The sequence below is a fragment of the Campylobacter sp. RM12642 genome, assembly GCF_020137635.1.
In the GTDB taxonomy this organism is placed as follows: domain Bacteria; phylum Campylobacterota; class Campylobacteria; order Campylobacterales; family Campylobacteraceae; genus Campylobacter_E.
In genome coordinates this window covers 1-86164 of record NZ_JACGAT010000006.1, presented here as the reverse complement: position 1 = coordinate 86164, position 86164 = coordinate 1, and the positions used below count along the sequence as shown (strand labels likewise).

Annotated in this window: 91 protein-coding genes, 1 tRNA gene, 1 other RNA gene and 3 pseudogenes; 31 read left to right on the top strand and 65 right to left on the bottom strand. The window is 28.3% G+C overall.

Annotated features, from left to right (window positions below; genetic code table 11):
- Positions 1–328: 328 nt before the first annotated feature.
- Positions 329–748, bottom strand: coding sequence for a c-type cytochrome (locus AVBRAN12642_RS03965; RefSeq protein WP_336607266.1), 420 nt, complete (start codon positions 746–748; stop codon positions 329–331).
- 41 nt (positions 749–789) lie between these two features.
- The gene (locus AVBRAN12642_RS03960) at positions 790–2022 is read right to left on the bottom strand and encodes a major outer membrane protein (protein ID WP_336607265.1); all 1233 of its coding nucleotides are present in this window, start codon (positions 2020–2022) and stop codon (positions 790–792) included.
- Between the two features lie 260 nt (positions 2023–2282).
- Here AVBRAN12642_RS03960 and AVBRAN12642_RS03955 point away from each other — a divergent pair, with 260 nt between their 5' ends.
- The gene (locus AVBRAN12642_RS03955; protein ID WP_336607264.1) at positions 2283–2942 is read left to right on the top strand and encodes a DNA alkylation repair protein; all 660 of its coding nucleotides are present in this window, start codon (positions 2283–2285) and stop codon (positions 2940–2942) included.
- Positions 2943–2980: 38 nt separating this feature from the next.
- On the opposite strand, the gene AVBRAN12642_RS03950 is transcribed toward AVBRAN12642_RS03955, so the two are convergent.
- The 4 genes from AVBRAN12642_RS03950 to mqnE all read right to left on the bottom strand — a co-directional run bounded on the left by AVBRAN12642_RS03950 (position 2981) and on the right by mqnE (position 6423).
- Positions 2981–3346 (bottom strand): HIT family protein, encoded by a 366-nt coding sequence (locus tag AVBRAN12642_RS03950; protein ID WP_336607263.1) that lies wholly within the window; start codon positions 3344–3346, stop codon positions 2981–2983.
- Positions 3343–3783, bottom strand: a complete 441-nt coding sequence (locus AVBRAN12642_RS03945; RefSeq protein WP_214116028.1) for a phosphoribosyltransferase — start codon at positions 3781–3783, stop codon at positions 3343–3345. Before AVBRAN12642_RS03945 ends, AVBRAN12642_RS03950 begins: the two co-directional genes overlap by 4 nt.
- 11 nt (positions 3784–3794) lie before the next feature.
- Positions 3795–5144: an NCS2 family permease gene (locus tag AVBRAN12642_RS03940; protein ID WP_214116030.1), complete on the bottom strand. Its 1350-nt coding sequence runs from the start codon at positions 5142–5144 to the stop codon at positions 3795–3797.
- A gap of 214 nt (positions 5145–5358) precedes the next feature.
- Positions 5359–6423 (bottom strand): aminofutalosine synthase MqnE, encoded by a 1065-nt coding sequence (mqnE, locus tag AVBRAN12642_RS03935; protein WP_214116032.1) that lies wholly within the window; start codon positions 6421–6423, stop codon positions 5359–5361.
- A 92-nt stretch (positions 6424–6515) separates the two neighbouring features.
- Between mqnE and glmS the strand changes: the two genes are divergently transcribed.
- Entirely contained in the window at positions 6516–8294 is a 1779-nt protein-coding gene (gene glmS / locus AVBRAN12642_RS03930; protein WP_336607971.1) for a glutamine--fructose-6-phosphate transaminase (isomerizing), read from the top strand.
- A gap of 43 nt (positions 8295–8337) precedes the next feature.
- Here the strand turns inward: glmS and AVBRAN12642_RS03925 are convergent, their stop codons facing one another.
- The 27 genes from AVBRAN12642_RS03925 to rpsJ all read right to left on the bottom strand — a co-directional run bounded on the left by AVBRAN12642_RS03925 (position 8338) and on the right by rpsJ (position 21302).
- On the bottom strand, positions 8338–8718 hold the full coding sequence (locus AVBRAN12642_RS03925; RefSeq protein WP_336607970.1) for a hypothetical protein: 381 nt from the start codon (positions 8716–8718) through the stop codon (positions 8338–8340).
- 3 nt (positions 8719–8721) lie between these two features.
- The gene (gene map / locus AVBRAN12642_RS03920) at positions 8722–9483 is read right to left on the bottom strand and encodes a type I methionyl aminopeptidase (RefSeq protein ID WP_336607969.1); all 762 of its coding nucleotides are present in this window, start codon (positions 9481–9483) and stop codon (positions 8722–8724) included.
- Positions 9470–9769 (bottom strand): hypothetical protein, encoded by a 300-nt coding sequence (locus tag AVBRAN12642_RS03915; protein WP_214120231.1) that lies wholly within the window; start codon positions 9767–9769, stop codon positions 9470–9472. The genes map and AVBRAN12642_RS03915 overlap by 14 nt, the downstream gene beginning before the upstream one ends.
- Positions 9763–10365 carry an MBL fold metallo-hydrolase gene (locus AVBRAN12642_RS03910; RefSeq protein WP_336607968.1) on the bottom strand — a complete coding sequence of 201 codons (603 nt, stop codon included), beginning with the start codon at positions 10363–10365 and terminating at the stop codon, positions 9763–9765. The genes AVBRAN12642_RS03915 and AVBRAN12642_RS03910 overlap by 7 nt, the downstream gene beginning before the upstream one ends.
- Entirely contained in the window at positions 10358–11077 is a 720-nt protein-coding gene (locus tag AVBRAN12642_RS03905) for a glutamate racemase (RefSeq protein WP_239803237.1), read from the bottom strand. Before AVBRAN12642_RS03905 ends, AVBRAN12642_RS03910 begins: the two co-directional genes overlap by 8 nt.
- Positions 11067–11666 carry an NlpC/P60 family protein gene (locus AVBRAN12642_RS03900; RefSeq protein ID WP_336607967.1) on the bottom strand — a complete coding sequence of 200 codons (600 nt, stop codon included), beginning with the start codon at positions 11664–11666 and terminating at the stop codon, positions 11067–11069. Before AVBRAN12642_RS03900 ends, AVBRAN12642_RS03905 begins: the two co-directional genes overlap by 11 nt.
- Positions 11663–12925: a preprotein translocase subunit SecY gene (gene secY / locus AVBRAN12642_RS03895; RefSeq protein WP_214116056.1), complete on the bottom strand. Its 1263-nt coding sequence runs from the start codon at positions 12923–12925 to the stop codon at positions 11663–11665. The genes AVBRAN12642_RS03900 and secY overlap by 4 nt, the downstream gene beginning before the upstream one ends.
- The gene (gene rplO, locus AVBRAN12642_RS03890; protein ID WP_214116065.1) at positions 12925–13326 is read right to left on the bottom strand and encodes a 50S ribosomal protein L15; all 402 of its coding nucleotides are present in this window, start codon (positions 13324–13326) and stop codon (positions 12925–12927) included. The genes secY and rplO overlap by 1 nt, the downstream gene beginning before the upstream one ends.
- A 3-nt stretch (positions 13327–13329) precedes the next feature.
- Positions 13330–13773: a 30S ribosomal protein S5 gene (gene rpsE, locus AVBRAN12642_RS03885; protein WP_214116067.1), complete on the bottom strand. Its 444-nt coding sequence runs from the start codon at positions 13771–13773 to the stop codon at positions 13330–13332.
- Between the two features lie 9 nt (positions 13774–13782).
- Entirely contained in the window at positions 13783–14139 is a 357-nt protein-coding gene (rplR, locus tag AVBRAN12642_RS03880; RefSeq protein ID WP_336607966.1) for a 50S ribosomal protein L18, read from the bottom strand.
- A 10-nt stretch (positions 14140–14149) separates the two neighbouring features.
- On the bottom strand, positions 14150–14686 hold the full coding sequence (rplF, locus tag AVBRAN12642_RS03875; RefSeq protein ID WP_214116071.1) for a 50S ribosomal protein L6: 537 nt from the start codon (positions 14684–14686) through the stop codon (positions 14150–14152).
- A gap of 62 nt (positions 14687–14748) precedes the next feature.
- Complete coding sequence (gene rpsH / locus AVBRAN12642_RS03870; protein ID WP_214116073.1) at positions 14749–15144, bottom strand: 30S ribosomal protein S8; 396 nt, start codon at positions 15142–15144, stop codon at positions 14749–14751.
- Positions 15145–15153: 9 nt separating this feature from the next.
- Positions 15154–15339: a type Z 30S ribosomal protein S14 gene (locus tag AVBRAN12642_RS03865; RefSeq protein ID WP_172234194.1), complete on the bottom strand. Its 186-nt coding sequence runs from the start codon at positions 15337–15339 to the stop codon at positions 15154–15156.
- Position 15340: 1 nt separating this feature from the next.
- Positions 15341–15886, bottom strand: a complete 546-nt coding sequence (gene rplE, locus AVBRAN12642_RS03860) for a 50S ribosomal protein L5 (protein WP_214116075.1) — start codon at positions 15884–15886, stop codon at positions 15341–15343.
- A gap of 1 nt (position 15887) precedes the next feature.
- Positions 15888–16121 (bottom strand): 50S ribosomal protein L24, encoded by a 234-nt coding sequence (gene rplX / locus AVBRAN12642_RS03855; protein WP_214116077.1) that lies wholly within the window; start codon positions 16119–16121, stop codon positions 15888–15890.
- Positions 16121–16489, bottom strand: a complete 369-nt coding sequence (rplN, locus tag AVBRAN12642_RS03850) for a 50S ribosomal protein L14 (protein WP_214116086.1) — start codon at positions 16487–16489, stop codon at positions 16121–16123. The genes rplX and rplN overlap by 1 nt, the downstream gene beginning before the upstream one ends.
- Positions 16489–16740, bottom strand: coding sequence for a 30S ribosomal protein S17 (rpsQ, locus tag AVBRAN12642_RS03845; protein ID WP_214116088.1), 252 nt, complete (start codon positions 16738–16740; stop codon positions 16489–16491). Before rpsQ ends, rplN begins: the two co-directional genes overlap by 1 nt.
- A 10-nt stretch (positions 16741–16750) precedes the next feature.
- Entirely contained in the window at positions 16751–16936 is a 186-nt protein-coding gene (rpmC, locus tag AVBRAN12642_RS03840) for a 50S ribosomal protein L29 (protein WP_214116089.1), read from the bottom strand.
- Positions 16923–17348, bottom strand: coding sequence for a 50S ribosomal protein L16 (rplP, locus tag AVBRAN12642_RS03835; protein ID WP_214116091.1), 426 nt, complete (start codon positions 17346–17348; stop codon positions 16923–16925). The genes rpmC and rplP overlap by 14 nt, the downstream gene beginning before the upstream one ends.
- Before the next feature lie 2 nt (positions 17349–17350).
- Positions 17351–18049 carry a 30S ribosomal protein S3 gene (gene rpsC / locus AVBRAN12642_RS03830; protein WP_214116093.1) on the bottom strand — a complete coding sequence of 233 codons (699 nt, stop codon included), beginning with the start codon at positions 18047–18049 and terminating at the stop codon, positions 17351–17353.
- A 1-nt stretch (position 18050) separates the two neighbouring features.
- Positions 18051–18389 (bottom strand): 50S ribosomal protein L22, encoded by a 339-nt coding sequence (gene rplV, locus AVBRAN12642_RS03825; RefSeq protein WP_214116095.1) that lies wholly within the window; start codon positions 18387–18389, stop codon positions 18051–18053.
- Positions 18390–18399: 10 nt separating this feature from the next.
- Positions 18400–18681 (bottom strand): 30S ribosomal protein S19, encoded by a 282-nt coding sequence (gene rpsS / locus AVBRAN12642_RS03820; protein ID WP_214116097.1) that lies wholly within the window; start codon positions 18679–18681, stop codon positions 18400–18402.
- Position 18682: 1 nt separating this feature from the next.
- A complete protein-coding gene (gene rplB / locus AVBRAN12642_RS03815) occupies positions 18683–19513 on the bottom strand; it encodes a 50S ribosomal protein L2 (protein ID WP_214116098.1) in 831 nt (276 codons plus the stop codon).
- Position 19514: 1 nt separating this feature from the next.
- Positions 19515–19796 (bottom strand): 50S ribosomal protein L23, encoded by a 282-nt coding sequence (locus tag AVBRAN12642_RS03810; protein ID WP_214116101.1) that lies wholly within the window; start codon positions 19794–19796, stop codon positions 19515–19517.
- 1 nt (position 19797) lies between these two features.
- On the bottom strand, positions 19798–20409 hold the full coding sequence (gene rplD, locus AVBRAN12642_RS03805) for a 50S ribosomal protein L4 (protein ID WP_214116103.1): 612 nt from the start codon (positions 20407–20409) through the stop codon (positions 19798–19800).
- A complete protein-coding gene (gene rplC / locus AVBRAN12642_RS03800) occupies positions 20406–20981 on the bottom strand; it encodes a 50S ribosomal protein L3 (RefSeq protein WP_214116105.1) in 576 nt (191 codons plus the stop codon). The genes rplD and rplC overlap by 4 nt, the downstream gene beginning before the upstream one ends.
- Before the next feature lie 9 nt (positions 20982–20990).
- On the bottom strand, positions 20991–21302 hold the full coding sequence (gene rpsJ / locus AVBRAN12642_RS03795) for a 30S ribosomal protein S10 (RefSeq protein WP_214116107.1): 312 nt from the start codon (positions 21300–21302) through the stop codon (positions 20991–20993).
- Positions 21303–21681: 379 nt separating this feature from the next.
- Between rpsJ and AVBRAN12642_RS03790 the strand changes: the two genes are divergently transcribed.
- The 10 genes from AVBRAN12642_RS03790 to AVBRAN12642_RS03745 all read left to right on the top strand — a co-directional run bounded on the left by AVBRAN12642_RS03790 (position 21682) and on the right by AVBRAN12642_RS03745 (position 32949).
- Positions 21682–23211, top strand: a complete 1530-nt coding sequence (locus AVBRAN12642_RS03790) for a sodium:solute symporter family protein (RefSeq protein ID WP_336607965.1) — start codon at positions 21682–21684, stop codon at positions 23209–23211.
- 114 nt (positions 23212–23325) lie between these two features.
- Entirely contained in the window at positions 23326–24048 is a 723-nt protein-coding gene (locus AVBRAN12642_RS03785; protein ID WP_336607964.1) for a hypothetical protein, read from the top strand.
- Between the two features lie 10 nt (positions 24049–24058).
- On the top strand, positions 24059–24931 hold the full coding sequence (locus AVBRAN12642_RS03780; protein WP_214116113.1) for an electron transfer flavoprotein subunit alpha/FixB family protein: 873 nt from the start codon (positions 24059–24061) through the stop codon (positions 24929–24931).
- Positions 24932–24941: 10 nt separating this feature from the next.
- The gene (locus tag AVBRAN12642_RS03775) at positions 24942–25724 is read left to right on the top strand and encodes an enoyl-CoA hydratase-related protein (protein WP_336607963.1); all 783 of its coding nucleotides are present in this window, start codon (positions 24942–24944) and stop codon (positions 25722–25724) included.
- Positions 25725–25726: 2 nt separating this feature from the next.
- Positions 25727–27232: an L-carnitine/gamma-butyrobetaine antiporter gene (gene caiT, locus AVBRAN12642_RS03770; RefSeq protein WP_336607962.1), complete on the top strand. Its 1506-nt coding sequence runs from the start codon at positions 25727–25729 to the stop codon at positions 27230–27232.
- A 22-nt stretch (positions 27233–27254) separates the two neighbouring features.
- Positions 27255–28388, top strand: coding sequence for a crotonobetainyl-CoA dehydrogenase (gene caiA / locus AVBRAN12642_RS03765; RefSeq protein WP_336607961.1), 1134 nt, complete (start codon positions 27255–27257; stop codon positions 28386–28388).
- Between the two features lie 11 nt (positions 28389–28399).
- Entirely contained in the window at positions 28400–29605 is a 1206-nt protein-coding gene (gene caiB, locus AVBRAN12642_RS03760; RefSeq protein WP_336607254.1) for an L-carnitine CoA-transferase, read from the top strand.
- Between the two features lie 2 nt (positions 29606–29607).
- Positions 29608–31311: an AMP-binding protein gene (locus tag AVBRAN12642_RS03755; protein ID WP_336607253.1), complete on the top strand. Its 1704-nt coding sequence runs from the start codon at positions 29608–29610 to the stop codon at positions 31309–31311.
- Positions 31298–32626 carry an FAD-dependent oxidoreductase gene (locus AVBRAN12642_RS03750; RefSeq protein ID WP_336607252.1) on the top strand — a complete coding sequence of 443 codons (1329 nt, stop codon included), beginning with the start codon at positions 31298–31300 and terminating at the stop codon, positions 32624–32626. The genes AVBRAN12642_RS03755 and AVBRAN12642_RS03750 overlap by 14 nt, the downstream gene beginning before the upstream one ends.
- A complete protein-coding gene (locus AVBRAN12642_RS03745; RefSeq protein WP_214116137.1) occupies positions 32623–32949 on the top strand; it encodes a ferredoxin family protein in 327 nt (108 codons plus the stop codon). Before AVBRAN12642_RS03750 ends, AVBRAN12642_RS03745 begins: the two co-directional genes overlap by 4 nt.
- A 9-nt stretch (positions 32950–32958) precedes the next feature.
- On the opposite strand, the gene AVBRAN12642_RS03740 is transcribed toward AVBRAN12642_RS03745, so the two are convergent.
- The 4 genes from AVBRAN12642_RS03740 to AVBRAN12642_RS03725 all read right to left on the bottom strand — a co-directional run bounded on the left by AVBRAN12642_RS03740 (position 32959) and on the right by AVBRAN12642_RS03725 (position 38184).
- Positions 32959–33249 carry an ArsR/SmtB family transcription factor gene (locus AVBRAN12642_RS03740; RefSeq protein WP_214116139.1) on the bottom strand — a complete coding sequence of 97 codons (291 nt, stop codon included), beginning with the start codon at positions 33247–33249 and terminating at the stop codon, positions 32959–32961.
- A gap of 134 nt (positions 33250–33383) precedes the next feature.
- A complete protein-coding gene (locus AVBRAN12642_RS03735; protein ID WP_336607251.1) occupies positions 33384–34160 on the bottom strand; it encodes an RsiV family protein in 777 nt (258 codons plus the stop codon).
- 98 nt (positions 34161–34258) lie between these two features.
- Complete coding sequence (locus AVBRAN12642_RS03730; protein ID WP_442862355.1) at positions 34259–35812, bottom strand: glycosyltransferase family 2 protein; 1554 nt, start codon at positions 35810–35812, stop codon at positions 34259–34261.
- The gene (locus tag AVBRAN12642_RS03725) at positions 35809–38184 is read right to left on the bottom strand and encodes a ribonucleoside-diphosphate reductase subunit alpha (RefSeq protein ID WP_336607250.1); all 2376 of its coding nucleotides are present in this window, start codon (positions 38182–38184) and stop codon (positions 35809–35811) included. The genes AVBRAN12642_RS03730 and AVBRAN12642_RS03725 overlap by 4 nt, the downstream gene beginning before the upstream one ends.
- A gap of 137 nt (positions 38185–38321) precedes the next feature.
- Here AVBRAN12642_RS03725 and AVBRAN12642_RS03720 point away from each other — a divergent pair, with 137 nt between their 5' ends.
- The 3 genes from AVBRAN12642_RS03720 (at position 38322) to AVBRAN12642_RS03710 (ending at position 41203) form a co-directional block, all read left to right on the top strand.
- Positions 38322–39203, top strand: a complete 882-nt coding sequence (locus tag AVBRAN12642_RS03720) for an RluA family pseudouridine synthase (RefSeq protein ID WP_442862356.1) — start codon at positions 38322–38324, stop codon at positions 39201–39203.
- Positions 39204–39481: 278 nt separating this feature from the next.
- On the top strand, positions 39482–40069 hold the full coding sequence (locus tag AVBRAN12642_RS03715; protein WP_214116145.1) for a hypothetical protein: 588 nt from the start codon (positions 39482–39484) through the stop codon (positions 40067–40069).
- A 108-nt stretch (positions 40070–40177) separates the two neighbouring features.
- Positions 40178–41203 (top strand): GGDEF domain-containing protein, encoded by a 1026-nt coding sequence (locus tag AVBRAN12642_RS03710; protein ID WP_336607959.1) that lies wholly within the window; start codon positions 40178–40180, stop codon positions 41201–41203.
- A gap of 151 nt (positions 41204–41354) precedes the next feature.
- On the opposite strand, the gene AVBRAN12642_RS03705 is transcribed toward AVBRAN12642_RS03710, so the two are convergent.
- The 5 genes from AVBRAN12642_RS03705 to AVBRAN12642_RS03685 all read right to left on the bottom strand — a co-directional run bounded on the left by AVBRAN12642_RS03705 (position 41355) and on the right by AVBRAN12642_RS03685 (position 48391).
- Positions 41355–43538, bottom strand: coding sequence for an autotransporter outer membrane beta-barrel domain-containing protein (locus AVBRAN12642_RS03705; RefSeq protein ID WP_336607958.1), 2184 nt, complete (start codon positions 43536–43538; stop codon positions 41355–41357).
- A gap of 524 nt (positions 43539–44062) precedes the next feature.
- Positions 44063–44695, bottom strand: coding sequence for a hypothetical protein (locus AVBRAN12642_RS03700; RefSeq protein WP_336607957.1), 633 nt, complete (start codon positions 44693–44695; stop codon positions 44063–44065).
- A 50-nt stretch (positions 44696–44745) separates the two neighbouring features.
- Positions 44746–46323: a single-stranded-DNA-specific exonuclease RecJ gene (gene recJ, locus AVBRAN12642_RS03695; protein ID WP_214116155.1), complete on the bottom strand. Its 1578-nt coding sequence runs from the start codon at positions 46321–46323 to the stop codon at positions 44746–44748.
- On the bottom strand, positions 46311–47912 hold the full coding sequence (locus AVBRAN12642_RS03690) for a CTP synthase (protein ID WP_214116158.1): 1602 nt from the start codon (positions 47910–47912) through the stop codon (positions 46311–46313). The genes recJ and AVBRAN12642_RS03690 overlap by 13 nt, the downstream gene beginning before the upstream one ends.
- A gap of 47 nt (positions 47913–47959) precedes the next feature.
- Positions 47960–48391: a hypothetical protein gene (locus tag AVBRAN12642_RS03685; RefSeq protein WP_214116160.1), complete on the bottom strand. Its 432-nt coding sequence runs from the start codon at positions 48389–48391 to the stop codon at positions 47960–47962.
- Between the two features lie 43 nt (positions 48392–48434).
- Here AVBRAN12642_RS03685 and ffs point away from each other — a divergent pair.
- An RNA gene (gene ffs, locus AVBRAN12642_RS09880) (signal recognition particle sRNA small type) lies at positions 48435–48532 on the top strand.
- Here the strand turns inward: ffs and AVBRAN12642_RS03680 are convergent.
- From AVBRAN12642_RS03680 to dnaA, 6 genes and pseudogenes are all read right to left on the bottom strand, one after another.
- Positions 48533–49723, bottom strand: a pseudogene (locus tag AVBRAN12642_RS03680) (HD domain-containing protein); the annotation flags it as partial. It lies immediately after the preceding RNA gene.
- On the bottom strand, positions 49723–50145 hold the full coding sequence (gene queF, locus AVBRAN12642_RS03675; RefSeq protein WP_214119961.1) for a preQ(1) synthase: 423 nt from the start codon (positions 50143–50145) through the stop codon (positions 49723–49725). The pseudogene AVBRAN12642_RS03680 and the gene queF, both read right to left, overlap by 1 nt.
- Positions 50142–51470: an EAL domain-containing protein gene (locus AVBRAN12642_RS03670; RefSeq protein WP_239803231.1), complete on the bottom strand. Its 1329-nt coding sequence runs from the start codon at positions 51468–51470 to the stop codon at positions 50142–50144. Before AVBRAN12642_RS03670 ends, queF begins: the two co-directional genes overlap by 4 nt.
- Complete coding sequence (gene gyrB / locus AVBRAN12642_RS03665; protein ID WP_214116169.1) at positions 51467–53779, bottom strand: DNA topoisomerase (ATP-hydrolyzing) subunit B; 2313 nt, start codon at positions 53777–53779, stop codon at positions 51467–51469. The genes AVBRAN12642_RS03670 and gyrB overlap by 4 nt, the downstream gene beginning before the upstream one ends.
- A gap of 9 nt (positions 53780–53788) precedes the next feature.
- Entirely contained in the window at positions 53789–54871 is a 1083-nt protein-coding gene (gene dnaN / locus AVBRAN12642_RS03660) for a DNA polymerase III subunit beta (protein ID WP_214116171.1), read from the bottom strand.
- A 26-nt stretch (positions 54872–54897) separates the two neighbouring features.
- Positions 54898–56214 (bottom strand): chromosomal replication initiator protein DnaA, encoded by a 1317-nt coding sequence (dnaA, locus tag AVBRAN12642_RS03655; protein ID WP_214116173.1) that lies wholly within the window; start codon positions 56212–56214, stop codon positions 54898–54900.
- Between the two features lie 346 nt (positions 56215–56560).
- Between dnaA and ruvC the strand changes: the two genes are divergently transcribed.
- Complete coding sequence (gene ruvC, locus AVBRAN12642_RS03650; protein WP_214116175.1) at positions 56561–57034, top strand: crossover junction endodeoxyribonuclease RuvC; 474 nt, start codon at positions 56561–56563, stop codon at positions 57032–57034.
- Positions 57035–57083: 49 nt separating this feature from the next.
- Here ruvC and AVBRAN12642_RS09875 read toward each other — a convergent pair.
- From AVBRAN12642_RS09875 to glyQ, 4 genes and pseudogenes are all read right to left on the bottom strand, one after another.
- Positions 57084–57266 (bottom strand): annotated as a pseudogene (locus tag AVBRAN12642_RS09875) (acetyl-CoA carboxylase biotin carboxyl carrier protein subunit); the annotation flags it as partial.
- Between the two features lie 137 nt (positions 57267–57403).
- Positions 57404–58886 (bottom strand): annotated as a pseudogene (locus AVBRAN12642_RS03645) (biotin attachment protein); the annotation flags it as partial.
- 11 nt (positions 58887–58897) lie between these two features.
- On the bottom strand, positions 58898–60328 hold the full coding sequence (locus AVBRAN12642_RS03640) for an acetyl-CoA carboxylase subunit A (protein WP_336607956.1): 1431 nt from the start codon (positions 60326–60328) through the stop codon (positions 58898–58900).
- A gap of 205 nt (positions 60329–60533) precedes the next feature.
- Positions 60534–61385, bottom strand: a complete 852-nt coding sequence (gene glyQ, locus AVBRAN12642_RS03635; protein ID WP_214116180.1) for a glycine--tRNA ligase subunit alpha — start codon at positions 61383–61385, stop codon at positions 60534–60536.
- Positions 61386–61479: 94 nt separating this feature from the next.
- Between glyQ and AVBRAN12642_RS03630 the strand changes: the two genes are divergently transcribed.
- The 5 genes from AVBRAN12642_RS03630 to AVBRAN12642_RS03610 all read left to right on the top strand — a co-directional run bounded on the left by AVBRAN12642_RS03630 (position 61480) and on the right by AVBRAN12642_RS03610 (position 66177).
- Positions 61480–61788 carry an SEL1-like repeat protein gene (locus AVBRAN12642_RS03630; protein WP_214116183.1) on the top strand — a complete coding sequence of 103 codons (309 nt, stop codon included), beginning with the start codon at positions 61480–61482 and terminating at the stop codon, positions 61786–61788.
- 244 nt (positions 61789–62032) lie between these two features.
- The gene (locus AVBRAN12642_RS03625) at positions 62033–63322 is read left to right on the top strand and encodes an SLC13 family permease (protein ID WP_214116450.1); all 1290 of its coding nucleotides are present in this window, start codon (positions 62033–62035) and stop codon (positions 63320–63322) included.
- A gap of 18 nt (positions 63323–63340) precedes the next feature.
- The gene (locus tag AVBRAN12642_RS03620) at positions 63341–64171 is read left to right on the top strand and encodes a hypothetical protein (protein ID WP_336607015.1); all 831 of its coding nucleotides are present in this window, start codon (positions 63341–63343) and stop codon (positions 64169–64171) included.
- Between the two features lie 10 nt (positions 64172–64181).
- Complete coding sequence (locus tag AVBRAN12642_RS03615; protein WP_336607955.1) at positions 64182–65375, top strand: CaiB/BaiF CoA transferase family protein; 1194 nt, start codon at positions 64182–64184, stop codon at positions 65373–65375.
- Positions 65365–66177, top strand: a complete 813-nt coding sequence (locus AVBRAN12642_RS03610; RefSeq protein ID WP_214116190.1) for an HpcH/HpaI aldolase/citrate lyase family protein — start codon at positions 65365–65367, stop codon at positions 66175–66177. The genes AVBRAN12642_RS03615 and AVBRAN12642_RS03610 overlap by 11 nt, the downstream gene beginning before the upstream one ends.
- A 20-nt stretch (positions 66178–66197) precedes the next feature.
- Here the strand turns inward: AVBRAN12642_RS03610 and AVBRAN12642_RS03605 are convergent, their stop codons facing one another.
- The 3 genes from AVBRAN12642_RS03605 to AVBRAN12642_RS03595 form a co-directional block, all read right to left on the bottom strand.
- The gene (locus AVBRAN12642_RS03605) at positions 66198–67553 is read right to left on the bottom strand and encodes a CitMHS family transporter (RefSeq protein WP_214149941.1); all 1356 of its coding nucleotides are present in this window, start codon (positions 67551–67553) and stop codon (positions 66198–66200) included.
- 165 nt (positions 67554–67718) lie between these two features.
- Positions 67719–68921 (bottom strand): uracil-xanthine permease family protein, encoded by a 1203-nt coding sequence (locus AVBRAN12642_RS03600; protein ID WP_214116193.1) that lies wholly within the window; start codon positions 68919–68921, stop codon positions 67719–67721.
- A 92-nt stretch (positions 68922–69013) separates the two neighbouring features.
- Positions 69014–69088, bottom strand: a tRNA-Glu gene (locus tag AVBRAN12642_RS03595).
- A gap of 198 nt (positions 69089–69286) precedes the next feature.
- On the opposite strand from AVBRAN12642_RS03595, the gene AVBRAN12642_RS03590 reads away from it, so the two are divergent.
- Positions 69287–69691 carry an acyl-CoA thioesterase gene (locus tag AVBRAN12642_RS03590; RefSeq protein WP_214116195.1) on the top strand — a complete coding sequence of 135 codons (405 nt, stop codon included), beginning with the start codon at positions 69287–69289 and terminating at the stop codon, positions 69689–69691.
- A 65-nt stretch (positions 69692–69756) separates the two neighbouring features.
- The gene (locus AVBRAN12642_RS03585) at positions 69757–70530 is read left to right on the top strand and encodes an exonuclease domain-containing protein (protein WP_214119975.1); all 774 of its coding nucleotides are present in this window, start codon (positions 69757–69759) and stop codon (positions 70528–70530) included.
- 28 nt (positions 70531–70558) lie between these two features.
- Here AVBRAN12642_RS03585 and AVBRAN12642_RS03580 read toward each other — a convergent pair whose 3' ends face one another.
- Genes AVBRAN12642_RS03580 through gatC form a run of 10 tightly spaced genes read right to left on the bottom strand, consistent with a single transcriptional unit; the run spans position 70559 to position 78196 of the window.
- Entirely contained in the window at positions 70559–70930 is a 372-nt protein-coding gene (locus AVBRAN12642_RS03580; protein WP_336607954.1) for a YraN family protein, read from the bottom strand.
- Complete coding sequence (locus AVBRAN12642_RS03575) at positions 70905–71666, bottom strand: shikimate dehydrogenase (protein ID WP_336607953.1); 762 nt, start codon at positions 71664–71666, stop codon at positions 70905–70907. Before AVBRAN12642_RS03575 ends, AVBRAN12642_RS03580 begins: the two co-directional genes overlap by 26 nt.
- Positions 71656–72450, bottom strand: coding sequence for an SPOR domain-containing protein (locus tag AVBRAN12642_RS03570; RefSeq protein ID WP_214119973.1), 795 nt, complete (start codon positions 72448–72450; stop codon positions 71656–71658). The genes AVBRAN12642_RS03575 and AVBRAN12642_RS03570 overlap by 11 nt, the downstream gene beginning before the upstream one ends.
- A 10-nt stretch (positions 72451–72460) precedes the next feature.
- Positions 72461–73006, bottom strand: a complete 546-nt coding sequence (locus AVBRAN12642_RS03565) for a DUF1882 domain-containing protein (RefSeq protein ID WP_214116202.1) — start codon at positions 73004–73006, stop codon at positions 72461–72463.
- Positions 73000–74235 (bottom strand): serine hydroxymethyltransferase, encoded by a 1236-nt coding sequence (gene glyA, locus AVBRAN12642_RS03560; RefSeq protein ID WP_336607952.1) that lies wholly within the window; start codon positions 74233–74235, stop codon positions 73000–73002. Before glyA ends, AVBRAN12642_RS03565 begins: the two co-directional genes overlap by 7 nt.
- A 57-nt stretch (positions 74236–74292) precedes the next feature.
- Positions 74293–75777 carry a lysine--tRNA ligase gene (gene lysS, locus AVBRAN12642_RS03555; RefSeq protein ID WP_336607951.1) on the bottom strand — a complete coding sequence of 495 codons (1485 nt, stop codon included), beginning with the start codon at positions 75775–75777 and terminating at the stop codon, positions 74293–74295.
- A 24-nt stretch (positions 75778–75801) separates the two neighbouring features.
- Positions 75802–76251: a Fur family transcriptional regulator gene (locus AVBRAN12642_RS03550; protein WP_214116209.1), complete on the bottom strand. Its 450-nt coding sequence runs from the start codon at positions 76249–76251 to the stop codon at positions 75802–75804.
- A gap of 11 nt (positions 76252–76262) precedes the next feature.
- On the bottom strand, positions 76263–76820 hold the full coding sequence (locus AVBRAN12642_RS03545; RefSeq protein WP_214116211.1) for a CvpA family protein: 558 nt from the start codon (positions 76818–76820) through the stop codon (positions 76263–76265).
- A complete protein-coding gene (locus AVBRAN12642_RS03540) occupies positions 76817–77863 on the bottom strand; it encodes a type IV pilus twitching motility protein PilT (protein WP_275592004.1) in 1047 nt (348 codons plus the stop codon). Before AVBRAN12642_RS03540 ends, AVBRAN12642_RS03545 begins: the two co-directional genes overlap by 4 nt.
- A gap of 54 nt (positions 77864–77917) precedes the next feature.
- Positions 77918–78196, bottom strand: coding sequence for an Asp-tRNA(Asn)/Glu-tRNA(Gln) amidotransferase subunit GatC (gene gatC, locus AVBRAN12642_RS03535; protein ID WP_214116213.1), 279 nt, complete (start codon positions 78194–78196; stop codon positions 77918–77920).
- 132 nt (positions 78197–78328) lie between these two features.
- On the opposite strand from gatC, the gene AVBRAN12642_RS03530 reads away from it, so the two are divergent.
- From AVBRAN12642_RS03530 to AVBRAN12642_RS03500, 7 genes are all read left to right on the top strand, one after another.
- Complete coding sequence (locus tag AVBRAN12642_RS03530) at positions 78329–78838, top strand: hypothetical protein (protein WP_214116215.1); 510 nt, start codon at positions 78329–78331, stop codon at positions 78836–78838.
- Positions 78835–79755 (top strand): hypothetical protein, encoded by a 921-nt coding sequence (locus AVBRAN12642_RS03525; RefSeq protein WP_214116217.1) that lies wholly within the window; start codon positions 78835–78837, stop codon positions 79753–79755. The genes AVBRAN12642_RS03530 and AVBRAN12642_RS03525 overlap by 4 nt, the downstream gene beginning before the upstream one ends.
- The gene (locus tag AVBRAN12642_RS03520) at positions 79752–80363 is read left to right on the top strand and encodes a type III pantothenate kinase (RefSeq protein ID WP_214119659.1); all 612 of its coding nucleotides are present in this window, start codon (positions 79752–79754) and stop codon (positions 80361–80363) included. The genes AVBRAN12642_RS03525 and AVBRAN12642_RS03520 overlap by 4 nt, the downstream gene beginning before the upstream one ends.
- A 43-nt stretch (positions 80364–80406) precedes the next feature.
- The gene (locus AVBRAN12642_RS03515) at positions 80407–81753 is read left to right on the top strand and encodes an FAD-dependent oxidoreductase (protein ID WP_214150335.1); all 1347 of its coding nucleotides are present in this window, start codon (positions 80407–80409) and stop codon (positions 81751–81753) included.
- Between the two features lies 1 nt (position 81754).
- The gene (pyk, locus tag AVBRAN12642_RS03510; RefSeq protein ID WP_336607950.1) at positions 81755–83194 is read left to right on the top strand and encodes a pyruvate kinase; all 1440 of its coding nucleotides are present in this window, start codon (positions 81755–81757) and stop codon (positions 83192–83194) included.
- Positions 83195–83315: 121 nt separating this feature from the next.
- Positions 83316–84917: a hypothetical protein gene (locus AVBRAN12642_RS03505; protein ID WP_336607949.1), complete on the top strand. Its 1602-nt coding sequence runs from the start codon at positions 83316–83318 to the stop codon at positions 84915–84917.
- On the top strand, positions 84914–85675 hold the full coding sequence (locus tag AVBRAN12642_RS03500; protein WP_336607948.1) for an FAD:protein FMN transferase: 762 nt from the start codon (positions 84914–84916) through the stop codon (positions 85673–85675). Before AVBRAN12642_RS03505 ends, AVBRAN12642_RS03500 begins: the two co-directional genes overlap by 4 nt.
- Positions 85676–86164 lie beyond the last annotated feature (489 nt).

The following is an 86164-nucleotide window of genomic DNA, read 5'->3' as shown; positions in this document are numbered from 1 at the left end:
TGTGGCGAAAGTATGAAAAGTTGAGAGAATTTAAAAAATAAAATTTAAAAACATTAAAAACTAAAATTAGTGAAGATAGTTTGTAGTTGTGATTATTATGTGGTAAGAGTTAGGTTTGAGAAGTTTGAAATTTAGTAAGAAAATAAATAATAATTTTGAATAATATAAAAAACATTACTTGAATTATTTGTATAAAATATTTTAGATAGGTTAATTTTATATGTTTAGCATAACTTAATGGCATTATATATTTTATAAGATTATTAAGTTATATAGCTAAATTATAATAAAATATCTAAGTTTTAAAATAGGAATTTATATTTAGATTTTATTCCAAATATAAATTATCTTTAGTTTTTTTAGCAGGTTCAATATTTTTTGAATTAGGTAATTCTAAATTATCTTTGCCCTTTATATAAGCTATAATATTATCAATATCCTTATTTGACAACTTATTTGCATATCTTTGCATAACAAATCTTGTTTTGCCTCCAAAATCTTTATCGTTTTTGTAAGACTTTAACATTGATTTTAAAGTAGATGCTGAATGAGTGTTTAAGGATTTAAATGTAGTGCTTGATTTATCTCCTAAATCTCCATGACAAGAATTGCATTTATGAATATTTATAAAAAGTTCTTTACCTAAATTAATATCTAAATTATCACTAAAAGTATAATTTAATAAATCATCTGTAATAACTGCATTTATAGAATTTGTAATACATAAAAATAATAAAATTTTTTTCATTCTAAGTCTTTAAAAAGCTAGGCTTAAAGCCTAGCAATTAATTAAAATGTATATTTAGCTTGGAATCTGATTAAACTTTCTTTTTTCTTATCAGATTTGCTAAGTGTTACTTTATCATCTTTAACATCTACTTTAACAGAATCTTTAGTTTCTGCGTAAGCATAGAATGCTGAGAAGTTTAGTTTGTCACTGTATTTATAAGATAGTTGTGGTTTAACTTCAAATAATTTTTCTTTTTCAGCAAAAACTTTATTTGTTCCACTAATAATATCAACACCAAATCTTACATCTTCAAATGTATAGCCAATTGTTCCGAATACGAAATCTTTTTTACCAAAACCACCTTGGTAGTCTTTCATTACGATTTCGCCATAGTTGATTAATTGACCTTCATCTTCTACAGTATTAAGAGTTAATTTATCTTTTTTACCATAACCAGCATAACCTACATTGAAGTCTAAGCCGAATGCGTCAAAGCCAGCTTCTGCTGCATAGAAGTTACCATTAGCTGCTGTTTCACCTTTTCTATCTTTTTTAAGGCTGTTGCCTGCGTATTGAGCATGTACATTATATGCAAAGTCATCTTTGTCACCTAGAGCAACATTGAAATCTACTGCATAGAATGTGCCCCAACTAGCCATATTTGAAACCCATAGTTGAGCTGCTACTGGGTCAAAATTAGCAATAGCTGCTATACCATAAAGGTTCTTACTTGTAGCATATTTATTACCTGCTTCATCTGTAACAAATAAAACGCTACTTAAATCTCCATCATTGTTATAGTTATCAAAAGCATAAGCTGCTAAAGTTACATTTTCAATACTGTTATTTACTATTTTTAACCCTGTTCCTAGTAAATCATCAGTCCAAATTGAGCCAATTTCCATTCTACCGAATATGAATGAAGTATCATAATTTGTATAAGTTAAATAAGCATCTCTTACATTGAAAGTTTTTTTATCATTTAAATATGCTGAATCACCAAAAGAACCATCAGTGTTTGAATATTGGAATAATGCTGTAGCTTTGAAATTATCAGCGATATCAGCACCAAATTTTAATTGAACTTTATATAAATGTCCGTTATCTTCTGATCTATCTATTTTCGTAGTAACTGAATTGTTTTTTATTTTTTCAGAATTTGTATCGTATCTATATCTTAACATTCCTGATAGGTCTACATTTTGAATAGCTTCATCTAAAGCAACTGCGTTCGCGAATGAGAACGAACCTGCAGCAACAACTGCTGCTAAACTTAATTTAACTAATTTCATTTTTTCTCCTTTTTTTGTAAAAATGTAAGGGAATAGTAGCATAAATTTTGAAAATTAAGCTTAAAGTTATATAAATTTTTAAAAAAATGTAATTTGAATTATTCTTAAAAAAAGAAAACCCCTTGATTTCTCAAGGGGTTTAAGTCTCTCAAGGAGTAAAAAACTAGTCTAAGTTGCGATGATTTTAAAGAAGCTAGGTTAATACTTAGTAAAAGTATTTATAGTAAGATTATTTTTTTAAACAAAACGAAAGAGCTATAATGAAAATTAAAGAATATTTACAAAAACATATAGATAAAGTATATAAAAGTTATTGCAAAAAATCAGTATTTACTAACTATAAAATAATAGGAGTTAGAAACAATAAGCTTAAAAGGTATGCAAAAACTATAATTAAAAAGTATGATTTAAATGATTATTTATCAAATACTAATTTTAATAGTTTTGATGAAATGCAACTTTATATACATGTGCTAAATGAGTTAGATGATTATGATTTAGTAGTTAAGAATTTAAAAATAATATTAAAAATCATAGATAATTGGTGTAGTTGCGATACTATAAGACCTAAGTGCTTTGATAATAATCTTGATAAGGTAGAGCAAATCATATGCGAATGGATTGAATCTAGCGCAATATATGAAAAAAGATTTGGGATTTTATGTTTTATAAGATATTTTAGCAGTGATACCACAAAATTAGAAAAAATATTTAATATAAAAAGTCAAGAATATTATGTAAATATGGCTAGAGCTTGGTATTTTACAGAACTTTTAAGTAATAATTTTGATGAAACTTTTAATTTTTTAAAAATTAAAAAATTAGATAATGAAACTTTATCAATGATGTTTCAAAAGATAAGTTATAGTGCAAAAATATCAGCAGAGAATAAGATTTTATTAAAAGATTTAAGAAAGTAATATGTTTTAAATAAGTAAAAATTAAATATGATTTCTACTTATTTAAAATTCTTTAACTTAGCTACTAGAATATCGCAAAATTCATCAAAACTAGCTCTATAATCTTTTAAATCCCCTAATTGCTTACCCCACATACATTCAGGATAAAATCCATCATCACTAAATCTAGCCATTATATGCCAATGGGCTTTAGGCAAGTAGTTAGCAAATGAAGCGTGATTAATCTTAGTTGGCTTATAAAAACTAATCATTTCTTTTTCTATAAGCATAGCAATTTTAAAGATTTTTAGGCTTGTTTCTTCATCATTACTAAGTTCTTTGTATTCGTCTTTTGCATGGATTTCTAGCCACGGGATAGAACTCTCGTGGCGTTTAATATAGCAAAAACTATTTTCATAAATCATACTTCAAAATCCCAAAAGAAACTAATCCATTCTTTAGCTTCTTTTACACAAAATTCAGGTTTTATAATAGCGCTTGGCTTATAAAAAATAACAGCAAGTTTAACTTCTAAATGTGGGTAAATTTCTAAGATTTTTTTACGAATTGCATCAAGACTTTCACCACTATCTACGATATCATCAATGATTAAAACTTTTTTAGCTTTACTTAAATCAGGAATATTAGTAATTTCAATAGTATCTAATTTTTTTTGCCCATCATAATGAATACTATTTAATACAAAAGCATTTCTGCTTTTAAGCGCAGTTGATAATGCGTGAGTAAGTGTAAGACCACCACGAGCAACACCTACAAAAGCGTCTGGGTTGAACTCATCTTGAATGCGTTTTGCAAACGGCTCAAAGTCATTTTTAAATTCATCGTAAGTATATTTATACATAGTTTTACCTTTTAATTAAATTTCATAAATTGTAGCAAGAACACTGCCATACAAATAATAGAGATAACGATTATACCACTACTTAGCTTATTAAATTCTTTTCTTAATAATCTAACTAACACATAAGAAATAAATCCAAAAGCAATACCTGTAGTAATTGAGTAAGTAAATGGCATCATAATTACTGTAAAAAATGTAGCAACACTATTTGCAGGGTCTTTAAAATCAATATTGCTAACTTCCATAAACATTAAAATTCCAACCATTATCAAGATAGGATAAATAGCATTAACAGGAATTGCTTGGAAAAATGGTAAAAAGAATATGCAAAGACAAAACATTCCCGCTAAAAATATATTGCTAAGTCCTGTTCTAGCACCACTTTCTATACCAGCACTACTTTCTACAAATGCAGTTGCAGTTGATGTGCCAATAACTGCTCCGATACAAGTTCCTGCCGCATCAGCTATCATAGTTTTACCTAATTTTTTATCTCCACTATCATCAAGAGTTCCGTCTGATTTTGTTTTATTTTTAAATATTCCGCCCCTAATTCCAGCACCAGTAATCGTGCCTATACTATCAAATAATTGAGTTACAAAAAGTGTCATTACTGCAGGTAATACCGATAAACTTAAAGCACTCATAATATCAAGTTTTGCAAAAATACTCATAAGCCCATCTTTTTCACTAAAATTTGGAATTGCCACAAATTCACTTGGTAATTTTGCTCCACCTATTCCAAAAGTCCAAGCGATAATACTACCTATTAAAACCGCTAAAATAAAGCCTGCTTTAATCTTCCAAGCCCAAAAACAAACAATTAAAAATAATACAAATAAACAAAATAACACATTCGGGTCTGCAAAATTACCTATTTTTAAAAGAGTTACAGGATCAGCCGTAACAATATGAGCCTGATTCATCCCCATAAACGCTAGAAAGCACCCAATACCAGCACTTATAGCACGGCGAAAATCTTCAGGAATGCTTTTTAAAATAAAAATACGAAAATTTGTAAAAGAAAGAACTAAAAATATAAAACCACTTATAAAAACAGCACCTAAAGCAGTTTCAACAGGAATTCCTTGACCTTTGCACATTGAAAATGTAAAAAATACATTAAGCCCCATACCTGTACTCATTGCTATTGGAGAATTTGCAAAAAGTCCTGTAAATGCAGTTGCTATTATAGTTACTAAAGCAGTTGCTAGCATTAAAGCTTCTACACTAAGCCCTGTATTGCTTACTATAAAAGCATTAGTTGGAATAATATAAAGCATTGATAAAAATGTTGCTAAAGCACCATTAAACTCATTTTTAACACTTGTATTGTTTTCTTTTAACTTAAAAAAGTCCATTTTTTTCCCTTATAAAAAAATATTTAGCGTAAAGCACCTAAGATTAAACACAATAAGATTAAAAATTCTAGCTCATAGCAGTATCCTTTTGTTTGTAGTAAGAAATTATTAGATTAAATTGTTTGAAAGTATATTTTTTGCAATCATATATTAATTGCATAATGAGTTTGAATGATGTTTTTAAAATGGAGCTAAAAACATATAAAGAATTCAATCAATATTCCTTAATCTCATTATATAAACTATCTCTTTCTATTGGAATTAAATTTGATGTTTTGATATTGTCTATGAAGTCTTGTAGCGTAATGCCATTCGCACTTTTTGCACCACCTGCACTTTGGATATTTTCTTTTTCTATTGTTCCATCAAGGTCATTTGCTCCGTATTCTTGAGCCACCATTGCAAGGTTTAACCCTAAAGTCGCCCAATAAGCTTTAATATGAGAAATATTGTCTAAAACAAGCCTTGCTATTGCAATAGTTTTTAGAATTTCTATACTTCCAAGCGGTTTTAAATCCTTTAAAAACGAATTGTCTTTTTGCCATACTAACGGAATAAAAGCATTAAATCCTTTGCTAATATCTTGTTGTTTTCTTAGTCTTAGCATATGGTCAATTCTGTTCTCACGACTTTCAATGTGTCCAAAAAGCATAGTTGCATTACTTTGTTTTCCTTTTTGATGCCATAGCCCATGAATCTTAAGCCAATTATCAGAACTAACTTTGCTAGCACAAAGCTCATTTCTAACTTTTTCATCAAAAATTTCAGCACCGCCACCCGGCATAGAATCAACTCCATATTCAAGCATTTTGTCAATTACTGCAGAATAATCTCCATCAAAAAAACTCTTTGCAATAAAATTAATTTCAGCAGCTGTCATTGCTTTAATATGTAAATGTGGGTATTTATCTTTAATTTTTCTAAAAATCTCAAAATACCATTCCCAACCACCTTTTTTATTGTGAGCTGAAACAATGTGTATTTCTTTTGTCCCACGAGTAACGGTATCATCAACTATTTTTAAGATTTCTTCGTGTGTTAGATGATATGGATTTGGATTGTGCCTATGAGCTGAAAATGCACAAAAAGCACAAGTATCAACGCACATATTTGTAGGATTTATGTGACGATTACAATTAAAATAAACTTTTTTTCCGTGAAGTTTTAATCTCTTTTTATTAGCGTAAAACCCTAAGACTTGCAAATCTAAATCGTATAACTTATAACAATCTTCTTCGCTTAATCTTTTACCTTCGTCTAACGCTTCTAAAATATCCATTTACCATCCTTAAAAAAGAAAAGTGATTATATTTATCTTTGTTTAACAACTTACTATAAATTAGCGTAATTTTTATTATTAAAGGATTAAAAATGTGCGGAATTGTTGGGTATTTAGGACAATTAGAAAAAAAAGAAATTATATTAAAAGGATTAAAAGAGCTTGAATATCGTGGATATGATAGTGCTGGTATGGCTGTGTTAGAAAATAATGAATTAAGCTTTTTTAAAAAGGCGGGAAAATTAGAGAACCTAGCAAATTTTATGAAAAATTTAAACTTTAATGATGAAGGTGTAGCCATAGGTCATACTCGTTGGGCAACTCACGGAAAACCTGATGATACAAATTCTCATCCACATTACGGCGAATATTCTTGCGTAATACATAATGGAATTATAGAAAATTATAAAGAAATAAAAGAAGAACTAAAAACCACACATTTTAATTCGCAAACAGATACAGAAGTAATTGTTCATTTATTTGAAAAATACGCAAATACTTTAAGTCCTGAAAAAGCTTTTAGTGAAGTTATTAAAAAAATTGATGGAGCTTATGCAATATTACTAATCACAAAAAAAGCTCCAAATACTATATTTTTTGCTAAGAAAAACGCACCACTAATAATAGGAAAAGGCTCAAATAATAGTGAGTTTTATATGGCATCTTGTGATGCTCCGTTGGTTGGAATTTGCAAACAAGTTGCTTATTTAAACGATGGAGATTTTGGCTTTTTAGATAAAAATGGAATCCATTTATTAAATGGCGTTGTTGAGTTTAAAGAATTAAATTGTGATAAAGAAAGTGCTTTAAAAGATGGGTTTGATACTTTTATGGAAAAAGAAATCTACGAGCAAAGCCAAATCGTTCAAAATATATTAATAGGAAGAATTATTAATGATAAAGTATGTTTTGATGAGCTAAAGAATTTAAATCAAGACTTTAGTAAAATCATAATTTGCGCTTGTGGCACTAGCTATCACGCAGCATTAGCATCTAGCTATATTTATGAAAGAAGTGCTAATATTGAATGCCGTGTAGAAATAGCAAGTGAGTTTAGATATAAAAATGGCTTTTTAGATAAAAATGCTTTATTCGTTTGTATATCTCAAAGCGGCGAGACAGCTGATACTCTTGAAGCTTTAAAAATAGCAAAAAATGCTGGGCTTAAAACTTTAGCATTATGCAATGTTGATAATTCAAGCATAGCAAGAGAAGCTGATTATTGTATTTTAATTCGTGCAGGGATTGAAAAAAGTGTAGCAAGCACTAAAGCATTTTGCGCTCAAATGCTAAATCTATGGCTACTAGCATTGTATTTAAATAAAAATCCTAATTTAGATATTAAAAAAGAATTACTTGCTATTAAGGATTTATCTAATGTATTAAAAGTAAATAAAAATACTCACGATAAACTAAAACGCTTAAGCAAGCGATACTTACACGGACACGGATTTTTCTTTATAGGTAGAGATTTATTTTATCCACTTGCACTTGAAGCGGCATTAAAATTAAAAGAAATAAGCTATATGCACGCAGAAGGCTATGCAGCAGGAGAGATGAAGCATGGTCCTATCGCACTTGCTGATAGCGAATTATTTACAATTGCATTTATGCCAAAAAATATTTTATATGATAAAACTCGCTCAAATGTCTTAGAATTAAGCGCAAGAGATGCAAATATTTTAGCAATTTCTCCTATTGAGTTTAGCGAGGCTGATGATTTTATAAAAACAAGCGAACAAGAACATTATCTAAGCGAGTTTTTTGAAATGATGGTAATTATGCAATTATTTGCACTAGAAATTACAAATCGTGTTGGTGCAAATGTAGATATGCCAAGAAATCTAGCAAAAAGCGTAACGGTTGAATAAAGAATTTAAATTAGGATAATTTCCTAATTTAAATTCCATAATTTTATTCATTTATAGCATTTAAGTGTTGCTCTATTTCATCAAGGCTATTTGTATGAAAATTTCTTAATTTTATATTTGAATAAAGTAAGCCATTGGTTTTGATTTTTAAAAATCTCTTTTTTCTTTTATAGCTTTTAATATCGCTTAGTTTTATGTATTTTGTAAAAAATATAAATCTAACTCCAATTCTATCTTTATACAAAATCACTTTAATTATAGGCATATCATAAATATAAATCACAAGCAAAATTGAGAAAAATATGCCTAAATAAACAAAGCCTGCTTTAAAAGCTCCTTGTGTTATTGCAATAATCAAATAAATAAATATAAAATACAAAATACTGCTAAAATCTAATTTAGATTTAATTATTTTCGCATCCATAATTTACTCATTAATTGATAAAATCTCGGCTCTTCCATTTACAATAGCTACGCAGTGTTCATAATGAGCAGTATTTAACCCATCTGCTGAAGCAGTTTCCCACATACCTTTTAGATTTTTAGGTCTTCCATCTTTTTGACAAATCATAGGCTCTATACAAAATACCATTCCATTTTTAATCTTTGGACCATTTTTAATACTATCATTTGGGTGTAGATAGTTTGGTATTTCAGGCTCTGCGTGTGGTTTTCTACCAATGCCGTGTCCGCAAAATCCTTCTAGTGGAACAAAACCGCGAGAGCGAATAAAGTCTTCTAAAATCTTGCTAAGCTCTTTAAATCTCATACCATCTTTAATATGACTTATTGCATTTAGCAAACAATCCTTACTACAAGCAATTAATTCTTCATCTTTTTTAGAGATTTTGCCAACACCATAAGTCCTAGCAGCGTCGCCATAATATCCATCTATGAAAGTTCCAACATCACAGCTTACAATATCACCTTCTTTTAAAATTCTATCATCAGGAATTCCATGAATGCAAGTTTCATTAAGACTAACACAAATTGCACCAGGAAAACCATAAAGCCCTTTAAAAGCTGGTTTTGCACCAAGACTTAAGATATAATCTTCTGCAGCTTTATCTAATTCTTTTAAAGAAATTCCTGGTTTTATTAAAGTTTCAAGATAATCTAGCGTTTTTGCAACCATTTTATTAGCTACTCTTAATTTTTCTATTTCTGCTGGTTTTTTAATTTCTATCATATTCATCCTTTCTTACTTTATATCCCAAAAATACAAGCACTAAGGCTATTATAAATTGAGAGATATTATCTTTATTAAAACCCACATAGTCTAACATTGAAGCATTAATTATAATTATACCAATGGCTGAATAAAGAAATATTTTAGTTAAAAGCCCAGTATTAGCCATTCTTGTGCAAGGACATTTTCTACTAAGTCTTTCTATTTTTTCATTTTTTGGTGATGCTTTTTGAAAAAACCAAGCCATCAAACCAAAAAATACTAAAATTAATTCTATTATTAACATTGCTTAATGTATCTTATCCAAGAATCAAAATGTGGTTTTTCTAAACTAACTTTTGTTTGATTTCCATGACCTGGTAGTAAATAAAAATCATCTTTTAAATTCTTTGCTTTTTCAAGACTATTTACCATATCATCAGCATTTGAGAACTCAAAATCCCATCTGCCTATACTTCTTTCAAATAAAAAATCCCCACTAAAATAAATATCATCAAATTCAATCATAGAACAACCTGGAGTATGACCTGCAAAATGATGAAAAGTAAATTTTAAACCATTAAATACTAATTCTTCTTTGTCTTCAACAGCTATTGCTATATCATCGCTTGGCAAAAAACCATAAAAAGGATTTTTTAACATAAATATATCATCTTTTGGGGTGTATAAAGGAGCGTTAAATTCTTGTGCTACTAATTTATTGTCCCATATGTGGTCGTGGTGTCCGTGAGTGTTTAAAATCGCTAGGACTTTGCTTGAGTTTTCTTTAATAAAACTTAAAGCACCTTTGCCTGGGTCTATTACAATATCTCCTAATTCGTGCTTTACAATATAACAATTTGTAGCGTAATCTCCACAAGGTCTTACTAAAATCTCATACATTTTTAATCCTTTCATAAAAATCTTTTAATATCTTAGTATCTTTACTAGCTCTAAAATCAATTATAATTTCTGATTTAAAATCTTTATTAAAAAATTCATCTTGCATAGTTTGTGCTAAAATTTTTGCTGGGTCAATCAATGTGGCTTTAGGAAAATAAGTTTTAAATTCTTGCTCTAAAAATGGATAATGAGTACAAGCATAAAGAATATAATCATAATTATTTTTATTAAAATAATTTGCAAAATCTTCACTCGCTTTAGAATAATCCATGCTCTCAACAATAGGAACAAAAGAAATAGGACTTATAAAGTCAGCTTTTATATTATATTTTTTACAAGCGTTTTGATAAAGCCCTGAGCTAAGAGTTGCTTTTGTAGCTACTACTAAAGAATTTTGATTATTAGCAATTTGACTAAGCCCTAAAATACCATAATCACTTATAGGAAGAACTTTAATAGCTACATTTAGCTCGCTTAAAATTGAGCTGACCGTGTTACAAGCTAAAATAATCAAATCTACATTTAAACTTGTTAAATAATCAATTGCATTTTGACCGATTTTTAAAATTTCTTCTTTGCTTTTAGTTCCAAATGGGACATTTTTATTATCAGCATAATAAATTATTTCTTTTGCTACACGGCTTTTTACTAATAATTTTAAAGTTCCAAGCCCACCTACACCACTATCAAAAATTGCTATTTTATTTAGCATTTATATACCTTCTTGCATCTAAATATCTTGTATTCCAATATCTTACATTAAGGCTTTGAATTCTTGTTCCACCTTTTGAAGATAAATGTATAAAATTGTTATTTTCAAGATAAATTCCAACATGTAAGCCAAAAGGTCCATCTGTTCTAAAGAACACTAAATCTCCTGCTTTAAGCTTAGATTTTGAAACTTTTTTACCACCTAATCTTTGCTCTTTTGTACTTCTACTTAGATTAAATCCATATACTTGTTTATAAATCTCTTGAGTAAAAAAAGAACAATCCGCACCTTTGTTTTTATTAGTGCCGCCAAGTCTATAAGGAGTGTATCTCCACTCACTTGAAGAATTTAAAATACGCTCTACAATTTTATTTGTTTGTTGTACTTTTTCTATATCCAATTTAGTATCAAAAATAGCATTAGGAGTAAACATTTGTGCTGGATAATTAGAATAAACATCATCAATTAATACTACACCATTGATTTTATTTTGATAGTTTTCATAGTTATTGTTGGCTATATTTTGCGAACAAGACACAAAAAATATAGCCAAAATAATCGGCAAAAATATTTGCCTATTTATAATCATAAGCCTACTGCACTTAAGGTTTGATATTTATTCACATACATTTGAGCTTCAATTTTTCTCATTGTATCAAGTGCTACCTGAACAACAATTAAAACTGATGTTCCACCAAAATAAAATGGAACTCCCATAAATTTAGCTAAAAGCCAAGGAAGCGTAGCGATAATTGCTAAATATATTGAGCCACTTAATGTCAAGCGACTTGCAATTTCATTTAAATATAAAGCTGTTCCTTCTCCTGGACGAATACCTGGAATAAAACCACCTTGTTTTTTTAGGTTTTCTGAAATATCTTTTGCATTAAATGCAATTGATGCGTAAAAATATGCAAAAAAGATTACAAAAAAGAATGTAAAAATATGAAATACATAACCATTTGGATTGAAAATATCATTAATTTTCATAATGTATTCATTTGTACTTGATTGTAAAACAGTAGCAGGAAATGTCAAAATTGCACTAGCAAAAATTGGAGGAATTACACCACTTAAATTTAATTTAATAGGAATATAATTCATAATTCTTTTATTTTGATTTTGCATTAAAACTTTTCTACTATAAGAAATTGGAATTCTTCTTTCTCCCAATTCTACATAAATAATAGCACCAATAGCTGCAATAATAACTAAGGCAATACCAATTACTACTAAGAAATTTAATTCACCAGTATTTACAAGGTTAATTGTGCTAGAAATCGCACTAGGAATTCCCGAAACGATACCAGCAAAAATAATTAATGAAATACCATTGCCAATACCTCTTTGAGTAATTTGCTCGCCTAACCACATAAGCAACATAGTTCCAGCTAACATACTAGCAGCGCTTAAAGCTATAAATGTATTAAAATCAATCATAATAGCAGCTTCACCTGTTCTTGAGTGTAAGCTTTGAAGCCCTACTGAAACTCCAACACTTTGAATTAAAGTAATTACAATAGTTGCTACACGAATAATTTGCATATATTTAACCATTCCATCGCGTTCTTTTTTCATACGACCGATATTTGGAAATGTTGCTGCAAGTAATTCCATAATAATTGATGAAGTAATATAAGGCATTATACCTAAAGATATGATTGATAAACGCTCAGCAGCTTTTCCACTAAACATATTAAACATACCTAAAGCATTATTTGTGTTTGATTCAAAAAATTCTTTAATTACATCTACATTTACGCCAGGAACTGGCACGTAAGCCAGTATCCTGTAAGCAAATAAAAGCGCCAATGTTATAAAAATTTTATTGGCAAGATTTTTATTCATTATTTACTTCCGCTAGTTTTAATGTTTTCGTCTTTGATTTTTGCTACTAATGAACTAGCACTTGCGCCAATTAATTTTATTTTCTTAACGCTTGAAGAAAATTTATGAACACTTTTTAAGCTTTCAAAAGTAATTTCTTTTAATTCTTTAATAGCTGTAACTTTTTCAACATTAATTACATAAGGTTTTTCAAACTTAGAAGTAAAACCAACTTTAGGTAATCTTCTTTGAAGTGGTTGCTGACCACCTTCAAAACCTCTTTTTTCATTATAACCTTTTCTAGCTGTTTGACCCTTACCACCTTTTGTAGCAGTTTTTCCCCAGCCAGAACCTTGACCACGGCCTATTCTTTTTGTTTTATGAGTAGAGCCTGCTGCTTTTTGTAAATTTTCAAGTCCCATTTTTTATCCTTTCAACATACTTAAAGCTTTGATTGTAGCTCTTACAACGTTGCCTGGATTTGATGAACCAAGTGATTTTGTAAGAATATCTTTAATACCTGCAAGTTCAATAATTGGACGGCTTGAACCACCTGCGATAACTCCAGTACCTTCGCTAGCAGGTTTTAATAAAATACGGCTTGCATTGTATTTTACTTCAATATCGTGTGGGATTGTTTGGCCACGAAGTTTAACTGAAATGATATTTTTGAACGCATCATCTACTGCTTTTTTAATAGCATCAGGAACTTCTTTAGCTTTACCATAACCAACACCTACAAGGCCATTTTTATTACCTACAATTACAAGCGCTGTAAATCTAAAGCGGCGACCACCTTTAACAACCTTTGTAACTCTACCGATATCAACAATTACTTCTTCAAATTCTTCTCTATTATATTTTTCCATAATTTATCCTTATAGTTTGATACCGTTTTCTCTTAAAGCATCAGCAAAAGCTGCTACAACACCATGGTATAAATAACCATTTCTATCAAAAACTGCTTCTTCAATTTTTGCTGCTTTTAAGCTTTTTGCAAATTCAGCTGCTAATTTCTTAGCACCTTCAATATTTGATTTAATGCCTAATTTTTTACCATTTACGCTAGCTATTGTGTGAGCTTTTACATCATCAATTGCTTGAACATAAAGCGTTCTATTTGATTTAAAAATAGATACTCTTGGTAAAGTTGCACAACCGCTAATTTTTGCACGAATTCTCTTTTTTCTCTTAATTCTAAGAGATAATTTTCTTTTTAAGATATTTGCTCTCATTATTTATCCCTTACTTCTTAGATGTTTTACCAGCTTTGCGAATAATACGCTCATCTGAATACTTAATACCTTTACCTTTATATGGCTCAGGTGGTCTAAATTCACGAATTTTAGCTGCAACTTGACCTACTACTTGCTTATCAGCACCTGTAATTACGATAGTATTTTTCTCAACTGCTATTTCAATGCCTTCTGGAGCATCAAAAATTACTGGATGTGAGTAACCTAAAGCCATTTCTAAAGTTTTACCTTTCATTGCAGCTTTATATCCAACACCATTTATTTCTAATACTTTTTTAAATCCTTGAGTAAGACCTATTACTATATTATTAGCTAAAGCTCTGTAAGTTCCCCAATAAGCTCTTGAGCTTCTATCATCACTTTTTGGAGTGAATACTACTTGATTGTCTTTAACTTCTACATTTACATGGCCTTTAAAATCAAGTTCTTTTTTTACATTTCCTTTAGTAAAACTAAGAACATTACCATCTACTTTAGCTGAAATTCCAGCTGGAATTTCAATTGGTTGTTTTCCTATTCTTGACATATTTTTCCTTTTTATTTGTCTAGGGAAAGCTTAAGCTTTCCGAATGCCATAAAAAGCATTAATTACCAAATAGTGCAAAGTACTTCGCCGCCGATGCCTTCTTTATAAGCAACTTCATTGCTAATAACACCTTTGCTTGTACTTACAACTATTGTTCCATAACCGTTTTTAAATCTTTTGATTTCATCTTTACCACGGTAAACTCTACGACCAGGTTTGCTAACACGCTTTATTTCATTAATAACGCTTTTGCCTTTTTCATCATATTTTAAAACTACATTGATGAATTTCTTTTTATCTTCTTCAACAACGCTATAATCTTCAATATAACCTTTCGCTTTAAAAATATCAACAATAGATTCTACAACTTTTGAATGTAGTAATTTTGTTGTATCTAATTTACGAAGTGCTGCATTTCTAATACGAGTTAGTGAATCTGAAATTAAATCGTTAATCATAACTTCTCCTTACCAGCTAGCTTTCTTAAGACCAGGAATTAATCCTTCATTAGCCATTTTTCTTAGGCACACACGGCAAATTCCAAAATCTCTATATACTGAGTGTGGACGACCACAAATTTGGCATCTTGTATAAGCTCTAACTTTAAACTTAGCTGGACGAGCAGCTTTTGCTATCATTGATTTTTTTGCCATATTACTTTCCTTTTGTGAAAGGCACACCGAATAATTCTAATAATCTTAATGCCTCTTTATCGCTATTTGCTGTTGTTACAACATTTATATTCATACCATGGGTTCTTAAAATTTGGTCATATACAACTTCAGGGAACATTAATTGTTCATTTAAACCGAAGCTATAATTTCCACGACCATCAAAACCATCTCTACTTAGGCCTCTAAAGTCTTTAACTCTTGGTAATGCAATAGAAATTAACTTATCTAAAAACGCATACATATTGTCTTTTCTTAAAGTTACCATTACACCAACAGGGAAACCATCTCTTACTTTAAAACCAGCAACTGATTTTTTAGCTTTAGTTACAACTGCTTTTTGTCCTGAAATTAAACTAATTGTATCAACAATGCTTTGTAATACTTTTTGATCTTTAGTAAATTCAGCACCTAAACCAACGCTAATTACAATTTTTTCAATAGCAGGAATTAACATAGGATTTTTAATATCAAATTCTTTAGCAATAGCAGGCTTAATGCTATTAACATATTTTTCTTTTAATCTCATATTATGCCTCCACCTTTGCTACATTTGAAATATCCATAGGCATTTCCTTATTTACAAAACCACCTTGTGGATTTTGCTCGCTTGGTTTAACTGCTTTCTTAGCAATTTTGCAACCTTCAACGATTACTTGATTTTTCTTAGGAAAAACTGCCTTTACAACACCTGTTTTGCCTTTATCATCACCTGCGATAATTTTTACATTATCACCTTTTTTAATTTTAAATTTAACAGCCATTATAAAACCTCCGGAGCTAGTGAAACAATTTTCATAAAGCCACCATATCTTACTTCTCTACCAACTGGCCCGAAAATACGAGTTCCAACTGGCTCTCTTTTAGCATCTAAAATAACTGCTGCATTTTCATCAAAACGAATTAATGAGCCATTTTCTCTTTGAACTTCTTTTTTAGTTCTTACGATTACAGCTTTAACTACTTGACCTTTTTTAATTTTACCATTTGGTAAAGCTTTTTTAACAGATGCAACTATAACATCACCTACAGTAGCATATCTTCTCTTGCTACCACCTAATACTTTTATACACATAATTTCTTTTGCGCCGCTATTATCAGCAACTACAAGCCTTGTAAAACTTTGAATCATTACTCAACTCCTGCTGCTAAGATTGTTTTAAGACGAAAAGATTTGCGTTTTGACAATGGTCTGCATTCAATTGCCACAACTGTATCGCCAACATTAGCAGTATTTTTTTCATCATGAACTAAATATTTTTTAAAGCGTTTTACAATCTTTCTATATCTTGGGTGAACAACTTTACGCTCAACTAGAACGCTAACTGTTTTATCACCTGATTTTGCAACGATTACGCCTTGTATTTCTCTTTTAAAACTCATAATTGGCCCCTTATTTCATAGCTGATATTGCAGTATTGATTTTAGCAATATCTTTTCTTACTACGCGAAGCTCATTTGTATTTGTAAGCTGCATCGTTTTAAGCTTTTGTTTTAGTGTAAATAAAAGCACCTTTTTCTCTTTTAACATAGCATTTAATTCTTCTGCTGTTTTATCTTTTAGCTCAGTATATTTCATTTTCACTCTCTCTTGTAACGAACTTAGTTTTAAATGGTAATTTACTCATAGCAAGTGCAAGAGCTTCTCTAGCCATATCTTCACTAACGCCTGTCATTTCAAAAAGAATTCTGCCTGGTTGAATATTCATTACCCATTCTTCAACACTACCTTTACCTTTACCCATCCTTGTTTCAAGTGGTTTTTTAGTTAAAGGTTTATCTGGGAATACTCTTATCCATGATTTACCTTGTCTTTTAACATGACGAGTTAGAGCAATACGAGCTGCTTCAATTTGGCGTGAATTAACTCTACCACCCTCAGTAGCTTTTAAAGCATAATCACCTAGAGCAAGTTTTGTGCCACGGCAAGCATAGCCACGATTGCGGCCTTTCATCATTTTTCTAAATTTTGTTCTTTTTGGCATCAACATAATTATTTACCTCTTCTGGTTCTTCTTGTCTTCTTTGCTGCTGGCTCTTCAGTTTTATCAGCTTGAACACCTTTATGTAATACCTCACCTTTGAATATCCATACTTTAATACCTATGTTTCCATAAGTTGTATGAGCTTCAGCAAAACCATAATCAATTTTTGCTCTTAAAGTATGTAAAGGCACACGACCTTCAAGATACCACTCTGTTCTAGCCATTTCAGCACCACCTAAACGACCTGCAACGCTAACTTTAATACCTTTTGCTCCTGCTTTTTGTGCATTTTGAATAACTTTTTTCATAGCACGGCGGAAAGCAACACGCTTTTCAAGTTGAGTTGCAACACTTTCTGCTGCTAATTGAGCTGATGCATTAGCACGACGCTCTTCTTTAATATTAAGATTTACTTCTTTATTGATAATTTTTTGTAGTTTTGTTTTAATTACTTCAACATCACTACCTTTTTTACCAATGATAATTCCAGGACGAGCTGCAACTACAGTAACTCTTAATTTCTTAGCAGTTCTTTCTATTATTATTTGACTAACGCCTGCATAGTATAGCTCTTTTTTAAGAAAAGCACGGATTTTATAATCTTCGCCTATGCTTTGTGCTAAACTAGCTTTAGCTGGAAACCATCTTGATTCCCAATTTCTATTAATTCCTAGTCTAAGACCGATCGGATTTACTTTTTGTCCCATTTTAGCTTTCCTTACTTTCAGTTTTTGCTCTGCTTACTTCAACCATAATATGAGCAGTTGGTTTTCTAATGCGACTTGCACTACCTCTTGCTCTTGGTCTAATTCTTTTTAGAACTGCACCTGCATCAACACGGCATGAACTTACTACAACTTCACTTGGCTCATATCCACCATTTGCAACAGCACTTGAAATTGCATTAGAAATGTATTTTGCTGCTTTATTTGGCATAAATTTTAAACTAGCCATTGCTAATTCAGCATTCATTCCTTGAACTTCTCTTGCTAACAATCTTGCCTTAGTTGGTGATAGTCTTATGAATTTAATTAATGCTTTACTCATCTACTACCCCTTATTTTCCAATTTTCTTCTGCACAGAACCTTTGTGGCCTTTAAATGTGCGAGTTGGTGCAAATTCACCTAATTTATAACCTATGTGATTTTCAGTTACATATACTGGAATAAAGCTTTTACCATTATGAACGTTAAAAGTAAGACCGATCATATCAGGAGTTATAGTGCTTCTTCTTGACCAAGTTTTAATTGGTTTATTATCGTTAGCTTTTTTTGCTGCGATAACTTTTTTCATAACATGAGAATCAACAAAAGGACCTTTTTTTAATGATCTAGCCATCTTATTTTCCTTTTCTTCTTGATATTATTAGCTTATCGCTAGCCTTTTTACGGCGAGTCTTAGCACCTTTAGTTGGTTTACCCCAAGGTGTAACTGGGTGACGACCTGAGTTCTTTTTACCCTCACCACCACCATGTGGGTGATCTACTGGGTTCATTGCACTACCACGAGTTTGTGGGCGAATACCTCTATGTCTATTGCGTCCTGCTTTACCGATTGTAACGTTAGCCCAATCTTCATTACCAACTTCACCAATACTAGCCATACATTCAGCTAATACTCTTCTCATTTCACCTGATTGTAAGCGAACGATTACATATTTTTCTTCTTTACCCATTAATTGAGCAAAAGAACCTGCTGAACGAATCATTTGTCCACCTTTACCTGGTTTTAACTCAAGGTTATGGATAATTGTACCTACAGGAATTGATTTTAATTTCATAGCATTTCCTGGTTTAATATCTAAACCTTCAGCAGCTGAACAAACAATGTCATTTACTGCTAAACCACGAGGTTGGATAATATATCTTTTTTCACCATCTTTATAAGCAATTAATGCAATACGGCAATTTCTGTATGGGTCATACTCAATAGCTTCTACACGACCTTCAATTCCAAATTTATTTCTTTTGAAATCAATGATACGATATAGTTTTTTAGCACCTGCTTCTTTATGGCGACTTGTTATTCTTCCGTTGTTATTTCTACCTGCTGCAGCTGGAAGTTTTACAAGTAATGAGCGAACACTAGCTTTTGCTGTAATATCATCGCTACTTACACCTGTAATATATCTTCTGCTTGGGGTATATGGTTTATAAGTTTTAATAGCCATCTTAGCCTTCCTTATTCTCTAAACTAGCACCCTCAGGTAGCTTTACATAAAACTTTTTAAAGTCACTTCTTTGGCCTTCAATTCCTCTAAATCTTTTAACTTTTCCATCCATTCTTAATGAATTTATTTTTAAAGGAACGATACCAAAATATTCTCTTAACACTTGCTTTAGACCATTTTTTGTCATTTTAGGGCTAGCTTGAATAACTACTACGCCACTTTCTTGAAGGCCTAAAGTTTTTTCTGTATAAACTATATTTTTTATATCTGTGATATCAGCCATCTTAGCCCTCTTTCGTAATTGATGCTAAAGCATCTTTTTCAATAATAACTGAGTTAAATATACTTAATAAATAAGCATTTACTTCAGTAATATCAACAACATAACAATTTGCAAGATTTCTAAATGCTAATAAAGTTTTTTCATCTAATAATGATTTAACTATTAAAGCATCTTTAACACCTATTTTATTAATCATAGCTCTTGCATCTTTTGTTTTACCACTTTCAATAACTATATTATCTACTGCAAATATTGCGTTTGCATTTGCTTTATCAGCTAAAGCTCTTTCAAATGCTAATCTTTTTTGCTTTTTATTTACTTTTTGAAAATAGTTTCTATTATTTGTTGGACCAAATGCAACTGCACCACCTACCCATACGTTAGTTCTAGTTGAACCTGCACGAGCACCGCCACGACCTTTTTGTCTCCATGGTTTTTTACCACCACCGCTAACATCACTTCTACCTTTAGTATGAGCTGTATTTGCTCTCATGCTAGCTTGATATGATTTTACATATAAATAAAGGTTATGAGGATTTACTTCAGCGTATCTTGCTGGTAAATCAAGCTCACTAGCTTTTTCAAATTTATCGTTTAATACGCATACTTTCATTTTACAATCCTTACTTTACCCATTGCACCATTATAACCTGCAACGCTACCTTTTAATACTAAAACACCATTTTCAGCGTCAAATGAAACAACTTCATTTTTAACAGTAACTAATTCATTACCAAAATGACCCGCCATTTTGCGTCCTTTTTGAACACGACCTGGCCACTCGCGGTTACCTATAGAACCTGAGCGTCTGTGAAAACGGCTACCATGACTTGCTGGACCACCTGCAAATCCGTGTCTTTTAATAACACCTGCAAAACCTCTACCTTTTGAATTAAAGCTTACTTTTAAAACTTTTGCTTCAGCTAAAGGTGTAGTGTCAATGTCACCTGCTTCTTTATTTGCTACTTCTAAACTAGCAAATTTGTTAAACTCTGCACTTAGGCTGTATTTTTTTTGCTGACCTGCTATGCACTTGTTTTGATGTTTACCTTGTGCGTAAGCAACGATAGCTTTACCATCTTTAAGTTCGCAAACTTTTGTTTTTACTAACTTAAGTAATGTTACAGGAGTGCTAGATGTGTTAATTGTTCTACTCATTCCGATTTTTTCAACAATATATTCCATACTCTATCCTTACTTGCCCATTGCACGAACTTCAACATTAACTTCTGGTGCCAAATCAAGCTTTGTTAAGCTATCAACGGTGTCAGTAGTAGCAGCCAAAATATCAATCATACGAGCGTGAATTCTCATTTCAAATTGTTCTCTTGAATCTTTATTGATGTGCGGAGATCTTAAAACGGTATAACGCTTTATTTTTGTAGGCATTGGCACTGGACCTCTAATTTCAGCACCAGTTCTCTTAACGGCTTCAACAATTGCCGCAACTGTACGATCTAGAACCCTATGGTCATAAGCTTTTAACTTTAACCTAATTCTTTCCATAATTTTTCCTTTTAAAAGAACTCGTTGGCATTTAAGCCAACCCATTAAAGAACATGTGATAAGTATCACAAAAACTAAAATAGGTTCGCAAGTGTATTTAATATAAGTTTATTTGTCAAGAAAAAATATAAAATTCTACATATTTTTATCTTTTTTAAAGAGATAATAAATATAATTTAATTTATTTTATCTTATTTCTTATATAAATATATTTAAAAATTTACATTTTTTTAAGTTTTAAAATTATAAAATTAAATAATTTTTTTAATTTTATATTAAGGTAAAATATGCTTGAGTTATTTTATGCTTTATTTTCAGGTATTTGTTTAATTTGTTGTGGTGTTTTAATGTATATGAAATTGTCTAAAGAAGAAAAACAATGAATATTATAAGCCTGCTTGTTTTAATTTCTTTTATCTTATTTTTAATCTTGTCTTATTTTCTTTCAAAAAGAACTAAAAATTTAGATGACTTTTTTGTTGCAGGAAGAAATGCTAATACTATATTTTTAACAGGTACTGTTTTTGCAAGTATGTTATCTACAAATGGTTTTATGGGTGATTGTGCTTGGGTATATGATGGCCACTTTATATCATTAATGGTGATAAATACTATGTGTGCTTGTGGTTATATCTTAGGCTCTTTATTTTTTGGAAGATATCTAAGAACAAGCAAAGTAAAAACTCTACCTGAATTTTTCTATTTAGTATTTAAAGAACATAAACTTGCAAAATATCTAAGAATGTGTTCGGCTTTTGTAGTTTGTTTTAGTATGTTTGCTTATCTTGTTTCAGTTATGCAAGGTGTTAGTATTTTATTAGAAAGTTTAACTGATTTTAGCAAAACTACAAGCTTAATTGCAGGTTTTATTATAATTTTAGCCTTTGTAAGCCTTAGTGGCTCAAATGGAGCAATTATTAGTGATACTCTTATGTGCGTTATGTTTTTAAGTGTTACTATAATTGCAGCATTTTATATTTTTAATACTATTGAAAATCCTTTTATAGCAATGAAACAACTTGCTCAATCACGGCCAGAAACATTAAAAGCTCCAAATGAATTACCTTATGTATTAACTATGGGAATTATCTGGTGTATAACTATAGCTATTTCTCCTTGGCAAGCAGGTAGAAATTTAATGGCTAAAAATGAACATGTGATTTTTAGAACGAGCGTATTATCAGCAATTTTAACAGTATATTTTCTAGGAATTTTATACCTATTAGTAATAGTTATTAAATATAGTGGAATTAATATTAATACCAGTGAAAAAGTAGTAATTATTTCTGCTTTAGAACAAATGCCTCCTATTTTAGGTGCAATGCTAATAACTGGTATAGTTCAAGCAGGAATTAGCTCTGCTATGACATTTTTAGCTGTTATTGGTTTTAGTTTTAGTGAAGATATTATAGGACAAATAAGCAAAAAAGAAAAAACTGATAAACAAAAACTTATATTGTGCAGAATAATTATATTAAGTGTATGCGTTTTATGTTTTATAATTAATACTTTTGAATTAGCAAGTATTAGAATAATTGCTTGGTTTGCAAGCACTATAATAGCAGCTAGTTGGATAGTAAGCGTTATTGGTATTTTATATATCAAAAACTATGGAATAAAATCAGCCCTAGCATCTCAAATCAGTGGATTTTTAACTTATATAATTGTTAGATTTTTAAACGAACTAAACTTAATTACATATGAAGCATTTTTTTGCTCTATATTGTCTAGTTTAATCTTTGGAATTATGTTTTTAGAAAAAAATTCTAATAAAAATTTAAATTTTATGTCTATTAAATTAGAAACAAACGAATACAAAAAAACTAAATTATATGCCATATTATTAATATTTTCAGGTGTTTTATTATCTTCGTTATTGCTTAAATATTATTCTTCATTATTTAATTAAATATTTATATCAATATATCTTTAAGTTTCAAACAAGGAAAAAAATATATAATTAAAAAACTTATATTTAAAATTTAATATTTTAAATTAAGATTAAATTAAAAAAGGAGATTTTATGAATATTTTAGTTTGCACTAAAATTGTTTTAGATGAAGAAGAATTAAAATTTTCAAATGGTGAATTAGATCAAACTTCTAATTTAAAAATTTCTAACTTTGATTTAAGCGCAATTGAATGTGCTTTATCAATTAAAGAAAAAAATGCTGATTGCAAAATCATAGGAGTTTATGCTGGCGAAAGTCTAAATTCAAAACTTAGTAAAGATTTATTAAGCCGTGGCTTAGATGAGTTAATCAATTTAAAAGGCGTTGCAGTTGATAGCATAAGTGCAGCAAATGCAGTTTGTGAATATGCAAAAAGCATTGATGCAAAAATTATAATCGCTGGTTCAAATTCTTCTGATTTATTTCAAGGAATATTTGCACCTTTTCTAGCTGCAAAATTAGATGCTGCATATGCAGGTAATGTAAGTGCTATTAATGCAGTTTCAAATATTGTAGATTTAAACACTAGTGATTCTTTAAACGAAAGTCATCTTAATTTAGATTTACCTGCAGTACTTAGCGTAAATCCTGAATACTATGAAGCAAAAATACCTGGTATGAAAGCTATCTTACAAGCTGCTAAAAAACCTTGCAGTGAAGTTGCTGCTAGTAATAATGTGTCGAAAATTACTACATTAAAAATAGAAGCTCCAAAATCAAAAAATAGAGCAAAACAAATATTTGAATTAAAAGACTTTGAGAATTTCAAATCAGAATTTGAAAAATTATTATAAGGAGCAAGATATGAAAATTTATGTATTTACAAACGAAATTGATACCTTAAAAAAGATTAATAATTTAGGTATTATTGACACTCACTATTGCACTGAAAATATACAAAGCATTGCTGAAAATCAAATTAAGTTTAATATTGCTAATGGTGCTAGCATTAATGATTGTGCAAAAAGCATTGCTGAAGATTTAAAAAATCAAGATGTATTATTTATCACCTCATCAGCTAATAAAGATTTAGCAGCTTTAGTTGCAGGATATTTAGACGCTCCTATTGTTAGTGATGTATCAACTATAGATTTAAGCAATGGGGTAAAAACTACTAATATTGTTTATGGTGGTGCTGCTATTAGAACAAGTGAACTTACAGGAAATGAAAAAATAATCTCTTTAAGCACAAACTACGCGGCAAATGAAAATGAAATAGCTTTGAAAGATGTAAATACTACAACGAAAGAAATATCGGCTAATAAAGTAAAAGTTTTAAGTGTTAATAAAAAAGTAAATAACGATGTAGATTTAAGCAAGGCAAAAATTATTGTTGCAGTTGGTCGTGGCTTTGCTCAAAAAGAAGATTTAAATTTAGCATATAAATTAGCTGAAAAATTAGGCGCGCAAATTGCATGCTCAAGACCTATTGCAGAAACTGAAAAATGGATAGACAAATCTCGCTATATAGGTATTAGTGCAAACATTATTGCACCTGATTTATATATTGCTATAGGTATTAGTGGACAAGTTCAACATTTAGTAGGTTGTGTAAATTCTAAAAAAATTGTAGTTATTAACAAAGATGACAAAGCACCATTCTTTGAATCTGCAGATTTAGGAATTGTTGGTGACTTAAAAGAAGTTTTAAATAACTTATCAAAAGTATTAATTTAAAGGAGTATTTATGGTTTATTTTGAAAATGAAGGTTTAAAGTGTGAATTAAACGATGGAATTTTAATTATGAAAATTAATCGTGAAAATAAAGCAAATGCACTAAATCACGAAACAAGTTATGCTATGGAAGATGTTTTAAATCATGCAGAGCTTGATAAAGATGTAAGAGTTATCATAATAACAGGTGCTGGTTCAAAAGCCTTTTGTGCTGGAGAAGATTTAAGTGAACTTAGTGGAAGTGGCGAGTGTGCTACAGTTACACCACATGGCTTTGGAGGTATTACAAATCGCCTTAGCAAAAAGCCAATTATAGCTGCTGTAAATGGCTTTGCAGTAGGTGGTGGCATGGAAATAGCTATGAGTTGTGATTTAATAATTGCATCAGAAAATGCTAAATTTGGCTTAACCGAAGTTAAAGTTGGACTTATTGCATCAACTGGTGGTCTTGTAAGACTTGCAAGAGATATCCCTACAAAACTTGCAATGGAAATGATGCTAACAGGTCGTGTAATTAAAGCCGACGAAGCTTTAAAATATAATCTTATTAACAAGATAGTTCCACAAGATGAGCTCATGAATGAAGTTTTAGAATTAGCTAAAACAATTACAAAAAATGCTCCATTATCGCTTGAATTTTCAAAAATGATTTTTCATAGAGCAAAACAAATGAGCCTTGAAGATGCAAATGCATATTGTGATATAGCATATCGTTTTATAGAAAAAACAGCTGATGGAATTGAAGGACCTAAAGCCTTTATTGAAAAGCGTGAACCTGTTTGGCAAGGAAAATAATCATGGTAGAAAAAAGAGGAATAGAACCTAAAGTATTTTTTCCATCACTTTTTGTAGTGATTCTTTTAGGTTGGTGGGTTATAAGTGATTTAGATGCTGCTAATGCAACTATAAATAAAACCTTTGATTTTGTTACTCAAAAGTTTGGTTTTTTATTTGAATGGTATATGGTAGCAATGTTGGCTGGATTTTTTTGGCTAGTGTTTGGACCTTTAAGTAAAAGAAAGTTAGGAGATGGCGATCCTGAATACAGCACTATATCTTGGATATTTATGATGTTTGCAAGTTGCACTAGTGCAGCTATTATTTATTGGGCTGTTTTAGAGGTTTATTACTACTCTATTTCTATGCCATTTGGATACGAAAAAATGAGTTATGAAGCTATGGATATGGGGCTTCCATATTCTATGTTTCATTGGGGGCCTTTGCCTTGGGCTTCTTATGCACTTTTAACAATTGCATTTGGTTATTTTATGTTTGTTAAAAAAATGGATACTATTCGCCCATCAGGAACATTAGCACCAGCAATAGGAGAAAAATTAGCTAATGGTTGGCTAGGAACTATAATTGATAATGTTTATGTAGTTTGCTTAATTCTAGCAATGGGAACTTCACTAGGTCTTGCAACCCCTATTGTAACTGAATGTATGCAATGGTTATTTGGAATAGAACACACTTTAATGCTAGATGCAACAATAGTTTCATGCTGGGTAGTATTTAATGCTATTTGTGTGGCTCTTGGTATTTCTAAAGGTATTAAAATTGCTAGCGATATTAGAACATATTTGATGATTATTATGCTTGGATATGTGTTTATATTAGGCTCTACTACATTTATGCTTAATTATTTTACCGATAGTATTGGTATATTTATTACAAACTTTGCAAAAATGATATTTTACACAGATGGTATTCGTAGCAATGGTTTCCCACAAGCTTGGACAGTGTTTTATTGGTGTTGGTATATAGTTTATGGAATTTCAATGAGTATTTTCTTAGCTCGTATTAGTAAAGGTAGAACAATAGGACAACTTTGTATAGGAATTGTTGCTGGAATTAGTGCTTCAACTTGGATTATGTGGGGTATTTTAGGTGGAAACACAATGCATTTAATGGTAATAAAAGGCCTTGATATCCCTGCAGTTATTGAAAAATCTGGAGCTTTTAGGGCTGTAATTGAAACTTGGGCAACACTTCCTATGCCTACTGTTTGTATTTTTGGCTTCTTTATTTTTGCATTCATTGCAACTATTACTTTAATCAACGGATGTGCATATACTCTAGCAATGAGTACTTGCAAAGGTGTAAAAGAAGATGAAGAACCACCTCTATTTATAAGAATAGGTTGGAGTATTTTAGTAGGAGTTGTAGGTGTTACGTTGCTTGCATTAGGAGGATTAAAACCTATACAAACAGCAATTATAGTTGGGGGTTGCCCTTTATTTTTCGTAAATATTTTAATCATTTATGCATTCTTAAAAGATGCTAAAAAAATGAATTGGTTTTAAAAAATTATTAAAGGAGAAAATTATGGATTTTAGATTAAACGAAGAGCAAGAATTATTCGTAGCAGGCATTAAAGAATATATGACTAGTAGAAACTGGGAAAGCTATTTTGCAGAGTGTGATGAAAAACATGAATATCCTATTGAATGGGTTAAAGGGTTAGCAGAACTTGGAGTTGATACCATGCTTTTAGATGAAGAACATGGTGGAATGGGTGCAAGTATGGTAACACTAACAGCTATTTGGGAAGAATTAGGTCGTCATGGAGCACCTACTTATGTATTATATCAACTTCCAGGATTTGGTACTATCTTAAGATATGGAACACAAGAACAAATTGATAAAATATTTGCATTCCGTGGAACAGGCAAGCAAATGTTTAATAGTGCTATTACAGAACCTATGGCAGGAAGCGATGTTGGAAGTCTTAAAACAACTTATATAAGAAAAGATGGCAAAATTTATTTAAACGGACAAAAATGCTTTATTACAAGTTCATTACATACTCCTTATTTAATAGTAATGGCAAGAGATGGATCAAGTGAAAAGCCTATTTATTCTGAATTTTTTGTTGATATGAGCAAGACTGGTATCAAAGTGACTCCACTTGATAAACTAGGTCTTAGAATGGATAGTTGTTGTGAAATTACATTTAACAATGTAGAACTTGAAGAAAAAGACTTCTTTGGAAAAGAAGGAGAAGGGTTTAATAGAGTTAAAGAAGAATTTGATGCTGAAAGATTTTTAGTTGCTTGCACAAATTACGGCGTAGCTTTATGTGCTTTTGAAGATGCTTGCAAATATGCTAATGTTAGAGTTCAATTTGGTGAAGCTATCGGGAGAACTCAATTAATTCAAGAAAAAGTAGCTTTCATGGCAATGAAACTTAATTCTATGAAAAATATGATTTATGAATGTGCTTGGAAAATGGATGAGGGAATTGCTAATTCAGGAGATAGTGCAATGTGTAAATATTATTGTGCTAATGAAGCATTTAGCGTAATTGATACAGCTGTACAAATTCTTGGTGGAATTGGTGTTACAGGTCATAGGGTAGGAAGATTTTGGAGAGATTTAAGAATAGATAGATTAAGTGGTGGTAGTGATGAAATGCAAATCCTTACACTTGGTCGTGCAATATTAAAACAATATAGATAAAGGAGTTTAAAATGAATACACCTAAATTTGGTCCATTAAGTGGAGTAAGAGTAGTTTTCTCAGCTATTGAAATAGCTGGGCCATTTGCAGCACAAACTTTAGCAGAATGGGGAGCTGAAGTTATTTGGATTGAACATAGCAAATACACTGATACTATTAGGGTTCAACCAAATTATCCTGAACTTAGTAGAAGAAATTTATATGCTTTAAGTCTTAATATTTTTAGCGAAGAAGGTAAAGAAATTTTTTATGATTTAATAAAAACAGCTGATATTTTTATTGAAGCTAGCAAAGGCCCTGCATTTGCTAATAAAGGTATAACAGATGAAGTTTTATGGTCTTACAAAAAAGATTTAGTAATTGCACATTTAAGTGGTTTTGGTCAATTTGGTGATGATTATCACACAAATTTAGCAGCTTATAACACAATAGCTCAAGCATTTTCAGGATACCTAATACAAAATGGAGACATCAACCAACCAATGCCAGCATTCCCTTACACGGCTGATTATATGGTAGGTCTTACAGCAGCAGCATCTTGTTTAGCGGCTTTACATAAAGCAAAAGCAACAGGCGTTGGAGAAAGCATAGATGTTTGTATGTATGAAGTAATGTTTAGGGTTGGGCAATATTATATGATGGATTACTTTAATGGAGGAGAAATGTGTCCTAGAATGATTAAAGGAAAAGATCCACTTTATGCAGGTTGCGGATTATATAAATGTGCTGATGGTTATATTGTATTTGAAGTAGTTGGTGGATATCAAGTAAGTGAAATTTTTAAAGATTTAGGTATAGGAGAATTAATAGGCACTGAAGAATATCCAGAAGGTATTCAGCTAATATCAAGAAAAACTAGTAAAGCTACTTTATTTGAAGAAAAACTTGATGAATATTTTGGCAAATTAAATGTAAAAGATGCGCTTGATTATTTAAAGAGTAAAAAAATTGCAGGCGCAAAAGTTCTTGAAGTTAGTGAATTAGAAAGTAATTCTCAATATATTGCAAGAAATAGCATTATCACTTGGGAAAACGAAACAGGAAAAACTATTAAAGGTCCAAATATTATGCCAAGATTTAAAAATAATCCTTGTAAAGTATGGAGATCAATGCCTAGTTATGGAAAAGATACAAAAGATATTTTAAGTAGTATTGGTGTTAGTAAAGAAAAAATTAATAAACTAGCAGAAGAAAAGATTATTAATTGCGGTAAATAAAAATGCAAATAGTAAGCGAAAAAAACTTAGCTCATTTTTTAGAGCTAAAAGCAAAAAATGCTAAAGTAGATGATTCTACTTTAGCATCTTCTTTAAAAAGCCTTTGTTTTGTTTATGATAAATGTGAGGCTAACTATGAAAATGCTTATCTTGATAATTATGAAAATTTTGATGAGTATTTTATCAATAATGCAAAATTAGTTAATGGTTATTTTCAAGTTGGAGATTTTATAAAAGCAGTGAATTATAAACAATTAAATGCTTTAGCAAACCAGTGTGCTAATTATTTTAAAGAACTAGGGTTAAAACAAGGAGATAAACTAGGGCTTATGATTTATAACTCTTTTGAGTTTGCAATTATCTTTTTTGCTAGCTTTAAGCTAGGCTTAGTTTTAGTTCCTATAAATGCTTTATTTGCATATGATGATGCAAAATATGTAATAGATAAAACTAAGCTACAATATATTATATTAGAAAAGGAATTTCAAAAAAATTTTAAATTTAATATTAATACAATAATTAAAGAAAAATTATTAGAAAATATCAAAAATAAATCAAAAGAATTTGAAACAAATATTATAAATTGTGATGATTTAGCAATAATATTATTTACTTCAGGGACTACAAGCAAACCAAAAGGCTGCAAATTGACTCACTATAATTTACTTTATGCAAGTCATTTTACTTCAGCTCAAATAGGTTTAAGGTGTCAAGATATTTTTGCTACTTCTATGCCAAATTGGCATATAGATTTACTCACAACTGCATTTATGCCAAGTCTTAGAGCCAATACTAGATTTATTTTACTCAATAGATTTTCTGCTAGAAGATTTTGGCAACAATTGGTATTTTTTAAAGCAAATGTTAGTGAAGTTGTTCCAAAAATGATAGAAATAATAAAATTACAAAAACCATTTTTTAGAGAAGATAAGCACAACCTAAGATTTTTATTATATTTTCTAAATATGAGCAATAAAAAATATCTTGAATTTAAAGCTAGATTTAAAACTGATCTCTTTACTAGCTATGGACTTAGTGAAAGCATAGTTGGTATTATTGGAGATAATCACTATGAAGAATTTAAATTCGGAAGTTTAGGTAAGGTTTATTTTGGTGTAGATGTAATTATTGCAAATAAAAAAGATAACAAACTAATACCATTAAAAGCTAATGAAATAGGTGAAATTTGTATAAAAGCAAGAATGGGTAAAGAAATTTTTGCAGGTTATTATGAAGATGAAAAAGCTAATAATGAAGCTTTTTGCGATGGTTATTTTCTAACTAAAGATTTAGGCTTTTATGATGAAGAAGGTTTCTTTTATTTTTATTCAAGAAACAAAGATTTAATTAAAATAAATGGAGAAAATGTAAGCGCTATTGAATTAGAAAATAAACTATGTGAACATGAGGCTATTAAAAACGCTTGTATTATAGCTGCATGTGATGACATTAGCTGTGATTTAATTATTGCTATTGTTGAACTAAATAATAATGAAGGTATTAGTTACAAACAAGATTCAAAAGATTTAATGAGTGCTATCTTAGATGAGAACTTAAAAAGCTTAAAAAAAGACATATTAAAAATTAACAATACTCTTACAAGTTTCAAAAGAATTAGAGATATTGTTTTTGTAAAAAATTTACCTTACAACCACATAGGTAAAGTTTGTAAAAATATTTTAGGAGAAGTTTATGGAAGAATTTGATGTGATTGTAGTGGGTGGTGGTATAAGTGGGCTTATTTGTGCTTATATACTAGCCCAAAAAGAATTAAGCGTAGTTTTATTTGAACGTGCAGATATAGGGACTAAAAATGTTTCTGGCGGAAGGCTTTATGCTCATACACTAAGAGACATTAAAGGATTAGAAGATTTTGACACTGCTTGTGAAAGAGCTATTATTTGTGAAAAATTAGGCTTTATGGATGACGAAAGTACTTTTATGATAGAAAGTAGAACTATACTTAGCGATGATAAATTTTCAAACTCTTATAGTGTGTTGCAAAATAAATTTTTAAATTATCTTTCTAATAAATGCGAAGAATTAGGAGTTATGATTGCTAGCAATGTTTTAGTAGATGATTTGTTAATTAGGTTAGAAAATGGCGAAATAACTAAATCAAGTTCATTAAATAGAACATTAAGGAACAATGAGAGCGTAATAGGTGTTAAAGCTGGTGAAGATGAAATGAATGCAAAATATGTAGTTTTAGCTGAAGGATTAAATTCTCTTCTTTCACAAAGCATTGATTTACATGCAAGTAATGATGGCAACAATAGTTTTATAGGCAAAAACTATGCATTAGGAATAAAAGAAGTGATTGAGCTTCCTGTTAGCTCAAGATTTGCTTTAAATGATAAAGAAGGATTAGCAGCACTTTACGCAGGAAAAGCTAGTGATTATTTAATGGGTGGTGGATTTTTATACACTAATGAAAATACTATTTCTCTTGGTTGTGTTATAGGACTTGGAAGAAATATGAATAAAAAAAGCTATGAAATATTTGAAGATTTTAAAAATCACCCAAGCATTGCTCCACTTATTAAAGATGGAAAAACTTTAGAATATAGTGCAAAATTAGTTCCTGAAGGTGGATTTAATGCGATGAGCAAATTAGGAGCCAATGGTGTTTTGGTAGTAGGAGATGCTGCTGGTTTTTGTATGAATCTTGGCTACACCGTACGTGGAATGGATTTAGCAATTATGTCAGCAAAAAATGCTGCTCTTGCTATATCAGCAGCCATTAATGATAATAAAAATGCTTTAGAAACTTATAAAGCTAACTTAGAAAAAGAAGGATCTTTTTTAGATTTCAAACAATTTAATCAAATAGGAGAATTCTTAGAGAATAACGAAAGAATGTTTAATGACTATCCAAAAGAATTAAATATTTTAATGAAAAGTCTATTTAAAATAGATGGCAAAAGCGAACCTATAAAAGCAAAAGTTATAAGGCTTATAAAATCAATCGGGGTTATCAATTTAATCAAAGATATATGGAAAGGAAGCAAAGTATTATGAATATTGATGAAAAATTAGGATTAAATAAATTTAATATTGATGAAGAAAATGCTCATATCATAATAAATGATATAGATAGCTCATTGGCAAAAGCATTATGCGATATTTGTCCTGCAAATTTATATAAATTAGAAGAAGATGTTCTAAAATTTGATTATGCTGGTTGCCTTGAATGTGGAACTTGTAAAATGGTATCTTGCATATATGCAAACCAAAAAAATGAAATAACAAGTACAATGGCAAGTGCAAATAACTGCGGAAAATTACTAAAACAATGGAAAGTTCCTAATGCAAGTTTTGGTGTAATATATAGATATGGATAAGTTTATAACTTATCCTTCTTCTTGAATAAATTCTGGAGTTGGTATATCTAAACTTTGTATAAGCTTATTTAATTCTTCATCCATATTACTTTCATAATAAGCCCAAGTTCCAACTCTTTTTACTTTTAACAAATTAGCTTCTTTTAATATTTTTAAATGCCTTGAGATTCTTGATTGACTCATATCAAACGACCTGCACATATCACAAACACATAAAGGTCCATTTTTGATTAAAAAAGCAGTAAGTGCTATTCTAGTCTCATCGTTAAGTGCTGAAATTCTTTTTAATAATTCTGTCATTTATTCTCCATATATATTTAATTAAATATATCATTATATATAATTTTTACTTTCAAATTGATTAAACTTATCTTATTATTAAAATTTTTATAATTATTGTATAAAATAGGAAACTTAATTCCTATTTTAAATTCCTAGACTATTTTATTATCTTGTAATAGTTTTTTAAATTCTTCTTTTAAAAATGGTTCTATTTCTTTATATGTTAAACGAACTTTTATATATCCACTAGCGTATGAAAATAATTCATAAGGACTATATGAAAATACTATTCCTAAATTATCAAAATAAAAATTATTTAATTCTAAAGGACTAAAAAATTTATTATCTTTTTCTGGATGTTTAGTTGTATTTTGAAAATCTCTTATTTTTTTAGATATTTTTTCTTTTAACTTATCTGTATCTTTAAAAGCTTCGTTTGATGAAATAATTTTACCTGTTTTATCTAAAATTGCATATTTTTTAAAATGTAAAGGATGGGCACCTTTATTGTCTTCTACTAAACTAAAACTTATACTCGTTACATCATTCTTAGCAAATATTACATCTTCTAATATTTCTAAAGTTCCAAAATGAGTTAAGCTTTGAGCAAAAAATTCATTTAAATTAAGTTCTTCTTTATTGTTTCCAGATAAATATCTAATCTTAAAATTACCATCGCTTGTGCCAATACTAATACTATCATATTTAACCCCAATTGATTTTGAAGCCTCATAATCTATATTATTTGTTATCGTATCATTACATGCAAAACATACATTATCTTGCATTATATTCATACCGCTAACAAACTCAACTTTATCTTTATGGTCGTTAATTGTAAAATATGCAGTTTTATCTTTATCTATCATTAAAAACCCAGCAGAATTTAAACTAAGTGCCAAAATACTTGAAATTAATACTTTTTTCATTTTATACTCCTTAAATAAAAATAGTATTTTATCCTAAGTTAATAACACTTAAAAATTTTAATTAATTTTGTTTCACGTGGAACATATTTTATAATAATCTAAATTTGTTCTAACCCGTTTTCACAATAACTTTTATCATTTAATAAAGTATTTAAATAAATTTTATGGTTCTGTTCTAAATTTCTTTCATTTTCTTTATGATATATATGATATGCTATTGCCTGATGTTTTAGTCTTTTTAATTTATAGCCCTTATTTAAGAACCTTATTACAAATTCACTATCTTCTCTTCCCCAACCTTCAAAATCATTATTAAATCCATTAATTGAAATAGCATCTTCTTTGTAAAAACCCATATTGCAACCACGAATACCTTTTATGTATATTTTTTTATCATTCGGTGTTTTTTGTGCTATTGATTTTAATTTTTTACAAATACTTTTATCAATTTTTGAGAAGTACTTAATTATTTTTGATAGAACATTAATTTTGTTTGCTTTAAATGTTCTTATATTTAATTCTATATTATCTTCTCTAATATCTTTTGAAATATTTTCCTTTAAACAAATTCTACTACCTTGTAAAAATACCCCTTTTTCAGCATTATTTTTATAATTTTTTATAAAATCATTATCTACAAGCATATCTGAATCAATAATAACTAAAAAATCTCCACTTGATATTTTTATAGCATTATTACGAGATCTTGCTAATCTAAATCCTAAATCTTCTTGATACGCATGTTTTAATATAACAGGATATTTACTAAACTTTTCAATTATATCCCAGTTATCTCCACCATCATCGGCTATAATTATTTCATCTGGTAATGTAGTCATTTTAAAGACATATTCAAGGCATCTTGTTAGTGCCACTTTGTCATTATAAGTTGTGATTATTAAAGAACAAGTTGGAATTTTTGCATCTTTTAATTTTGCATATTTAAAAAAAGAACCTAAAGCATTGCATAAACTTATTATAAATCCATTAAAACCATCTTTTATTCCTAATTTTAAAAAATAGAATTTAAAAAATGTAAAAAATCCGTGGCTTATAGCTTTAAAAGTACTAGTTTTTTTATTTTTATTATTTTGTGCATAAATTTCTGTATATCTTTGTAATTTTGTTATTAAATCATAAATTGAATTGAAAGCAAAATGGTGAAGATGGATATTGGTTTTTATTAATTGTGAATTATTTTTAATGATAATATTTTCATGAACATTAGCGTCATCATAATTAGTATGAGTTTTATTAAAAATCCTAACTATATAATCAGGATAAAACCCACAAGTTTTTATCCATTCGTTTTTATAATAATTTTTTCTATTTATTGCATAGATTTTTGTAATATCGCTAAAATCAAGATTTTTTAAAAGCTCTAAACTATTAAAATCTATTACTTCATCAGCATCAATACAAAAGACCCAGTCATTACTAGCTAAATTTACAGCAAATTGTTTTAATTTGCCAAATCCTATAAAAGGTGAGCTAAAAACTTTTACATTTTTAAATTCTTTTGCAATACTAACGCTGTTATCAGTACTTTCATTATCTACTAACACAATTTCATCAAAATCTGCTAAAGCATTTAAACAACGCTTTAAATTTTTTTCTTCATTTTTAGCGATAATGCAAACACTTATTTTCATTGACAACCTTCGCATTCAATGCTTCTATCGACAGGTTTATTATCTAGATGTTCGCTTGCTGGACTTTCACTTCTTAGATAATAACAAGATTTAAGTCCTAGTGAGTGAGCTAATGTATAAATACTATTTAAATACCCACCACTTGCTTTGTCAAGACTAACAAATATATTTAAGCTTTGTCCTTGGTCTATCCATTTTTGGCGAATTGCAGCAGCACGAACTAAATCTCTTTGGTCAAGCTCATAAGCTGTAACATAATATTGCCAGGTATCAAGACTTAGATTTGGTACGACATTAGGTATCATTCCACTTAAGTTTTGTTCAAACCATTTTCTTTTATACACAGGTTCAATTGTTTGAGTAGTTCCAACTAGAATTGATATACTAGAAGTTGGAGCTATTGCCATTAAATAGCCATTTCTCATACCTTGTTTGCTAACTTTCTTTCTTAAATTATTCCAATCACAATTTGATTGATTAAATAAATTATCTCCTAGTGTTAGCATTTTTGCATTATCGTTAGCGACATCAATAGGGAAAATTCCCTTACTCCAATTACTTCCTTCATATTCAGGATATACACCTTTTTCAACTGCTAAATCACTACTTGCACTTATAGCTTCATAAGATATATTTTCCATAATTTTATCAATTAATTCAAAGTGGTTGTTAGTTCCAAACATTATTCCCTTTTCTGCTAACATTTGTGCTTCACCCATAACACCTAAACCTATTGCACGAGATTTAAGGTTAGTGTTTTTTACTTTTGCGTGTGGATAAAAATTAAGTTCAATTACATTATCAAGCATTCTAATTGCTATTGGAACTACTCTTTTAATATCTTCTATACTATTAATTTTACTTAAATTTATACTAGCTAGATTACAAACTGCGGTTCTTCCTTCATCATATTCTTTTTCTACTATATAAACTTTTTTACCATTTAAAGTATCAAGGCTACTTAATTTTTTTGCAGTTTTTACTTGTGAATTATCAAGAGTTAAAATATCATTTTCTTCATAAATCTTTATACTACCATCTTCAAAAGTAGCTTTTATTTTATAATGATTTGGGTCTGTATTTTGAAAAATTTCTGTGCATAAATTAGAACTTCTAATAAGACCTGAATGAGAATTTGGATTAGCTTTATTAGCATTATCTTTAAAGCATAAAAACGGCATTCCACTTTCAAAATAATTTGTTAAAATCTTTTTCCAAAGCTCTTTTGCATCCATTACTTCTTTTACTATATTTTCATCTTTTTCAAGTCTTTCATACTCTAATTCAAATTCTTTTCCGTATAAATCACAAAGTTGTGGAGTATCAAATGGGTCAAATAAAGTCCATTTTCCATTTTCAGCAATTCTTTTCATAAATAAATCATTTATCCATAAAGCAGGGAATAATTCATGAGCTCTTCTTCTTTCTTCTCCGCTATTTTTTCTAAGGTCAATAAAATCACAAACATCCATATGCCAAGGCTCAATATAAACAGATATTGCACCTTTTCTTGTGCCTAATTGATCAACCGCTACAGCAATGTCATTTGTGATTTTTAAAAATGGAATAATTCCACCAGCTGCATTTTTATGTCCGTCTATACTACCACCCATAGCACGAACCTTACTCCAATCCCAGCCTATTCCACCACCAAATTTAGATAATAAAGCCATTTCTTTATAAGAATCAAAAATACCTTCTATATTATCAGGGGTTGAGCCGATATAACACGAACTTAATTGGTGTCTTGTTGTTCTTGCGTTACTTAAAGTTGGAGTTGCACACATAACTTCAAATTTGCTTATTAAATCATAGAATTTCTTAGCCCATTCTTGCCTATTTAATTCGTTTTGAGCTAAAAACATAGCTATTGCCATAAACATATGTTGTGGTAATTCAATAGGATTACCTTTGCTATCTTTAATTAAATATCTATCATAAAGGGTTTTAATACCTAAGTAAGTAAATTGTAAATCTCTTTCAGGTTTGATATAAGAATTTAAATCATCTAAGTCATATTTTTCTTTAAGACCTAAAAATAATCTTCCTGCTTTTTCTCCACGCTCAAAATATTCTCTTAAATGCACATATTCTTTTTGTGGATTAACTTTGTGATATAAATCATATAAAAATAATCTCGCAGCTACAAAAGTCCAATTAGGTCTATCTATATCTATTTTATCAACTGCTGTTTTTATTAAAGTATTTTGTATTTCTTCAGAAGTTATCATATCTCTAAATTGTATTTTAGCATCAACTTCTAGCTCACTTTGGCTTACATTATCAAGCCCTTCAGTTGCTAAAGTTGTATATTTTTTAATCTTAGATATGTCTAATTCTTCTACTCTACCTGTTCTTTTTACTACCTTCATGATTGATTATTTTTCCTTTGTGAATTTTAAAAAAGAATGTATTATAATAAGTAGATATATAATAAAGGTTAAAAAGAGTGGGATATTTATATAAAAAATTTTTTACTACAGAAAATAAAAAAGCTTATCAATTAGTTATGCAAAATTTAAATTACGATTTAAAAAAAGCACAAAGATTTTGTGATAAAAATCGTGTTATTATTTTTAAAAATAATGTTAGTAAAAAGCTAGAAAATACTTTAAATATAGAAGAAATAAATTTAACTGATATTGAAATATGTAAAAAGAATTCTATTATTTATGGAGAATATTATTTACTAATTTATGAATGCGTTAGTAATAATTTAAAACCAATTTTTGAAAATGAATATTTTGCAATTTTTAATAAACCAAGCGGAGTTTTATCACATCCTAATGGAAGAAATTGTGAGTATTCTTTAAATGATGAAATTTGGCAAAAATATGGAGAAAATGCAAGTGTAGCTCATAGACTTGACGCTGCTACAAGTGGTCTTATAATGGTAGCTAAAACAAAAACTGCCAATAAAGAATTAAAAGAACTTTTTTCAAAACAAAAAATACACAAAGAATATTTAGCATTAGTATGTGGTAATATTAAAAATGATTTTTGTGTTAGTGCAAGACTTAAAAATGATGATGATTTAAAAAATAAAATGCAAGTTTGTGTAGATGGCAAGATTTCACAATCTGAATTTATAGTTATCAAAAATTATCCTAAATATACACTTTTAAAAGCAATTCCACTAACAGGAAGACAACATCAATTAAGAGTGCATTTGCATTATGTAGGAAACAAAATCGCAGGGGATAATTTGTATGGACTTACTAACACACAAGCAAGAGATATTTTAGATAAGAAAATATCAAATATAAAAGAACTTTGTGGCGCAAGTAGGCTTTGTCTTCATTCTGCAAGATTAAAATTTACTTATAAAAATCAAGATTATGATTTTTTTAATGATGATATAGAAAATGAATTTTTAGGAGCAATTAAATGAATGGATTAGATATATTTCAATATTTATTTATGGGTATTGTTTGCATTGGTGGAATTATTGGAATGATTTTTATCATAATCAATGAAAAGAAAAAATAATGTTTCACGTGAAACTTTTTATCATTAGATTATTTTAATGTTTCACGTGGAACATTAAACTTATAATAAAATTAAAATTATTTACATACAAAATAAATTCATTAAACAAAAATTTTATTCTAAAACTTTGTTATAAATATAAATATAAAATATTTTATAAATTTTATTGAAGGAGAAAATATGAAAAAGATATTAATTTCTTTATTTTGTATAGGTGCATTAAATGCTAGTTCAATCAGTGAAATTGAAAAATTAAAACAAGAAAATGAAATTCTAAAACAAAGAATTGATGCTTTAGAAAATAAATTCTATGACCCGTTTGATGATTTTTTTAAAAGTTTTGATGCAATCAATAAACAACATATAAAAGCTTTAAATGAAATCAAAAAATCAATGGAAGATGATTTTAAAAACTACAAATCAAATTCTAATTACTCAAGTTATTTTCAAATCAACAATATCATATCTTATATGAAACAAACTTCACAAAATATAGATAATAAAACCAATTCAAAAATAGAAATAAAAACATATAACGAAAACACAAAAAAGGAATATTTATTAAAAGATATTATAAAAGATTTTGATACTTTTAAGGTGTATTTTAATTCAAAAAATCTTGATAAAAATATAGAATTAGATAAATTCTATATTAGCAGTAATGGTTTTGTATTCTTATCAAAGGATTTTAAAAATCAAATTATTATTAATTTTGAAGATATGAAAATTTATTTAAAAGATGAATTTTTAAAAGAACTTTCTTTATAAATTCACAAACCCTATTTTATAAATAGGGTTAAACTTTAAAATATATTAAAATATAAATTTAATTACCGATATATTAGTATAATCAGTAACTAAACATAAAGGTAAATTATGAAGCAATCACTTCTATTAGAATTAATCTATCCACTTCCTGCGGCAACACTTGGTTTTGAACTTTTAGTATTTTTAGGTTCAATATATTTTAAAAAACTAAATATCACTTTTATAACATTGTTATTTTTAGCTAGTAGGATATTATTTATTTTTATGGATTTTCAACAAGCCCACGCATATATTTCACTATTTTCACCGATTGTATTTGCAATATTATTAACGCTTAAAAAAGATTATCTTTCTACAAAGAGATTAATTCCTGCTTATTTAGTAGTATTGTTTTATATCTTAATTGGTATATTTATTAAAGATTACCAATTCATATCGTATTTACATAATTTAAACTTTATAAATCTTACTTATGCTTATTCAGATTTTTCTTTTTGCTTATTTTTAGTTTTAATGATTTATGTTGTAATTCTTAGAAAAATTAAAAATTTTGAATGTTTCTTGCAAGGTGCATATATTGCAGCCTATTTTCAATTTATATTCTACAATAGCCTTCAATTTTATAATTTAAGTTATTTTGAATTAGGCTCATTTATATTCTTAGCTGCTATTGGTTATCAAGGATATAAACTAGCGTTTTATGATTCACTAACTAATGTTTATAACAGAAGAGCTTATGATACTACTGAAGTAAAAAATAAAGATGTAATTGCTGTAGTTGATATAGATTTTTTTAAAAAGATTAATGATACTTACGGGCATGATGTAGGAGATATTATTTTAAGAAGTCTTGCAAGTATTTTGAAACAATATTCAAAAACTTATCGTTATGGTGGAGAAGAATTTGTTTTAATTTTTAAAGAATATGATTTTTATAAGTGTGTTAGCTTACTTGAAAACCTTAGAAACGAAGTGCAAAATCATACTTTTAAGGCTAAAAATCACGAAATAAAACTAACTATTAGTATAGGTGTTAGTTTGGTTACAAACTCTAAATTTGGAGCGTTTGAAACTGCTGATAATAGACTTTATAAAGCTAAACAAACAGGAAGAAATAAAACTATATTTGAATAACCAAAGTCATATTAAATTCTTTAATAAATTTATTATTTATACTAAGTTTGTGAGTATATTTATTTTTATAAAATTACTTAAAAGCTAATAATATTTGAAAACCTTATTTTAAATCCTATAAATTAGAATTTAAAATAAGAAAATTCAATGTTTAAAACTCAAATCTAATACTTGCATTAATATTATAATCAATATTTAAATTCCCACTAAAAGTCTTTTCAGCTTCTATATTTAATCCTAATTTTTTACTAATATTTTTATTAAGTCCTATACTTGCAAAACCTCTTTTATCTTTCTTCGCTCCACTAAAAGCAAAAGAACTAATCCCATCACTAACTAAAAAATCAGGATTATTAGTTAAATCAAATATTCCACCAATTCCAGCTCTTAATATTGTATTATTAATATCTACTCCAGTATAAACTGCTGCTTTTGATACCATTAAAACTTTTGAAGAAGATGTAATATTGACATTTGATACTTGAGATAAATTGCCAAATTGAATTACTTTTTCACCTTTAATATCAGTCTTTGGGATATAATTTGCAATCAATTCTAAACTAGGCTCTAAATAAAATTCATCACCAAATCTATAACCTAATTCAGCACTTGCTATTATACCTGTTCCTTTACTTGTAGAATTGCCTAAAAATGTATCGTTTTTAAACTCGCTTTTATAATGATTTGTTTTAAAAGTAGCATCTAAGAAAAATCCATTATTATAAACATTACTAACATACACTCCAAAACCATAATTATTAATTTTTGAATTAGTAGTATTATCAGTGGTTGTTTTACCGATATTTAGCATAATTCCTGCATAAGTATCAAAATCATTATTATTTATGATTTTGTCAGCACCTAATTGTATTTCATTGGCTTTTATAGAAGTATTTTTTATACTACCTTTATTTATATATCCACGAATCCAAATTCCTGCATTGTTATTAGTAAAACTTCTTAATTCTCCTAAACGCTTATTAAGATTATTATATTCAAACACTTGAGAAAAATAAAATTGCGAAGTCATTAATTTAGCTGATTCTAAAGCTTTTTCATTTTTACCTGTTACCATTAATTTGATAGCTTCTTTTTGTTCTTCTAATGCTATTTCAAATTTTTCTTCATCAGTCTTAGGCTCACTTGGTTTAATAGGATTTACAGGTTTTAAATCTATCCAAGGAATGTTTGGTTTGATTTCAGGTTTTGCTTCTTCGTTAGGATTAGGTTTAATATTTTCATTAGGATTTATAGGAGTTTCTGGTGTAACTTCTGGCTTAATATCAGGTTTTATTTCTGGCTCACTTGGTTTAGTATCTTCAATATTTGGCGGGGTTGTTGGTTTAATAGGATTTGCAGGTTTTAAATCTATCCAAGGAATGCTTTTATTATCAAAATTAGCTACTAAAATTCCAATATTATTTTGACTTTTATCTTTATTAGTTGTTTCATTTGATAATTGATTAGCTTCTACACTAGTTTTTATAGTATCTTTAATATCTGCATATTCATTAATTTTAGATGTATCAGTAATTAAATTATTAATAGCTGATATATCTAATTTCTTTGAATTAAATTCTAAATCATCAAAATTCATATTTTTATTATTTGTTAAAGCATATACTAAATATCTATCATTACCATTTATTATTTCCTTTTTACTCAAATAACTATTAGCTAAAGCAAATTCACTAATACCTGAATAAAATTTCAAATCTTTAATAAAGCTATTAATATTCGCATTACCATTTCCAACTTTTAAAATAGCTAAAGGTAAATTAGAATTTAAATTATTAACTTTATAAGTTCCATTACTATCTTTAGTTAAAGCTGTTAAGATACCAAAATTATTATCAATCCCACTTGTACTAATTTTTGAAATAATTGCTCCATCATAATTATTGTTACTTAAATAAAAAGTAGAATTACTAACATTTAAATTATTTACACTAAATGCACCTAATATTCTTGAATTATTAGCTGTAAGATTATTAATAATTTTTTTATTATTATTTAAATCATAAGTATTACCTATTAAAGTAGTCCCTACTAATTCAATATTAATATTATTTGAACTTTTAATACCCATATTTATTAAAGAATTTGTAGCTTTTAAATAACCATTATTAATAATTACATTTGCCTTATTATCATATTTTTCACCTAATTTAGCTCCATTTAAAACAAATGAATTACCTTCATAATTATTTATAGAATTTAACAAAGTTGAATTAGTTAAATTGATATCTTTAGCTTTAAAACCATTTTTAAATACTGATGAATCAAAATCAGTTAAATTATTATTTAAACCTTTTGCTTCTAAATAATTATTCAAATATGACTTAGTAGTATATATACCACCATACTCATTAGTAACTTTTCCACCTATTAAAGAATTATTTATTTTAATATCTGTAACACCTTTAGAATTTAATATATCAATTTCTTTACCATTTATAATATTACCTGTAATAAAAGAATTATTTATATCAAATTTCTTATTTCCTAAAGCTTTTATATTTGAAGATAAATTACCTATTAAATAAACTTTATCTATATTAATATTTTCACTATTTTCAATATTTGAAGCAGTAGTATATATCCAAGTTTTAAAAGGTGTATCATTTTTAGTATTTGGATCATTATAAGTATTTTTTAATAAATTTATATTATTTAAGGCTATAAAATCTTTATTAGTAATTCCTTTAATTGTTAAATTTTTTGAATTAATTGTCCCTATAATATGTGTTCCATTATTAATTGGTTTATTAGAAATATTAGCCCATTCCGTATCAAAAATAGTATCATCAATTATAACTTCATCATTTGATGAAATTGCACCTGCACTAGAATTGCTGATTATATTTGTTGAAGTAAGAGTAATTTTTGACTTATCATATCAAAAGTAACACTAGTAAGTGGAGCAGAAAAACTATCTCCTTGTTTATTAGCCTTAATAGTACTACTAATTAAATGCAATTCTCCTTTTTTAATATTAATAGCCGAAGCTGCTTTATATCCTCCATAACCACCTGGAGTTGCTTGACCATTTTCTAAATATGAATTATATAATTTTGCTTTTCCACCTTGTAATTCAATAGCATATTCGTTATCAATATCTTGAAAAGGACTAATAATTATTCCACCTTTTCCAATAAAAGTAGAACCATAATCTATAAAATTACCACTATTTAAAGTTATTTTGTCATAAAAATGTAAGTGATAATCTTTATTTAAGAAACTATTTGTTACAAATGTAGCATTATTAAAAGTAATTGGGGTATAAACAATTGCATTATTTTTTGCATTATTTTTCAATGTTATATTTAAATTATTATTAATTGTTAAAGCTCTAGACTTATTTAAAGCTTCACTAGTTCCTGTAATATCAGCATTAATATTACTAATATCTTCTCCTTTTGGTAAGTTTATAAAACCATCAGCAAAAGCTGGTAAAAATAATATATTTATTAAAATTATTGATTTTTTCATTTTAAACCTTTTTTTAAAACAATAAAATAAAATTGAGTTATTCTAAAATATTAAATATAAATATTAGAAATATTTAGCTGAATTGTAGGGCTAGGTTTGAAATAATTTTTTTGCAAACTATAATGAATATTGACGCATTCATTTTCAAATGGGATAAAATCACAATTAAAACAAATCGCTTCAAAAGTTAAATTATTTTGAGTAAAAGTGCATTTTAAGTGCTTTTCGTTTAATAAAACTAGATTTTTAATAATTACGCCTTTACTTATAAAAAATGGCTTTTCATTACCTTGCCCAAAAGGCTCAAAATCACTTAAAATATCTAATAATTCCATATCAATTTCGCTAAATTCTAACTCGCCTAAAGTATTAGTAGTATCACAAAAATCAATATCATTATAATTAAGTTCTAAATTATTTAGCCTTGTTTTAAATTCTTTTAAATGTTCAACCTTTAAAGCAAGTCCAGCAGCTCCTTTATGTCCGCCGTAATTAGTCAAAATATCGCTAACATTTGATAAAAGCTCTAAAATATCAAGCTCTGCTACGCTTCTAGCACTTCCTTTTGCTAAGTCATCTTCAATATTAAAAACAAAACTAGGTTTATTAAATTGTTTAGCTAAACGACCTGCAACTATGCCTAAAATACCCTTATGCCAATTCTTAGAATAAGCTATGATTACTTTATCATTTTCGTTTGCAAATTCTATACTTTCTAAAAAACTTTGCTTTTCTTGTTCTTTTCTATCTTGGTTTAATTTTTCTATTATTTCTAATAAATTCTTAGCTTCATTAAGACTTTTTGCTCTTAAAAATTTATAAGAAATACTAGCATCATCCATTCTTCCACTAGCATTTAATAATGGTGCTATTAAAAATGGAATACTCTCATAATCAAAGAATTTCTTTTTATATTTTTCTTTTAAAACTACAAAAGCAGGACGATTTAATTTATTTAACTCTTTTAAGCCATAGCGAACTAATATATGATTTAAATCATTTAAATTCATCATATCAGCAACAATTGCAATACACAATAAATCTAAAAAACTAGCCATATTGTATTCTATATCTAATTCTTTTTTAATAGCCCCACATAGCCACCAAGCTACTTGCGCCCCGCAAATCTCACAATTAATATGCTTAGAAAACTCACAATCATCTCTTTTTGGATTAATTACAGCATAAGCATTTGGTAAAGTATCTCCTGGGGTGTGATGATCGCTTATTATTAAATCTATACCTAATTCTTTACATTTATTTGCAGCTTCATAAGCTACTATTCCATTATCAACCGTGATTATTAAACTAGCGTCTAAATTACTCACTATATCTTCGCTAATTCCGTATCCATCGCTAAAACGATTTGGAATTTTAACAATTATTTCTACACCTAAATTAGCAAAAAATTCACTCATAATAGTAGAAGATACTATGCCATCTACATCATAATCTCCTACTACTGCTATTTTTTCTTTATTTTTTATTGCCTTAGCTATTCTAATTGCTGCTTTATTCATATCCTTAAAGGTATGAGGTTTTGGAATAGTGCTAAGGCTTTTATGAAAATCGTTTTTAAATCTATCTTCTAAAACCTGCTTAATTTTAGTTTTATTTAGTGCAAGCATTGTCTAATAAAGCCTAAGATGACAGGATTTGCTTTAGTTAGCCTTGAAGTAAATTCAGGATGATATTGAACGGCTACGAAGAAATCATTATTTGTATTTTCAATAGCTTCAATAAGTCCATTTGATTCTCCACTAATAATAAGTCCATTTTGCTCGTATAAATCACGATATTTTGAGTTAGCTTCATAGCGATGGCGATGTCTTTCATAAGCTACTTTAGAATTATATAACTTACTTAAAAGTGTGCCTTCTTTTATATTGCAAACATATTCGCCAAGTCTTAAAGTCCCACCTAATGGAGTTTTTATTGTTCTGATTTCTTTTGAACCTGATTGATTAATAAATTCATCAATTAAATAAACAATAGGATTTTTAGTATTCTCATCAAATTCAGTTGAGTTAGCATCATCAAGTTTTATAACATTTCTAGCAAATTCAATTAAACTAAGCTGCATTCCAAGACAAATTCCTAAAAATGGGATATTATTTTCACGAGCGTATTTAATAGCCTTTATTTTACCTTCAACACCACGCTGTCCAAATCCACCAGCTACAAGTATTCCATCATTTCCAGCTAAATCATTTTCATCTTTTAATTCTTCGCTATCTATCCAATTAATTTCTACTTTTGTATCAAGATTTGCACCTGCGTGAATTAGTGCTTCTGTTAAAGATTTATAACTTTCTTTTAAATCTATATATTTTCCTACGAAAGCAATTTTAACTTTTTTGCTTGGATTAATTATTTTTTCTGTTAATGCTTCATACTCTTTTAAATTAGGAGTTTTTAGCTTTAGATTTAAATGTTTTGCAATAGGTAAAAGTATATTTTGCTCTAAAAATTTAAGTGGAATTTGATATATGCTTTTTGCATCAATACTTTCTATTACACAATCAATTTCTACACCACAACTCTTTGCAATTTTTTCTTTTATTTCATCGCCTAGTGGGATTTCACTACGAGCTATTATCATATCAGGACTAATACCTATTCTTCTTAATTCTCCAACTGAATGTTGGGTTGGTTTAGTTTTTAATTCTCCTGCTACTTTTATAAAAGGAACAAGAGTTAAATGTGCGTAAAATACATTATTTTTTCCGTATTTAAGTCCTAAAGAACGAATTGCTTCAAGGAATGGTAAGCCTTCAATATCTCCAACCGTTCCACCGATTTCTACTACTAAAACATCTTGATTTAAAGCTGCTGCTTCCATTCTACTAGCAATTTCGCCTACAATGTGTGGAATTACTTGAATAGTTTTACCTAGATATTCTCCACGGCGTTCTTTTTCAATTACGCTTTGATATACTTTTCCTGTAGTAAAGTTATTAAGATGAGTTAAATCTTCATCTAAAAATCTTTCATAATGTCCTAAATCAAGGTCAGTTTCTGCACCATCTTTTGTAACAAAAACTTCTCCGTGTTCAAGTGGGCTCATAGTTCCTGGGTCAATATTTATATAAGGGTCAGCCTTTAAAATACTTACCTTTAATCCACTTTGTTTTAATAAACTTGCAATGCTAGCTGCTGCAATTCCTTTACCAAGTGAGCTTAAAACTCCACCTGTTACAAATATAAATTTAGCCATACTTTTTCCTATCAGTTTTTTTTATTGTATATAATTTTAATAACCAATCAAATAACTTCGTTTTTTAAAAATTCTAAAACCCTAATTTGTGCGAAATCTTCAATTTCTTCTTCGCCTTCTTTAATTGATTTTTTCAATACTAATCTATCAAGTTGAACGAAATTAATTTTTCGCTTTAGTTTTGGATTTTGTTTAGTTAATTTTTTAATTCCTTTAAGTATATTATCAACTCCCATTGTATCTTGTTTAATATATTTTATATATTGATAAATGGTCGCTAAAAATATTCTTCTTTTGATTTCTTTTTTATAGATTTCTTTTGAGAGTTGTTCTATTTTTCGCTTTAAATCTTGTCTTTCATCTTTAACAACTCCTGCAATACAAGAAATTAATTTAGCTCTTAAATCAAAAGAATTATTAACTCCTATAAAAGTAATTCTTAAATTCGCTAAAAAAATATAAATTAAATCTAATTTCATTTACCCTCTATTAAGTCATTTTATCTTAAAATGCGTTTTCTCAAGTCAAGCCTTGTGCAATGTTTGTAAAAAGCAGAGCTTCAGGATGGGAACATAGCAGAGCACTTTTTATGAGTGTGTGCCGCAAGTCTCTTGGCTTGGGTTTGTAAAAAACTCTTCAAATTCTTTTAACATTTCATAAAAATTTACTTCACCAATTTTAGGATTTTCTTTAAAATCATTTAAAATCTTTGAATAACCATTTTTTAAATCCTTAGATTTAACGCCGTAATAATTAGAAATGATTGCTTCTAAAAAAGCTCCAGTTTTATCACAAGCTTTAAGCATTTTTCCATCAATTGTATTAAAACAATCTTCATTATAATCGTTAGGATTTTGAATAATTTTTACATTTTCTTTATTTATTCTATTTTTAAATTCATCTTTTTTAATCTTACCATCTTCATTATAAATTCCTAAAAGATAAGCAAATTCAGCTCTTATATTATTAGGCACAAAAGGTAAAATCTTTTCATCAATTAATTTAAGCTCATAATCACTTATTATCTCACTAAGCCCATCAATTCCGTATTTAACAGGTGTAATAATATCTCTTGTAAGACTTTCTGGTAAATCGTGAAAAATCGCACAAAAGAAGTTGCTAATAAATCTAGTATCACAAGCTTTTATTTTAAGACAATAAAAATAGCTTAAAACAGCTACTACTAACATATGTCCTAAAACACTTGTTTCAGGAATTCTAGGAGTTTGAGCCCAACGCTTTTGAAATCTTAAACGACCACTTAAATCAATTACCTTAGCTAATTTTTGATTTAATGATATTTTTTGAACTGCTAAAATTTCTAAATAATCTTCTAATTCTTCATCTAATTTAGCTTTAATTTCTTCATAATTACTAACATTTGGATATATGAATGAAAATTCATATCTAGTTGATAAATACCCTGCTGCTTTTAAAATAAATTTTTCTTTTTCATGAGTTTTATCATTATAATAATTATTAAAAATTTTTAAAAAATCATCGTTTTTATTGATTAAACTAAATTGTTTTTGTATCCATTCATCTAATTCTTTTTGTTTTGTTTTTTTGATTTCATTTAATACATCAGGACGAATATCAGTAACTATTACACGAGAAATAAACTCAACAACAATAGCATCAAGTAAAAATCTCATATCAATGTCTTTTTCACTTTTTGCTAAAAAATAAGCAATAATAGCCTTATGAGCTTGTTTATCAAGTTCAACTAAATTACAAATTCTAGGAAAATCATTCCATCTTGAAATTGAAGCAGCCTTAAAAATATGTAAAACAAGCTCTGGGCTAATCATTATTTATCCTTTTTATCTTTTTTCTTTTCTTTTTTAATTTCCGTATCAGAGCAGCACTCAATCACCGTATGAACATTACCACGAGGATTAAAATCTCCAACTAATTTAATATATTTTGGTTTTAAACGCTTTTTAAGAGTATTATAAATCTTATTTATACTATCTTCGTGGCTTATGTTTTTGTTATAAAATGAATTAACATAAAGTTTAATTGCTTTAAGTTCAACTACCCATTTATTAGGTATATATTCTAAATATAATGTTGCAAAATCAGGATAACCACTTCTTGGGCAAAGACAAGCAAATTCAGGTAGAGTTATTTTAATAACATAATCATTTTTTTGCTTATTTTCCCAACGCTCTAATTTTTTACCTTTAATTTTTTTTATTTCTTTTTGTCCGTATTTTAATTTTTCTTTCATTTCATCTCCTTAAGATTTTTGTCCTTATAAAATAAAAAGCCTTGATAATAATCAAATTTAATATCTTTTGTTAAATCAAGTAGATTTTTATTATCAATAAATCTCATAATAGTTTTGATATTTAGGCTTTTACATAAATTAAATAAATTTTCATAAATTATAAAATATTTTTCATTTTTTACATTTTTATTAAACTCAATATCAAAAATACCAAATTCAAATTCTAATCGTTTTAAATATTCTAAAGAACTAGGCGAACCTATACGATTTAGGGCAAAATTGATATTAATTTCTCTATATTCTTTTATTATTTCTTCAAATCTTGGCATATCATAATAAACATCATTTTCAAAAAATTCAAAAATAATTTTCCCATTTGTATTAGGGTGCTTAATAAAATATTCTCCTAAATAAAATAAGAAATTTAAATTCCTTAAAAAATCAGGAGATATTTTAATAATAATCCTATTATCAAAATGATATTCTTTCGCTAAAAGTTCTAAAAGATTTTTATAATAATTAAATTCTAAATTATTTTTAATAATTATTTCTTCTAATTTTGCTTGAGATATTTTCTCTGGATAATCTGAATTAATCCTATAATTTAAATAATATATTTCTTCTTCGCCTTCTAGCCTTTGGATTTTTAAGAAAAAATCACTCTTATTTATAGAGCTTACAACACTATTAGTAATGATATTTTCAGTAGCTACATCTACATCATCTTTTAATCTATTTTGTGCTTCTAAATAAAGTTTATTAAAATTAATACTTGATTTTATAATAGAATAATAACACTTAAAATCAACTCCATCTATTCTTTCTCTTTTAATTTCTAAAAATATTTTTTTAATTTCGTGTTGCAAGGTTTTATGCTTTGAACTACTTAAAATCATAAAATCAGCAGTAGTAATCCTACCTATTATTAGATTTTCATCCCACGCATAGAATTTATCAATTAATTTTTTCAATAATCTATCACTTTTATTAAACCCTAGCATTAATTTAATTTCGTTTATATTAGAAATTGTAAAAAACACTATAAAATCATCATTATTTAGATATTTTGTAAATTCACTTTGTAATAAAGTCCCAGTTTTTTCATCAATTACATTATGCTTTACTGATTTATAAATTACAAAAACAAAATAATAAAAATACAAAAATATAAAACATAAAATTACTAATATATCTAATGGTTTAAAAACTATTTCGTTAAATTCTTGCAAATATACAAAAGCAAAAACTAATAGTAATAAAGGCATAATGAGCTTAATAGCTGCATCTTGCCTATTTTTTCTTTCAATTTTTTTACTAATTGTCATATATCTAAGTGTTTTACATCTTTAGCGTGTGCTTGAATATATTCACGGCGAGGCTCAACTTCATCTCCCATAAATAAATTAAACACTCCACTAGCCCTATCAAAATCATCAACACTAATTTGAATTAAACGGCGATTTTCAGGGTCCATTGTAGTTTCCCATAATTGTTCTGGGTTCATCTCACCAAGACCTTTATAACGCTGAATATAAGTTCCTTTTTTAGCATTTTTTTCAACTTCATCAAGAACTTCTAAGAAATCTTTATCATTAAAAATATTTCTTTCTTCAATTTTTTTATAAATATAAGAAGCTTCTTCAAAATATGGACTATAAAATAAATCATTATTTACAACTATTTCTTCTAAACCATTTTGAGTTTGAACATAGATTTTAATCTCATCTTCACTAAGATAATGATTTAATATATTAAATCCTTTTGCTTCTAAAAATTCTTTTGATACTTTAAAAATTTCTTGCATATTAAGAGCTAAAATATCAGGATTTTCAACATAATGTCTAATTAATTCAATCACATTAAAGCGTTTTTTAAGCTCATTTAAAATACTTCTATAAGCTGCTACAACCTTTAAGAAGTCTTTTAAATCATTTGTTCCAATTCCACTAAATTCTAAATTCTCAACTCCAGTTTCAATCAAATAATCATTTAAAGCTTTTTCATCTTTTAAATATATTTCTTTTCTTTGACCTTTTTTATAGCGATATAATGGTGGTTGAGCTAAATATACATGTCCATTTCTAATTAATTCTTGCATAAATCTAAAGAAAAATGTAAGAATTAGAGTTTGAATATGAGAACCATCAACATCAGCATCTGTCATAATGATAATTTTATGGTATCTTAATTTTTCTATATCAAAATCATCGCCTATTCCACAACCAAATGCCGTAATCATATTTTTAATTTCATCAGATTTTAAGATTTTATCAAGGTGTGATTTTTCAACATTTAAGATTTTTCCTTTTAAAGGTAAAATCGCTTGAAATTCCCTATTTCTTCCTTGTTTAGCAGAACCACCCGCACTATCGCCCTCTACTAAATATATTTCTCTAATTTCAGGGTCTTTTGAAGAACAATCAGCTAATTTTCCAGGTAAAGTCCCTACACTTATGCTTTCTTTTTTACGAGTTAATTCTCTTGCTTTTTTTGCTGCTTCACGACCTCTTGCAGCCATTAAAGCTTTATTCATAATAGCACGAGCATCATTTGGATTTTCTTCAAAGAATTTAGTTAAAGCATCGTTTGTAATTTTATTTACTATACCACGAACATAAGAACTACCTAATTTACCTTTAGTTTGTCCTTCAAATTGTGGTTCAGGAACTTTTACACTAACTATTGCAATAAGCCCTTCTTTAGTATCTTCGCCTGTTATTTTTATATCTTTTTCTCTAGCGGCTGCATTTGCTTCAATATAACTTGTAATTACTTTTGTAAGCCCCATTCTAAAGCCTGCTTCGTGAGTTCCACCATCTGCGGTTTTAATGTTATTTACGAATGAAAATAAAGTCTCACTATAAGTATCATTATACATTAGTGCAATATCTACAACTACATCTTCTGCTTCATCATTAAATGCAATTACATTTGTAACAGCTTCTTTTTTATTTAAATCAGTTACAAATTGAGAAATACCACCATCATAATGATAAGTTTCGCTTTTACCATTTCTTTGGTCTTTAAAATTAATAGTAATTTGTGGATTTAGATATGCTAATTCACGAAATCTCTTAGCTAAAGTATCATAATCAAATTCAACTACTTCAAATATCTCAGGGTCAGGGAAAAACTCTATGCTAGTTCCTGTGCGATTAGTTGTTTTAATTATTTCTAGCTCACTTGTTGGAATACCTTTAGAAAATTCTTGTCTATGAGTATTTCCATCTCTTTTAACTGTTGCAATTAATTTAGATGAAAGTGCATTTACAACCGATACACCAACGCCGTGCAAACCACCACTAACCTTATAAGTATCTTTATCAAATTTTCCACCAGCGTGAAGAACGGTTAAAACAACGGTTAGAGTTGAGATATTTTCAGTTGGGTGAATTCCAACAGGAATTCCACGACCATTATCAGTAACTATACAAGAACCTTCTTTGGTAATTTCAATATCAATAGTATTACAAAAGCCAGCCATAGCTTCATCAATAGAGTTATCAACTACTTCATAAACCATATGATGAAGACCATTAAAGTTAGTATCGCCAATATACATTCCAGGGCGTTTTCTAACTGCTTCTAGTCCTTTTAATACTTTAATTTTACTTTCTGCATAATTTTCTTGCATTATTTATCCTTAGTTTTTATTTGCTGATATTAGTGATAAGAAATTTTTACTTTCTAAAACAACAGGAGCTGCTGATGAATAGAATTTAAATGTGAAATATTCATTTTCATTTAAATGTAAAAAATCCATCATATGTTTGTTCGTAAGATTTATTTCAAATTTATCTTCTATAGTAATATTTGTTTCTAGCTCACTTGTAGCATTTGTTTCGTTAAAATCATCACTTAAAGCATTATTTTTAAATGTGATTTTACCGGTTTCAAATTCTATTTGACATTTTGTGCAAACTGCACTTAGTTTTTTTATTTCATTTAAAAAGTCTTCGTTTTTAATGATAATTTCATTTGTAGGTAATTTATGTGGCATTACTTCAACATATCTTAAAAAATCAATAGTTGCTAATTTTGTAAAGAATTTAAAATTATCATTTTCAATGATTAAATAATTATTTGTTTTATAAACCCTTACTTCTTCATTTAATAATTTTTGTAGTTCTTGAGCTGATTTTTTTGTAATTATTAATCTTTGTTCGTATTCATTTTGAGCTATGAATGAATATTTGTGAATTCTTTTAGAATCGCTTCCTACAAAAACAATGCTATCTTTTAAAATATCTATATAACAGCAATTAAATTGAAAAGAAATACCATTATTATCAACAGCAGGTAAAATCATTTTAAAGCCGATATTTAGTTCTTTTGCACTTATTAAAATAGGTGTTTTGCTATTTTCATCTTCTAAGAAAGAAAAATTATTTTCACTATTTATTGGCAATGAAAAATTAGTTTTATTTTGAGTAATTTTGATAGATTTTTCTAATTTTTTGATTTTAATATCACTATTATCAAGGCTTTTTAAAATATCAATTAATTTTTTAGCATTGATAAAAATTTGTCCTTCATTTATGATATTACATTCTTGGATTTTATATTCAATTCCTATTTCACTATCACTTGCTCTTAAAATTAATTCATTGTTATAAGCTAATAATAAAATATTAGAATTTAAACTTGTATTATCTTTTTTCTCAACATAATTGCTAACTATTAAAGCTATATTTTCTAATCTCTTTTTGTCTATTTGTATTTCCATATTCTTCCTTTTTCGCTTTATTATATTTAATAATCTTTATTTTTTGAGTTTATTATTTTATTTTTTAAATGTTCTACTAGGCTTCTAAAATCATCATCAAGACATATCATTTCATTTATTTTTTTAATATGTTTTGAAATAGCACTATGGTCTTTCATTTGAAAATGAGTTGCTATTTGGCTTACTGAATTTGAAATTAATTCTTTAGTTAAAAATATAACTATTCTTTTAGCTTTTACTATTTCTTGTTTTTTAGAACTTGATTTTATTTCGCTTATTTTTACATTTAATTCTGAACTTACTATATCAAAAATATCTTCAATTTCAATATTTGATTGATTTTCTTTAATGTATTCTTTTATTTGATTTTTTAAATCATCTAAGGTTATTTTTTGTTTTCTTATACTTTGAAAAGCGTAAATATAATTTATAATTCCTTCTAAATCCCTTACATTTTCACCTATATAATTAGCAATAGTATTAATCATTTCATCATTTAATTCTATATCATATACAAGGCTTTTTTTCTTAATAATTGCTTTTTTGGTTTCTATATCAGGGACACTAATATTTGCAAGAACTCCTTTATTAAATCTTGATTTTAATCTATCTTCAATTCCATTTAAATTTATAGGAGCTACATCTGAAGTCATTATTATTTGACCATTTCTTTCTACTATATCATTAAAGATATGAAAGAATTCTTCTTGTATTTTATCAGTAGTGCCTAAGAACTGAATATCATCAATTAATAATAAATCACAATCTTTATATTCACTATTAAAACTATCAAATTTATTTGCTAATATTGCATTTTGATAGTCTTTCATAAAACCTTTTGAAGTTTTATATATTACTTTTTTTCCAAGTTCTAAACATTCATGCCCACTAGCTTGTAATAAGTGAGTTTTTCCTAAACCTGTATTTGAATATATAAAAATTGGATTAAAGTCTTTTCCAAATTTATTTTCATCTGTTATTGCTTTACAAATTCTATAAGCAAACTCATTACTTTGTCCTACTATGAAATTATCAAAAGTAAGGCTTTGATTTAATATTGAAATTTGTTTTTTAGCTACTATTGGTTGAGTTTCTTGTGGTTTGTTTATTTTTTCATTATTTACTTGAATTGTAATTTTATATTTTTTACTATTTGTTTTTTCTGCTATTTTTTCTAATATACTTTGGTATTTTGTTTGAATATGTTTAGCTATGAATTGATTAGGTGCATTTAGAATTATTTCATTATTTTTGCTTTCATTAATTTGTAAAATTTCAAAATAATTTTTATATTGATTTTCTCCAATTAATACTTTTAATTCTTCTAGAATTTTATTTAACATTTATTCCTCTTTTTTGTTATTACCTTTGATGATGTGAAAATCTAGTAATATTTGTTTAAAAATATTTAAAACACCTATATATCAATGCTTTTAATAGTGAAAAAATATACCAAAAATATACAAACAATTTACAATATTTCATCATAAATTTCACAAGCTCTTTAAAAAATTCTTTAATTTAGTGAAATTTTTTTATGAATTTTTATTGTAATTTTTAAAATTCTTATAAATTTTCGTGAAATTCTATAAAAATCAGTTTATGTGAAATTCTATTTCATTAAGAAATTTATCGTAATAATAAGCATTTCATAAAAAAATAATTTTAAATTTCACAAGGATTTCACATATGAAAATTTTAGGATTTGACCCAGGAACTAGATTTTGTGGATATTGCCTTTTAGAAAAAAATGGCAGCACAAATACTCTTTTAGAAGCAGGTCTAATAAGATTTAAGAGTAAAGAATTAATAGATAATATTTTAGAATTAAACGAAGCTTTAGAAATGATTTTTAAAAAAGTTCCAAATGCTAGTGTGGCGGTTGAAAATATATTTTTTGCTTATAATCCGCAAAGTGTTTTAAAACTCGCACAATTTCGTGGAGCAATGCTACTTAAAATCTTACAAACTTATGGGAATTTTAGTGAATATACAGCTTTACAAGTTAAAAAAACAATCACAGGCAAAGCAAAAGCAGAGAAAGAACAAGTAGCTTTTATGGTTAAAAAGCTTTTAAAAATCAATAAAGAAATAAAACCACTTGATATAACCGACGCAATGGCGGTTGCATTAACTCATAGTTTTTATATAAAAAATACTTAAAATATTAACTTAAAGATATATTAGAATCTGTAAAAACAGATTCTAAAATTTATTTTAAACTAGCTAAAATTTGCATAGCTTCTACATTATCTCCTTGTTTTACAAGTATTTTATCTATTATTCCATCACTCGTTGCTTCAATTGGAACTTCCATTTTCATAGCTTCAAGAATAAATAATTCTTGTCCTGCTTTTACTTTATCTCCTGCTTTTACAAGCACTTTAAACACATTTCCTGACATTGAGGCTAAAATGCTTTTATCATTAGCTATTGATTGTGAAATTTCTTGTTTTTCAATAATTTTTGAAGTATTTTCTTTTTCTTTTACTTTTACTTCGTAGCTATTGCCATTTACTAAAATTTTGTCTTTTTCAATTTCTACATCATAGGTTTTATCATTGACTTGCACTGAATAAAGATTGTTAGAATTTGATTTAGTATTTTGAGAAATTTTTCTAACATTGACTTTTGCTTCACCTTTTAAAAATGCTAATCCTTTTTCTTTACAAGCTGCAACTATGAATAGATTTTCATCAGTTACTAAAATACCTTCTTTTTTAAGTATTTTTTCAATGTATTTAAGTGATTTAGTTTCATCAAGGTCGGCTAAATCTATTGCTTTTTCTTTTGTTGGTTTTAGATTTAATTGCTCACTTGCAAGTTTTACTATTTTTGGATCTGGTGCTACAGGAGTTTTTCCAAAATAGCCTAAAACCATTTTGCCATAGCCTTCTGCGATTTTTTTCCATTCGCCAAACATTACATTATTAAATGCTTGTTGGAAATAAAATTGACTAACAGGAGTTACGCTAGTTCCAAAGCCACCTTTTTTTACCACTTCGCTCATAGCTTTTATGGTATCAGGGAATTTATCTAATACATTATTATCTCTCATCATTTGAGTATTCGCTGTTAATGCTCCACCTGGCATAGGTGAAATCGGTATTAATGGACTAACTTGTATAGCTTCAGGTGGCATAAAATAATCTTTCATACAATCTTTAAATACTTCTTCATATTTTAAGATTTTTTCAACTTCAAGCCCACCTAAATCATAATTTTTACCTTTTACAGCGTGTAACATTGTAAGAATATCAGGCTGACTTGTTCCACCACTAACAGGAGCTGCTGCAAGGTCAATTCCATCAACACCAGCTTCAAGTGCTGCTAAATAACAAGCTACACTAACACCTGCACTTTCGTGAGTATGAAGTCTAATGTGAGTATTTGCAGGTAAAAGTTTTCTAGCCATTTTTATTGTTTCATATACTTTTTGTGGATTACTTGTCCCTGATGCGTCTTTAAAACAAATGCTATGAAATGGGATATTAGCTTTTAAAATTTCTTTTAAGGTTTTTTCATAAAACTTAGTATCGTGAGCGCCTTTGCAACCTATTGGTAAATCCATCATAGTTATTACAATTTCGTGTTTTAAACCATAATGCACTATTCTTTCGCCACTATATTTTAAATTCTCAACATCATTTAAAGCGTCAAAATTTCTAATCGTAGTAGTTCCGTGTTTTGCGAATAATTTTGCGTGTAAATCTATTATTTCACGACTACCAGTATCAAGTGTAACGGTATTTACTCCACGAGCAAGGGTTTGAAGATTAATACCATCTCCTACAATTTCACGGAATTTATCCATCATAGTAAATGCGTCTTCGTTTGTATAAAAATAAAGGCTTTGAAATCTTGCCCCGCCACCAAATTCAAAATGCCTTATCCCAGCTTCTTTTGCAGCTTGTAATGCTGGGAAAAAATCATTCATTAAAACTCTAGCTCCATAAACTGATTGAAAGCCATCACGAAAACTTGTATCCATAATATCTATATATTTTTTAGCCATTTTTCTCTCCTTTAATTTAATTTATCTTTTAATGCCGCACAAATTGAAGCGATTATTTCATCTTTATCTTTTTTATTTTTATCATCAATATTGCTTAGAATTTTTTCTAAATTTGTTTTTATATAACTCGTATCAAAAATACCTTTTCTAAATTCTTTACTTTTTGCAATAGTTTTTAAAAATGAAATTGTTGTTTTTACGCCTTCTATTGTAAATTCTTCTAAAGCTCTTTCTAATTTATTTACCGCTAAATCATAACTAGATGCTTTTACAACTAATTTTGCGACTAAAGAGTCATAAAATGGCGGGATTTTATAACCTTTATAAAGATGGCTATCAACTCTAACTGAAGGTCCTAAAGCAGGATAGTATTCTGTAACCATTCCTGGTGTTGGTATGAAATTCTTATTAGCATCTTCTGCAGTAATTCTAGCTTCAATAGCAAAGCCATTTGATTTAATATCACTTTGTTCTAATTCTTGAATTTGTCCTGCTGCATATCTTAATTGCCTTACTATTAAATCAACCCCTGTTATCTCTTCTGTAACGCCGTGTTCAACTTGTATTCTAGTATTCATCTCCATAAAATAAAATCTATTGTAATCATCTAACAAAAACTCAACCGTTCCTGCATTAGTATATCCAGCCGCTTTTGCAGCTGCTACTGCAGTAGCTCCCATACTTTTTCTTAAATGCTCGCTTATTGATGGACAAGGTGCGATTTCTATTATTTTTTGATGGCGTCTTTGAATAGAACAATCTCTTTCGCATAAATGAATTATATTGCCATAATTATCGCCTAATATTTGAAATTCTATGTGGCGTGGATTTTCTATGAGTTTTTCCATAAAGACATCATCATTATTAAAATATGCTTTAGCTTCTCTTTTACAAGTATTAAATGCAGGTATTAATTCATCTTCATTCCAGACTTCTTTAATACCACGACCACCGCCACCGCCACTAGCTTTTAATATTACAGGATAGCCAATTTTTTTGGCAAATTCTTTTATTTCTTCTTCTTTGCATTCATTTAATACTTTTGTTCCTGGAACTACTGGAATGCCGTTTTGTTGCATTAATTCTCTTGCTATATTTTTATTTCCCATATTTTTAATAACTTGAGATTTTGGTCCAACGAAAATTAATCCTGCATCTTCTACCATTTTTGCGAATTCATAATTTTCACTTAAAAATCCATATCCAGGATGGATTGCATCAGCACCACATTCTTTTGCAGTTTGGATTATTATTTTTGCGTCTAAATAGCCTTTAATGGCATCTTCACCTATACATTTTGCTTCACTTGCGATTTTTACATGCAGACAATCTTCATCAGGCTTTGTATAGATAGCTACACTTTGAATATGCAAATCCCTACAAGCTCTTATGATACGAACAGCAATTTCTCCCCTATTTGCTATTAAAACCTTACTAATCACCTTTAAACTCCTAATTTTAAATAGTGATTTTATTTTAATATTTTAGATTGAAAAAGATGAGTTTGCTTTTGTTTTAACCATTTATTTGTTACTAAAAGTAACAAAATTAAATATTCAATTTTTTTAGTTTATGGAATTTGATTTTAATATTTTTACTTGGTTTATATTGAAAAATCAATATAAACCAAAATAAGCAAATTATAATTTATTTTAAATTCTCTTGGCTTTTTAAATACACACTAGCACAATCTTTGCTAAGTTCTCTTATTTTTAGCATAAAATCTTGTCTTTGAGTAACGCTAATTGCACCCCTAGCATCAAGGGTATTAAATAAATGCGCACACATTAGACAATAATCATACGCAGGTAGTGAGTAACCACTATCAAGCACACTTCTTGCTTCATTATATGAAATATCAAACATTTCTTTAAGTCTTGAAGCATTTGCTAATTCAAAATTAAACTTAGAGTATTCAAACTCACCTTGCTTATGAACATCAGCATAAGTTAGCCCACCGCCCCAATTAATATCATAAACATTATCAATATCTTGAATATACATTGCTAAGCGTTCAAGTCCGTAAGTAATCTCTGCACTAATTAAATCACAAGAAAATCCACCAACTTGTTGAAAATAAGTAAATTGAGTAACTTCCATTCCATCAAGCCATACTTCCCAGCCAAGCCCCCAAGCTCCTAAAGATGGGCTTTCCCAGTTATCTTCTATAAATCTTACATCGTGTTTATTTAAATCAATTCCTAAAACTTTTAAGCTATTTAAATATAAATCTTGAATATTCGCTGGACTTGGTTTCATTAATACTTGAAATTGATAATAAGCACCTAAACGATTTGGATTTTCTCCGTATCTTCCATCAGTTGGACGGCGAGATGGAGCAACATAACAAACATTATGTGGTTTTGTTCCAAGTGATTTTAAGAATGTTTGTGGATGAAAAGTCCCTGCACCTGCAGGAAAATCATAAGGCTGAATTAAAGCACAACCTTGCTCGCACCAATACTTTTGTAAGTTTAAAATAATTTCTGAAAATGTCATTTAAAAGCCTTTAAAATAAATTTTATTTATCATACAAAATTAATATAAATTTATGTTATTTTGCATATAATTAGCGATTTTTTAAGGAGATTATATGAAAAAATTAATTTTAATTACAAGTTCTTTATTTGTTTTTAGTGCTTGTGTTAGTCAAGAAAATGAAGTTGTAAAAAGCAATTTAATGAATCTTGCATTACAAACTGCTTTAAATCCTAGCTTAAAAGACGAACAAACTAACTGCATTACTAACAAAAATGCAAGCTCTTGTTTAAATATTGCAAATGTTTTATTACAAGGCACTTCAACTTCTCAAAACATTCAAGCAGCAGGTTATTACTATCAATTAGCTTGTTCTTTTGGCTTAGCAATTGGTTGCGATAAAGCTAACGAATTAAAAAAATAACCTTTTAAGAATTTAAAACGAGTTAGTTTTAAATTCTTTTAAATATATTCTTTCAATTAAATAAAAAATCAAAATATCAAATTAATAAAATAATTATAATTTTTTAAGAAAATATATTAAAGGATAAAAATTATTATTAATTGTGTAAAATTGTAACAATGATTTTTATTTTTATTATATTTTATTCTTATATTAATCTTAATGATTTTCTTTTCTTATAGTATTTAAGCAAGGAGGATTTATGATTGAACAAATTAACTTAATCATTTTATTTTTTTTATTATTGTCAATAGTTTTAGGCTATTTATTTAAAGCAAATATTGGTATTTTTGCAATTGTATTATGCTTTATTGCTGCTTATATTTATGGCTTAAAACCTAGTGAAATTGTAAAATTATGGGGGCTTGATTTATTTTTTATCTTAGTTTCTATTACTTATTTTTATGGCTTTGTCATAAATAATGGAACTTTAAATAATCTAGCTTCAAAAGCAGTTTATGGGGTAAGAAACTATCCTTGGAGTATTCCTATTGTTTTGTATATTGTTGTTGTAATTTTTGTCGGTATTGGACCAGGACATTATGCTGGATTTGCCTTTATGAGCCCATTAGTTTTATACATAGCTAATAAGATTAAAATGAATAAAATTTTAGCTGCTATTATAATTTATTCAGGTTCTTGTGCTGGGGGATTTAATCCTTTTACTTTAGGTGGTAGGGTTACTTATAATCTAATTGAGAATTTAGGTTTTACACCTGAACAATCAGCAATTATGCAATTAAATCTTGGAAAAAATATGTTTATAGCACATACTTTAATTTTTATTTTAGGATATGTGTTATTAAAGGGGTATAAGGTTGTATATTCATCAAATATTGATAAACCTGAAAAACTAAATTCTATACAAATTAAAACGATTTTAATAGTTACATTTGTATTTTCTTTGGTTATGGTTCCATCAATTTATTTATCTTTTCAACCTGAAAATTTATTGATGAGTAAAATGACTATATTTTTTAATCCTACTTTTGTTTCATTCTTAGGAATTATTTTAGCTATTGTATTTAAGATAGGAGATGAAACACAAGCTTTTAAAAATATACCTTGGAATTTAATTTTTATGATTGGTGCATTAACTATGCTAATAGCACTTGGAAAATCTACTGGTGCTATGCAAATAATAAGCAATTTTTTAAGCGCTCAAGGTGGCAATGATAGTAGCTGGATATATTATTTATTAGGTGTTTTATCTTCTTCAATGAGTGCATTTGCTTCTAGTATGGGCGTTGTAATGCCGACATTTTTTCCTATTGTTCCAAGTCTTAGCGTATTAGAGCCATCTTTGGCATTTTCTATTATCGCAACATTTGCAACATTTACGGGGTATTCAAGTTTTTCATCAGGTGGAGCATTGGTTTTAGCAGGGACACAAGATGAGCAAGAAAGAAAATATTTATTTATTAGGTTATTAATATTACCTATTTTGCTTGTGTTATTTGGGTTTTTGTTATTGTTTTTAGGTGTTATTAATTAATTTATGAAAGGGAAAATTATGGAATTTAAAAATTATATAGGCAAACAAGAAATTATAAAAGAAGAAATAAGTCTTACTCAAGTTGAAAAAATAGTCGCAACACTTGATTATAAAGATTTAAAATTAGGTGATGAATTACCTTATTTATGGCAATGGTGCTTTTTTAATAAGGCTTTAAGTAAAGATAAATTAGGCAAAGACGGACACCCTAAATTAGGTGGAAGCGATGATAGTTTTTTACCTAGTTTTGGAAATGTTAATCGTATGTGGGCTGGTGGTAGATTTACTTTTAATTCAGCGTTGATTATAGGCAAAATCGCTACTAAAATTACTACTATAAAAGATATTCAAGAAAAAATTGGAAATACAGGAAAATTAATTTTTGTTACTTTAGAGCATAAATATTATCAAGATGAAGATTTAAAAATTATTGAAGAACAAGATATAGTTTATAAAGAGCCAACTCCACCAAAATTAACTAGCAACAAACCTGTAAGCGAAGCTGATTTTTCTGAAAGTTTTTGCCCTGATTCTACTTTATTATTTAGATATTCAGCACTTACTTTTAATGGGCATAAAATTCATTATGATTATCCTTACGCTACTATGGTTGAAGGATATAGCGGCTTAGTAATTCACGGACCTTTATTAGCTACTAAGATGATTAGTTGTTTTGCAAAAAATCATAAAGATAAAAAAATCACAAAATATAGTTATAGAGGATTACACGCAGTTTGCACTCCTAGTAGTTTTTGCGTTGAGTCAAAAATAATTAGTGAAAACGAAGCAAATGTTTGGATAAATAAAGATGGCTTTATAGCTCATCAAGGCATTATAAATTATAAATAAAGGAGAAAAAATGTTGCCATTAGAAGGAAAATTAGTATTAAGTATAGAACAAGCAATAGCAGCACCATTTTGCACTAGACAATTAGCTGATTTAGGTGCTAGAGTTATTAAGATAGAACGCCCTGATGTAGGGGATTTGGCAAGAGGATATGATACTAGAGTAGATGGACTTGCAAGTCATTTTGTATGGACTAATAGAAGTAAGGAGAGTTTAGCTATTGATTTAAAAACTGAAGAAGGTATGAAAATAATAAAATCAATTTTACCTAAGGTGGATATTTTCGTTCAAAATCTAGCATTTGGGGCTGCAAAAAGACTAGGATTAGATTATGAAAATTTAATTAAATATAATCCAAAAATGATTGTTTGTGATATTTCTGGCTATGGAGAAGGTGGAGAATACGAACACAAAAAAGCTTATGATTTATTAATTCAATCAGAAAGTGGCTTAGTATCTATAACAGGAAATGGTGATGAGTGTGTAAAAGTGCCAATTAGTATAGCTGATATATCTGCTGGAATGTATGCTTATAGTGGGATTTTACAAGCACTTTTATATCTTGAAAAAACAAATAAAGGCTCAAGAATAGAAATATCAATGTTAGAATGTATGGCTGAATGGATGGGGTATCCAATATATTATACTTATAAGGGTGCTAATCCGCCTATTAAAAAAGGTGCTTTTCACGCTAGTATTACTCCTTATGGTCCTTATAAGGCTGGTGATGGTAATGTTGTTATGTTTGGTCTTCAAAATGAAAGAGAATGGAGTAATTTTTGTAAGATTGTATTAGAAGATGAAAGCTTAATTAATGATGAAGAATTTAAAAACAATACATTAAGAACAAAAAACGCACAAAAGATTAAAGAAATAATAGAAAATAAATTTAAAAATCTAACAGCAAAAGATGTTGTGGATAGATTAGAAAAAGCAAAAATTGCAAATGGTAATGTAAATGAATTAAAAGATGTGTGGAATCACTCTCAATTAAAAAGTAGAAATAGATGGAGAGAAGTTGATACTGAAGTAGGTAAAATCCCAGCATTATTGCCACCGGCTACAAATAATAATTATGAGCCTAGAATGGATAAAATCCCAGCGTTAGGAGAACATACTTATAAAATCTTAAAAGAATTTGGATTTAAAGATGAGATTTCTCAATTACAATCAAAAAACATAATAAAGGTAAGAGATGAAAACTAAGAGTTTTTTGTTTGTTCCATCAATTAAAAATGATAGATTTAATAAGGCTTTAAATAGCGGAGCTGATTATATTATTATTGATTTAGAAGATTCAATTAGCCCTAATCAAAAAGATAAAGGCAGGGCTAATATTTTAGAATTTGCAAACAATACAGATGCTAATTTTTTTATAAGAATTAATGATACTAAGAGTGAATATTTTAATGATGATATGAAATTATTAGATGAATTAAATAAAATGAAAAAATTATATGCAATTGTATTGCCTAAGAGTGAGAGTTCAAAAGAATTTGAATTATTTAAAGATTTTAAAGATTTAATAATAATTCCAATTATTGAAAGTGCTTTGGGCGTTGATAATTTAGATGATATTGCAAGTTCAAAATTAATTAAATTATTAAGTTTTGGTGCTTTAGATATTTCTTTAGAATTAGGATTAAAAGAAGGCAGTGGAAGAGAAAATTTATTAAATCACATAAGAAATCAAATAGTGATAAAAAGTGCAAAATATAAATTATTACCACCAATTAATGGAGTATATCCTGATATTAAAGATGAAATTGGTTTAAAATCTGAATTAGAATTTGTATCTTCTATGGGTTTTGGCGGGTCTTTAAGCATTCATCCAAATCAAATTCCAATAATCAATCAAGTATTTAGTCCTACTAAAGAACAAATTCTATGGGCTAAAGAAATAGTAGAATTGGCAAAAAATACTGATGATATTGTATTTAATTATAAAGGCAATATGATAGATTTGCCAGTAATTAAGAAAGCTCAAAATATACTAGCAAATATCTAATATCTCTCTTAGGAGAGATATTAAAATAAGTGTGGGATTATTCCTGCAATATATCCAAAAATTAAGCAAATAATACTAATTGCCCAAATATAAAAGAATGAGCGTTTAATATGGTCTTTTATAGATACATCAGCAAGACCACATCCAAGCAATGTAGCAGGAACAACAGGGCTTATAAATGTAGCACAATTTCTAGCTAAAACCATAATAATAGCAAGGTTCATTGGGTCAATTCCAAAAGCATTTGTAACGCTTAAAACCACAGGCATAACGCCATAAAAATAAGAATCCGTGCAAAAGATTAATGCCATAGGAACAGCAAGTAAGCCTACTACTAAAGGAATTAAATTACCATATTCATTAGGCACAAGAGTTAGAATTGAAGCTCCCATTTTATTCATAATTCCACTTTTATCAAATACACCAATTAAAATTCCTGCACCAATTAAAGTAATATACATCATTATTGCTCCACCACTTGCTTTATCTAAAACTTTTTTAGCTATTTTTAAATTAGGATAATTTAGTGGCAACGCAATTGCAAAACCTATCATAAAGCAAACATAAGAAGGTAATACATTAATTACTAAAGCAGCAATAACAGCTATTAGTAAAAATACATTTACTAAGAAAAATTTATCGTTTTGAAATTCGCTTTTTTCAATTTCAAGTTTAATTCCTTCAAGATTACCACCAGCACCACGCCTTTTTTCTTGATAACCGATAAAAATAGCTAAAGCTAGTGCTAAAACAAGACCTAAAACTTGCATAGGGATTAATTGATGCCATAAATCATTCGCGTCAGCTTTAATAACCGTTGCAGCTCTTAGAGTTGGACCTCCCCAAGGAAGAACATTCATAACACCCATTGCACTAGCACAAATTAATAAAAGCGATGATTTTCTCATTCCAAGTCTTTCATAAATTGGAAGCATAGCTGGAATAACTATTAAAAATGTAGCTGCTCCACTACCATCAAGATGAACAAACATTGCCATAAGTGAAGTAAGAATTGTGATTACAAATACATTTGGTGTAACTTTGCTAAGTAAGAAATTAATAATTTTATTAAAAAATCCACTAGCACTAAGCACACTAAAAAAAAGAATAGAAAATACAAATAAAGCCGCTGTATCGCTAACGGTGTTTACACCATCTTTTATAAAGCCTTTCATTGCTTTAAAGTTTAAAACATCTCCTTTAACTCCTAAAGCTTTTCCGACTTCTAACCCACAATAATCCATTATCATAAGCATTGCAGCAACTACAAAGCTAACTAAAATAAATGCTATCGCAGGAGTGGTTTTATCTTTTAAGAGTAGCCATACAATAAATCCAAGCCCAATAAAGCCTGTAAGTGATAAAAATAAATCCATTTTTAACCTCCATAAAAAAATGTTAGATTTTAACAAAGTTACAATTTGAAATAATTGAAAATGGATAATTTTTTTAAAAAGTGTTAAGTTTCGTAACAAATTTTAGAATTTAAGAAAAAATTAAAAAATAATAATTCAAATTCTAAAAAGAATTTGAATTAATAATTAATCTTGTTTATTAGGTAAGATTAGATTTAGAATGATTGCAAGTAAGGCACTAAGTCCAACTCCTGAAAACGAAACGCTTCCAAAACTAGCACTAAGCCCACCAACACCTACAATCAAAGTAGAGCTAATAATTACTAGGTTTTTATTATTAGTTAAATCTATTTTAGCATCAACTAAGGTTTTAATCCCAAGACTAGCAATTGTTCCAAATAAAAGTATCATAACTCCACCCATTACAGGTAATGGAATTGATTGTAAAATAGCATTAAATTTACCCACAAATGCAAGTAATATTGCAAATATTGCAGCCCAAGTCATAATTTTAACTTGTGCGTTTTTTGTAATCATTATTGCACCTGTAACTTCTGAATAAGTTGTAACTGGAGGACCACCTATTAAACCTGCAACACAAACTCCAACACCATCTCCGCTTAAAGTTCTATGAAGACCTGGGTCTTTTGTGTAATCTTTTTTAGTTACTGCACCTATTGCCATAACTGCACCAATATGCTCAATTACAGGAGCAATTGCAACAGGTATCATAAAAATTGCTGCACTAAAATTAATGCTAGGTGTTTCAAAATGTGGTATTGCAAACCAAGGTGCAGCTTTAATTGCACTAGTATCAACATAGCCTAAAATAAAGGCTAAAATATATCCACAAATAGCACCTATTAAAATAGGAACTAATTTAAACATTTTTGAGCCAAAAATAGCAATTACAATAGTAACTAAGAATGAAAAAGTAGAAAGCATTAAAGCTATATCTTTATCAATTACTTGAGTTGAACCACTCATACCCATAGCCATTCCAGCCGCACTTACAGCAACGCTAAGACCTATTACGATAATTACAGGGCCAATTACAACTGCGGGAAAAAGTTTGCTAATAAAACTCTCGCCTTTTGTTTTGATAATTGCAGCAAAGATAAAATAAACAAATCCTGTGCAAAACAAAGCAAACATAGTTGAATTAATTCCCCATTCTTTCATAGAATAAATTATAGGGGTTATGAATGCAAATGATGAGCCAAGATAGATAGGAACTTTAAATTTCGTAATGATTTGAAAAATAATCGTTCCGCACCCAGCACCTAAAAGAGCCATTGCAGGATTTAGTCCGGTAAGTAAAGGAACTAATACCATTGCACCAAAGGCTACGAATAAAATCTGAAGTCCAGATATCGCGTCTTTAATCATAAAAAAATCCTTTTTTATTTTGAGTTATTATCTCACAGGGGTAAGGTAAAAAAGGATTTTTTTCATTAAATTAAATAAACATAAAGGAGGATTGGTGACCCATACGAGACTCGAACTCGTGTTACCGCCGTGAAAGGGCGATGTCCTAACCGCTAGACGAATGGGCCTTTCAAGAAGTTTTTTCTTGTGATGTAAAAGCCGTTATTATATGTGAAAATTCTTAAAGTTTTCTTAAATTATAAAAATTTTTTCAATTTTTTTAAAATTTTTGTAAAAAATTGTAATTTTGATGAAAATTTTCAATTTAAAAACGACAATTTTAATCTTTTATGTTTAATATTTACATTTTTTTATAAGGAGAATATATGAAAGAATTAAAAGAAGCAAGGCTTAGATTAGTTGCTATGCCAAAAGATACAAATCCTGCAGGCAATATTTTTGGTGGTTGGATAATGAGTCAAATAGATTTAGCTGGTGCAGTTGCAGCTAAAGAAATAGCAAATGGTAGAGTAGTTACTATCGCAGTTGAACAAATGACCTTTAAAAAACCTGTTTATGTTGGAGACATTGTGAGCTTTTATGCTGATATTGTAAAAGTTGGAAGCACATCAATACAAGTTCAAGTAGAAGTTATCGCTGAACGCTGCACTCCTAAATTATATGGAGTTTGTGTGCCTGTTACAAGTGCACTTTTAACTTATGTAAATGTTGATGAAAACGGAGAAAAAATCAAAATTGATGAGAATTTAAAACGCTACAAGGGATTTTAATAATCCCTTTTATTCAACCTACTTTTTAAACTTACTTGTTAGAATTAAAAAAACTTTTAAGGATAATTATGAAATATGTTTTATTTGATACAGAAACTACAGGAAATACAGAATTAGATAGGATTATTCAAGTAGGTGCTTTGGTAATTGATAGTGAAAAATATGAATTTAATGAAATAGAATATGCTGAAAATATTTTTGACAATATACAAGAAAGAAAAGTTTTAGTATTTGATGAATTATGCAGTAGTGAAGTAAAGATTTCTTTTGAAGCTATGGAAGTTCATAATATAACCCCTGAAATGCTTATTAATAAGCCAAAATTTAGTGAAACGAAATTTTCAAAAATGTTAAATGAGCTTAATTCAAACGAAAATTACTTAATAGCTCATAATATTAAGTTTGATTTAGGAATGTTAGAAAAAGAAGGCTTTCAAAATAATTTTAAATTAATTGATACTTATAAGTGCGCTAAGGCTATTTTTCCTGACTTTAATCATCACAGATTGCAATATTTAAGATATTTTTTAGGGCTTTATAAAATTGAGCAAGAAGAGGCACAAAAATTAGGAATAATTATAAAAGCTCATGATGCGATAGGTGATGTTTTGGTTATGAAATTATTATTAGATGAATTATTAAAACATAAAAATTATGAAGAATTGCACGAAATTACAAAAGCCCCATTAATTAGCACTAAATTTAGCTTTGGCAAATACAAGGGCAAAAGTTTTGATGAGGTTAGAGCTGTTGATAATGGATATTTGTTGTGGGCTATGAATAATTTAGATGATGAAGATTTAAAATATTCTATCAAGAAATTTTTAGGATTAATTTGAGAATTTAAATCTCAAATTATCATTTTTTCTATGTTATATTTTCTACATAATTAATGTTATTATCGTTTATTGCTATTAAATCTATGCAATAATTTAAATTATTGTAATCTTCATAATGTTGATTAAAAATATAAATAGATTTTATAATTCTTTCTAATTTTTTTGGTGTTAAATAATATTCGCTTTCATAATTTTTGCTTGATTTTACTTCAATAAAATGCAAGGTTTTATCCTTTAAAGCGATTATGTCAATTTCTCCAAATTTGGTTTTATAATTCGTTTTAATTATTTTAAAATTATTTTTTTCTAAGTATTTTTTAGCTTTTTGTTCGTTTTCATAGCCAAAAATATATGATTTTAGTCCTTTTATACTCTTATTTAATAAGTTCTCTTGCTTCATTTATTAAATCTTCGTTAGGATAAATTCCACAAAAATATTCAAAAGCAAGGGCTGCTTGAAAAATAAGCATATCAAGCCCATCTTGAGTAATAATATTTGGATTTTTTAACTTACAAAAATCTAAAAATATATCGTGATTATATGCTAAATCATAAGCAATTTTTGTATTTTTTGCTAGTTTTTCTAAAAGATTTTCTTCTAAAGGTAGTAGATTTTTTAAACTTGCGCTTGTTGAGTTTATAATTAAATCAAATTCAAATTCATCTAATATAGTATGAACTTCGCATAAAAAATCATCTTTTTTACTTCTATTAATTACTTTAGTTTTTATATTATTTTTTGCTAAAGAATAATAAACAGCCCTAGCAGCCCCACCTGCCCCTATTATTAAGGCATTGTTTATTTTATAATTTTTTATAGGTTCATAAAACCCAAATATATCAGTATTATAAGCTTTTAAAGTTCCATTATCATTTATTATAGTATTTGCTGCTTTTGTGTTTATAACGCCTTCATCTTTATAATTTGCTAGTATTGCAACTTCTTCTTTATAAGGCAAAGTTACATTAACACCTTTATATTTTAAAATTGTGTTTTTTAAATCATTTGGATTTTCTACTAAAATTTTCTCATAATTAGCATTTATATTTAATCTTTCATACCATAGATTATGAATTATAGGAGATTTTGAGTGAGCGATAGGATTTCCTATCACTCCGTAAATATTATTTTGCATGATAATAAAATGCGTCTTTTTTCACATTATCTCTTACAAATTTTAAGGCATTTGCTTTATCAGAATTTGAATAAGGTCCTACAATTACTCTACTCATACCTTTATTATCAGTAACTACTTTATATTGTAATCCTAGCGTATCTAGTTTTTTAATTTCGTGTGATTTTAGGTCAATATTTTTACCTGCATATACTTGAATATAGCTTCCATTATCACTTGTAGTAGGTGCTTTATTTGCTGGTTTTTCTTGTTGAGCAACTGGCTTTTTAACATTTAATGTATCAAATACTGAGTTTTCTTGTTTTGTTGTTTGAGTAGCTTGTTTTTTCTCTTCTACAACCACAGGCTTTTTCTCTTCAACTACAGCAGGTTTTACTTCTTCTTTAGGAGTTTCAAGTGCTGGCGTAGGTTGTTGATTTGCTTTTGCTAATTCTTTTACAACATTTTGAACTTCTTGAGATTTTTTAGGTTCTGGTTCTACTATATTATTTTCTTTTTTTAATCTTTCTTCTAAAGATGTAAAATCATCACTAAAACCATCATTTTCACTTTTTAAATTCTCAAAAACTTCATTATCTTGAGCTTTTTGTTCAAATGTAGCATTAGGTTCTATCGGTGGTAATGGGCTTTTTTGACTATCTCCATTGCTTATTAATTTATATATAATTAAGGCAATTAGAAAAACTATTATGCCTATAATTATCTTAAATAACATTTGTTTTTGTTTATTCTTTTTGTTGTTACTTTCTAAAACTAAATCTTCAAATTTATTGTGTTCTTGCATTTTCAATCCTTTACATATGTTTTGACCAAGATGCCCCACGCTCTTTTTGATAAATTTCATAAGGTAATGCTAAAATATTGTATTCCTTAGGCATATCAAGTGTTGGAAATACTCTCCATTCAACGGGCATTTTTTGAGCCAACATTGCACTTAGTTTATTAGCTAATCCACAACCTTCGGCAAATGCAGTATGACCTTTGTGAATATATAAATGAAGATGACCTGGCGTTTTGCTTTTATAAGCTGTGAAATTAATAAAACCTTCTTCTCTTAATAATAATTGAGCTCTATGCCAAAATTTTTCAGTATTAAAACCATTGTAGTCAAATACTATATTTTCTACTTTATCTTGTGCGTTTATTAAATTGTGAGCTATTGTTATTTTACCTTCTGAATGTTCTCTTATTAAGCTTGGAGATAAAAACTCATTAACTCTTTCATACTTATTAAAAAAAGTTCTACCTTTATGCTCAATTTTGCTTACTATAGTATCTCTTTTTATAAAATAATGTGAATTAATCATTTTAATTAAGGCTAATTCATTGCTTGTTAACATTTTAAGTCCTTATATAATGGGAAATTTTCGCTTAATTTTAGCGTAGTTTCTTTTGCTTTTTTTATAATTTCATCGTTATTTAAATTCTTTAGCACTAGGCTTATTGTCTGTGCTATTATTTTCATTTCTTCTTCTTTCATACCACGAGCACTAAGTGCAGCAGTGCCAAGTCTTAATCCACTTGTAATAAAAGGAGAACGCTTTTCGTTAGGAACGCTATTTTTATTAGCTGTAATACCTGCTTTTTCTAATGCTATTTGAGCATCTTTTCCACTAAATTCACAATCACTAAAATCCATTAACAACAAGTGATTGTCAGTTCCACCACTTACTAATTTAAATCCTTCTTTTAGCAATTCATCGGCTAATACCTTGCAATTTTTTATAACTTGATTAGCGTATGTTTTCCAACTTTCATCAAGATTATATTTAAATCCAACTGCTTTTGCTGCAATAATATGCATTAATGGACCACCTTGAAGGTTAGGAAAGATTGCTGAATTTATTTTTTTTGCAAGTTCTTCATCATTAGTCATTATTATCCCACCTCTTGGCCCTCTTAGAGTTTTATGAGTTGTTGAAGTTACTATGTGAGCGTGTGGAAATGGACTTGGGTGAAGATTAGCTACTACAAGACCGGCAATATGTGCAATATCAGCTAATAAAAATGCTCCTACTTTATCAGCAATTTTACGAAATCTTTCAAAATCAATTATTCTAGCATAAGCACTAGCACCACAAACTATTAATTTTGGTTTTACTTCTAGGGCAATTTTTTCAATTTCATCGTAATTTAAATAACCATTTTCATCTACTCCGTAGCTATAGCTAGTATATACTTTGCCACTTGCATTTACCTTTGAGCCGTGAGTTAAATGCCCACCTGCACTTAAATCCATTCCTAAAATAATATCTCCTGGATTTAATAATGCTGCGTATGCACCTTGATTTGCTTGTGAGCCTGAATGGGGTTGAACATTTGCGTAATTACAATTAAATAATTTTTTACAACGCTCAATTGCTAAAACTTCTGCTTTATCAACGATTTCACAACCACCATAATATCTTTTTGATGGATAGCCTTCTGCGTATTTATTTGTAAGAATACTACCTGTAGCCATCATAACTTCAGGAAAAGTGAAATTCTCACTAGCAATCATTTCTAAATTCTCATTTTGTCTTTTAAATTCTTCTTTTATAATTTCATTAATTTCTGTATCAAATATCATCTTAACCCCTTTTTTTTATATAAATTCTCGCTAGTAATCATTCACAAATTGAAATTATCAATCCTTTTTAGGACGCATAGCAGGGAATAATATTACATCTTTGATTGATTTTTTGTTAGTTAGCATCATAACAAGTCTATCAATTCCTATGCCCTCACCTGCAGTTGGTGCCATACCAAACCCTAACGCATTTACGAAATCTTCATCCATTTCGCATGCTTCGTCATTTCCAGCTTTTTTAGCTTCTACTTGAGCCAAAAATCTTTCGTATTGATCAAGTGGGTCATTTAATTCATTAAATCCATTTGCTAGTTCTTTTCCAGCTATAAATAATTCAAATCTCTCAGCTATTTCAGGATTTTCATCACTTCTTCTACTTAATGGACTAATTGATACTGGAAAATCCGTAATAAATGTAGGATTTATAAGTTTATCTTCTACATAATTATCAAATAATTCTGCTTGTAAATGTCCTAAATCTAATTTTTCATTTGCTTCAAATCCATCAGCCTTTAATTTCTTTAAAATTGCAGCTTTATCATTTACTATAGCAGCATCAATACCACCTATTTGAACTAAGGCATCTTTATATGGAATTTTTGCAAATGGAGTGCTAAAATCTATTTGCTTATCATCGTATGTAATAGTAGTGCTAAGTCCTAAGTGAGCTATTAATTTGCTTAATAAATCTTCAGTCAAATTCATTAAATCCTTATAATTATGATAAGCCCAATAAAACTCAATCGTGCTAAACTCAGGATTGTGAGTAAGGTCCATTCCTTCATTTCTAAAGCAACGATTTAATTCAAATACAGCTTCAAAACCACCAACTATTAAGCGTTTTAAGTAAAGTTCAGGTGCAATTCTTAAAAATCTATCAACACCTAAAGTATTATGATGAGTAATGAATGGTCTTGCGTTAGCTCCGCCTGCAATTTCGTGCATCATAGGAGTTTCAACTTCTAAAAATCCTAGATTTTCAAAATATCTTCTAACAAATGAAACAATCTTACTTCTATTAACAAAATCTTGTCTAATTTCAGCATTCATAATCATATCAAGATATCTTTGTCTATAGCGGCTTTCCATATCCACTAAGCCGTGAAATTTTTCAGGTAATACGCAAATACTTTTAGTAACTAAATCTAATTTATCTACATGAATACTAAATTCGCCTTTTTTTGTTACGAAAGCATAACCACGAACTTTGATAATATCGCCTACTTCTATGAGTTTTTTAATATTATCAAACCAATTTTCATCAATTGTGCTTTTATTAAAATAAATCTGAATTGAGCCACTAAAGTCTTCAATGTTCGCAAAAACGGCTTTCCCACCATCACGCATAAATTTAATTCTACCGATTAATTCACAGATTTCTTCTGCTTTTTTTTCTTCAAGTTCATTTATGAAATCATATTTATCTTTAAATTCTTTTATACTCATCGGTTTTGTTACAAAATGAGAATAAGGATTAATACCTAAAGACCTTAGTTCGTTAGCTTTACTAATTTTTTGCTGTTCTAGTGGGTTTTCAAACATATTTTTACCTTTCTTTATATTAAATTATTTTTTTTGACATTCTTTGCAAGTTCCATATAATTGCATTAAATGGCTTGATAGTTTAAAACCATGTTCTTTTGCAATTTTTAATTGTCTTTGCTCTACTATATCATCTTGAAATTCTATAATTTTATTACAAGATTTACAAATCATATGGTCGTGGTGTGGCTTGTTTGCAAGCTCAAATTTTTTACCTGCAGTTCCAAAAGAAATTGAAGTTACCATTCCTGATTCTTCTAAAAGATTTAAAGTTCTATAAATTGTTGCGATACCTATGTTTTGATTAGGATCCATTTCTTTTAATGCTTCATAAAGTTCATCTGGAGTGCAGTGTTCGTCATTGTTATAAAGTAATTTTAATAAACTTTCTCTTTGTTTTGTGTATTTTAATCCACTTGTTTTTAGAATTTTTTTAAATTCTTCTAATAATACATCGTATTCCATATTTTCCATGTTTTCTCCTTTTATTTTGAATTTTCTTCTTTTAATTCATTATTTAATAAATTTTCTTTTTTTGTATTTATAGTATTTTGAATCGCTTGTATATTAGCGATTGCTCCACCTGTTTGAATTAAAACAGGATACATCATACTATTTGCAAAAAATTGGTTTACTTTACTATTTATTATAGGTAAGGCATTTATACAAGATGCAATTATAGAAAAAATTATAAATATTTTTCCAGCGCAAAATATAAATCCCATAATTTTATCAATTATTCCAAGTCCGCTTAAGGCTACTAGTTTTGATATTATTCTTCCTAAAATAAGAAAAATTCCCCAAACTATAACTAAAGTTATAACAAAACCACATAGGTTTAATAAAAGCTCATTATCGCTTTTATAAACATATTGATTAATTAATGCCCCTACTTTTTCTGAATTGCTAGTGCTTACATATACGCCTACTAAAATACCAGCTAATCCAAAACCTTCTTTAATAAGTCCTGAAATAATTCCACCAATACCTAAAATTAGCGTTACGCCAATTATTACACAATCTAGTATTAAGCCGCTATTCATATCAAATTCACTAGCTCATTATATTGAGTGCTATATCTTAAAGCAAGCTCACGAGTGATTAAACCAGAGCGAACCGCTTCAACTAAGCTTTGTGTTTGGGTTTTCATACCTGTGCCTTGTTGATTTAACTGCATTTGTGAATATATTTGATGGTTTTTGTTTTCACGAATAAGGTTTGCAATAGCCATATTATTAATCATAATTTCGTGAATTGCTAAACGACCACCACCTTTTTTAGGTATTAAGCTTTGTGCTATAACTGCTTGTAATGAAAACGATAACATATTTCTAATTTGGTCTTGCTCTCCACCACTAAAGCTATCTACGATACGATTGATTGTTTGCATAGCTGAGTTTGTATGTAGGGTTCCAAATACTAAGTGACCTGTTTCAGCTGCTGTAATTGCTGCTGCTATTGTTTCTCTATCTCTCATCTCACCGATTAAGATAATATCAGGGTCTTGTCTTAAAGCATATTTTAAAGCTGTTTGAAAGCTTTTAGTATCTATATCAACGTTTCTGTAAGAAAATACTGATTTTTTGTTTTTATGCATAAATTCAACTGGGTGTTCTATGGTTAAAATATGCTTACTTTCTGTTGCGTTGATTTCGTTTAACATTGCTGCTAGAGTTGTTGATTTACCAGAACCTGTTGGACCTGTTACAAGAATTAGTCCTTTTTCTTTTTTGATTAATTCTTTAAAAATTGGTGGTGCTTTTAAATCATCTAAACTAGGGATATTTTCAGGAATTAGACGAAATGCAGCTGCAAGTTTTCCTTCTTCAACATAGTAATAGTTTGCCCTAAAACGCCCTACTCCTTCAACTGCATAAGCGAAGTCTAGTTCTCTTTCTTCTTCTAAGGTTGCTTTTTGTGCGTCTGATAAAATGCTATAACAAGAAGCTTTAATAATTTCAGAATTTAAAACAGCAAATTCCAAATCATTCAAAGTTCCGTGAATTCTTAAAAGTGGTTTTCTACCAGGAATAAAGTGCAAATCACTCGCATCATTTTCTTTCATAAATGTTAAAATTCCATTCATTTGAATGGTATTAACGCTATCTTGAGTTTGAATATTTTCTTCCATTTATTTTCCTTATTCTATGATTTTAGGTACAGAGAAAAAATGTCCATTTGTAGATGGTGCATTTTTTAAAATATCTTCAATAACTTCTGATTTTTGTGGTATATCTTCTCTTAGTGGAGTATAATTTAAATTATTGATTTTTAAATTATTAGTATCAATTTCATTTAAATTATCTACGAATTTTAAAATATCATCAAAATCAGCAATTAGTTCTTTTCTTACATTATCATTTAACCTAATTGATGATAATTTTTCTAATCTTTCTAATAGCTTTTCATTGACTACCATAAGTTCACCTTGCTTTAATAAAATTTCATCTGATTATATAATAAAAATTTAATATAGCACTAAATTTATCAAGATTTACGAAAAATTGTTACAATTTCAGCTTTAATTTTATTAATTTTTAAGGAATTTAATTTGAAAGAAAATTCATATAGCGTAGAAGAATTTGGCATTAAAGTTGAAAGATTTATTAGAAAATACAAATTTCTTTTTATATTTTTGATAATCGTAATTGTTGCTTATTTTGTTATAACATCTATTAATGATTCTATAAAACAAAAAACAAAAGAAGAAGCAAATGCTTTATATAATGAGCTATTAATTACTAAAAATAATGATAAATTAAATCAATTAAAATCTTTAAATCCTAACTTATATTTAGCAGTGCTTTTAGATGAAAAATATTTAGATGAATTATTACAATTTAATCCTAGTAATGAGGATAAATTATTGTTAGAAATTTATAAAGCTAGAGAATTTAAATCAGATTTTTTCTTAACAGATTTAAAAACAATACAAGAAGCTTATGCGTTGTTAAAAGATAATAAAATTAAAGAAGCTGAAGTAAAACTTAATTCAATAAGTGCAAATTCTGTATTTTTAAGAATTGCTAATAATTTAAAACATTATCAAGGTAACCAATGAAAAAATATTCTTTAATAGCTTTATCTTTAGTATTTTTAGCGGCTTGTTCAGGTTCAAAACAATACTATAAGCCAGAAAATACTCAAAAGCTTACAACAATTAAAACGAAAAATGAGAATATCTTGAAGAATTTTAAAGGCTATGAAATCATTAACAAACAAGATAATATCTTATATTTATCTAATGATTTAGGATTTTTAAAAATCTTAAAAGATAAAGAAGTAATTTTTGATAAGAAATTTGATGCAAAAATTGTAAGTATCGCAACAGAAGGCAATAAGGCTGTAATGGTTGATGCTTTGAATAATATAATAATATTTGATTTGTTAGAACAAAAATATTTATTTAGTGAAAACTACGGACAAGCAAATGGAGTGGTGAAAAAATTAGCAAATCCTAGTTTTAATAACAATGTGATAATAATTCCTAGCTTAGATGGCAAATTAATCGTTATCAATAACAATACCAATACTTTTATAAGAAGTATAAATGTAGGAACTCAAGAATTTTTTAATAATGTTGTATTTTTAAAAGCTGATAGTGAAAAATTAATCGCAGCAAGTTCTAGTAAGGTATTTACAATAATTGATAATAAAACATATACTAAACTAATCAATATTAAAAAGGCTTTAGAAAAAGATAATTATATTTATATTTTATCAAACGAAGGCGTAATTTATAAATTTGATTATTTATTAAATGAAATTACAAAAATTAAATTTAAATATGCAAACTATAGTGATGTTTATGTTTATAATAACTTTATTTATGCTTTAGAGCATAATGGATACTTGATAAAATTAGATGATAAATTAAATGAATTAGCTGTTTATAATTTAGATTCTAAAATAGATTCAGGTGCTTATTTTAAGGATAATATTTTATTTTATAACAACAAAAGCTATGAATTGAAATGACTTTAATTGATATTGGAAACACAACAGCTTGTGTTTATAAAGAAGAACATGCAAAAAGGATAGAGTTAAAAGACTTTATCCCAAACTCTTTTAAAGAAAAAGTATTTTATATAAGTGTAAATTCTAATTTTTCTACACTACCTAATAACTATATTAATCTTGAACCTTATTTTAGTCTTAATACTTCTTATGTTGGTTTGGGTGTTGATAGAATTGCTTCTTGTTATTGCATTGATTCTGGCATTATTGTAGATGCTGGTAGTGCAATTACAATTGATAAAATGAGTGATGGTAAACATTTAGGCGGATTTATTTTGCCAGGTATTCAATCATATCTTAATGCTTATAAGAATATTTCTTGTAGATTAGATTATGAATTAAATACATCTATTGATTTAAATTCGTTACCAAATTCCACAAAAGACGCTATTAGCTACGGGATAATTTCAAGTGTTGTAAATAGTATTAATGATTTTGCTAATGATGAGATAATTTATCTAACTGGTGGAGACGCAAGCTTTTTAAGTCAGTTTTTTAAAAACGCAATAAATGAAAAAAATTTAGTATTTCAAGGAATGCAAAAATTAATTAAAGACTTGAATTTATAAATAAATAAAATTATCATTAAAAAAATTACAAAAAGGATGGAGTATGGCACAACATTTTGATGTTATAGTAGTTGGTGGTGGAATTAGTGGAGCGGCTTTGTTTTATGAGCTTAGCAAATATACAAATGTAAAAAAAGTGGCATTAATAGAAAAATATCACGCATTAAGCACTCTCAATTCTAAAGGCACTAGTAATTCTCAAACAATTCATAGTGGGGATATAGAGACAAATTATACTTATGAAAAAGCTTCAAAAGTAAAACCTAACGCTGATATGATTGTAAATTACGCAAAATTAGTAAAGGCAGAAGAGAAGTTTATGTTTTCTCATCAAAAAATGGCTTTAGCTGTTGGTGAAGAAGAATGTGCTTTTATGCAAAAAAGATATGAAGAATTTAAAGATATTTATCCTTATATTAGAAAGTTTGACAAAGCAGAAATAAAAAGAATAGAGCCAAAAGTAGTAGAAGCTTTAGGTGGTGGTGATAGACCTGAAGAAATATTTGCAATGGGTGCATTAGCAGGGGATTGTTATACGACGGTTGATTTTGGCAAAATGAGCGAGAGTTTAGCTGAAGAAGCAATGAAAGCTAATCAAGAAAATCAAATGTTTTTTAATGAAGAAATTGTAAATATTTATAAAAAAGGCGATGTTTTTTATCTAATTAGTGCTAACAAGACTGAATTTAGTGCGAATTTCGTAGTGGTAAATGCAGGTGCTCATTCATTGTTTTTAGCACATAAGATGGGTTATGGTCTTGATTACGCCTGTTTGCCTGTTGCAGGTAGCTTTTATCTGACTAAAAAGCATTTATTAAATGGTAAAGTTTATATGGTTCAAAATCCAAAATTACCTTTTGCGGCATTACACGGCGACCCTGATATTTTATGTGATATGAATACTCGTTTTGGTCCGACTGCTTTAGTATTACCTAAGCTTGAGCGTTATCACGGGCTTAAGAGTTTGCCTGAATTTTTTACAACTTTACGCCTTGATGGAACTACTATTAAAATATTGCTTGATTTAATGAAAGATAGCACTATTAGAAATTATATTTTAAGAAATTTCTTATTTGAAGTGCCATACCTTAATAAAAATCTTTTCGTAAAAGACGCTAGAAAAATCGTCCCAAGTCTTACAACTGATGATATAACTTACGCAAAAGGTTTTGGTGGAGTTCGCCCACAAGTGCTAAACAAAACTGAAAAGAAATTAATGCTAGGCGAAGCTAGTATAGTGCCACAAAATCAAGGAATAATCTTTAATATGACCCCAAGTCCAGGTGCGACTAGTTGTATGGGAAATGCTTTAAGAGATTTAAGAATGGTGGTTGATTATTTAAAACTTGAATTTAACGAAGAACTATTCAATAAAGAACTAAGGGGATAAAATGAAAAAAACAAAAATAATAGCAACTTTAGGGCCTGCAAGCGATAGCGAAGAATGTATAAGAGAAATGATAAAAGCAGGTGTTAATGTATTTCGTTTAAATTTTTCTCACGGCTCACACGAATACCACAAAGCGAATTTAGATAAGGTAAGAAAAATAGCTGAAGAATTAGGCGAAAATATCGGAGTATTACAAGATATTTCAGGGCCAAAGATTAGGGTATTAGAACTTCCTGAGCCATTTTTATTAAAAAAAGGCGATAGATTAGATATTTATAGACATACAATAAAGGCTAATCAAAAAGCGCAAAATCACTATGAAGTAAGCACAAATTATAATGAAATTCTAGGTGCAGTAAGAGTTAGCGAAGCTATATATTTATGCGATGGTTCTATTAAAGTAATAGTTGAAGAAGTAGGGCAAGATTATTTAAAATGCCAAGTTCAAAACGATGGAAAATTAGCGTCAAATAAAGGTATAAATTTCCCTAATACAAAAATCAACATAGAAGTAATCACTAAAAAAGATAAAGATGATTTATTGTGGGGTGTTAAAAATGATGTTGATTATATGGCAATATCTTTTGTTCAAAACGCTTATGATATCAAAAATGCTAAGCAAATATTAGCTGAAAACGGAAATAAAACCGCTGTTTTTGCAAAGATTGAGAAATTTGACGCTGTTGAGAATATAGATGAAATTCTTAATGTAAGCGATGGGATAATGGTTGCTCGTGGGGATTTAGGAATAGAAGTTCCTTTTTATAAGGTTCCAAGCATACAAAAATCAATAATCAAAAAAGCTAACGAAATAGGTAAGCCAGTAATCACTGCAACTCAAATGCTATTTTCTTTAGCAAATAACAAAAGTGCAACTAGAGCAGAGATAAGCGATGTTGCAAATGCTGTGTTAGATGGAACTGATGCTGTTATGCTTAGCGAAGAAAGTGCAGTTGGAATTGACCCTGTAAATGCCGTTAGCATTATGGCTGCAACTATTAGCGAAGTAGAGAAAATCTATCCATATTGCAATTTTAATCACGATAAAAGAGATATGACTGATACCATCGCAGCATCAGCTGTGCAACTTGCAAAAGATATTAATGCAGACGCATTGATTTGTCTTACAAGTAGTGGTGCGAGTGTTAAAAAAATGGCAAGATATAGACCTGATACAAAGATAATAACAATGAGCCATTGTGATAAAACACTAAAAAGCCTTAGTATTTGTTGGGGTCTTAGTGAAGCTTATGTGGTTGATAAGGCAGGTAGTTTGCACGAACTTTTACAAAATTGTGTAAGAGTAGGGGTAAAAAAAGGCATTATGGATAAGAGTAAAAATTATGTTATTACAGCAGGTTATCCTGTAGGAGAAACAGGTAGCACGAATTTAATCAGAGTTCTTGGAAAAGAACAAATAGAGTATTATTTAAACTTGTAGAAAAAAAGGAATTTAAAATAGGCTTTTGCTTATTTTAAATTCTAAAAAATGAATGATATTTAAACTTATATTAAATAATAATTATTATAATACTTATCAATAATTATGAAAGGAAGTTTAAATGAAGAGAATATTCTTAAGCTCAACTTTAGCTTGTGTTTTAGCAAGTTCTTTAAATGCTAGTTATGTAATAAAACCAAATGAAATGATTGATATTTATGATGATAGTATTAATAAAACTAGCATTCAAGCAAATCTTATTAAGTCTTTAAATCCAGATGATAGTTTTAAATGGCATTATGCAAGATACTTTGAAGGAAAATCAAAAACTGATTTATATTTTAGAGATATTAGTGTAAGAGATGATAAATTACTAGCAGCAGGGAGCTATCATTCATCAATAGTGTTATTTGACTTAAAAAATGACAATATTGTTTATAATGATTTTTATGCGATAAAGGATGCTGATCATTCTGAATTAGGTAAGAAATATCCAGAAGCTACCGACGATGCAAAAAAACAAGAAAAAGCTAAAGAAGATAGCAAAACAGATAATAACGATGATGATGAGTGGAGTGGGGCAAGTGAGCTTTTCGTAGAGCAAGTAGAATTTATAGATGATAAAACTGCTTTTGTAAATACTATGCCAAAATATTTAGGAAGAGATAATAAAAATGCTAGACCATATTTGCACCATTCAGGACTACATAAAATAAAATTAGATAATAGCGGTGATTTAAAGGAATTAGCTTTTTTAAAGGGTGAATATTTTTTGTTTAGAAAATACAAAGATGGTGTAATTGCTTTAGATGATAAAGAAACTTTTAGTATTTTTGATAAGAATTTAAAATTGATAAAAAGCTTTAAGATTAAAGATGTAGTAAAGGCTGATGTTAGGCTTGATAGATTATTTGTGCTTTTAAAAGGCGAAAATAAAGGCATTTATGAATACGATATTAAAAAATCTAAACTAAATAAAATCGCAGATTTTAACGCACAATATTTTGGTCGTCCTATAAAAGCTACTACAAGCCCTTTTTTAGTAAGTCCTGATGCAAAAAATATTTATTATGCAACACCACATAATTATAATTCTAAGCTATGTAAAGTAAGTGTATTAAATCATACAACAGAATGTTCAAATACAGGTTTTGCTTTATATTCTGGCTCTTATGCTATTAGTCCAGATGGTAAAACTTTGGCTTATACTTTTGGAGATAGATTAGGGCAAACTAGCATTTTTAATATTGAAAATAAGCCGTATTTAGCAGGAAGTATTAAGGGTGGGAATGTAAGTTATGCCGCTACATTTAAAGACAATAATACATTAATTGTTTCTAATAATCGTAGAAATATTGATATTTATGATTTATCAAAAGGTAAAAGCATTAGCATAGATGATAAATTTGAGAATTTAAAAGCAAATATTTTTAGTTTTATTGCACCAAATATGGAAAATATTAAAATTAAGATGAAAAATAGTGGTGGAAAAGAAAAAATAAAATCAGATATTATTTTTCCACAACATATTGATGGGATAAATATTGTGTATCTTTTACCTGATGAGTTTGCAGATTTTGTTGATGAAAAAGGTAAAATTTTTGCTTTACCAAAAAATGATTTAAGTGGGGAATTTAGCGTTATATTAAAGCTATGTGAAAACGGCAAAATAATTCGTGAAGAAGCCTTAACAACTCCATTTAATATAAAAGTTAGTAAGTGAAAGAATTTGTTTTTTCTTGCTTTAGCACAAAATGTGTTGTTAAATTAGAAGCTAGCGAATATGAAGCTTCTAATTTAGCTATTAAATGTTTTGAGCTTTGTAAAAATCTACATTTAAAATATAATTATTTTGATAATTCTTCGTTGGTATCTAAAATTAATAATAAAAACAAAAATCGTATAAAATTAGACCAGCAAACTATGATGATTTTGCAAAAACTCTCAAGTCTTAGTGAAATTACTAATTATGCTTTTGATATTACACTAATCAATAAAAAATTAAAAAATAATGCAAAATATGGTAAAAATTCATATTTTTTATCTAAAAAATTTATAGAATTTGAAGATATAAATACAAAAATTGACTTAGGTGGTGTGATTAAAGAATTTGCAGTTGATGAATGTGCTAAAATTTGTGAAAAATACAAATATGTGATTAATTTTGGAGGGGATTTAAAGACTAATAAAGAAATATTTGTAAATATTAAAAATCCTAAAAATCCACAAGAAGCTATTAAAAAATGGCAAATCTTAAATCAATCGCTAACAACTTCAGCACAATATGAAAGGGTAAATCACATAATAAATACAAAAGATTTTAAATACTCTCAAGTTAGTGTAATAGGAGAAAACACGCTTAGTTGCGGGGTATTTTCCACTGCTTTGTGCTTTGAAGAATTTATTTTGCCTAAAGAGTATTTAGCAATTTGCATTGATTTTAATAACGAAATAAAATACCAATCTAATCGCGACAGGTAATTTAATATATTTTAAGTGAAGTGAAAATAAAGAGAGTTTTATTATGTTACTTTAGAACAATCTTGATTAAAAATATTGTTACAAATGCTTGTTTTTTAGATATTTAAAGAAAAATAGCAATAATTTTTGTATTACTTTCATAAAATATATAAAATTACAAATACCACTGCTTGTTTTGCTCATTGCAACATAATTTTTATCAAAATCATAATTTAAGAATTTTTAAAAACTTAAATATATTTTTATGAATAGTAGCGTGAGTTGAAAATATTGCTTGTTATATTCTAACTATTTGCTTTATATGTTTGTTTTGTTAAAATATTTAGAAGTTTCACTAAGTTTTATACTTAATATTTAATATAGTTTTGTTGTGATTTTTTATATTGTGCCATTAATTTTAAATTCTATTTTTGCAAATAATTATATTGTGAATTTAATATTTAAAATATTTATTTGATTTTAGATACGAGCTAAAAATAAAATTAAGGG

Excerpts from the sequence above, each read along its gene's own strand:
- AVBRAN12642_RS03515 (WP_214150335.1), top strand. The coding sequence starts at position 80,407 with ATGGCACAACATTTTGATGTTATAGTAGTTGGTGGTGGAATTAGTGGA.
- AVBRAN12642_RS03905 (WP_239803237.1), bottom strand. The coding sequence starts at position 11,077 with ATGCTAAATAAAATAGCAATTTTTGATAGTGGTGTAGGTGGGCTTGGA.
- rplV (WP_214116095.1), bottom strand. The coding sequence starts at position 18,389 with ATGAGTAAAGCATTAATTAAATTCATAAGACTATCACCAACTAAGGCA.
- AVBRAN12642_RS03910 (WP_336607968.1), bottom strand. The coding sequence starts at position 10,365 with ATGTATGAGATTTTAGTAAGACCTTGTGGAGATTACGCTACAAATTGT.
- AVBRAN12642_RS03750 (WP_336607252.1), top strand. The coding sequence starts at position 31,298 with ATGGAAGAATTTGATGTGATTGTAGTGGGTGGTGGTATAAGTGGGCTT.
- AVBRAN12642_RS03670 (WP_239803231.1), bottom strand. The coding sequence starts at position 51,470 with ATGACAATTAGTAAAAAAATTGAAAGAAAAAATAGGCAAGATGCAGCT.
- recJ (WP_214116155.1), bottom strand. The coding sequence starts at position 46,323 with ATGCTTGCACTAAATAAAACTAAAATTAAGCAGGTTTTAGAAGATAGA.
- secY (WP_214116056.1), bottom strand. The coding sequence starts at position 12,925 with ATGAATAAAAATCTTGCCAATAAAATTTTTATAACATTGGCGCTTTTA.
- AVBRAN12642_RS03620 (WP_336607015.1), top strand. The coding sequence starts at position 63,341 with ATGGAATTTAAAAATTATATAGGCAAACAAGAAATTATAAAAGAAGAA.
- AVBRAN12642_RS03775 (WP_336607963.1), top strand. The coding sequence starts at position 24,942 with ATGGTTTATTTTGAAAATGAAGGTTTAAAGTGTGAATTAAACGATGGA.
- gyrB (WP_214116169.1), bottom strand. The coding sequence starts at position 53,779 with ATGCAAGAAAATTATGCAGAAAGTAAAATTAAAGTATTAAAAGGACTA.
- AVBRAN12642_RS03690 (WP_214116158.1), bottom strand. The coding sequence starts at position 47,912 with ATGGCTAAATTTATATTTGTAACAGGTGGAGTTTTAAGCTCACTTGGT.
- AVBRAN12642_RS03540 (WP_275592004.1), bottom strand. The coding sequence starts at position 77,863 with ATGAATGGAATTTTAACATTTATGAAAGAAAATGATGCGAGTGATTTG.
- rplR (WP_336607966.1), bottom strand. The coding sequence starts at position 14,139 with ATGAGAGCAAATATCTTAAAAAGAAAATTATCTCTTAGAATTAAGAGA.
- AVBRAN12642_RS03570 (WP_214119973.1), bottom strand. The coding sequence starts at position 72,450 with ATGCAAGAACACAATAAATTTGAAGATTTAGTTTTAGAAAGTAACAAC.
- AVBRAN12642_RS03610 (WP_214116190.1), top strand. The coding sequence starts at position 65,365 with ATGAAAACTAAGAGTTTTTTGTTTGTTCCATCAATTAAAAATGATAGA.
- AVBRAN12642_RS03715 (WP_214116145.1), top strand. The coding sequence starts at position 39,482 with ATGAAAAAGATATTAATTTCTTTATTTTGTATAGGTGCATTAAATGCT.
- rplX (WP_214116077.1), bottom strand. The coding sequence starts at position 16,121 with ATGGCTGTTAAATTTAAAATTAAAAAAGGTGATAATGTAAAAATTATC.
- AVBRAN12642_RS03865 (WP_172234194.1), bottom strand. The coding sequence starts at position 15,339 with ATGGCAAAAAAATCAATGATAGCAAAAGCTGCTCGTCCAGCTAAGTTT.
- glyQ (WP_214116180.1), bottom strand. The coding sequence starts at position 61,385 with ATGACATTTTCAGAAATTATTTTAAACTTACAAAAGTATTGGTGCGAG.
- AVBRAN12642_RS03965 (WP_336607266.1), bottom strand. The coding sequence starts at position 748 with ATGAAAAAAATTTTATTATTTTTATGTATTACAAATTCTATAAATGCA.
- map (WP_336607969.1), bottom strand. The coding sequence starts at position 9,483 with ATGATAGAAATTAAAAAACCAGCAGAAATAGAAAAATTAAGAGTAGCT.
- AVBRAN12642_RS03630 (WP_214116183.1), top strand. The coding sequence starts at position 61,480 with ATGAAAAAATTAATTTTAATTACAAGTTCTTTATTTGTTTTTAGTGCT.
- glyA (WP_336607952.1), bottom strand. The coding sequence starts at position 74,235 with ATGATATTTGATACAGAAATTAATGAAATTATAAAAGAAGAATTTAAA.
- AVBRAN12642_RS03600 (WP_214116193.1), bottom strand. The coding sequence starts at position 68,921 with ATGATTAAAGACGCGATATCTGGACTTCAGATTTTATTCGTAGCCTTT.
- rplO (WP_214116065.1), bottom strand. The coding sequence starts at position 13,326 with ATGGGACTTGAAAATTTACAAAAAGCAGCAGGCTCTACTCATAAAACA.
- AVBRAN12642_RS03720 (WP_442862356.1), top strand. The coding sequence starts at position 38,322 with ATGCAAAATTTAAATTACGATTTAAAAAAAGCACAAAGATTTTGTGAT.
- gatC (WP_214116213.1), bottom strand. The coding sequence starts at position 78,196 with ATGGTAGTCAATGAAAAGCTATTAGAAAGATTAGAAAAATTATCATCA.
- rplD (WP_214116103.1), bottom strand. The coding sequence starts at position 20,409 with ATGAAAGTATGCGTATTAAACGATAAATTTGAAAAAGCTAGTGAGCTT.
- rplN (WP_214116086.1), bottom strand. The coding sequence starts at position 16,489 with ATGATTCAAAGTTTTACAAGGCTTGTAGTTGCTGATAATAGCGGCGCA.
- AVBRAN12642_RS03605 (WP_214149941.1), bottom strand. The coding sequence starts at position 67,553 with ATGGATTTATTTTTATCACTTACAGGCTTTATTGGGCTTGGATTTATT.
- rplF (WP_214116071.1), bottom strand. The coding sequence starts at position 14,686 with ATGTCAAGAATAGGAAAACAACCAATTGAAATTCCAGCTGGAATTTCA.
- AVBRAN12642_RS03545 (WP_214116211.1), bottom strand. The coding sequence starts at position 76,820 with ATGAATAGCGGCTTAATACTAGATTGTGTAATAATTGGCGTAACGCTA.
- AVBRAN12642_RS03900 (WP_336607967.1), bottom strand. The coding sequence starts at position 11,666 with ATGATTATAAATAGGCAAATATTTTTGCCGATTATTTTGGCTATATTT.
- AVBRAN12642_RS03780 (WP_214116113.1), top strand. The coding sequence starts at position 24,059 with ATGAAAATTTATGTATTTACAAACGAAATTGATACCTTAAAAAAGATT.
- pyk (WP_336607950.1), top strand. The coding sequence starts at position 81,755 with ATGAAAAAAACAAAAATAATAGCAACTTTAGGGCCTGCAAGCGATAGC.
- AVBRAN12642_RS03710 (WP_336607959.1), top strand. The coding sequence starts at position 40,178 with ATGAAGCAATCACTTCTATTAGAATTAATCTATCCACTTCCTGCGGCA.
- AVBRAN12642_RS03615 (WP_336607955.1), top strand. The coding sequence starts at position 64,182 with ATGTTGCCATTAGAAGGAAAATTAGTATTAAGTATAGAACAAGCAATA.
- AVBRAN12642_RS03565 (WP_214116202.1), bottom strand. The coding sequence starts at position 73,006 with ATGTTAACAAGCAATGAATTAGCCTTAATTAAAATGATTAATTCACAT.
- AVBRAN12642_RS03520 (WP_214119659.1), top strand. The coding sequence starts at position 79,752 with ATGACTTTAATTGATATTGGAAACACAACAGCTTGTGTTTATAAAGAA.
- AVBRAN12642_RS03915 (WP_214120231.1), bottom strand. The coding sequence starts at position 9,769 with ATGTTAATAATAGAATTAATTTTAGTATTTTTTGGTTTGATGGCTTGG.
- AVBRAN12642_RS03685 (WP_214116160.1), bottom strand. The coding sequence starts at position 48,391 with ATGAAATTAGATTTAATTTATATTTTTTTAGCGAATTTAAGAATTACT.
- AVBRAN12642_RS03955 (WP_336607264.1), top strand. The coding sequence starts at position 2,283 with ATGAAAATTAAAGAATATTTACAAAAACATATAGATAAAGTATATAAA.
- mqnE (WP_214116032.1), bottom strand. The coding sequence starts at position 6,423 with ATGGATATTTTAGAAGCGTTAGACGAAGGTAAAAGATTAAGCGAAGAA.
- AVBRAN12642_RS03785 (WP_336607964.1), top strand. The coding sequence starts at position 23,326 with ATGAATATTTTAGTTTGCACTAAAATTGTTTTAGATGAAGAAGAATTA.
- AVBRAN12642_RS03505 (WP_336607949.1), top strand. The coding sequence starts at position 83,316 with ATGAAGAGAATATTCTTAAGCTCAACTTTAGCTTGTGTTTTAGCAAGT.
- rpsQ (WP_214116088.1), bottom strand. The coding sequence starts at position 16,740 with ATGAGTTTTAAAAGAGAAATACAAGGCGTAATCGTTGCAAAATCAGGT.
- rpsJ (WP_214116107.1), bottom strand. The coding sequence starts at position 21,302 with ATGGAAAGAATTAGGTTAAAGTTAAAAGCTTATGACCATAGGGTTCTA.
- AVBRAN12642_RS03925 (WP_336607970.1), bottom strand. The coding sequence starts at position 8,718 with ATGGATGCGAAAATAATTAAATCTAAATTAGATTTTAGCAGTATTTTG.
- dnaN (WP_214116171.1), bottom strand. The coding sequence starts at position 54,871 with ATGGAAATACAAATAGACAAAAAGAGATTAGAAAATATAGCTTTAATA.
- queF (WP_214119961.1), bottom strand. The coding sequence starts at position 50,145 with ATGAAAGAAAAATTAAAATACGGACAAAAAGAAATAAAAAAAATTAAA.
- AVBRAN12642_RS03590 (WP_214116195.1), top strand. The coding sequence starts at position 69,287 with ATGAAAGAATTAAAAGAAGCAAGGCTTAGATTAGTTGCTATGCCAAAA.
- AVBRAN12642_RS03725 (WP_336607250.1), bottom strand. The coding sequence starts at position 38,184 with ATGAAGGTAGTAAAAAGAACAGGTAGAGTAGAAGAATTAGACATATCT.
- rplB (WP_214116098.1), bottom strand. The coding sequence starts at position 19,513 with ATGGCTATTAAAACTTATAAACCATATACCCCAAGCAGAAGATATATT.
- caiB (WP_336607254.1), top strand. The coding sequence starts at position 28,400 with ATGAATACACCTAAATTTGGTCCATTAAGTGGAGTAAGAGTAGTTTTC.
- rplE (WP_214116075.1), bottom strand. The coding sequence starts at position 15,886 with ATGAGATTAAAAGAAAAATATGTTAATAGCATTAAGCCTGCTATTGCT.
- AVBRAN12642_RS03940 (WP_214116030.1), bottom strand. The coding sequence starts at position 5,144 with ATGGACTTTTTTAAGTTAAAAGAAAACAATACAAGTGTTAAAAATGAG.
- AVBRAN12642_RS03960 (WP_336607265.1), bottom strand. The coding sequence starts at position 2,022 with ATGAAATTAGTTAAATTAAGTTTAGCAGCAGTTGTTGCTGCAGGTTCG.
- AVBRAN12642_RS03755 (WP_336607253.1), top strand. The coding sequence starts at position 29,608 with ATGCAAATAGTAAGCGAAAAAAACTTAGCTCATTTTTTAGAGCTAAAA.
- lysS (WP_336607951.1), bottom strand. The coding sequence starts at position 75,777 with ATGTTTGAAAACCCACTAGAACAGCAAAAAATTAGTAAAGCTAACGAA.
- glmS (WP_336607971.1), top strand. The coding sequence starts at position 6,516 with ATGTGCGGAATTGTTGGGTATTTAGGACAATTAGAAAAAAAAGAAATT.
- AVBRAN12642_RS03580 (WP_336607954.1), bottom strand. The coding sequence starts at position 70,930 with ATGAAGCAAGAGAACTTATTAAATAAGAGTATAAAAGGACTAAAATCA.
- ruvC (WP_214116175.1), top strand. The coding sequence starts at position 56,561 with ATGAAAATTTTAGGATTTGACCCAGGAACTAGATTTTGTGGATATTGC.
- AVBRAN12642_RS03700 (WP_336607957.1), bottom strand. The coding sequence starts at position 44,695 with ATGAAAAAATCAATAATTTTAATAAATATATTATTTTTACCAGCTTTT.
- AVBRAN12642_RS03735 (WP_336607251.1), bottom strand. The coding sequence starts at position 34,160 with ATGAAAAAAGTATTAATTTCAAGTATTTTGGCACTTAGTTTAAATTCT.
- rplP (WP_214116091.1), bottom strand. The coding sequence starts at position 17,348 with ATGTTGATGCCAAAAAGAACAAAATTTAGAAAAATGATGAAAGGCCGC.
- dnaA (WP_214116173.1), bottom strand. The coding sequence starts at position 56,214 with ATGTTAAATAAAATTCTAGAAGAATTAAAAGTATTAATTGGAGAAAAT.
- AVBRAN12642_RS03550 (WP_214116209.1), bottom strand. The coding sequence starts at position 76,251 with ATGGAAAATATGGAATACGATGTATTATTAGAAGAATTTAAAAAAATT.
- rpmC (WP_214116089.1), bottom strand. The coding sequence starts at position 16,936 with ATGAAATATACTGAGCTAAAAGATAAAACAGCAGAAGAATTAAATGCT.
- rplC (WP_214116105.1), bottom strand. The coding sequence starts at position 20,981 with ATGGAATATATTGTTGAAAAAATCGGAATGAGTAGAACAATTAACACA.
- AVBRAN12642_RS03730 (WP_442862355.1), bottom strand. The coding sequence starts at position 35,812 with ATGAAAATAAGTGTTTGCATTATCGCTAAAAATGAAGAAAAAAATTTA.
- caiA (WP_336607961.1), top strand. The coding sequence starts at position 27,255 with ATGGATTTTAGATTAAACGAAGAGCAAGAATTATTCGTAGCAGGCATT.
- rpsE (WP_214116067.1), bottom strand. The coding sequence starts at position 13,773 with ATGGAAAAATATAATAGAGAAGAATTTGAAGAAGTAATTGTTGATATC.
- AVBRAN12642_RS03575 (WP_336607953.1), bottom strand. The coding sequence starts at position 71,666 with ATGCAAAATAATATTTACGGAGTGATAGGAAATCCTATCGCTCACTCA.
- caiT (WP_336607962.1), top strand. The coding sequence starts at position 25,727 with ATGGTAGAAAAAAGAGGAATAGAACCTAAAGTATTTTTTCCATCACTT.
- AVBRAN12642_RS03740 (WP_214116139.1), bottom strand. The coding sequence starts at position 33,249 with ATGACAGAATTATTAAAAAGAATTTCAGCACTTAACGATGAGACTAGA.
- AVBRAN12642_RS03525 (WP_214116217.1), top strand. The coding sequence starts at position 78,835 with ATGAAAAAATATTCTTTAATAGCTTTATCTTTAGTATTTTTAGCGGCT.
- rpsS (WP_214116097.1), bottom strand. The coding sequence starts at position 18,681 with ATGGCTAGATCATTAAAAAAAGGTCCTTTTGTTGATTCTCATGTTATG.
- AVBRAN12642_RS03745 (WP_214116137.1), top strand. The coding sequence starts at position 32,623 with ATGAATATTGATGAAAAATTAGGATTAAATAAATTTAATATTGATGAA.
- AVBRAN12642_RS03790 (WP_336607965.1), top strand. The coding sequence starts at position 21,682 with ATGAATATTATAAGCCTGCTTGTTTTAATTTCTTTTATCTTATTTTTA.
- rpsC (WP_214116093.1), bottom strand. The coding sequence starts at position 18,049 with ATGGGACAAAAAGTAAATCCGATCGGTCTTAGACTAGGAATTAATAGA.
- AVBRAN12642_RS03945 (WP_214116028.1), bottom strand. The coding sequence starts at position 3,783 with ATGTATAAATATACTTACGATGAATTTAAAAATGACTTTGAGCCGTTT.
- rpsH (WP_214116073.1), bottom strand. The coding sequence starts at position 15,144 with ATGATTAACGATTTAATTTCAGATTCACTAACTCGTATTAGAAATGCA.
- AVBRAN12642_RS03950 (WP_336607263.1), bottom strand. The coding sequence starts at position 3,346 with ATGATTTATGAAAATAGTTTTTGCTATATTAAACGCCACGAGAGTTCT.
- AVBRAN12642_RS03810 (WP_214116101.1), bottom strand. The coding sequence starts at position 19,796 with ATGGCTGATATCACAGATATAAAAAATATAGTTTATACAGAAAAAACT.